We start from the raw sequence: 111,509 nt of genomic DNA on the forward strand, positions 1-111,509 counted from the left end.
CGCGAACGCGCCCAGCCGCAGGTGCACGGCCGGCTCGTCCAGCGCCTCGCCGGCGGTGTCGTCGTACAGCCGGCGCAGGAAGGCCTCGGCGCGCCCGGCGGCGGCGGCATCCTCGGCGCTCACCCGGAACACGTTGCCGCGGTTGGCGATCTGCACGCCCAGGCGCAGCTCGGCCAGGCGCAGGTGGGCGTCGAACGGGCCGGCCAGGTTGGCCAGGCGCTCGGCGTCGTCGGGTTCCAGCACGAACTCGCGTTGCGCAGGGATGGTCATGGCGGGCGCACGCCGCCAGCGGCAGCGTCGAAAACGAGGGGGCGCAAAGGGTAGCGCGCAGCGCGTAGCCGGGCCAGTGAAGGGGGGCGCGGTTGCGGCGTCGGTGTGTGCACGTCAACGCGATCTGACTACGCCCCGCGCCTGTGAGCGCCACCGCCGCGACCCGCACGAGGCGGCGATGGCAACGTTGTCCACAATGGATGTGGATTGATTGTCCAAAAACCTGTGGACAACTACGCGGACGCCTTGCCCGGCAAGGCGCGGCCCTGTGGTGGCGAAAAAAATCGCACCTGCCGGCCAGCGCCGGGCGTTCCGCCGCGCTTGCCTTCTGGGAATCCGTTGCGGCGCGCCTATCGATGTCCGCCGCCGCCGCGCGCGTCGCGGGCCTGCATCCACGCGTCCGCGATCGCCCGTGCGCCGGCAAGGTCGTCCACCACCAGCACCAGCTGACCGTGGTGATCGCTGTACTGCACGGCGATGTCGATGCCGGCGTCGCCGAGCAGGCCTGTCAGCAAGCCCAGTTGGCCCGGCGTGTCCTGGTCCAGGCGCAGCAGTACGGCGGGACGCTCGGCGGCCACGCGCATCCCGTGCGCCTGCAGTGCGTCGCGCACCGGCGCAGCGGCATCGAACAGGAAGTGCGCGACCGCGCGGCCGCCCACCCGCCACGCGCCGCCACCTTCGATGCTGATGCCGGCCGCGCCCAGCGCCTTGGCCATCGCCGCCAGTGCGCCGGGGCGATCGTCGAGATGGATCTCCACGTCCTTCATCGCAGCGCCTCCGCCGTCGCCTCGCCGTGCACGATCGTCGCCTCGCAGCGCACCGCCACCGCGCAGCTGTTGGCGATGAAGCACTGCGCGTGCGCCTGTGCGTGCAGCGCGTGCGCACGGGCCGCATCGCTGTCCGCGGCAATGGTCACCCGCGGCGCCAGCGTCACCTCGCGAAAGCGCCCGCCGCGGCCGGGATGCAGCTCCAGCCAACCTTGCGCCTGGTCGTCGTAGGCCAGGACCCGGATGCCGGCATGCGCGCACAGCGCCAGGTAGGTGAGCATGTGGCAGGCGGCGAGGGCGCCGACGAACAGGTCTTCCGGGTTGTGCAGCGCCGGGTCGCCGCGGAACGCCGGATCGGCGCTGCCCGCCAGCGCCGCTTTGCCTGGAACCTGCAGCGTGTAGTCGCGGCCGTAGCCTGTGTAGTCGGCGGTGCCGTTGCCGCGGTTGCCGGTCCAGTGCAGTTGCGAAGCGTAGTGGTGCAGCGTGTTGGCCATGTGCCTGCCTCGTGTGGGAAGCGGGCACGGTAGGCGCCAGCGCGGCGTCATGCTTCGTCTAGAATCGAAGCATGAGCGAAGCCACACCGCTGTCCCGTGTCGCCTTCCTGCTGGGCGACGCCGCGCGCAGCCGCATGTTGGCGGCGTTGATGAGCGGGCAGGCGCGCACCGCCACGGAACTGGCCCTGGACGGCGGCGTGGCGCCGTCCACCGCCAGCCAACATCTGACGCAACTGGTCGAGGCCGGCCTGCTCGCGGTGGTGCGCCAAGGCCGGCACCGCTATTTCCGCCTCGCCGATGCGCAGGTTGCCGCGGCAGTCGAGGCGATGATGGGGCTCGTACCGCCGCAGACCCGGCGGGTCGGCCCGGCGGATTCCGGCTTGCGCCGCGCGCGGGTGTGCTACGACCACCTTGCCGGCGAACTGGCGATCCGCTGGCGCCAGCAGATGGAGGCGCGCGGGCACCTGCTGTGCAGTGACGGCATGGCGCTGAGCGCGTCCGGCACGGCCTGGTGTACGGCGATCGGCATCGACGTGGCGGCGCTGCGTGCGTCGCGCCGGCCGGTGTGCCGGCCGTGCCTGGACTGGAGCGAGCGCCAAGACCATGTCGCCGGTGCGCTGGGCGGCGCCTTGCTTCGCTATCTGCTCGACACCGGCCTGGCACGGCGCGTGCCGGATTCGCGGGTGGTGCAGATCGGCCCGCGCGGCGAGCGCTTCCTCAGCGCGCTCGACTAGCGCGCGCCCGCCGCCGCTCAGGCCGCGGCGTCGTCCTCGGCCAGGTGCAAGCGGCCGCGCAGCGAATTGCTCAGCGCCTCGGTGATCGTCACGTCCACGAACTGGCCGATGAGCCGCTTCGGCGCCGGGAAATTCACCGAGCGCATGTTCTCGGTCTTGCCGGTCAGCTCGTCCGGGTTCTTCTTGGACGGGCCTTCCACCAGCACGGTCTGCACGCTGCCCACCATCGCCCGCGAGATGCCCGCCGCGTGCGCGGTGATGTGCTTCTGCAGGCGGTCCAGCCGGGCGTGCTTCTCCTCGCTGCTGGTGGTGTCCGGAAGGTCCGCGGCCGGGGTGCCGGGGCGACGCGAATAAATGAAGGAGAAGCTCTGGTCGAAGCCCACGTCCTCGATCAGCTTCATGGTCTTCTCGAAATCGGCGTCCGTCTCGCCGGGGAAGCCGACGATGAAGTCCGAGCTGATCGAGATGTCCGGGCGCACCGCGCGCAGCTTGCGGATCTTCTGCTTGAACTCCAGCGCGGTGTAGCCGCGTTTCATCGCGGCCAGGATGCGGTCGCTGCCGGACTGCACCGGCAGGTGCAGGTAGTTGGCCAGCTTCGGTACGTCGCGGTAGGCCTCGATCAGCGAGTCGCTGAACTCCAGCGGGTGCGAGGTGGTGAAGCGGATGCGGCCGATGCCGTCGATCTCGGCGATCGCGCGGATCAGCAGCGCAAGATCGGCGGTGGCGCCGTCCTCGCCCAGCGCGCCGCGGTAGGCATTCACGTTCTGCCCCAGCAGGTTGACCTCGCGCACCCCCTGCGCGGCCAGTTCCGCCACCTCGGTCAGCACCGACTCGAACGGGCGGCTGATTTCCTCGCCGCGGGTGTAGGGCACCACGCAGTAGGTGCAGTACTTGGAGCAGCCTTCCATGATCGAGACGAAGGCGGTGGGGCCTTCCGCGCGCGGCTCCGGCAGGCGGTCGAACTTCTCGATCTCCGGGAAGCTGATGTCCACCTGCGGCGCGTCCTGCTCGCGGCGGGCGCGGATCAATTCCGGCAGCCGGTGCAGGGTCTGCGGGCCGAACACCAGGTCCACGTAGGGCGCGCGCTCCAGGATCGCCGCGCCTTCCTGGCTGGCCACGCAGCCGCCGACGCCGATGATGACCGGGCGGCCGCCCTGCTTGAGCTGCTTCCAGCGGCCCAGCTGGCTGAACACCTTTTCCTGCGCTTTTTCGCGGATCGAGCAGGTGTTGATCAGGATCACGTCGGCTTCGTCGGCGTTCGTGGTCAGCTGCATGCCTTCCGCGGCGTGCAGCACGTCGGCCATCCGCGACGAGTCGTACTCGTTCATCTGGCAGCCGTGGGTCTGGATGAACAGCTTCGGGCCGCTGCCGGCGGCGGGTGCGGCAGGCGGCGGGGCGGGCAGGGGGTGCAGATCGGTCATGGCGTGCTCCGGGGCGCGGCGGTGAGTCCGGGCCGGATGGGTGGCGGGGCGGCCATTCTAGCGGCAGGGGCCGGCCGCGGGTGCGCGGACGCTTGCCAAGCGCGGCGCGCGGGGCGAGACTCCGCCGCATGAGGGGACGGGCGGCCATCTTGCTGCTGCTGCTGGCGCCGGGGGCGCCGGCGCTGGCGGGGAACGTCTATCGCTGCGTGGGCGGCGATGGCGCGGTGAGCTACGTCAACAAGCGTCCGCCGGGTGCGCAGTGCCGCCTGCTCGGCAGCTACCGTCCGGCCCCCCCGGTGCGGGCCCCGACACGTGCCCCGGCCCCCGCGCCTGCGCCGCCGCTGGCCGAGGTGGCGCGTCCGCCGGCCGCGGTCGCATCCTCCGCGCCGGCGGCATCGCCTGCGGCTGCGCCTTCTCCCGCGCCCGCCCCGGGCCCGGCCATGGGCCCGCGCCTGGTCCACGGCCAGCTGTATAGCTATGTCGGCAAGGACGGGGTGCGCACCTACACCAGCGCGCGCCCGGTCGGGGTGCCGATGGCGGCCATCCGCACCATCCAATACTCTTATATAGAGCGCTGCTACGCCTGCGGGGTCTTGCCGGGCGTGGATTTCCGCACGGTGCGCCTCAACACCACCGCCTACAGCGACGAGATCGCCGCCGCCGCGCGCGAGCTGGGGGTGGAAGAGGCGGTCGTGCGCGCCATCATCCATGCCGAATCCGCGTTCAACCCCAATGCGATCTCGCGGGTCGGGGCGCAGGGCCTGATGCAGCTGATGCCGGCGACCGCCCGCCGGTTCGGCGTGCTGGATGCCTTCGATGCCGGCCAGAACATCCGCGGCGGGGTGCAGTACCTGGCCTGGCTGCTGAAACGGTTCAACGGCAACCTGGCCCTGGCCGCGGCGGGCTACAACGCCGGCGAGGGCGCGGTGGACAAGTACGGCGGGGTGCCGCCCTACAGCGAAACCCAGCGCTACGTGCAGCGGGTGGGGGTGCTGGCGGAGCGCTATCGCGGGGCCCTGGCGGGCGCGGGAGCGCCGCTGCGGGGCGGATTGTCGGCGCGTTAAGCGTTCATATACACTTCAGTGTCTTTTGCGGTTGGCGGCCCCCTTGGCCGCCAGCCAAGGGGCATATCCAGTTTTCTTCACGGAGTGCGGGATGGCGAACGAAGAGGTCAACACCGGGCGACGCCGGTTCCTCACCGCGACGACAGCGGTGGTGGGGGCGGTGGGCGCCGGGTTCGCGGCGGTGCCGTTCATCAAGTCCTGGAGCCCCAGCGCGCGCGCGCGCTTCGCGGGCGCCCCGGTCAGCCAGGACATCAGCGCGCTGCAGGACGGGCAGCAGCTGGTGTTGAACTGGCGCGGCCAGCCGATCTACATCGCCAAGCGTTCCAAGGCCATGCTCGCGACCCTGCCGGTGATGGACCCGCTGGTGGCCGACCCGCATTCGGATGCCTCCACCCAGCCGGCCTACGCCAAGAACGAGACCCGTTCGATCAAGCCCGAGATCGCGGTGCTGGTGGGCGTCTGCACCCACCTGGGCTGCGCCCCCGAGTTCAAGCCCGAGGTCAAGCCCGAGCCGTTCGACCCGGACTGGAAGGGCGGCTATTTCTGCCCCTGCCACAAGTCGCGCTACGACCTGGCCGGGCGGGTGCTGAAGGCGCAGCCGGCGCCGCTGAACCTGCCGGTGCCGCCCTATCACTTCGAAGGCGACAATACCGTCGTCATCGGCGTCGATCCGAAGGGAGCCGCGTAAGCCATGGCGAATATCCTCACCCGCACCGCCAACGGCCTGATGGACTGGGTCAACGCGCGCGCGCCCGGCATGATGCCGGCGTACCGCAAGCACATGAGCGAGTACTACGCGCCGAAGAACTTCAACATCTGGTACATCTTCGGCGTGCTGTCGATCGTGGTGCTGGCCAACCAGATCCTGACCGGCATCTTCCTGACCATGCAGTTCAAGCCCAGCGCCGCCGAGGCGTTCGGCTCCGTCGAGTACATCATGCGCGACGTGGAGTGGGGCTGGCTGATCCGCTACATGCACAGCACCGGCGCGTCGCTGTTCTTCATCGTCATCTACCTGCACATGTTCCGCGGGCTGATGTACGGCAGCTACCGCAAGCCGCGCGAACTGGTGTGGCTGCTGGGCATGGTGATCTACCTGGTGCTGATGGCCGAGGCCTTCATGGGCTACGTGCTGCCCTGGGGCCAGATGTCGTACTGGGGCGCCAAGGTGATCATCTCGCTGTTCGGCGCGATCCCGGTGATCGGCGGCGGCCTGACCGAATGGATCATGGGCGACTTCAACCCGGGCGACGCCACCCTGAACCGCTTCTTCGCGCTGCACGTCATCGCGCTGCCGCTGGTGCTGCTGCTGCTGGTGGTGCTGCACATCTTCGCGTTGCACGAAGTCGGCTCGAACAACCCGGACGGCGTCGAGATCAAGAAGGGCCCGAAGGGCAACCGCTGGTCGGAGACGGCGCCGGCGGACGGCATCCCGTTCCATCCGTACTACACGGTCAAGGACCTGTTCTACGTCGGCTGCTTCCTGGTGATCGCGGCGTTCATCATCTTCTTCGCGCCCACCTTTGGCGGCCTGTTCCTGGAGCACGACAACTTCACCGAGGCCAACCCGCTGGTGACGCCCGCGCACATCAAGCCGGTGTGGTACTTCACCCCGTACTACGCGATGCTGCGGGTGGTGCCCTCGTTCTTCGGCATCAAGCTGTGGGGCGTGCTGGTGATGTTCGGCGCCATCGTCTGCCTGTTCCTGGTGCCGTGGCTGGACAAGTCGCCGGTCAAGTCCTACCGCTACCGCGGCTGGCTGAGCTGGGCCATGCTGCTGATGTTCGCGGTCTGCTTCCTGTGGCTGGCCAAGATCGGTGGCGGCCCGGGCACCGACCCGGTGGAAACCATCATCGGCCGCGTGCTGACCTTCCTCTACTTCGCTTTCTTCATCACCATGCCGGTCTGGTCCAAGCTGGACAAGACCAAGCCGGTGCCGGAACGGGTGACGATGCATGACTGACTTCTCCGACAACACGCGCGGCCTGCTGGCGCGCGCGGCCCTGTTCGCGGCCGGCCTGCTGCTGTCCGCCACCGCCTTCGCCAGCGAGGGCGGCGACCTGCAGCAGTCGGGCGTGGACCTCAACGACAAGGCCTCGCTGCAGCGTGGCGCGGCCCTGTTCATGAACTACTGCAGCGGCTGCCATTCGCTGAAATACGTGCGCTACGCGCGCATCGGCGAGGATCTGGGCCTGACCGAAGACCAGGTGATGCAGAACCTGAACTTCAGCGGCGGCAAGATCGGCGACCATGTGCTGTCGGCGATGCCGCCGGAGCTGGCCAAGGCCGCGTTCGGCAAGGCGCCGCCGGATTTGTCGCTGATCGCGCGCGTGCGCGGCAGCGACTGGATCTACACCTACCTGAAGTCCTTCTACGTGGACGAAAGCCGCCCGGTGGGCTGGAACAACACCCTGTTCCCGAACGCCTCGATGCCGAACCCGCTGTGGGAGTTGCAGGGCATCCAGCAGCCGGTGTACGGCAAGAAGACCGAGGCCGGCGAGTTGCCGGTGGAGGGCTTCACCATCAGCCAGGCCGGCACCCAGACCCCGGCGCAGTTCGACCGTACCGTCCGCGATATCACCGCGTTCCTCGAGTACGCCGGCGAGCCGGCGGCGCTGAAGCGCCAGAGCGTGGGCGTGTGGGCGGTGCTGTTCCTGGTGTTCTTCGCCCTGATGGCGTGGCTGTTGAAGCAAGAATACTGGCGGGACGTTCACTGACGCGGCGCCAGCGGCAAGGACGCCCGCCGCAGGGAACGACGCTTGACGGCCGTCCGCATCGTGCGGGCGGCGCAGGTGCGTCCGGCATCGACCGGGCGTGGGAGTGGTCCTGATGATGGCTGTGAGTCCGCGCATGCGAAACGCCTTGACCCTGTTTTCCGCTGTCGATGACGTGCTGTGCCACCGCGTGCGCCTGGTGCTGGCGGCGAAGGGCGTGGCCTACGACCTGATCCCGGTGGACCCGCAGAACCCGCCCGAGGACCTGATCGACCTCAACCCCTACCACTCGGTGCCGACCCTGGTCGAGCGCGACCTGGTGCTGTACGCCGCCAGCGTGGTCAGCGAATACCTGGACGAGCGCTATCCGCACCCGCCGCTGATGCCGGTGGATCCGCTCTCGCGCGCACGCCTGCGCCTGGCCATGCTGCGCATCGAACACGACTGGGTGCCGCAGGTGCAGGCCATCCAGTTTGGCAACAAGCAGCAGGCCGAGGCCGGGCGCAAGCGCCTGAAGGAGCTGCTCACCGCGGCGCTGCCGCTGTTCAAGGCCAGCAAGTTCTTCCTCAATGGCGAGATGAGCCTGGCCGACTGCGCGATGGCCCCGATCATCTGGCGGCTGGACGCCCTGGGCGTCCCGCTGCCGAAGGATGGCAAGGCGATCGAGGACTACGGCAACCGGATCTTCCGCAACCCCGGCTTCGAGCGCAGCCTCACGCCGCAGGAAAAGCACCTGCGCGAACTCCCGGCCTGATGGAGACCCAGCCCCCGATGCCGGCGATGAGCTCGCAGCGGCCGTACCTGTTGCGCGCGCTGTACGAGTGGATCGTCGACAACGACATGACCCCGCACGTGCTGGTGGATGCGCGCGTGCCGGGCGTGCGGGTGCCGCCGCATACGGTCAAGGACGGGCAGGTGGTGCTGAACATCGCCGCGCGCGCGGTGGGGCACCTGCAGATGGACAACGATGCGCTGCGCTTCTCGGCGCGCTTTGGCGGCGTCAGCCACAACGTGGTGGTGCCGCTGCCGGCGGTGATCGCCATCTATGCGCGCGAGAACGGCCACGGCATGGCGCTGCCGCAGGATGTCCCGCCGCCGGCGCCATTGGAAGCGGAAGAAGAGCACGAGGGACTGGGCGCGCTGCACGCCGATTACGATCCCGAGGTCATCTATACGCCTGAGACCGATGCGGAGGCCGCCCCCGGAGATGGTGACGACGATCGCCCGCCGCCGCGCCGCGGCCATCTGCGGGTCGTGAAGTAAGCGCGCGGCGCGCTCCGCGCCGCCGCCGGGATGGCCTTGGGCGTCAGCCGGACGGGAACGCCCGCACCACCGCCTGCGCTGCGCGGGTCGGCCCGCTGAAGCCGACCAGTTTCTCGCCCAGCAGCACGATCCGGCCCACGTGGCGGTCCTGGCCGTCCTCGGAATATTCGAAGCGGAAGCTGCGCTCCAGCCCCAGCCAGCCGTCGTCGCGCCGGCGCAGGCGGATGCCGGTGGCATGCACCGACTGGTCCAGCCATTGCACCCCGGCCGCCTCGCAGGCGTCGCGGCCGATGTCCGCGGCGCGCTCGGCCGCCGCGCGCGCGGCGGTGAACAGGAAGAAGCCGGCGGCGCCGACGAGCATCAGGACGAGCAGGGTGGGCATCGCGTCAAGCTGGGGGCGGAGGGCCGAGTTTCAACGAGAAATCGATGGCGTGGACGTGCTTGGTGAGGCCGCCGATCGAGATGCAGTCCACCCCGTCCTCGGCGATCGCGCGCAGGCTGGCCATGTCCACCCCGCCCGAGACCTCCAGCGGGATGCGTCCGTGGTAGGGCGCGCCCTTGGCGATCCGCACCGCCTCGCGGCGCATGGCCGGGTCGAAATCGTCCACCAGCACGCGCGTGCAGCCGGTGTCCAGCGCCTGCCGCAGCTCGTCCAGGGTCTCCACCTCGACGATCAGCGGCAGCGCCGGGTGCAGCGCGCGCGCGCGCGCGATGGCCGCGGCCACCGAGCCGAAGGCGCGGATGTGGTTTTCCTTGAGCATCACCGCGTCGTACAGCGCCATGCGGTGGTTGCTGCCGCCGCCGACCCGCACCGCGTACTTCTGCGCCACGCGCAGACCCGGCAAGGTCTTGCGGGTGTCGAGGATGGCCGCGCCGGTGCCACGCACCGCGTCCACGTGGCGGGCGGTGGTGGTGGCGGTGCCGCTGAGCGTCTGCAGGAAATTGAGCGAGGCGCGCTCGGCGCTGACCAGCGCGCGGCGGTGGCCCTGCAGGGTGGCGATGACGGTGCCCTTGGCGATGCGGTCGCCTTCCGCGCAGCGCCAGTCGATGCGCACGGCGGGGTCCAGCGCGCGGTGGCAGGCGTCGAACCACGGCCGCCCGGCCACCACGCAGTCCTCCTTGCACAGCAGGTAGGCCTCGTCCGCGGCATCCTCCAGCAGCAGGGCGGTGGCGTCGCCGGGGCCGATGTCCTCGGCCAGCGCGGCGGCGACGTTGGCCGCCACCACGGCCGCATCGGGCGGCGCGACCGGCGCGCTCATGCCGCGGGGAATCCGTCCGCCTGCGCGGTGGCGATCGCCTCCTCCACCAGCAGCACCGGGATGCCGTCGTCGATGCGGTAGGCGGTCTTGCGGTCGCGGGTCACCAGCGCCTCGCGCAGCGGCTCGCGCTGGGGCGTGCCGTCGCCGCGCGTCACCTGGCCGGCGGCGATCGCGCGGTTGAGCGCGTCCAGCCCGTCGGCTTCCAGCAGCGACAGCGGTTGGCGGGTGGCCGGGCAGGCGAGGAGATCGAGCAGCTTGCGGTCCATCGGCGAAAGGCAATGGTGGACGGGGGCCGTTAGAATACGTCTTTACGCGCTCACGCGATCGGGAATGGTCATGCCTGCCGTCAACACCGCCGCCCCGCTGGTCGGCATCGTCATGGGCTCGCGCTCGGACTGGGACACCATGCAGCACGCCGCCGCGCGGCTGGAGGCGCTGGGCGTGCCGCACGAGGTGAAGGTGGTGTCCGCGCACCGCACGCCGGACGTGCTGTTTTCCTACGCCGAGGGCGCGGCCGCGCGTGGCCTGCGCGCGATCATCGCCGGCGCTGGCGGTGCCGCGCACCTGCCGGGCATGCTGGCGGCCAAGACCGCGCTGCCGGTGCTGGGCGTGCCGGTGCAGAGCAAGGCGCTGAACGGCATGGATTCGCTGCTGTCGATCGTGCAGATGCCGGCAGGCGTCCCGGTCGCCACCTTCGCCATCGGCAACGCCGGTGCCGCCAACGCGGGGCTGTTCGCGGCGGCGATGCTGGCCGTCGAGTTCCCCGCGATCGGCGCGGCGCTGGAGGCGTTCCGCGCCAAGCAGACCGAGGACGTCGTGAACAACGACGACCCGCGCGCATGACCACCGTCGGCATCCTCGGCGGTGGCCAGCTGGCGCGCATGATGGCCCTGGCCGGCGCGCCGCTGGGCCTGCGCTTCCTCGTCCTCGACACCGCCGGCGACGCCTGCGCCGGGCAGTTCGCGCCGATGGTGGTGGGCGATTACACCGACCGCGCCGCGCTGGAGGAGTTCGCCTCGCGGATCGACGTGGCGACCTTCGATTTCGAGAACGTGCCGGCGGAGTCGGCGCAATGGCTCACCGGCAAGGTGCCGGTGTTCCCGAACCCGCGCGCGCTCGCCACCGCGCAGGACCGGCTGGCCGAGAAGACCCTGTTCCGCGAGTTGGGCATCCCGGTGCCGCCGTTCGCGGACGTGCCCGACCGCGCCGCGCTGGACGCCGCGGTGGCCGTGCTCGGCACGCCCTGCATCCTCAAGACGCGCCGGCTGGGCTACGACGGCAAGGGCCAGTTCCGCATCAAGACCCCGGCCGACGTAGAGGCCGCCTGGGACGCGCTGGGCGCGCAGGCGGCGACGGTGGGGCTGATCCTCGAAGGCTTCGTCGCCTTCCAGCGCGAGCTATCGGTGGTGGCCGTGCGCGGCCGCGACGGCGAGTTCCGCGCCTGGCCGCTGACCGAGAACTGGCATGTCGATGGCGTGCTCTCGGCCAGCCTGGCCCCTGCGCCGGTGGACGACGCGCTGCGCGAGACCGCCTTGTCCCATGCACGCAAGCTGGCCGAGGCGCTGGACTACGTCGGCGTGTTCGCGCTCGAGCTGTTCTGCCGTGACGGCGAGCTGCTGGCCAACGAGATGGCGCCGCGCGTGCACAACTCCGGGCACTGGACCATCGAAGGCAGCGAGACCAGCCAGTTCCAGAACCACCTGCGCGCGGTGCTGGGCCTGCCGCTGGGCGACACCCGCATGCTCGGCCACGCCTGCATGCTCAACTGGATCGGCGCCATGCCCGACGCCGGCCCGGTGCTGCGCGAGGCGGGCGGGCATTGGCACGACTATGGCAAGCCGCCGCGCGCAGGGCGCAAGGTCGGCCACGCCACCGTGCGCGCCGAGCACCCGGCGGAGCTGGCGGCATCGCTGCGGCGTATCGGTGAGGCATTGGGCCGGCAGGCGCAGGTGGCGCCGGTGATCGCGCGCCTGGGCTGACGCCTCGAGGGTGTGATCGCGGGCAGCGCGTGGTCCGTGGCAGGATGGCGGCCATCGCCTTCCGGGAATGCCCCGCCATGCCGCTGCCGGCCACTCCGACCCCGTGGATTCCCTACCTGCTGCCGCTGCTGCTTGGGTGGGTGTATTACCGCCGCATCCGCCGCAGCTTCGGCCCGCAGCCGTGGCAGCCACGGCGCACGCTGTTGCGCCTGGTCATGCTGGTGCTGGTGGGGGCGATGCTGGGCGTGGCGGCCACGGTGGTGCCGCAGTCGGGCCCGGCGCTGGTCGGCGGGGCCGCGGCGGGATTGCTGCTGGGCTGGATCGGCGTGCGCCACACCCATGCGGAGTGGCGCGGCGGGGTGCGCACCTACATTCCGAACCCGTGGATCGGCGGCGTGCTGACGCTGGTGCTGCTGGGGCGCCTGGCCTGGCGCTACCTGCACGCCGGCGGACTGCAGGCCGCCGGCCAGCCCAGTGCCCTGACCCTGGGCCTGGCCGCGGCGCTGGTGGCCTACGGGCTGGCCTACAGCATCGGTCTGCTGCGCCGGATGGCCGCGCTGGGCGCGCATCCGCCGGCGGCGTGAGCGCGCGCGTCCGGCACGAATGCGAACGGCCGGGTTGCCCCGGCCGCCCGTATCGCGGACCGCGCGCAGCGGCGGCTTATTTCATCTGGGCGGCCACGAAGTCCCAGTTCACCAGGTTCCAGAACGCGTCCATGTACTTCGGGCGGGCGTTGCGGTAGTCGATGTAATAGGCGTGCTCCCACACGTCGCAGGTCAGCAGCGGGGTGTCCTCGCCGGTGAGCGGAGTGGCGGCGTTGGAGGTGCTGACCAGCGCCAGCGCGCCGTCCGGGCGCTGCACCAGCCAGGCCCAGCCGGAACCGAAGGTGCCGATGGCGGTCTTGGTGAAGGCCTCCTTGAACGCGGCGAAGCTGCCGAACGCGGCATTGATGGCCTCGCCCAGCTTGCCGCCGGGTTCGCCGCCGCCACCGGGCTTGAGGCAGTTCCAGTAGAAGGTGTGGTTCCACACCTGGGCGGCGTTGTTGAACATGCCGCCCTGCGACTTGCGCACGATGTCCTCCAGCGACATGCCGTCGAACTCGGTGCCGGCGATCATCCCGTTGAGGTTGGTGACATAGGTCTGGTGGTGCTTGCCGTAGTGGTAGTCGATGGTCTCGGCGGAGATGTGCGGCTCCAGAGCGGTGCGGTCGTAGGGCAGGGCGGGCAGTTCGATGGCCACGGCGGACTCCTGGGGTTGGATGGGGCGCGGCCACGGCCGCGCGAACGACTTACAATGGCGCATTGTATCCGCCGTGCCCGTTGCCGAGAGGTGAAACGGGCGGGCCGCACCGTTGCAGGAGTCAACCCCATGTCGTCCGTGGAAGAGCGCATCCGCGCCGAAATCGAAGGCCATCCCATCGTGCTGTTCATGAAGGGCACCCCGCAGTTCCCGATGTGCGGGTTCTCCAGCCGCGCCGTGCAGGCGCTGAAGGCGGCCGGCGCCACCGACCTACATGCGGTGAACGTGCTGGAGGAGCCGGAGATCCGCGCCAACCTGCCGCGCTACTCCGACTGGCCGACCTTCCCGCAGCTGTTCATCAACGGCGAGCTGATCGGCGGTTGCGACATCACCGTGGAACTGGCCGAATCCGGCGAGCTGGCGCGGCTGGTCGCCGACGCGCGAAAGGCCTGAGCGTGCCCGGCGCGCTGCACGGCCACATCGTCCTGGTGAGCGGCGCCGCCGGCGGGCTGGGGGCGGCCGCGGCCGTGGCCTGCGCCGAGGCCGGTGCGACCGTGGTCCTGCTGGGGCGCAAGCTCGCGCCGCTCAACCGCGTCTATGACGCGGTGAAGGCGGTCGGCCCCGAGCCGGTGCTGTACCCGCTGGACCTCGAGGGCGCGACCCCGGACGACCACGACCAGCTGGCGCAGGCCATCCAGGCCGAATTCGGCCGGCTCGACGGGCTGCTGCACTGCGCCGCCGAGTTCAAGGGGCTGACCCCGCTGCTGCATACCGATCCCGCTGATTTTGCACGCGCCATCCATGTCGATCTCACCGCACGCTGGTGGCTCACCCAGGCCTGCCTGCCGCTGCTGATGAAGGCCCCAGCGGGCGCGGCGGTATTCGTGCTGGACGATCCGGCGCGCACCAGCGGGGCCTTCTGGGGCGGCTACGGCCTGGCCCAGGCCGGCCAGGCGGCGCTGGTGGGCATGCTGCAGGCCGAGCTGGGCGAGACCGGCCCGCGCATCAGTGGCCTGCGCCCCGGGCCGATGCGCACCGGTCTGCGCGCGCGCGCCTACCAGGCAAATGCCGATCGCGAGGCGCGCCCGCCCGGTGAGTACGCCGCCGCCTGCGTGGAGCTGCTGTCTCCGGCGGGTGCGGCCTGGCGCGGCCGGGTGCGCGAGGTCAGTGCCGCATGACCGTCCTCTCCGCCGCCGTCCTGCTGTTCTTCATCCTCGACCCGCTGGGCAACATCCCGGTGCTGCTGAGCCTGTTCCGCAGCGTGCCGCCCGCACGCCAGCGCAAGGTCCTGCTGCGCGAGCTGCTGATCGCGCTGGCGGTGCTGATGCTGTTCCTGTGGGGCGGCCAGTACGCGCTGGAGCTGATGCACCTGCGCCAGGAGTCGGTTTCGATCGCCGGCGGCATCGTGCTGTTCCTGATCGGCCTGCGCATGATCTTCCCAACCGCGGACGGGGTGATGGGCGAGGTGCCGGGCGGGGAACCCTTCATCGTGCCGCTGGCGATCCCGATGATCGCCGGGCCGTCCGGAATGGCTGCGGTCATGCTGCTCGGCAGCCAGCAGCCGGACCGCATGGGTGACTGGATGCTGGCCCTGACCCTGGCCTGGCTGGCCACCGCGGTGATCCTGTTCTGCGCCACCTGGCTCAAGAAGCTGCTGGGCACCCGCGCCCTGACCGCGCTGGAGCGGCTGATGGGGATGGTGATCGTCGCGCTGTCGGTGCAGATGTTCCTGGACGGGATCGCCAGCTATCTGCGCGCCTCGGCCTGAGAGACGCGTCCGCCGGCCGGGGGAAATGACAGGGGCACGGGGCTGTCATGGCGGCGTCATAACCCGCCTCTAGCATGTTAAACTTTGGTGATCCCGTACGCCGTGGGATGGTGCGCGGGAACCCCACCAAAGATGGATCGGCGACCGCAGGGGGCGGGCGCGCCGGTGCCTGGATCGATTCGCCCGCTGTCTCTTTCTCTTACAACCGTTTAGAGGTCATACCATGAACCACCTGAACCGCGTCCGGCTGTCGAAGCTGTCGCTGGGCCTGATGGTCGCGCTCGCCGCGGCTCCCGTGTTCGCGCAGAGCACCTCCGCCGGTCTCGGCGGCCAGGTGACCGGCGCCAACGGCCAGCCCGTGGCCGGCGCCGAGGTCACCATCGTCCATGTGGAATCCGGCACGGTCAGCCGCACCACCACCGATGCCAGCGGCCGTTACAACGCGCGCGGCCTGCGCGTGGGCGGCCCGTACAAGATCACCATCAGCAAGCCGGGCGAGGGCACCAAGACCGAGGATGGTGTGTACCTGGAGCTGAACCAGGTCAGCACCGTGAACGCTTCCCTGGCGCCGGTGTCGAAGGACCTGGACAAGGTGGTCGTGGTGGGCGATGCGGGCAACTACCTGTTCGACCCCAACAACCGCGGCATGAGCACCTCGATCAGCGGTCGCCAGCTGGAAACCGCGGTCAGCGGCAACCGCTCGCTGGACGACATCGCGCGCCTGGATCCGCGCGTGACCGTGACCGACCAGAACGACGGTTCGATCTCGGTCAGCGGCCAGAACAACCGCTACAACAGCATCAGCGTGGACGGCCTGTCGGTGAACGACCCGTTCGGCCTGAACGCAAACGGCCTGGGCTTCACCGGTTCGCCGATCTCGCCGGACACCATCGCCGCCTATGACATCAAGATCACCGGCTTCGACGTCACCAACGATTCGGTCGGCGCCAGCATCAATGCGGTCACCAAGTCCGGCACCAACGATTTCCACGGCTCGCTGTACTACGCGCTGACCGATGCCAGCAGCATGGTCGGCCGTCGGGGCGGCCCGGCCTACAAGGGTTTCGACAAGAACGAGACCACCGGCTTCACCTTCGGCGGCCCGATCATCAAGGACAAGCTGTTCTTCTTCACCTCCTTTGAAGAGCAGAAGATCAGCGGCTTGGCCGGCGTGGGTACCGATGCCGTCACCAGCGGCAAGCTGACCGCGCAGCAGGTGGCCGACGTGGCCGCGGCGTTTGACGCTATCGGCCTCAAGGTCGGCAACTACGGCGATGTTGCGGCGGCGCTGGACAACAAGCGCACGCTGGCCAAGCTGGACTGGAACATCAACGACAACCACCGCGCCAGCTTCACCTTCCAGCGCACCGACGAGAAGCGTCCTACGCCGTACAGTTCCTACGTGCGGGATTACACGGCGATCCTGCCGAGCAACTGGTACACCGTCGCCAACAAGACCGACAACTATTCGGTGCAGCTGTTCAGCGACTGGACCGAGAACTTCAGCACCGAGCTGAAGATCGGCTACCAGCACTACCAGGCCAACAACGGTGCCGCGATCAACCAGCCCGAGGTCTATGCCTGCTTCACCGCCACCGCCAGCCAGTGCAGCAATTCGACCAACTCCAGCGCGACCAACGGCTCCGCGCCGCGCGTGATCGGTGGCGAGGACCGCTTCCGCCACGAGAACTCGATCGACAGCAAGCGCATCAGCGGTACCTTCTCCGGTACGTACTACGCCGGTGACCACGTGATCAAGGGCGGCGTGGACTTCCTCAGCAACAAGGTGGCCAATGTGTTCGGCCAGCTGCTGCACGGCTCCTACAGCTTCTACGACAAGAACAACAACGGCTCGGTGGTCGACGAGATCCTGGCCGGCAATTACTACTCGTTCGTCAAGAACTACCTGCCGACCGGGGTGACCCTGGCCGACAGCGCCGGTACCTGGAAGTACACCCAGATCAGCCCGTTCCTGCAGGATACCTGGCAGGTGACCGACAACCTGTCGGTGGTGTTCGGCGTGCGCGTCAATATCCCGAAGGCCGACCATGCGCCGCCGGTCGCGGTGGAGAGCAGCACCAACACCGCCCCGGGCGCCACCCCGGGCGCGCCGGTGTGGGAGAGCCGCTTCGGGTATCCCAGCAACACCACGCTCAGTTCCAAGAACAAGGTGATCGAGCCGCGCTTCGCGTTCAACTACACCTTCCCGACCGAGAACAAGATGCAGCTGCGCGGTGGCGCCGGCCTGTTCCAGACCGTGCCGCCCTACGTGTGGATGACCAACCCCTACACCAACAACGGCGTGGTCTCGTCCAAGCAGTACAGCAGCACCAACCCGAGCGCCGATCCGTTCAGCCCGGACCCGTACAACCAGCCGGGCCCGACCGCGGTGGCCTCCGGCGTGTGCGCGACCAATGCGGTCTGCCAGATCGACGTGGTGGATCCGAACTTCAAGCTGCCGACCGCCTGGAAGTTCAGCCTGGGCTGGGACGTCGAACTGCCCTGGCTGTGGGGCATCACCACCAGCATCGATTACCAGCACCTCCAGGCCAAGGACGCGATCGATTACAAGATCCCGAACGTGGGCACCCCGAAGGGCACCTTGCCGGATGGGCGTGATTCGTACTGGGTGACTTATCCGAACGCCAGCACCACGTCGATCGGCACCGGCACCAACAACGGCGCCTACGCCGAGATCAACACCCGTTCGACCCTGCTGACCAACACCAACAAGGGCCATACCGACTCGCTGACCCTGACCCTGTCCAAGGCGATGGCCAACGGGTTCCGCGGCAGCTTCAGCATCACCCAGACCCGCAGTACCGAGGTCATGCCGGGCACCGCCTCGCAGGCGTTCTCGAACTACAACTACGTGGCGCGCGTGAACCCGAACGATTCGGTGGAAGCCACCTCGCGCTTCGAAGTGCCGCTGTCGGTCAAGGCCTCGCTGAACTGGGACCATGCCTTCTTCGGCGACAACAAGACCACGATCTCGGTGTACTACAACGGGCGTAGCGGCCTGCCGTACAGCTGGGTGTTCGGCACCGACGTGAACGGCGATGGCATCAACAACGTCGACCTGGCCTACATCCCGACCCTGAACGACCCGCTGGTCGCTTACAAGCCGGGCACCACCCAGGCCCAGATCGATGCCTTCCAGGCCTTCATCAGCAGCGATCCGTACCTGAACTCCCGCCGCGGCCAGATCGCCGAGCGCAACAAGTCGCACCAGCCCTGGATCAACCAGCTCGACGTGGGCTTCCAGCAGGAGCTGCCCGGCTTCTTCAAGGGCAACAAGTTCGTGGTGCGCCTGGACATCTACAACTTCCTGAACCTGCTCAACAAGAACTGGGGCCAGCAGAACGGCCTGGGCTTCTTCGGTACGCGTCGCCTGGCCTATGTCACCGACGTCACCGGTACCTGCCCGACCAACTGCCAGTACGTGTACGACATCGGCACCCCGACCAGCCCGGCCTGGCAGAGCTTCGGTGTGTACGACACCTACTCGAACCCGGCGCGCGTGATCTCGCGCTGGCAGGCCCTGCTGACCATCAAGTACAAGTTCTGATCCTCCGATCAGGCCTGTGCCATACAGACGCCCGGGGCAACCCGGGCGTCTTTTTTTGTGCGCTTCGCCCCGCGTCCGATTAGCTGCAACTGCGCTAAAGTGGACGCATGAACGACAACAACGACTCGCCCAATCTCGCCGCTGCGGCGGCTTCCACGCTCCCCACCGTTTCCACCCATATCTATCCCCGCGGCGGGCTGGACGTGCTCTCGCGCGAGGAAGTCGCGCGCCTGCGCGATGCCTCTTCCGGCGGCCTGCACGACCTGTTGCGCCGCTGCGCGCTAGCGGTGCTGACCTCGGGCAGCGCCTCCGACGATCCGCGCGCCGCGCAGGAGCTCTATCCCGATTTCGACATCCAGGTGCGCCAGCAGGACCGCGGTGTGCGCATCGAGCTGAGCAACGCCCCGGCGATGGCGTTCGTGGACGGCCAGATCATCGCCGGCGTCGCCGAGCTGCTGTTCGCGGTGGTGCGCGACATCGCCTTCACCGCCATCGACCTCAATGGCGACTGCCAGCCGGAGGCCTCCGCCGACATCACCGACGCGGTGTTCCGCCTGCTGCGCAATGCGCGTGTCTTGCAGCCAGGGGATCCCAACCTGGTGGTGTGCTGGGGCGGGCATTCGATCGGGCAGGAGGAATACAAGTACACCAAGCAGGTGGGCTACGAGCTGGGCCTGCGCGGGCTGGACATCTGCACCGGCTGCGGCCCCGGCGCGATGAAGGGGCCGATGAAGGGCGCCACCATCGCGCATGCCAAACAGCGCCGCCGCCGCAGCCGTTACATCGGCATCACCGAGCCGGGCATCATCGCGGCCGAGTCGCCGAACCCGATCGTCAACCACCTGGTGATCATGCCGGACATCGAGAAGCGCCTGGAGGCGTTCGTCCGCATGGCGCACGGCATCATCGTGTTCCCCGGCGGCGTCGGCACCTGCGAGGAGATCCTGTACCTGCTGGGCATCCTGCTGCGCGAGGAGAACGCGCACCTGCGCTTCCCGCTGATCCTCACTGGCCCCACCGGCGCCGCGCCGTATTTCGAGCAGATCGACAAGTTCATCCGCCTGACCCTGGGCGATGCCGCGGCCTCGCTGTACGAGATCATCGTGGCCGATCCGGCGCAGGTGGCCAAGCGCATGGAGGCGGGCATCCGCAAGGTGAAGGAACAGCGCATCGCCCAGCAGGATTCGTTCTTCTTCAACTGGGGCCTGCACGTGCCGCTGGCGTTCCAGCAGCCGTTCTCCCCGACCCACGAGCTGATGGCCGGGCTGGACCTGCACCACGGGCGCAAGCCGCATGAGCTGGCGGCCGACCTGCGCCGCGCGTTCTCCGGGATCGTGGCCGGCAACGTGAAGGAGGACGGCATGCGCCGGATCGAGGCGCACGGCCCGTTCGAGATCCACGGCGACGCCGACATCATGCAGGCGCTGGACGCGCTGTTGCGCGCCTTCGTCCAGCAGCGGCGGATGAAGATCGCCGGCGACTACAAGCCCTGCTACAGGGTGGTGGCCTGACCCGCCCGTGCCGCCGTTCTGCGGCGCTGGCTCATAGCGGCAGGCTCATGCGCGCGACGTAGCGCCCGTGCTCGACCCCGGCCTCCACCCGGCCGCGGGCGGCGGTCATCGCCTGCACCCGCTCGCGCGCGGAGGCGAGCCCGACCGCATGCCCGCGCGGGCCGTCTGCGTCGTCGGGCAGGTCGTTGGCGATGCGGATTTCGATCCAGCCGCCTTCGACCCGCACCTGCGCGTCCACCCGGCCGCCCTGCGGCAGGCGCTCGATGCCGTGGCGGATCGCATTCTCGGCCAGTGGCTGGATCGACAGCGACGGCACCTCCACCGCCGGTAGCTGCTCGGGCACCTGCCAGTCCAGCTGCAGACGCGGCCCGAAGCGCAGGGCCTCGATGTCCAGGTAGCGCCGGGTCAGCGCCAGCTCCTCCGCCAGTGGGATCTGCTGCGGTCCGCGCAGCGCGCTGCGGAACAGGTCGGCCAGGTCCAGCAGCACGCGTTCGGCCGCATCCGGCTGCGCATGCACCAGCGCTGCGCCGGTATTGAGCGTATTGAACAGGAAATGCGGGCGGATGCGCGCCTGCAGGGCCTCCAGTTCCAGCTGTTTCGCGCGGACCGCCCACTGCCGCGAGCGCCAGTAGTTCTGGTAGGCCAGCAGCCCGATCAGGCCCACCACCAGCGCCAGTCCCAGCATGCGCAGGAGGAAGCCGGTGCGCGTGCCTTCGGCGTTGGCGGTCATCACCAGCACGCTCCAGGCCGCCGCGGCCACCAGCAGGCTCATCAGCAGGAACAGGGCCAGGCAGGCCCATGCCAGCCGCAGCGGCGGCAGGCGCCCGAGCGGTCGCCGCAGCAGGAACAGCGCGCACAGGGTGCCCAGGGCCACCCACTGGATGCCGAGCGAGGCCAGCCCGAAGTGCACCAGGCGCTCGCCACCGTGGGTGGGCGCGAGCGCAAGGATGGCGGCCAGGGCTTCGCCGCCCAGCACCACGCCCATCAGGGCGGGCGGGCGCCAGAGTGCGGCCAGCGGGTCGGCGGAGGTGCTCACGGTGGTGATGGCGGCGACTCCCGCACGGGGGTGTGGCGAGGGTAGCGGCGATGGCCGGGACGCGGAAGGGGCGGGCGCGCCACCCGCTGCCGGTAGAATGCCGCCCCATGCGCCTGAACCGTCATATCGCCGACACCGGCTTCTGCTCCCGCCGCGAGGCCGACCGCCTGATCGCGGAAGGCCGCGTCACCGTCAATGGCCTGCGCGCCCGCATCGGCGCGGAGCTGGGCGAGGGCGACGAGGTGCGCATCGACGGCAACCCGCTGGCCGCGCGCACCGCGGCCCAGGGCCGGCGCCGGCACGTCTACATCGCCCTGAACAAGCCGGTGGGCATCACCTGTACCACCGAGACCGACGTGAAGGGCAATATCGTCGATTTCGTCGGCCACGAGCAGCGCATCTTCCCGATCGGGCGGCTGGACAAGGACTCGGAAGGACTGATCCTGCTGACCAGCAACGGCGACATCGTCAACCGCATCCTGCGCGCCGAGAACAAGCTGGAGAAGGAATACCTGGTGGCGGTGAACCACCCGGTGACCGATGCATTCCTGCGCGGGATGGCGCGCGGCGGGGTACCGGTGCACGGGGTGCCCACGCTGCCCTGCAAGACCGGCAAGCTGGGGCGGTTCGGTTTCCGGATCGTGCTGGTGCAGGGCCTGAACCGCCAGATCCGGCTGATGGCGGCGCATTTCGGTTACCGCGTGAAGCAGCTGCACCGGGCCCGGATCGGCAACGTCAAGCTGGGCCATCTCAAGCCGGGGCAGTGGCGCAACCTGACCGACGCCGAGCTGCGCGGCCTGCTGCCGGGGCATACCGCCTGGTGACGGTCGGGCATCCAGGCGCCAGGGTGCGAAAAAAACTTGCCCGGACCGCACATTTGTCGTCAAAAACAGGTTAATGTGCGCTCACTGTTCCAAGCGGGATCACGGTACATCGTGACCCGATGCGGTAGATCCATCGCGATCCGCTACATCGTGTGCGTTGCCCCTTGCTCGACAGTCGCGGCCGGCTCGCCTGCCGTGTTTCCATTTCAAACTGTTATCCAGGAGTAGCAACATGTCGGATCGTCAGACCGGTACCGTCAAGTGGTTCAACGACGCCAAGGGCTTCGGCTTCATCACCCCGGAATCCGGCCCGGACGTCTTCGTCCACTTCCGCTCGATCATGGGCACCGGCTTCAAGTCCCTGCAGGAAGGCCAGAAGGTCTCCTTCAAGGTCGTGCAGGGCCAGAAGGGCCTGCAGGCCGACGAAGTGCAGGCGCTGTAAGCCGCCCGCGCATCGCGCAGAAAAGCCCGGCGCAAGCCGGGCTTTTTCTTTGGGACTCCCCGCATGGCCCACGGAACTGGTCAGGTCGGGCCGGGGATCGGCCAAAAGAAACCCCGCCATATGGCGGGGTTTCTCGTTCATCGCACCGGGACCGGCTGCGATTACTTGGACTTGCCGAAGCTCCACTTGGCTTCCAGGTAGTACGCACGGCCCAGCACGTCGAAGTTGCTGCTGTTGTACGGCGCGCCGCTGTTGCCCGGATAGGAGCGCACGTCCATGGTCGGCATCCGGTTGGCCAGGTTGTTGACCAGCAGCGACAGCTTCAGGTCTTGGGTGACCTCGAAGTTGACGCTGGCGTTGAGGGTCGTGTACGAGCCGAGGCGGCCGGCACCGGCGTACCCGTAGCCAGCCGGCGTCAGGGTGGCGCGGTAGTTCGGGGTCGGGCCGAGGTAGTTGGCATACACCGTGGTGGTCCAGCGGCCGAGGTTCCAGCCCGCCGAGGCGCTGGCCTTGTACTTCGGATCGGTGCTCCAGTACGGGTCGTTCAGCAGATCGATGGTCGGATCACCCGGATACTGCTGGAACTCGTGCTTGAGGTTGCGGGTCCAGTTGCCGGACAGGTTCAGCTCGCCCCAGGCGCCCAGCCCCTGGCGGTAGTTGACGCCCAGCGCCACGGCATTCAGCGACTCGCTGGCGATGTTGACCTTCTTCACGTCGATCGACTGCACGGTGCCGGCGGCGCCGCGGTGGATCTGGCTCAGCGCGGCCTGGCAGGTGCCGGAGTTGATGTCCAGCGTGCCCAGGCGGCAGTTGGCCTCGTCGCGCATCAGCTGGTCGACGTTCTGCAGCGCCACCTCGTCCTTGATGTTCCAGTGGTAGTAGTCGGCGCTGACCGAGAACTTGGCGGTCGGCGCCCACACCACGCCGTAGCTCCACACCGTGGCATTGATCGGCTTCAGGTCCGGGTTGCCGGACTGCTGGCCGAAGTAGTTCAGGTTGGAGTAGCGGGCCGGGCACTGGTCCACGTTGCCGGCGTCGTAGCCGAGCAGGGCGCAGTTGTAGTAGTCGGTGGTGAAGCTGTAGAAGCCGCTCACGCCCTGGAACTGGTCGGCCAGGGTCGGTGCCTTGAACGCGGTGCCGTACTTGCCGCGCAGCAGCAGCGATTCGAACGGACGGTATTCCAGGCCGAGGCTGTAGGTGGGCTTGTCGATGGTGCGGCCGGCGGCGCGGAAGGCGTCGTAGCGGGCCGAGGTTGCGATGGTGAGCTTGTCCCACACCGGCAGGCGCAGCTCGCCGGTCACCGCGTAGCGCGAACGGCTGCCGCTGCCGCTGACCGCGGTGGTGCCCCAGATCTTGCCGTCCAGCAGCAGCGGGTCGGGATTGTAGGACCAGCCTTCGGTGCCGGCTTCTACCGCGATCGCCACGCCGGCGTCGCCGCCCGGCAGCGAGAACAGTGCGCCGTTGGTGAACTGCGCGCGCAGCAGGTTGTCGTAGGTGCTGCTGCGCGAGACGGTCTTGCCCATGAAGCTGTAGAAGTCCGACGGCGACATCAGGGTGTAGAACGCCGCGTAGTCCGGGGTGAACACCGGATAGGCGTCGTAGTACGGGTCCAGGCCCAGCTGCGGGCCCAGCACGTGCTGCTGGAAGTAGTCGTTGATCGGGTCGGCCAGACGGGCCAGGCTGATCTCGTCGAGCTTGTAGTGGGTACGGCTGATACTGATGTCGTAATCCCAGTTGGAATTGCCGCCGACGGTGCCGTTCACGCCCACCGTCACCGCGTAGGACGTGCTCTTGTTCTCGTCCATGGTGTTCTTCCAGCCGCCCATGTCCTCGGGCGTGAACGCGCGCTGCAGGTTCAGGAAGTCATCCAGGTTCGGGTCGTAGTAGTAGCCCCACTTCACGCTGGTGCCCCACCAGACGTAGTTCGAACCGATGTGGTACTTCACCTTTTCCTGGTTCAGCAGGACGTCGGCATACAGCTGCGCATCGCTGTTCAGGTCGAAGGTGGAGTGCACGTACAGCTGCGCGCTTTCCTTCTCGTTCTTCAGGGTGCGGTAGCCGGGGGTGTAGAACGAGCCGCAATAGTGGGTGTCGCCAAAGCCCGGGCGGGTCTGCAGATCCTCGGTGCCGCCGAAACCGGCCTTCACGTTGGCGCAGTTGTTCGGGTCCATGAAGTTGTAGCTGGTGAACGGGCTGTACACCAGCCAGTCGCGGCTGGCCAGCGGCGCCGCGCCGTTGTAGGCGTTCTGGTTGAACTGCTTGGTCAGGTCGCGCTGGTAGGCCCACACCGGGTCCACCTTCTCGGCCTGCACGCCCAGCAGGGTGTTCCAGCGGCCATCCTTGCTGGTGAAGCTGTCGGCGTAGCTCAGGCGCCCGCTGCGGCCGCCGCCTTCGTCATAGCCACCGATGCGGCCGCTGAGCACGGCGCCGTCGATGTTCTTCTTCAGGATGATGTTGACCACGCCGGCGATGGCGTCGGAGCCGTACAGCGAGGACTGGCCGCCGGGCAGGATCTCGATGCGGTCCACCAGGTCCACCGGGATACCGCTGATGTTGTTGAACACGTCGGTGCCGTTGTACAGCGCCGGGTAGTTGGCCATCGGGCGGCCGTCGATCAGGTACTTGACGTAGCTCGGCGACAGGCCGAACAGGCTGAGGGTCTCGGCGCCCTGGGTGAACGAGGCCGAGCTCTGGTTGTTCTGCACGCCGCCGGTGGCGAACGAGCTCTTCTGCAGCACTTCGGCCACGTTGTTGAAGCCGCGGGCCTGGATGTCCTCGGCCGAGATGATGGTGACCGGGACGAAGGTCTCGACCTGGGTCTGCGGAATCAGCGAGCCGGTGACCACGATCTTGTCCAGATCCTTGGCCTTGCCTTCGGCCTTGGCGGCGGGCTGCTGGTCCTGGGGGGGCTGCGCGTTCTGGTCCTGGGCCATGGCGGCGGCAGGCAGCAGCAGGGCGGCCAGCGCGAGTGCCAGCGGGCGACGAAGGGGGGTGGAGCGGCGATGAACTGCCATGTTGGGAGTCCTTTTGTTTTTCTAGGGGAGAGAAAATGCGCCCGGAATCAATCGGTTGGGCGCGGCCCGATGGTATCGGGGCCGTGCACCATACACTGGTTTAACGGATTTTTCCCATGACCATAGGCACGGACGCCTGTTCTGGAATGTCAGGGATGTGCGGCATCGGGCGGGGCCGCGGGATCGCCAGCGCGTAAGATTTACCCGTTTCCTGCAGAGTCTTCTCGCCCATGTCCCGCCTTCCCCCCCATGCCGTCCAGGGCGAGCTCAAGCCACTCGCCAACGTCCGCAACATCATCGCCGTGGGGTCCGGCAAGGGCGGGGTGGGCAAGTCCACGGTGACGGTGAACCTGGCGCTGGCGCTGGCGGCGGAAGGCCTGCGGGTGGGGGTGCTGGATGCCGATATCTACGGGCCCAGTATCCCCATGATGCTGGGCCTGTCCGGCCGCCCTGACAGCCCCGACGGCAAGACCATCCTGCCGCTGCGCGCGCATGGGGTGGAGGCGATGTCGATCGGGCTGCTGGTGGACCAGGACGCGGCCATGATCTGGCGCGGGCCGATGGTCACCCAGGCCTTGACGCAGATGCTGAACGAGACCCGCTGGGACGACCTCGACGTGCTGCTGCTGGACCTGCCGCCGGGCACCGGCGACATCCAGCTCACCCTGGCGCAGAAGGTGCCGGTGGCCGGCGCGGTGATCGTCACTACCCCGCAGGACGTGGCGACCCTGGACGCCAAGCGCGCGCTGACGATGTTCCGCAAGGTGGGGATCGCGGTGCTCGGGCTGGTGGAGAACATGGCGATCCACGTTTGCGCGCAGTGCGGACACGCCGAGCACGTGTTCGGCGCGGGCGGGGGCGAGCGCATGGCGGCGCAGTACGAGGTGCCGCTGCTGGGCGCGCTGCCGCTGCAGGCGGCGATCCGTGAACAGGGTGATGCCGGGGTGCCGATCGTCGCCGCGCAGCCACAGTCGCCGGCGGCGCAGGCCTACCGTGAGGCCGCGCGCGCACTGCTGGCGCAGCTGGAACAGCGTCCAGCCTTGCGCAGCGGGATTCTTGCTTCGCTGCTGGAGTAGGGGCTGCGTCTGCCAGCGTCGGTTCGGATTGGCTTACACTCGCCGGCCATCCCCGGTATCTGAATCCCGCCCATGAGCATCAAGAGCGACCGCTGGATCCGGCGCATGGCCGAGCAGCACGGCATGATCGAGCCGTTCGCCCCCGGCCAGGTCAAGACCGCCGCCGACGGCCACCGCATCGTCAGCTACGGCACCTCCAGCTACGGCTACGACGTACGCTGCGCGCGCGAGTTCAAGGTGTTCACCAATATCAACTCGACCATCGTCGATCCCAAGCACTTCGACCCGAAGAGCTTCGTGGACGTGGTGGACGATGTCTGCATCATCCCGCCCAACTCGTTCGCGCTGGCGCGCACCGTGGAGTACTTCCGCATTCCGCGCGACACCCTGGTGGTGTGCCTGGGCAAGAGCACCTACGCCCGCTGCGGCATCATCGTCAACGTGACCCCGCTGGAACCGGAGTGGGAGGGGCACGTCACCCTCGAGTTCAGCAACACCACGCCGCTGCCGGCGCGGATCTACGCGGGCGAAGGCGTGGCGCAGATGCTGTTCTTCCAGTCGGATGCCGACGACGTGTGCGAAACCAGCTACAGGGACCGCGGCGGCAAGTACCAGGGCCAGACCGGCGTGACCCTGCCGCGCACCTGAGCAAGCCCCTTACTTGCTGCCAGCACCCAGCGCCGCGCGCAGGGTATTGACCCGCTGCACCAGCTCCTCCGGTGCATAGGGGCGGGCATGCGCCGCGCCCCAGACCGGGCGCGGCCAGGCGATGTCGTCGCGGAAGCGCGCGATCACATGCACGTGCAGCTGCGGCACCTGGTTGCCCAGTGCCGCCACGTTCAGCTTGTCCGGCTTGAACAGCGCCTTCAGCGCGCGCGCGGCGAGGTCGATTTCCGCGCTGAGCTGGGTGCGCTGCGCCGGGTCGAGGTCGATGATCTCCACCGCATCGGGCACCCGCGGGACCAGCACCAGCCACGGATGGTTGGCATCGTCCATCAGCCGCACTTCGCACAGCGGAAGTTCGATCACCGGGGCGGTATCGTCGGCCAGGCGAGGATCGAGATGCCAGATGTTCATCGCAGGTGCTCCGTGAAGAACGAAAGCGTGCGCCGCCACGCCAGCGCGGAGGCCTCGGGGTGATAGGGCGGTTCGGGCGCGCGGTGGAAAGCGTGGTCGGCACCGGCATACACGAACACCTGCGCCTGCGGCTGCTTGCGCCGGTGGGCCTCGATCGCCTCGGGCGGGATGTGCGCGTCCAGCGCGCCGAAATGGAACAGCAGCGGCGCCCGCGCCGGTTCGTCCAGGTACTGCACGTTGCGCGCGCCGTAATAGCTCACCGCCGGCAGCCCCAGCCGGGTGGCGGCCAGCAGGGCCACGCTGCCGCCCCAGCAGAAGCCGACCACGCCCACGCGTAATCCTTCCGCCTGCAACGCCTCGGCGGCCGCCGCGGTGATCGCCACGGCCGATTCCATCCCCAATTGCGCCACCAGCTCACGGCCGCGGGCGGTGCCCTCGGCGTCGTAGGGCAGCACGGTGCGGGGTTCGAAGCGGTCGAAGAACGCCGGGGCCAGCGCCACGAACCCGGCCTCGGCCAACTGGGCGCAGACCGCGCGGATGTGGTCGGTGATGCCGAAGATTTCCTGCACCACCACTATCGCGCCGCGCGGGGTGCCCTGCGGATCTTCGCGCCAGGCCTGGAGTGGGCCGGAGGACGTGGGAAGCGCTTGCCAGTGACCCATCGCGGGCTTCTCCTGCGGGCGTGTATGGCGGATGACGCGATGCGCCGCCCGCTGCGGCCACGGCGGCGTCGCGGCGGGTGCGTATAATTTCGCACCTTTTCGCGGCGCCAGCGCATGTCCCTGCAACAACCAAAAGTCGGCTTCGTCAGCCTCGGCTGCCCCAAGGCGCTGGTGGATTCCGAACGCATCCTCACCCAGTTGCGGGTGGAGGGCTATGAGCTGGTGCAGACCTACGACGACGCCGACGTGGTGGTGGTCAACACCTGCGGCTTCATCGATAGCGCGGTGGCCGAGTCGCTGGACGCCATCGGCGAGGCCATGGCCGAGAACGGCAAGGTCATCGTCACCGGCTGCCTGGGCAAGCGCGCGGACGTGATCCGGCAGGCGCATCCCGGCGTGCTGTCGATCAGCGGCCCGCAGGACTACGCCAGCGTGATGGAGGCCGTGCACGCGGCGCTGCCGCCAAAGCATGACCCGTTCACCGACCTGCTGCCGGCTCCCCGTCGCCTGGGCGACGGGGAAATCGAGGGCGTCGGGCTGAAGCTCACGCCGAAGCACTACGCGTACCTGAAGATTTCCGAAGGCTGCAACCACCGCTGCAGCTTCTGCATCATCCCGTCCATGCGCGGCGACCTGGTCTCGCGCCCGGTGGACGAGGTGCTGCGCGAGGCCGAGAAGCTGGTGCGCGGCGGCGTCAAGGAGCTGCTGGTGGTCTCGCAGGACACCAGCGCCTACGGCGTGGACCTGAAGTACGCCCCGCGACCGTGGCGCGACGGCCTGTACGAGACGCGGATGCGGGCGCTGTGCGAAGGCCTGTCCGAACTCGGTGTGTGGACGCGGTTGCACTACGTCTATCCGTACCCGCACGTGGACGAGGTGATCCCGCTGATGGCGGATGGCAAGCTGCTGCCGTACCTGGACATCCCGTTCCAGCACGCCAGCCCGCGCATCCTCAAGCTGATGAAGCGCCCGGGCGCGGTGGACAAGACCCTGGAGCGCATACAGCGCTGGCGTGCGATCTGCCCGGAGTTGACCCTGCGCAGCACCTTCATCGTCGGCTTTCCCGGCGAGACCGAGCAGGAGTTCGAGGAGCTGCTGGACTTCCTCGACGAGGCGCAGCTGGACCGCGTGGGCGCGTTCGCCTACTCGCCGGTGGAGGGCGCCGCGGCCAACGCGCTGCCGGGCCCGGTGCCGGAGGGCGTGAAGCAGGAGCGCCTGGCCCGCTTCATGGAGCGGCAGGCGGCGATTTCCGAAGCGCGCCTGGCGGCCAAGGTGGGCACCGTGCAGCAGGTGCTGGTGGACGCTATCGACGGCGAGCTGGCCATCGCCCGCTCGATGGCGGATGCGCCGGAAATCGACGGCCTGGTGCAGGTGCAGGACGGCCGCGAGGCCGGCCTGAAGCCCGGCGAATTCGCCATGGTGCGGATCATGGGCAGCGACGAGCACGACCTGTACGGCGAGGTCGAGTACAACGCCTGATGCCCCGCGGGCGGCCCGGCTGCCGCCCGTCCCCGCCTTCGGGCCGCCCGTCGGCCACCGGCTGGATTCCGGATTCCACCCCCGTTAAGGTTGCGATGCCGCAATCCGAGGGTGCCCCGTGCCACGCCATCCACGCCCGCTTGCCCCCGCCGCCGTCCGCGGCTTCACCCTGGTGGAGCTGATGGTGACGGTGTCGGTGATCGCCATCCTCGCCGCCGTCGCGGTGCCGGGGATGACCGCCCTGATCAACAACAGCCGGCTCAATGGCCAGTCCGAGGAAATGCTGTCCTCGCTGCAGCTGGCCCGCGCCGAGTCCATCCGCCGCAACGCGCGGGTGACGGTCTGCCCCAGCACCGACGGCTCCACCTGCACGTCCAGCACCTCCTGGAGCCAGTGGATCGTGCGCGGGCGCGACAACACCACCGGCACCGATGACGTGATCCGCAGCAATGCGGCCGCCGGCGGCGTGCAGATCAGCGGGCCGGCCGCGGGCATCGTGTTCAAGCCCTCGGGCCTGATCGATGCCCAGCAGGTGGTGACGGTGTGCATGCCCACCACCAACCCAAGCCAGAACCAGCGCGCGCTGACGGTGATGATCAGCGGCGTGGTGTCTTCTTCCAAGGTCAACGGTGGCGGAACATGTCCGTGAACGTGAAGCGCAGTGCAGCAATCCGTAGTCGGCAAAGCGTGCCCCGGCTGGGGCGGTCGCGCATGCAGGGCATGGGCATGATCGAAGTGCTGGTCTCGGTGCTGGTGCTGGCGGTCGGGCTGCTGGGCATCGCCGCCATGCAGTCGCTGGCCCTGCGCGGTGGCCAAAGCTCGCTGGAGACCAGCCAGGCGATCATGCAGGCCAATTCCATCATCGAGGCGATGCGGGCCAATCCCACCGCCAACTACAACATCGGCAAGACCTGCAGCGCAGGTGCCATCACCGGCACCGATGCCCGCGCCCAGGATCTGATCGCCTGGGTCAGTGCCATGAAGAACACCATTGGTAGCGGTGCCACCGATACCACCACCTGCGGCGAGATCGTCGGCTGCCCGGGCGCCTGCCTGGTGCGGGTGTACTGGGACGATTCGCGCGCCGGCAACGACCAGAACGGCGCCGCGCGCATGGTGGAGACGGGGGCCCGCATATGAGCAAGCGCAAGACCAGCACCGCGACCCGGGGCAGGGCCCGGGGCCAGGGTGGTTTCGGCCTGATCGAGCTGATGATCGCGATGGTCCTCGGCCTGCTGGTGATGGGCGCGGCCTTCGCCGTGTTCCAGTCCAACCAGCGTAGCTTCCAGGCCAACGAGGGGCTGAACCGCATCCAGGAAAGCGCGCGCGTGGCCTATGAGTTGATCTCGCGCGACATCCGCGCCGCCGGCGGCACCGCCTGCTCCAACCTGGCGCGGCCGGATGCGGAGCACACGCTCAATGCCGATGAAACCCAGCTGCTCACCGCGCCGGTGAGCGACAACGGCGCGACGGCCGGCACCGAGCTGGTGGCGGCTTCCGGCGACGACACCGCCTACCGCATCACCGCTGCGACCACCAGCAGCATCACCCTGGATTCCAGCCAGATCGCGGATGCCAACGACGCGTTCAAGGCCGGCGACAAGCTCATCCTCTGCAACGCCAACCAGTTCTACGTGGTGACGGCCTCGGGGGTCACCACCAATACCGTGAGCTTCTCCCCGGCCACGCCGGTGGCGATGAACGTCGATCCGATGGCGCCGCCGTCCACGGTGATGATCGCGCGCTATCGCAACGTGCGCTGGTACCGCAATGGCAATGGCCTGTATGTCTCGCGCAATGGCGCGGCGGGCCAGCAGGTGGCCGACGGTGTCACCGCGCTCAGCTTCGCCTACCGCCAGAACGGCTCCAACACCTATACCGCCACGCCCACCAGCTGGCCGGATGTGGTGGCGGTGCGGGTCAACATGACCCTGACCGGCACCAACCAGGTGGACAACAAGACGGTGACGCGCAACGTGTCCAATGTCATCAGCCTGAGGAGCCGTACCCTGTGAACAGGCCTGTCTTGATGCTCGTTTCCCGTGATCATGGCGCCGGTTCGGCGCGCCGCCAGCAGGGCATCTCGCTGGTGATCGTGCTGATCCTACTGATCGTGATGTCGGTGCTGGGCGTGGCGGTGCTGCGCAGCTCGGCGATGCAGGAGCGCATGAGCGCCAACCTGCGCGATCGCAACCTGGCCTTCCAGGCCGCGGAAACCGCGCTGCGGGTCGCCCAGCAGGATGTACTGGGCAATGCAGCCATTTCGGACCTGCAGTACGGGATGACCCTGGCCGAGATGCGCGCGGCCGGCAAGCCGGTGTTCTGCTCCGCCAATGGCATTTGCGATGCCACCACGGGTGAAACGCCGGTGGCCAAGACCGCCCCGGACGGGCGCTCCACCTACACCATCGAATACCTCGGCACCGGCAAGGGCTCCACCTTGCAGGGCGTGTGCGAGACCACCGCCGCCATCTCCAACTACCAGTGTCAGCGCCCGATGTTCCGCATCACCGCCCGCGGCCGTACCGCGGGCTCGGCGGAAGTGGTGCTGCAAGCCAATGTCGTCAGCCGCTGATCGTCCGCGACAGCAAAGAGAGCCTGCCATGAAGCGCCATGCCTCCCCCGCCCATCGCCGCCTGTCCCGCGCGCTGACGGCCACGCGCCCGTGGTGGACGGCGCCTGCCGCCTGCCTGGCGACCCTGCTGGCGCTGCCCCTGCATGCCGCCATCGTGTTCCCCGACCAGCCGCTGACCACCGGCAACCGGGTGGCACCGAACATCCTGTTCATCCTCGACGATTCGGGGTCGATGGCTTGGGCGAACATCAACAGCCAGGACATTTCCAAGATTACCGGCCCCGGCGGTTTCAGCAGCGTGCCGGACGCCGATGGCATCTCCACCGGCACCGGCAGGACGACCGAAACCACCGGTAATGCTGCGATGTACATGCAGAATTACGTCACCAACACGCTGTACTACAACCCGCTTACGAATTACCAGACATGGTTGCAGCCGAACGGCAACCGGATGACCGGCGGCACCAGCTTCACGTCTGTCTATAGCGATAACAACTACGTCACTTACTCGCCGGCCGGTACGACCAGTGGTGCGAAGGATCTGTCTGCCAAGACGCAGACCTTTTACGTGCCCAAAGATCCTTCAAGCACCGACATCACCTATCTGTCGAATGTCAGCAACTATTACCGCTACCAGATTCCCGCGGGCGGCAGTGATGTGGTGCGATCGGAGTATGGCGGGGTGGTGAGCAGTACATCCACTGTGTCTGGTTATCCAAAGTCCGGGCTGAGCCAGAGCAAGGGCAATTGGCTCTACTACACGGTGGTGTTGCCGTCTGATGCCGTTTCCCTGACTGCTACTACCAATGGCGGAAGCGGGGATGTCGATCTGTACGTGCGGGCTAACAGCAGTCCTACGACCAGCAATTACAACTGCCGATCCAACGGCGGCAGCAACAACGAGACCTGCACAATCAATCCCACCAGCAGTTCGACCTATGTGGTGGGTTTGTATGCGTATGCTGCGTTTTCAGGTGTCACTCTCAACGTCACATACACCACTACCAACAGCTGCAGCGGCAGCACCAGCGGCAACGACTGGATCAACTGCACCTCGGCCACGCCCACCGGGCGTTCCGTGTCTGCAGAGCTGGCCAACTTCGCCACCTGGTACTCCTACTATCGCACCCGCATCAAGACCGCAAAGGGAAGCGCAGCCGAGGCCTTTGGCGGGCTGGGCAACAAGGTGCGGGTGGGGTTTCGCACCATCTGGAACCGCAACAACCTTGATATCCCGGTGAATGACGGCAACGACGGCCGCTTCATCGACAGCGTGAGCCCCGCCACCACCAGCCGCAGCCAATGGTTCAACAGCCTGTTCAAGTCGCAAGCCAGCGGCTCCACCCCGCTGCAGAGCGCGCTGGACAGTGCCGGGCAATACTTTATGCGCACCGACAGCAGCGGGCCGTATGGGCCGGAGTCGGGGTCTAACCAGCTCTCCTGCCGGCAGAATTTCACCATCCTGACCACCGACGGCTACTGGAACAATTCAATCGTTTCCAGCGGCAATGTGGATGGCAGCAGCGGCAGCACGGTCACCGGGCCCAAATCGCAGAGCTATACCTACAGCCCCGCCGCGCCCTACCAGGACAGCTACGGCAGCACCCTGGCCGACATCGCGATGAAGTACTGGCGGACCGACCTGCGCACCGAGAGTTACATGGGCAATGCGTCCAGCCCGAACAATAACAACGTGCCTACCAGCACCGACGACCCCGCGTTCTGGCAGCACATGGTGACCTTCACTTTGGCCATCGGATTGAAGACCACCAAGGGCTGGGCCAGCGTGGCCGAGGCCACGACGGCCCTGCTGGGCGGGGATTCCTGGCCAGATCCGGATACGGCCAATCCTGGCAATGACAATGCCAATCGCCTGGATGACCTGCTGCATGCGGCCGTCAACGGCCACGGCGAGTTCACGCCGGCGACCAGCCCTGAAGTCTTTGCGCAAGGCCTGAACAAGGCACTGGCCACCATCACCCAGCGCACCAGTTCGTTCTCCAACGTCACCGCGAACTCCACCTCTCTCAATACCGGGGCGCAGATCTTCTCGGCCAGCTATGTCTCCGGCGTGTGGACCGGTTCCCTCAAGGCGCAGGCCGTGAGCCGTACCGGCGTGGGCGCACAGAGCTGGACGGCCACCATTCCCGCGGTGGGCGTGCGCAAGGTGTTCACCGCCAATGGCACGCCGGGAAGTGCCGGCACCAGCGGCACCACCTTCCCGACCGCGGCGCAGACCTCCGCGCTGGACAACAGCGGGGTTGGTCCCGCCAATTACGAGGCCACCGGCGCGCAGAATGCCGCCTACATTAAGGGTGATGCCAGCCGCGAGGACCGCAACGGCGTCAGCAATCTGCGCAACCGGCCGATCACGGTGCTGGGCGATATCGTCAACTCGTCGCCCGCTTACGTGCCCGGTGGCGCGCAGGGAGATGGCACCAGTGCCGGTACGGTGTACATCGGCGCCAACGACGGCATGCTGCACGCGTTCGATGCGGCCAATGGCCAGGAGCTGTTCGCCTATGTGCCGAACATCCTGAATTTCACCAACCTCAAGCAGCTCAGCCGCGGCGATTACGACCACAAGTTCTTCGTGGATGGCCCTATCGTGGTCAGCCCGCGCACGCTCACCCCGGGCCAGAACATCCTGGTCGGCGCGCTGGGGCGCGGCGGCAAGGGCCTGTATGCGCTGGACGTGAGCGCGCCGGGGTCGTTCGGCACCAGTAACTTCAAGTGGGAACGCAAGGACACCCCGGGCAGCAACATGGGCAACGTGGTCGGTACGCCGATCCTTGCGCAGGTGCGTAACGGTGTCGCGACGCCCGCCGTGGTGTTCGGCAACGGGCCCAACAGCACCAATGACAAGGCGGTGCTGGTGGTGATGAACCTGAGCGACGGCAGCGTGATCCGCGAGATCCCCACCGACAACACCACCAACAATGGCCTGATGGCGCCGCTGGGCGTGTATGCGGCCGACGGCAAGACCCTGGTCTATGCCTATGCGGGCGACATGCAGGGCAACATCTGGAAGTTCGACCTGCGTTCCAGCACGCCCTCGGCCTGGACCGCCACCAAGATCTTCCATGCCGAAAAGACCGCCGGCAGCCCGCAGCCGATCACGGGTGGCCTGGCCTCGGCGATCGACCAGAAGACCAACAAGCGCTGGATCTTCTTTGGCACCGGCCGCTTCATGACCAACGACGATGCCAACGACAAGACGACCTATGCCCAGAGCATGTACGGCTTCATGGATGATGGCGGCTCCTACACCCGCGCCGACCTGACTGCACGCAGCATCACCGTCTCCGGCGACTACCGCTACTTCGACGACCAGGCCGCGCTGCCGTCGGCGTCCAAGGGCTGGTACGTGGACCTGCCGGGCAAGGGCGAGCGCATCGTGCAGGACGTGCAGATCGACAACAACTACATGGTGTCGGCCAGCATGATCCCCGAGGGCGATGCCTGTGACGCCTCCGGTAGCGGCTATCTCAACGCCATCGACGCCTTCACCGGCACCAGCGGCGGCAAGTCGTACTTCGATCTGGACAAGAACGGCAGCACCGATGACACCGGCGCGGGCGGCCATCCGATCGGCTCGGTCAACCTCGGCGTGGGCATGCCCACGCGCCCGGTGCTGCTGCCCGGCGTGGGCGTGGTGGACGGCAGCGCAGGTGCCGGAGCGAGCAGTTTCGGAAAGCAGATCATGACCTGGCAGCGCGTGTCCTGGCGCGAGATCCGCAACGACTGATGACGACCAAGGAGCGTTCCATGCGTGTCACGCAAGCATCCCGCGCTGCAGGCTTCAGCCTGATCGAGTTGATGGTGGTGGTGGCGATCGTGGGCATCCTCGCCTCGATCGCCCTGCCGTCCTACAACGAGCACCAGCGCAAGACCCGCCGTGCCGCCGGCGAGGCCTGCCTGGTGGCGGTGTCGCAGCGCCTGGAGCGGGTGTACACCACCGATCTCAGCTATGCCGGGGCCCCCGCGATCGGCACCCTGACCCAGGCCTGCGAGCCGGACACTCTGGGGTTCTACAACTTCTCGGTCGCGACCGGCGCCAAGACCTACACCATTTCCGCCGCGCCCACCGGCAAGCAGGCTGGCGACTCCTGCGGCACCCTGAGCCTGAACCAGGCCGGGGTGAAATCCCCCTCCACCTCCGGCTGCTGGTAAGCCGCCGCATGCGACCCCGATGCGTTGACCGAAGCCCGCCGCAAGGCGGGCTTCTTTCTCGTGAAAATCCTCGCGCGAGGCCTGCAACCAAGCTCGGCGGTGCGTTATGGTGCGAAGGCGCGCACCTCCCGGGGAAGGGGCGGGCGCGATAGAAGGGTTTCAGGACGATTCCACGGCGGTGACCGGCGGGGATGCCGGTGACCGTTTCCATCCACATGATCATCGGGAGGGGTCGATCATGCAGTACATCCGTTTGCAGCCCAAGGGCGTGGCCGTCGCGGTGGCGGCCGCATTGATGCTCACCGGCGTGGTGCCGGCGGCGGCACAGGACGCCGGGACGAAGCCTGACGTGAAGGCCGATACGAAGCCCGGCCAGACGCCGGAGCCCAAGACGCTGGATACCCTGGTGGTGACCGCGCAGAAGCGCGAGGAACTGCTGCAGGACGTGCCGGTGACGGTGACCGCGCTGTCGCAGCAGACCTTGCAGGATACCGGCGTGCGCGACATCAAGGACCTGCAGGTGCTGGTGCCCGGCCTGACCGTCACCAGCACCCAGAGCGAGGCGATCACCACCGCGCGCCTGCGCGGCATCGGCACGGTGGGCGACAACATCGGGCTGGAGTCCTCGGTGGGCGTGGTGATCGACGGCGTGTACCGCCCGCGCAATTCGGTCGGTTTCGGCGACCTCGGCGAACTCGAGCGGATCGAGGTGTTGAAGGGCCCGCAGGGCACGCTGTTCGGCAAGAACACCTCGGCTGGCGTGATCAACGTCATCACCCGCAAGCCGGATTTCGAACTGGCCGGCGGCGGCGAGTTGACCATGGGCGACTACAACGCGCGTGGCGGCTCGGCCTGGTTCAACACGCCGCTCGGCGACACCGCCGCGTTGCGCCTGTATGCCGCGCGTCGCGAGCGCGACGGCTGGATGAAGGTGGTGACCGGCGCCGGCCCGCGCACCCGCGACCGCGATTACGACCAGAACTTCGACACCTTCCGCGCCAAGCTGCTGTGGCAGGCCAGCGACCGCCTGGAGGTGCTGCTGTCGGCGGATGCCACCCATCGCAACGAGAACTGCTGTACCGCCGTGCAACTGGTCAGCGGCAGCAGCGCGCCGCTGATCAATGCGCTGGGCGGCGGCAATGCCATCGCGATCCCCGCCAATCCGTGGGCGCGGGTGGCCTACAGCAACCGCGACACCACCCAGAAGATCAACGACCGCGGCGTACAGGCCGAGCTGACCTACAGCATGGATGCGCTGGGCGGCGCCACCCTGACCTCGATCACCGCCAGCCGCGACTGGGATGCGGTGAACGGCCGCGATTTCGATTTCAGCGCGGCCGACCTGATCTATATGAACCCGCAGAAGGACGAGTCCTACAGCCAGTTCAAGACCTTCAGCCAGGAGCTGCGGCTGGCCGGCAGCAGCGAGCGGTTCGACTGGCTGCTGGGCGCGTTCTACAGCGACGAGACCATCCACCGCACCGAAAGCTACCGGATCGGCGCGGCCTACGAGCCGTATCTGTCGATCGGCCTGCTCTCGCTGATCAACCCGCCCTCGGCCAGCCTGCCGAACGCGGCCACCTTCCTGGCCGATGCCACCGGGCGTCCCTATGGCACGGTATTCGCCGGGCTGGGCGCGCTCGACCACTACCGCCAGACCGCGCGCAGCAGCGCGCTGTTCAGCAACAACACCTGGCATGCGGCAGAGGGGCTGGAGATCACCCTGGGCCTGCGCTACACCCGCGAGACCAAGCACCTGCTGTCGGCGTACGCCAACCCCAACGGCAGCCCGGGCTGCGCCTCGTATTTCGACGCCAACGGCAACGTCAGCGCGGCGGCGATCGGGCGCATCGCCACCGCGTTGACCGCGCGCGGGGTGCCGTTCGCGCTGCTGCCGGCGGCCACCCAGCAGGCCATCATCGGCAACGTGGTGGCCTACAGCTGCCTGCCCTGGGCCAACGTGGGGCACGCTGGCCGCAGCACCGACCAGTCGCTGGCCGAGAATGCGTGGTCGGGCACGCTGAAGGCCGCCTACCGCTGGAACCCGCACGTGATGACCTATCTCTCGTTCGCGCGCGGCTACAAGGCCGGTGGCTTCAACCTCGACCGCGTGCAGTCCAGCAACGGCCTGTCCAGCGGCGGCCCGGGGATCGTCCCGGTCAACGACACCGCGTTCCCGGGTGAGTTCGTGAACAGCTGGGAGCTGGGCGCCAAGACCACCTGGGCCGGTGGCAACCTGCTGCTCAACGCCGCGCTGTTCCACCAGAGCTACAGCGACTTCCAGCTCAACAGCTTCCTCGGCACCAGCTTCGTGGTGCGCTCGATCCCGCGGGTGATCTCCAAGGGCCTGGACGCCGAACTGCTGTGGCAGCCGAAAGCCGTGCGCGGCCTGATGCTGCAGGCCGGGGCGATGTGGGCCGATACCCGCTACGGCAAGGATATTCCGGGGGCGGATTTCGTCTATCCCGGCGCCCTGTACAAGCTGCCCGGCGCGCGCATGAGCTTCGCGCCGCGGTTCTCCGGCTCGCTGTCGGCGACCTACGAATGGGACGTGGGCAGCCGCCTGCAGGGGCGTTTCACCATCGGCGGCAAGTACATGTCGAGCTACAACACCGGCTCCGACCTCGACGCCGAGAAGCTCCAGAAGGGCTACGCGCTGGTGAACGCGCGCATCGGCATCGGCCGCCGCGACCAGCGCTGGCAGGTGGAGCTGTGGGCCACCAACCTGTTCAACCAGGACTACGTGCAGGTGGGGTTCGACGGGCCGCTGCAGGCGCTGGGCACGCCCGAGCCGGGCAACCCGCGCAATACCTACGATGCGTTCCTGGGCGCGCCGCGCATGGTCGGGGCCACCCTGCGGCTGCGCTTCTGAAGGCAGCCCTCCCGGAGTCGCCAACCGGCCCGCATCTGCGGGCCGGTTCCGTTTTGCGCCCGCATGCGCTACAACGCCCGCACCCCTCCCGCAGGCCGCGCGCATGATCGCCCCCGACGACCACGACCTCGACGCGCTGGCGCGCGCCACCGGGCAACGCCTGCTGGCGGCCCGTCAGATGCTGGTCACCGCCGAAAGCTGCACCGGCGGCTGGATCGCCAAGTGCATGACCGATATCCCCGGCTCCTCGGCCTGGTTCGACTGCGGCATGGTGGCCTACAGCTACGAGGCCAAGCAGGCCCTGCTGGGCGTGCGCCCGCAGACCCTGGAGCAGTTCGGCGCGGTCAGCCGCGAAACCGTGGTGGAAATGGTGTCCGGCGCGCTGGTGCACTCCGGCGCCACGCTCGCGGTGGCCGTCACCGGCATCGCCGGCCCCGGCGGCGGCAGCGCCGACAAGCCGGTCGGCTCGGTCTGGATCGGCTGGAAGCGCCGCGGCGGCTATGCCCGCGCCGAGCTGTTCCGCTTCGAAGGCAATCGCGACGCGGTGCGCCGGCAGACCGTGGCGGCGGCGCTGCGTGGCCTGGAGCGACAGCTGGGTTGAGCGCGGCGGGCGGGGCGGTTGACGGGGAAAATCGTTAGTAGTATTACTACTAACCATGAGCCTGACCGACACCCAGCGCGCCATCCACGCCTTCATCGCCGACCGCATCGAAGCCGACGGCTTCGCTCCCTCGCAGGCGGAAATCGCCCGCGCCTTCGGCTTCAAGGGCGTGCGCGCCGCCCAGTACCACCTGGAGGCGCTGGAGGCCGCCGGGATCGTCGAGCGCAGCCCCGGCCGCGCGCGCAGCCTGCGCCTGCTGCAGCTGCCCGAGGGGCCGCGCCAGCTGGAGCTGGCCGCCAACGACGCGGCGCTGCACCTGCCGGTGCTGGGGCAGGTCGCCGCCGGCGTACCGATCGGTGCCGACATCGGCAGCGACCAGATGCTCCTGCTCGACCGCGCCCTGTTCTCGCCGCGTCCGGATTACCTGCTCAAGGTCAAGGGCGATTCCATGCGCGACGAGGGCATCTTCGACGGCGACCTGATCGGCGTGCACCGCACGTCCGAGGCGCGCAACGGGCAGGTGGTGATCGCCCGCATCGACGACGAGATCACCGTGAAGCTGCTGAAGCTGGGGCAGGGCAAGATCCGCCTGCTACCGCGCAACCCGGACTACGCCCCCATCGAGGTGAAACCGGGCCAGGACTTCGCCATCGAGGGCCTGTACTGCGGCCTGGTGCGCCCGAATGCGTGATCCGGCAGCCGTTCCGGTGCGTACGCACGGGGAATCCCGAGCCGCGGCCCGGGCCTTTCCCGATGCTCCGCGCCAGGCGCGCCATGTCAATGTCCCGATCGCGTCTCCGCGTCGCAGCCCGTGCGACGCAGCCCGCCTAAGCTGACCCCATTCCAGAGATCACAGACTTGAGGAGCACCACGATGGACGAGAACAAGAAGCGCGCGCTTGCGGCGGCCCTGGGCCAGATCGAGCGCCAGTTCGGCAAGGGCTCGGTGATGCGCATGGGCGACCGCACGGTGGAGGCGGTGGAGACCATCGGCACCGGCTCTCTCATGCTGGACATCGCCCTCGGCATCGGCGGCCTGCCCAAGGGCCGGGTGGTGGAGATCTACGGGCCCGAGTCCTCGGGCAAGACCACGCTGACCCTGCAGGCCATCGCCCAGTGCCAGAAGGCGGGCGGCACCTGCGCCTTCATCGATGCCGAGCATGCGCTGGATCCGGTCTACGCGCAGAAGCTGGGCGTGAACCTGGACGACCTGCTGCTGTCGCAGCCCGACACCGGCGAGCAGGCGCTGGAGATCGCGGACATGCTGGTGCGCTCCAATGCCATCGACATGGTGGTGGTGGACTCGGTGGCCGCGCTCACCCCCAAGGCCGAGATCGAGGGCGAGATGGGCGACCAGCTGCCCGGCCTGCAGGCGCGCCTGATGAGCCAGGCCCTGCGCAAGCTGACCGGCAACATCAAGCGCAGCAACTGCCTGGTGATCTTCATCAACCAGCTGCGCATGAAGATCGGCGTGATGATGCCGGGCCAGAGCCCGGAGACCACCACCGGCGGCAACGCGCTGAAGTTCTACGCGTCGGTGCGCCTGGACATCCGCCGCATCGGCAGCATCAAGAAGGGCGACGAGATCATCGGCAACCAGACCCGCATCAAGGTGGTCAAGAACAAGCTGGCGCCCCCGTTCAAACAGGTCGTCACCGAGATCCTGTACGGCGAGGGCATCAGCCGCGAGGGCGAGCTGATCGACATGGGCGTGGACGCCAAGCTGGTCGAGAAATCCGGCGCCTGGTACAGCTACGACGGCGAGCGCATCGGGCAGGGCAAGGAGAACGCCCGCCAGTACCTCAAGGAAAACCCGGCCGCGGCGCAGAAGCTGGAAGCCGCGCTGCGCGAGAAGTTCGTGCCCGAGGACGCCGCGCGCGAGGAAGACGACGCCGGCGACGAAGAGTGAGCCATTCCGGCGGCGGCGACGAGACGGCGTCCTCGTCAGCGCCGGGGCGTCGCCGCCGCCCGGAACCCACGCCCGTGCAGCGGGCGCTCGGCCTGCTGACCCGCCGCGAGCATTCCCGCCACGAACTGGTCCGCAAGCTGAAGCAGCGCGGTGTGGAGGCCGATGATGCCGCTGCGGCGATCGAGCGGCTGGCCGAGGCCGGCTGGCAGGACGATGCCCGCTTCGCGGAGTCCCTGGTCCGCAATCGCGCCGGCAGCGGCTACGGGCCGGCCTATATCCGCGCCGAGCTGGGCACCCACGGCCTGCCGGCCGACCTCGTCGATGCCGCGCTGAAGGCGTACGCCGGCGATTGGATCGACAACGCCCGCCAGTTGCTCCGGCGGCGCCACCCGCAGGCGCTGGAAGGCGACCGCGAGGCCCGCCGCAAGGCCGCCGATTTCCTGCTGCGACGGGGGTTCGGGATGGACGCGGTACGCGCGGCGCTGGCGGCCGACCTCGATTGATCCTGCCGGCCCCCGGAGCGGCGGCATCGGGGCGCATGGACGAAGCCGGCTGCCCGGACTGGCATCGATAAATCCGGAACGGAGCGGGCGCCGCCTGTAAACTGGCGGCACTGGGTTGCCAACTCGAGTCCGCGGCCGCATCGTGGTCGGCCTGCGGGCGCGTGGCTGCCCGCCACTTTCCGATGCCCGCATGAATACGCCCGCCAAGACCACCTCCGACATCCGCCGCGACTTCCTGGAGTTCTTCGCCTCCAAGGGCCATACCATCGTGCCGTCCGCACCCCTGGTGCCCGGCAACGACCCGACCCTGCTGTTCACCAATTCCGGCATGGTCCAGTTCAAGGACGTGTTCCTGGGCGCGGAGAAGCGCAGCTATGTGCGCGCGGCCGACGTGCAGCGCTGCCTGCGCGCCGGCGGCAAGCACAACGACCTCGATTCGGTGGGCTACACCGCGCGCCACCACACCTTCTTCGAGATGCTGGGCAACTGGTCGTTCGGCGACTACTTCAAGAAAGAGGCCATCGCCTGGGCGTGGGAGCTGCTCACCGAGGTCTGGAAGCTGCCGAAGGAGCGCCTGCTGGCCACCGTCTACCACACCGACGACGAGGCCTACGCGATCTGGCGCGACGACATCGGCCTGCCGGAAGACCGCATCATCCGCATCGGCGACAACAAGGGCGCGCCCTACGCCTCCGACAACTTCTGGCAGATGGCCGATACCGGCCCCTGCGGCCCCTGCACCGAGATTTTCTACGACCACGGCCCCGACCACTTCGGCGGTCCCCCGGGCTCGCCCGACGAGGACGGCGACCGCTACATCGAAATCTGGAACAACGTCTTCATGCAGTTCGACCGCGCCGCGGACGGCACCCTGACGCCGCTGCCCGCGCCCTGCGTGGACACCGGCATGGGGCTGGAGCGCATCACCGCGATCCTGCAGGGCGTGCATTCCAACTACGAGATCGACCTGTTCCAGACGCTGATCAAACGCGCCGCCGAGCTGACCGGCACGGCCGACTTGGAGAACAAGTCGCTGCGGGTGATCGCCGACCATATCCGCGCCTGCGCCTTCCTGATCGTGGATGGCGTGCTGCCCTCGAACGAAGGCCGCGGCTACGTGCTGCGCCGGATCATCCGCCGCGCCCTGCGCCACGGCTGGATGTTGGGCGTGCGCCAGCCGTTCTTCCACAAGCTCGTCGCCACCCTTGACGGGCTGATGGGCGAGGCCTACCCGGTACTGCGCGAAGGCCGTGCCACCGCCGAGCGCGCGCTGCTGGCGGAAGAGGAGCGCTTTGCGGAAACCCTGGATGCTGGCATGCGCATCTTCGAGGAGGTGGCGGCCAGGGTGACGGATGGCGTGATTCCCGGCGCCGACGCCTTCCGCCTGTACGACACCTACGGCTTCCCGCTCGACCTCACCCAGGACATGGCGCGCGAGCGCGGGATGACGGTGGACGTGGCCGGCTTCGATGCCGCGATGGCGCAGCAGAAGGAAACCGCGCGCGCGGCCGGCAAGTTCGGCGGCGGCGTGCAGCTGCCGGCGGAGCTGGTGGCGCGGCTCACCCCCACCCGCTTCCTCGGCTACGACATGCTCGAGGCCGGCGGCCTGGCGGTGCTGGCGCTGCTGAAGGACGGCAAGCCGGTGGAGGCGGTGGAGGCCGGCGACGAGGCGATCGTGATCCTCGATGCCACTCCGTTCTACGCCGAATCCGGCGGCCAGGTGGGCGACACCGGCGAGCTGGACGGGGTCGAGAGCCGCTTCACGGTGACCGACACCCTCAAGCTCGCCGGCCAGTTCCACGGCCACCTCGGGCGCATGCAGTTCGGCCGCCTGCGCGTGGGCGACCACCTGCACGGCGCGGTCGATGCCGCCCGCCGCGGCGCCACCGTGCTCAACCACAGCGCCACCCACCTGCTGCACGCCGCGCTGCGCGAGGTGCTGGGCACCCACGTGCAGCAGAAGGGCTCGCTGGTCGCGCCGGACCGGCTGCGTTTCGATTTCTCGCACTTCCAGCCGGTCACGGCGGCGGAACTGGCCGAGATCGAGCGCCGGGTCAACGCGCAGATCCGCGCCAACCACGCCGGCGAGATCCATCACATGGGCATGCAGGAGGCGCTGGACTTCGGGGCCATCGCCCTGTTCGGCGAGAAGTACGGCGAGCGCGTGCGCGTGCTGCGCTTCGGCGATGCGTCCACCGAGCTGTGCGGCGGCACCCACGTCGTGCGGACCGGCGACATCGGCCTGTTCAAGATCGTCAGCGAGGGCGGCGTGTCCGCCGGCGTGCGCCGGATCGAGGCCGTCACCGGCCAGGGCGCGCTGGATTACGTGGCGACTGAGGAGCACCGCCTGCACGAGGCCGCGCAGCTGCTGGGCGGCAATGCAAGCGATGTGGCCGACAAGCTGCGTGCGCTGCTGGAGCGCCAGAAGAAGCTCGAGCGCGAGCTGGAGCAGCTCAAGGCCAAGGCGGCGTCCAGCGCCACCGGCGATTTGGCCGCGCAGGCGCAGGAGGTCGCCGGCATCAAGGTGCTGGCCGCGCGCCTGGAAGGGTTCGACGCCAAGGCCCTGCGCGAGGCCATGGATCGCCTGAAGCAGCAGCTGGGCGATGCGGTGGTGGTGCTGGCCGGGGCCGAAGGCGGCAAGGCCGCGCTGGTGGCCGGCGTCTCCGGCGCCGCGCTGGGCAAGGTCAAGGCCGGCGAGGTGCTGGCGGATGTCGCGCGCCAGACCAATGGCAAGGGCGGCGGCCGTCCGGACATGGCCCAGGGCGGTGGCGAGGACGGCCCGGCCCTGACCGCGGCGTTGGCCGGGGTACCGGACTGGGTGCGGCAGCGGGTGTGAGCCCCGCGCCCGCGGAACAGGCGGGGTTCGGCTTGTCGAAGCGGAAGCCGGGCCGGTATGATCGGATAAAGATAGACTGGATGTCTGCGCGGCCGTATCCCCGGGCGTGCAAGAGCGCCAGCGACAGGGGAGTTGCGCGATGTTGATCTTGACCAGGCGGGTAGGCGAGACCCTGATGATCGGCGATGCGATCACCGTCACCGTGCTCGGCGTGAAGGGCAACCAGGTGCGGATCGGCATCACCGCGCCCAAGGACGTGGCCGTGCATCGGGAAGAGATCTACCAGCGCATCCAGAGCGGCGAAGAAGGCAAGGGCGGGGAAAAATCGCCTTGAGGTTTGCCGGAACGCGCTCGAGCCTGTATCCTTGCCGGCTCGCGGATCGCCTCAACGGAGACTTGCCCGAGAGGCCGAAGGGGCTCCCCTGCTAAGGGAGTATAGGGTCAAAAGCTCTATCGAGGGTTCGAATCCCTCAGTCTCCGCCACTTGCGGCGAAACGCGAAAATTTGCATCGAGACGGAAAATTTCCGTTGACGAGCAGGCGGGGTTTCCCCATAATTCCGCTTCTTCTTTGCGCCCGTAGCTCAGTTGGATAGAGCACCAGGCTACGAACTTGGGGGTCGGAGGTTCGAATCCTTCCGGGCGCGCCATCTAAAACGCAAAAGGGCCAATGAGTTAACGCTCATTGGCCCTTTTGCTTTGCATCTGCGGGCGGGAACCGGAGGGCACTCCCCGTTCTGATCCAGTTGCGTGCCGAACCGCAAGCTTGCCCGGAACGCCTCTCCGTATCGCAACGGAAGCAGAAGCACGTTGAATGGGATTGGCCGCGGCGTCTAGCAGCATTTTTCCCAGTCCGGCGATGCCCGAATGACGCCGTCAAAGCGCTGGCGCCGGCCTGTTGCGGATGGGGTGGGAATGGGTGTATAAAATTTTATATTTGATGTTTAAAGTATCAGGAATGATGTAATGATCAGCTCCCAGCAAATGCGCGCCGCGCGCGCCCTGCTCGGCATCGACCAGAAGACTCTGGCGCAGATGGCGGGGCTGTCGTTGCCGACCATCCAGCGCATGGAGGCCAGCGCGGGCAATGTGCGTGGGGTGGTGGAGTCGCTGACCCGGGTGGTCGAGGCGCTGGAAGCGGCCGGGGTCGAGCTGATCGGTGAAGGCGCACCCAGCCTCGATGGGGGCCGTGGGGTACGGTTGAAAGCACGCAGGAGCCAGGCATGATCGCTATTCTCGAGGCTGCACGCGCCGGGATGCTTCGGCGCGAACACTGGGGTCGCAATCTGGTCGCCGGCGCCATCGTCGGCGTGGTGGCCCTGCCGCTGTCGATGGCCTTTGCGATCGCCTCCGGCGTGCGGCCGGAGCAGGGGCTATACACCGCGATCATCGCCGGGATCGCGGTCTCGCTGTTCGGCGGCTCGCGGGTGCAGATCGCCGGGCCGACCGGCGCCTTCATCGTGATCCTGGCTGGCGTGGTGGCGCAGTTCGGCGTGGCGGGCCTGATGCTGGCCACCCTGATGGCGGGCATCATGCTGGTGGCGATGGGCTGGGCGCGGCTGGGGTCGGTGATCCGCTTCATCCCCGATCCGGTGATCGTGGGGTTCACCGCCGGCATCGGCGTGATCATCTGGGTCGGGCAGTGGCAGTACTTCTTCGGCTTGCCGGCACCCGGCGCCGGGCCGTTCTACCTCAAGACCTGGACCTTGCTGCAGGCCTTGCCGCAGCTGCACGTCGAGACCACCGCCATCGGTCTCCTGAGCCTGGCGCTGGCGCTGTGGGGGCCGCGGATTCCCGGGCTTGCGCGCGTGCCCGGGCCGCTGCTGGCCATGCTGGTGGCCACCGCGGCCGTGCAGCTGCTGCATCTGGACAAGGTGGCGACCATCGAGTCCACCTTCGGCGCGATTCCGCGCAGCCTGCCGCAGCTGCAGTTCCCGGCAGCCTCGTTTGATCACTGGATGGCGCTGCTGCCGTCGGCGTTCACCATCGCCATGCTGGGGGCGATCGAATCGCTGCTGTCGGCCGTGGTGGCCGATGGCATGGTCGGCACCCGCCATGATGCCAACCAGGAGCTGATCGGGCAGGGCATCGCCAACATCCTCTCGCCGCTGTTCGGGGGGATCGCCGCCACCGGCGCGATCGCGCGCACCGCCACCAACATCCGCAACGGCGGCAATGCTCCGCTGGCCGGCATCGTGCATGGGCTGACCTTGCTGCTGATCCTGCTGGTGTTCGCACCGTATGCCGGCAAGGTGCCGCTGGCGGCGCTGGCGGCGATCCTGTTCGTGGTGGCCTGGAACATGAGCGAGGCGCATCGCTTCCTGCGCCTGCTGCGGCATGCGCCGCGCGCGGATGCCGGGATCCTGGTGATCACCTTCGCGCTGACTATCCTCACCGACCTGGTGGTGGCGGTGAACATCGGGGTGATTCTGGCGATGTTCCAGTTCATGCGCCGCATGAGCGCGGCGGTGGACGTGGTCGAGCATGGGGCGCACAGCCTGCGCGAGCAGCTGGCGCAGGCGGGGCTGCAGGCGCTGCCGCCGGGCGTGGTGGTGTATGCGATCGACGGGCCGTTCTTCTTCGGCTCGGTGGATTCGCTGGAACGCGCGCTGTCCTGGTCGCAGCAGCCGCCGCGCCACGTGGTGCTGTGGCTGGAGCGGATGCCACTGATCGATGCCACCGGCCTCAAGCGCCTGGAATCCACCATCGAGGCGTTGCACCGGCGCGGCGTGAAGGTGGTGCTGTGCGGCGCCAATCCGCGCGTGCTGCGCAAACTGGTGCGGGCGCAGCTGGTGCGGCGCGACCGTCCGGACGGCTACTTCGCGGACCTGGCCACCGCACTGCGCGCCCTGCACGATGGGGCGCAGGCCATCGCCGGCCAGGACGGTCAGAGCGCGTCGGAGGCGTAGTCGGCCAGACGCGAGCGCTCGCCGCGGCGCAGGGTGACGTGCGCGCTGTGCGCCCACGACTTGAAGCGGTCCACGGCGTAGGTGAGGCCGGAGGTCGTCTCGGTGAGGTAGGGCGTGTCGATCTGCTCCACGTTGCCCAGGCACACGATCTTGGTGCCGGGGCCGGCGCGGGTGATCAGCGTCTTCATCTGCTTGGGCGTGAGGTTCTGTGCCTCGTCCAGGATCAGATAGCGGCTGAGGAAGGTGCGCCCGCGCATGAAGTTCAGCGAGCGGATCTTGATGCGGCTGGCCAGCAGGTCGTTGGTGGCCGCGCGGCCCCAGGCACCGCCCTCCTGGTTGTGGGTGAGCACTTCGAGGTTGTCGGTGAGCGCGCCCATCCATGGCGTCATCTTTTCCTCCTCGGTGCCGGGCAGGAAGCCGATGTCCTCGCCCACGCTCACGGTGGCGCGGGTCATGATGATTTCGCGGTAGCGCTGCGCGTCCATCGTCTGCGCCAGGCCCGCGGCCAGTGCCAGCAGGGTCTTGCCGGTGCCGGCGGTGCCGAGCAGGGTGACGAAGTCGATCTCCGGGTCCATCAGCGCGTTGAGCGCGAAGTTCTGCTCGCGGTTGCGCGCGGTGATGCCCCACACCGCATGCTGGCCGTGGCGGAAGTCGTCCACGATCTGCAGCACCACCTTGCCGTCCTGCAGGCGCGCGACCTTCATCTCCGACTGCTCGTCGCCGGGCAGGAACACGAACTGGTTCGGATACCAGTCCTCGCCCTCGCCGGCGGCGATCTCGTAGTAGGTGCGGCCCTTGTCGGTCCACGACTTCAGGTCCTTGCCGTGGCGCTGCCAGAAGTCCTCCGCCAGCGCGGTGGCGCCGGTATAGAGCAGGCTGAAGTCGTCCAGCGCGCGGTCGTTCTCGTAGTCCTCGCTGGCGATGCCGGCGATCGAGGCCTTGATCCGCAGGTTGATGTCCTTCGACACGAACACCACCGGCGTGCCGGGTTCCTGCTGCTTGAGCACCAGGATCGCGCCGAGGATGTTGTTGTCCGGGATCACCGTGCCGAAGCGCTTGCCGGCGTCGAAGTCGCCGGTCTGGAAGCGCAGCCGCCCGGCGCTCTCGGCGCCGCGCAGCTGCAGGCCCTGCGGGCGCACGAGCGGGATGCCCTGGCTGACGTCGCTGCTGCCGTGCGCCTCGATCAGCTCGTTGAGGAAGCGGCTGACCTGGCGCGCGTTGCGGCTGGCCTCGGAGGTGCCCTTCTTGCCGTTGTCCAGCTCCTCCATCACCTGCATCGGCAGGTACACATCGTGCTCCTCGAACTTGAACAGCGCGGTGGGGTCGTGCATCAGCACGTTGGTGTCGAGGACGTAGATGCGCTTGCTCCGGGTCATGCGGTGGTTCCTCGGGTCGGACAGCAGCGGGCCACCGCGTCCCGCGGGGCGGGGCAGTGGAGGGAAGGGAGGGCAGGGATGGTCACTGTGCCTGTTCGGCCTGCAGTGCCTCGAGCACGGCGCGCGCATGGCCGGGCACCTTCACCGGCTGCCACTTGCGGCGCACCACCCCGGACGGGTCGATCAGGAAGGTGCTGCGCACGATGCCGAGGTATTCGCGGCCGTACAGCTTCTTCGGCTGCACCACGCCGAAGGCCTCGCACAGTGCGCCGTCGGCATCGCTGGCGAGCTCGAACCGGAAACCCTGCTTGGCGCGGAAGTTCTGGTGGGACTTGATCGAGTCCCTGGAGACGCCCAGCACCACGGCGCCGGCGCGCTCGAACTCCGGCAGCAGGGCGTTGAAGTCCTGGCCTTCGGTGGTGCAGCCGGGGGTGGAATCCTTCGGGTAGAAGTACAGCACCAGCCATTTGCCGGCGTATCCGCCGAGGCGGGCGGCGGTGCCGCCGGAGAGCGCGAGGGGCAGGTCGGGGATGCGGTCGCCGGTGTCGATCATCGTGCGGGCTGTCCTCAGTACTTCATCGGATCCATGATCGCGTCGAGGTTCAGGTGGTCGCAGAACTCGAGGAAATCGTCGCGCAGGGCGGCGATGTGCATGTCCGCGGGCACCCCGATGGTGAGCTGCGCCGAGAACATGTCGGCGCCGGTCTGCATCGCGCGGTAGCGCGAGCAGTGCAGGCTCTCGATGGTGATGCCCTGGTGGTCGAAGAAATCCGCCAGCTGGAACAGGATGCCGGGCTTGTCCGCGGCGATCACTTCCACCACGTAGGGCAGCAGGTTGGACTGCAGCGACTTCGGGCCGGTGCGATACCACACCAGCTTCAGGCCTTCCTCGCGCTCCAGCTTGGCCAGCATGGTCTCCAGCTTGGCCACCGCGTCCCACGAACCGGTCGCCAACGCGCTCACCGACACGTCGCGGCCCACCGTCGCCAGGCGCGCATCCACCAAGTTGCAGCCAGAATCGGCGATGCGGCGGGTGACCGCCAGCAGCGGCGACTGCGGATGCGTGGTGTACGCGTTGATCAGCAGGTGGTTTTCGTTGGTGGAGGGCCGTGCGGCGGTCTTGCTCAATGCGGGATACCAGAAATCGAGGGGACCCCGCCGCGGAGGGGCGGGATTGGCTGCCAGCATACTTGCCGCCGCTTTCCAGCCGCAAGTAAGATCGGCGCGCAACTGCATCCGCATCCCGCGCCATTTCCCGCCCTGCGCCGTGCCTTCCGGGCCGCGCGAACCGGACCTTTCCCCTTGCGACTTTCCGGCAGCATCACCGCATTGGCCACGCCGTTCACCGCGGCGGGCGACATCGACTTCCCGGCCTGGGAGCGCCTGCTCCAGGCGCAACTGGCGGCCGGCACCCAGGCCGTGGTGGTGGCCGGTTCCACCGGCGAGGCCGCCGCGCTGTCCGACGAAGAGTACGAGCGCCTGCTGCGGCACGCGCTGGAGACCTGCGCCGGACGCATCCCGGTGCTGGCCGGGACCGGCCAGTCCAATACCGCCAAGACGGTGCAGGCCACCCGCCGCGCCGCCCGCCTCGGCGCCGATGCGGCGCTGGTGGTGACGCCGCCTTACGTGCGCCCCACCCAGGCGGGCCTGTTGGCGCATTTCCGCGCGGTCGCCGATGACGGCGGGCTGCCGGTGGTGCTCTACAACGTGCCGGGCCGCACCGGCTGCGACATGCTGGCGGAGACCACCGGCGAGCTGTCGCTGCATGCCAACATCATCGGCATCAAGGAGGCGCGCGCCGAGGAAGAGCGCATGCAGGCCCTGCTGCCGCTGCGGCGCGAGGATTTCGTGGTGCTCAGTGGCGACGACCCGACCGCGCTGCGGGCGATGCTGGCCGGCGCCGACGGGGTGATCTCGGTGGCCTCGAACGTGGTGCCGCGCAGCTTCCGCCGCCTGTGCGACGCAGCGCTGGCGGGCGATGCCGCGACCGCCGCGACGCTGAACGAGGCGCTGGTGGAGTTGTACCACTTCCTCGGGATCGAGCCGAACCCGATCCCGGTCAAGGCCCTGCTGGCGCTCGACGGCATCGGCCACGGCCTGCGCCTGCCGCTGCAACCGCTATCATCCGCACACGCCGCCCAGGCCGAGCGCCTGCAGGCGGCCATCCGCCAACTCGAACAAGCCAACGGCCGCGGCGACGCGGCCTGACAGGAGAACCAGATGCACCACGCCCCCCGCATGTCCAAGGTCGCCGCGCCGCTGGTCGCCGTCCTGCTGGTGACCGGCCTGTCCGGCTGCCACTGGTTCAAGAAAAAGAACGAGCTGTACACCCTGAGCGGTGAGGCGCGGCCGCTGGAAGTCCCGCCGGACCTGGACCGCCCGGCCGCCGACAAGGCCATGGCACTGCCGGCCAGCAGTAGTGCCAGTGTTGGCACTGCGTCCACCGCGCCCGCACGCCCGCAGGCGGCCACCGGGTTCGCGGTTCCCGCCGACCGCGACGCGGTGTTCGCCAAGGTTGGAGAGGTGCTCGCGGCCACGCCCGGCGTGCAGATCGCCAGCAAGGCCGAGATCCTCGGCACCTACGACGTCGATTACATGGACAGCAAGTTCCTGGTGCGCGTCACCAAGGCTGGCGATGGCGCCTTCGTCTCGGCGGTGGACCCGCGCGGGTTGCCGCCCAGCGGCGAGGCCGCGGGCAAGCTGATCGCGGCGCTCAAGGCGGTGATCGCCCCGTAATCGCGGGCCGGCTCACGATTGCGAATGCACGCAGGGCGCCCTTGGGCGCCCTGCGTCGTATCAGCCCATGGCCAGGGGTTTCGGCGGGCGCGCGCCCGCCGTGGCTCAGCGCTCCAGCAGCGCCAGCTTGCCGGGCTTGCCGTCCCATTCGGCGTGGTCGGCCGGCGGGTCCTTGCGCACGGTCAGCACCGGCCACTGCTTGGCCAGCTCCGCGTTCAGGCCGACGAAGACCTCCTGGCCGGCCGGCACGTCCTCTTCCGGGAAGATCGCGCCCACCGGGCATTCCGGCTCGCACAGGGTGCAGTCGATGCACTCGTCCGGGTCGATCACCAGGAAATTCGGGCCTTCGTGGAAACAGTCCACCGGGCACACCTCCACGCAGTCGGTGTGCTTGCACTTGATGCAGTTTTCGGTGACGACGAAAGGCATGGGGCGTCCGTATGGCGATGCTGCGTTGCGCATAGTTTAACGCCGCGGCCTGTGCGATAGCAGGCGGGTGGCGGGTCGCAAAACGCGAAGGCCCGCGTCAGCGACGCGGGCCTTCGGTATGGATGGCGCTCCCTACGGGATGGAGGCGGCACGTCCTGTGCCGCCCCTTCGCTGCGCTCCGGGCAGCCTGCGGCTGTCCTGCAATGCTCCAGGCATCGCAGTCGAACCCTGCGGGTCCTCATCCCTGCGGTCGCGCAAAAAAAGAAACCCGCGCTCGCGCGCGGGTTCCGGGATTGGCGCTCCCTACGGGATTCGAACCCGTGTTTTAGCCTTGAGAGGGCCACGTCCTAGGCCTCTAGACGAAGGGAGCATTGGAGTCAGCCGGCTGGACGACCGGCCGGCGGCATCGGAAGGACGCGCCGAGCTTGCTAGTATAAAAGGCTGCGTCCGCCAATGGCAACGCCCCTTATCTTCGCCGCCGACCGCAGCATGACCGATACCCACGCTTCCCCCGCGCCGCCCGTCCCCCACCTGCGCGTGATCCCGCGCGATGTCCACGGGGTGTCCCGCAAGCAGATGAGCCCGAATGCCCTGCGCGTGCTGTACCGCCTGCGCGAGGCCGGGTTCGGGGCCTACCTGGTGGGCGGCGCGGTGCGCGACCTGCTGATCGGCGGGCATCCGAAGGATTTCGACGTAGCCACCGACGCCACCCCCGAGCAAGTCAAGGCGCTGTTCCGCAACTGCCGCCTGATCGGCCGCCGTTTCCGCCTCGCGCACGTGGTGTACGGACGCGAGATCATCGAGGTGGCGACGTTCCGCGCCAATGGCGGCGATGACGAGGGCGATCGCCAGACTGACGACAGTGGCCGCCTGCTGCGCGACAACATCTACGGCACCATCGAGGAAGACGCGGTGCGCCGCGACTTCACCGCCAACGCGCTGTACTACGCGATCGAGGATTTCTCGGTGCGCGACTACGTGGGTGGCTACGACGACGTGCAGGCGCGCGTGCTGCGCCTGATCGGCGAGCCCGAGGCGCGCTACCGCGAGGACCCGGTACGCATGCTGCGCGCGGCGCGGTTGGCGGCCAAGCTCGATTTCAGCATCGAGCCGGCGACCGCGGCGCCGATCCCGCGCCTGGCGCCACTGCTGGCCGAGGCGTCGCCGGCGCGGCTGTTCGAGGAAACCCTCAAGCTGTTCCTGGCCGGGCACGCGGTGGCCAGCTTCGAGCAGCTGGAAGCCACCGGCCTGTTGCCAGTGCTGCTGCCGGAGACCGCGCAGGCGCTGGCGGCCAATTCCTCCGGCGCGCTGCGGCGGATGCTGGTGCAGGGGCTGCGCAACACCGATCGCCGGGTGGCCAACGACGAGCCGGTGTCGCCGGCATTCCTGTACGCGGTGCTGCTGTGGCCGGCCTATTGCCGGGCGCTGGCGCAACTGCAGGCGCAGGGCGTGCACCTGGCCGAGGCGCAGCGGCGTGCGGCCGACCGCGTGACCCTCCACCAGCTGGCGCGCACCGCGCTGCCGCGGCGGTTCTCGCTGCCGATGCAGGAGATCTGGCTGCTGCAGCCGCGCTTCTCGCTGCGCCAGCGCAAGCGCGTGTTCCGCCTGCTGGCGCACCCGCGCTTCCGCGCTGCGTTCGATTTCCTCGAACTGCGGCTGGCGGCCTCGGATTCGCATGCCGAAGATGTCGCGTTCTGGCGCGAGGCGCAGCTGCACCCGACCGCGGCCACCGTCGAACCTGCCGATGCCGTGGCAGGGGTGGATGCGGAGTCCGTGTCTCCCGATGCCGCCGAGCCGGACGACGCCCCGCGCAAGCGCCGGCGGCGCCGGCGCAAGCCGGGTGGCGGCGCGTGAGCGAGGTCGTGCGCGCCTGCATCGGCATCGGCGCCAATCTGGGCGATCCGGTGGCGGCGGTGCGCGGCGCGCTGGATGCGCTGGACGCGATCCCCGGCTGCCGCCTGGTGGCGGCCTCGCGGTTGTACCGCACGCCGGCGTGGGGGCGGCTGGATCAGCCCGATTTCGTGAATGCCGCGGCCGTGCTGGAGACCGCGCTGGCCCCGCGCGCCCTGCTCGAGGCGCTGCTGGCGGTGGAGCGCCGTGCCGGCCGCGAGCGCGGCGGCGAACAGGCCGCGCGCCGCTGGGGCCCGCGCGTGCTCGACCTCGACCTGCTGCTGTACGGCGAACAGGTGGTGGACGAACCCGGCTTGCGGGTGCCGCATCCGCACCTGCACGAACGCGCCTTCGCGCTGGTGCCGCTGGCCGAGATCGCCGCCGATGTGCCGTTCCCCGGCCACGGCTGCGTGGGCGAGGCCCTGCGCGGCGTGGATGTGACCGGGGTGGAGCCGATCGCAGGCGCGTGAGCGCGGGCACGCCGTCGCGGTGGCGCCGGCGTTGTGCGCCATAATGCGTCCCCCTTTGCCGGAGCCCGTCGATGAGCGTCCATGCCGAACGGAAGTCCTGGAGCGTGCCGCAGCTGGCACAGGCGCGCGCGGCCGGCCAGCGGCTGGCGATGCTGACCTGCTACGACGCCAGCTTCGCGCGGGTGCTGGACGATGCCGGCATTGACCTGATCCTGGTGGGTGATTCGCTGGGCATGGTGGTGCAGGGCCATGCCTCCACCCTGCCGGTGCGGGTGGAGGACATCGCCTACCACACCGCGGCGGTGGCGCGTGGCGCCCCGCGCGCGCTGAAGATCGCGGACTTCCCGTTCGGGGCCGATGCCACCCCGGCGCTGGCGCTGGAGGCGGCGGTGCGCTTCATCCAGGCCGGCGCGGCGATGGTCAAGCTGGAGGGCGCCGGCCACAAGCTGGAGGTGATCCGCTTCTTGGTGGAGCGCGAGATCCCGGTGTGCGCGCACCTCGGCCTGACCCCGCAATCGGTGCTGCGGATGGGCGGCTTCAAGGTGCAGGGGCGCGAACAGGCCGCCGCCGAGCGCCTGCGTGCCGATGCGCTGGCGGTGGCCGAGGCGGGCGCGGCGCTGCTGGTGCTGGAAGGCGTGCCGGCCGCGCTCGCGGCGGAGATCACCGCCGCCAGCCCGATCCCCACCATCGGCATCGGCGCCGGCCCCGGCTGCGACGGCCAGGTGCTGGTGCTGCACGACCTGCTGGGGATCGACACCGGCCACCGCAAGCCCAAGTTCGTGAAGGATTTCCTGGCCGAAGGGGGCTCCATCGCCGGCGCCGTGCGCGCCTACCTGCAGGCCGTGCGCAGCGGCGCGTTCCCCACCGAAGAGCACAGCTACGCATGATCGAGACCATTTCCCGGCTGGATGCCCTGCGTGCGCGCGTCGCCGGCTGGAAGCGCGAGGGCCTGCGCGTCGGCTTCGTGCCGACCATGGGCAACCTGCACGCCGGCCACTATTCGCTGGTGGCGCTGGCGCGCCGGCACGCCGACCGGGTGGTGTCGAGCGTGTTCGTGAACCCCACCCAGTTCGGGCCGAACGAGGATTTCACCCGCTATCCGCGCACCCCGGAGGCCGATACCCGCGGCCTGCAGGACGCCGGCTGCGACGTGCTGTGGTTGCCCGAGGTGGAGGCGATGTATCCGTTCGGGGTGGAACTGGCGGCCAAGGTGCACGTGCCGGGCGTGAGCACGGTGCTGGAAGGCGCCTGTCGGCCCGGCCATTTCGACGGCGTATGCACGGTGGTGACGCGCCTGTTCAACCAGGTGCAGCCCGACGTGGCTGCGTTCGGGCGCAAGGACTACCAGCAGCTGGCGGTGATCCGGCAACTGGTGGCCGACCTGCAGATGCCGGTGGAGATCCTGGCCGGCGAAATCGTGCGCGAGCCCGATGGGCTGGCGATGAGCTCGCGCAACCAGTACCTGTCGCCGCAGGAGCGCGCACTCGCCCCGGTCATCCATCGCACCCTGCGGGCGATGCAGGCGGCCGCGCAGGCGGGGACGCCGCGCGCGCAGGTCGAGGCCGCGGCGGACGCGGCCCTGCGTGCGGCCGGGTTCGTGCCCGACTACGCGGTACTGCGGCACCCGGATTTCCGCGAACCGGGCGACGCCGAGGGCGGTCCGCGGGTGGCGCTGATCGCCGCCCGCCTGGGCCGGACCCGCCTGATCGACAACCTCGAGTTCGACCTGACGCCGCCGACGCGCGGTTGATTCCCGCCCCGGCTTTCCGGGGCCTCCCGGGGCGCGTCGGGGCCGGCGCGGGCCCGGTTTGTTGCGGTGCGCCATCGGCGCCTATACTTCGCAGTCCGCCCGCCGCGGACGGCCCGTTCCACCGGAGTACCCCCCATGCAACTGACCCTGCTCAAGGGCAAGATCCACCGCGCCACCGTCACCCATGCCGAGCTGCATTACGAAGGCTCGTGCGCCATCGACGGCCGCCTGCTCGACATCGCCGGCATCCGCGAGTACGAGCGCATCGACATCTATGACGTCACCAGCGGCGAGCGCTATTCCACCTATGCGATCCGCGGCGAGGAAGGCAGCGGCGTGATCTCGGTGAACGGCGCGGCCGCGCACAAGTCGCAGGTCGGCAACCTGGTCATCATCTGCGCCTACGTGCAGTGCGACGAGGCCGAGGCGGCCGCGCACAAGCCGGTCTGCGTGTACGTGGACCGCGAGAACCGGCTGACCCACACCAACCACTCGATGCCCAAGCAGGCGGCCTGACGTGTCCGCGCTGCTGGACGGCCTGCAGGCGCACGCGCAGCGGCTGGACGGCATGCCGCTGGCACGCCTGTTGCGGGACGACCCCGCGCGCGCGAAAGAGTTCGCCCTGCGCTGCGGGCCGCTGTATGCCAACTTCGCGCGCCAGCGCTACGACCGCGCGGCGCTGGACGCGCTGTTCGTGATCGCCGAGCGGGCCGACCTGGCGGGCGCGCTGCGCCGCCTGCTGGACGGCGACACCGTCAACCCCACCGAAGACCGCCCGGCGCTGCACAGCGCGCTGCGCGGGGCGGCCACCGGCTCGGCGTTCGCGCTGGCCGCGCGCGCGCAGGCGCTGGCGGCGCAGCTGCGCATGCGCGAATTGATCGACGCCCTGGCCGCCGGCCCGGTGACCGACATCGTCAGCATCGGCATCGGCGGCTCCGACCTCGGCCCGCGCCTGGTGGTGGACGCGCTGGCGCTGCCCGGTGCGCGCTTCCGGGTGCACTTCATCTCCAACGTCGATGGCCACGCCGCCCGCCGCGTGCTGGCCGCGCTGGACCCGGCGCGCACCGCCGCGGTGATGATCTCCAAGACCTTCGGCACCCAGGAGACCCTGCTGAACGGCGCGATCGTGCGCGAGTGGCTGGGCGACGACACGCGCCTGTACGCGGTCAGCACGAACGCGGCGCGGGTGGCCGATTTCGGCATCCCGCCGGAGCGCACCCTGCCGATGTGGGACTGGGTGGGCGGGCGCTATTCGCTGTGGTCGGCGGTCGGCTTCCCGATCGCGCTGGCGCTGGGCATGGAGCGCTTCGAGCAGCTGCTGGAAGGCGCGGCCGCGCTGGATGCGCATGCGCTGGCCGCGCCGCTGCGCGAGAACCTGCCGGCATGGCACGCGCTGACCGCGGTGTGGAACCGCAATGGCCTGCACGCCGCCACCCAGGCGGTGCTGCCCTACGATGACCGCCTCAAGCTGCTGCCGGCCTACCTGCAGCAGCTGGTGATGGAAAGCCTGGGCAAGCGCGTCCACCTGGATGGGCGCGAGGTCGGCATCGACACCGTGCCGGTGTGGTGGGGCGGTGCCGGCACCGATACCCAGCACAGCTTCTTCCAGGCGCTGCACCAGGGCACCCAGGTGGTGCCGGCCGACTTCATCGGCGTGCTGCGGGCCGAACATCCGTTCGCGGCCAACCATGCCGCGCTGCTGGCCAACCTGCTGGCGCAGACCGAGGCGCTGGCCAACGGCCAGGACAGCGACGATCCGCACCGGCGCTATCCGGGCAACCGTCCCAGCACCCTGCTACTGCTGGATGCGCTGACCCCGCAGGCGCTGGGCATGCTGATCGCGCTGTACGAGCACAGCGTGTACCTGCAGTCGGTGCTGTGGGAGATCAACGCGTTCGACCAGTTCGGGGTCGAGCTGGGCAAGCAGCTGGCCAGCCGCCTGCTGCCGGCCGTGCAGGGGCGGGGCGAGGCCGCGGCGCAGGTGCATGACCCGGTGACGCGCGCCCTGCTCGACGAACTGCGCGCCGGCCAGGCGCCGGGAGCGGCCTGAGCGCAGCTTGCGGTCAGGCGGTGGCGGCGGGCGCCAGCAGCAGCTCGTCGATCGCCGCCTCCACCGCGCGCAGGGCGGCGGCATCCAGCAGCGATTCCTGCAGCGCGCGCACTGCGCTGCCCAGCTTGGCGGCACCCACGAACCCGCAGCTGGCCACCAGCCGGTGCAGCTCCGCGCGCAGGCTGCTGATATCGGCGTGGGTGGCGGCGTGCACGATCCGCTGCCGCTGCTGCGGCAGTTCGGCCAGGAACAGGGTGCGCAGCGCCTGCACGTGCGCGGCCTCGCCGCCGAGCGCGGCCAGCGCGGCGGCATCGTCCCAGTCGGCGGGGCGTGCGCCCGGCAGGTGCCGGCGCAGGGCCTCGCGCAGGGCGGCGGCGGTGATCGGCTTGAGCAGCACCTCGGCGAACCCGGCCTCGCGCAGGCGCGCGTGCAGGGTCGGATCGGGATCGGCGGTATGCGCCAGCGCCGCAGTGACCAGGCCGCGCTCGCGCAGCAGGCGCAGCAGGTGCTCACCACGGCCGTCGGGCAGGTTGGCATCCACCAGCAGCAGGTCGAACGCCTGTAGCGCGCAGGCTGATTCGCCATCGGCGATGTTCGCCACCAGGTGCACCTGCGCCGGCTGCGCCGAGGCGACCGCGGCCATGAACGCGGCGCTGGCCGGATCGTCCTCGACCAGCAGCAGGCGCGGCGCCGGCGCGGCGGGAGTGGCTGGAGACGAAGATGGTGACGAGGGCGGGGTCATGCGTGCGGTCCTTGCGCTTTGTATGCTGCGGCCATGTCGCGTCCGATCCTAACCTGTGGCCTGGGCCTGCTGGCGTTGCTGGGTGCGCCCGCGCTGCAGGCGCGCAGCGCGCAGCTGCAGGTGGCCCGGGTCGGTACGCCGGCCGGCTCCGTGGAGCAGCTACGGATAAACCTGGACTGGCCGGACAGGGCCGACAGCGGCGTCCTCGAACTGCAGGCCGCGCAGGTGGATCTGCCGGCGCTGGGCGGCCGCCTGCGCGCGGTGCGCTGGCGCTGCCCGCTGCGACGGTCGCCGGGGTCCGGCTGGACCTGCGCGGGCACGCTGCGCGCCGCCGGCATCGCGCCGATGCAGCTGGCGATCCGGCTGGACGAGACGGCCCTGCACGCCGAGCTGGCACACGCCGGCACCCGCGTGCAGCTGGCGTGCAGCACGGCCCGGCCGGACGTGTTCGCGGTGGTGCTGGAGCAGGTTCCGCTGGCGTGGATGCAGGGCCTGCTGGCACAGGCCTGGCCGCAGGCGCGCTTCACCGGTGGACATATGGATGGGCGCCTGCATCTGCAGGCGGATGCACGGGCATTGCAGGTCGATGGCCCGCTGCAGTTTGCCGCCGCCGGGTTGCAGAACGGCGATGCCAGCATCGTCGGCGAAGGCCTCGGCGCGCGCGTGCAGCTGCACTACCGCAGCGCGCCGGAGGCGACCCGCGCGCGCGTGGAGGCGACCTTGCAGGGCGGCGAATTCCTCGCCGGCAACACCTACGTGGCGCTGCCGCAGACCCCGGTCGGCCTGCAGCTGGAGGCGGTGCGCGAGGGCCCGGGCGGGTGGGTGCTGCCGCGCATCGTCTGGGACGACGGCGCGGTGCTCACGGCCAGCGCGCAGGCGGCGCTGGATGCCGAGGGCAATCTCGACCACCTGTCGCTGCAGGCCCGCAGTGACGACCTTGCGCCGTTCAAGCCGCGCTACCTGTCGGGCTGGATGGGCCTGGTCGGGTTGGGCGGGGTGGACCTGCACGGCGGCCTGTCGGTGCAGGCGCAGGTGCAGGACGGGCGCCTGCAGACGCTGGCGGCGGACCTGCGCCAGGTGGACGTGCGCGACCCGGCCGGCCGCTTCGTGTTCGACCATCTGCAGGGCGACCTGCGCTATTCCGCCGGCGTGCCGGTGGCCAGCGCGCTCGAATGGCAGGGCGGCCAGCTATACGGCCTGAAGTTCGGCGCCACAGCACTGCCCTTCACCAGCGCCGGCGGTGTGCTGGCCCTGCCGCAGGCGACCGTTCCACTGTCGGGCGGCCGCCTGACGCTGCGCGATGCGGTAATCCGGCCGCCGCGCGATGGCGATGGCCTGGAGATCTACTTCGGACTGCGTCTGGACGACGTCGATTTCGGGCAGGTGGCGCAGGCGCTGGGGCTGCCGCCGTTCCAGGGGCGGCTGCAAGGCGACATCCCGCGCGCGCACTACGCCCGCGACCGAATCGCGTTCGAGGGCGGGCTCGAGCTGGGCCTGTTCGAGGGCCAGGTGACGTTCTCCTCGCTGGCGCTGGAGCGTCCGTTCGGTACCGCGCCCAGCCTCAGTGCGGACATCGCCCTGCGTGGGCTGGACCTGCTGCGCCTGACCGAGGTGCTGGGCTTCGGCAGCATCACCGGGCGTCTGGACGGCCGCATCGACGGCCTGCGCCTGGTGGACTGGACCCCGGTGGCGTTCGATGCCTGGCTGGCCACCGCCGACGCGCCGGGCGTGCGCCGCCGGATCAGCCAGCGCGCGGTGCAGGACATCGGCAGCGTGGGCGGGGCCTCGTTCGTGCAGACCCTGCAGGGCAGGCTGATCGCGCTGTTCCAGGAGTTCGGCTACCGCCGGATCGGCGTCGGCTGCCGGCTGGAGAACCAGATCTGCGCCATGTCCGGCCTGCATTCAGAAGGCAACGCTTTTACTATCGTCGAAGGCCAGGGCCTGCCGCGGCTGGACGTGGTGGGCCACAACCGCGCGGTGGACTGGCCCACCCTGGTCGAGCGCCTGATGGCCGCGGGCAAGGGCGATGTGGCGCCGGTGATTCATTGACGCAGCACAGCAGCGAGGGAGACGGACCATGAAGCAGTGGATGGGCGTGCCGGTGGCGGGGGCGTTGCTGCTCAGCGCCTGCGTGACGATCAACGTGTACTTCCCGGCGGCCGAGGCCAAGGAAGCGGCCAAGGAGTTCGTCGAGAAGGTCATCGAAGGCGCCGACAAGGTCGAGGTGAAGCAGATGCCGCCGGCCGGCGGTGGCGGCATGGCGATGCTCGGGCGCCGCATCCGGGCCGACCTGTCCGGGTTCGATCCCTGGGTGCTGGTGGGCATCGGCAGCGCGCAGGCGCAGGCGGCCCCGGACATCACCATCAAGACCCCGGCGATCCAGGCCATCCAGGCGCGCATGGAGGCCCGCTTCAATGCCAGCCTGCGCGCCGGCTTCGACAGCGGCGCGCTGGGCTTCACCGAGGATGGCTACATCACCGTCCGCGATCCTTCCAAGCTGGAGCTGAAGGATCGGGTGGCGATGAACGCGGCGGTGGCCGACGACAACCGCGACCGCAAGGCGGTGTACCGCGAGGTGGCGGTGGCCAACGGCCATCCGGAGTGGGAGGACCAGATCCGCGCGGTGTTCGCGCGCCAGTGGATCGCCAGCGCGCGCCCGGGCTGGTGGTACCAGTCCGGCGGCAGCTGGAAGCAGAAGTAAGCCCACCGCGTTCCCGGCCGGGGCGGGATCCCCGCCTTCGGCCGGCGGTCATCCGGGGGTGGGGTCGATGCGGTGATCGATCCCGCCGCCGATTCCGCGCCTGATTGATGCCGCGCCTGATTCCGGGATCAGTCCAGGAACTGCAGTTTCGCCAGCTCGGCGTATAGCCCGCCCTGCGCCAGCAGCTGCGCGTGGGTGCCTTCGGCCACCACTTGCCCGGCGTCCATCACCACGATGCGGTCGGCGCGCAGCACGGTGGCCAGCCGGTGCGCGATCACCAGCGTGGTGCGCCCGGTCATCAGGTGCTCCAGCGCGAGCTGCACCGCGCGCTCGCTCTGCGCGTCCAGGGCCGAGGTGGCCTCGTCCAGCAGCAGCACCGGGGCGTCCTTGAGCAGCGCGCGCGCGATCGCGATGCGCTGTTGCTGGCCGCCGGACAGGCGCGCGCCGCGCTCGCCCAGCTCGGTGGCATACCCCTGCGGCAGCGCGCGGATGAATTCGTCCGCCTCCGCGCGTCGCGCTGCTTGTTCGACCTCGGCGTCGCTGGCGTCCAGATGCCCATAGCGGATGTTGTCCTGCGCGCTGGCGGCGAAGATCACCGGCGCCTGCGGCACCAGCCCGATCGCCTCGCGCAGCTGCACCGGATCGGCCTGCCGGATGTCGATGCCGTCCACCAGGATGCGGCCGGCCTGCGGGTCGTGGAAGCGCAGCAGCAGCGCCAGCACGGTGCTCTTGCCGGCGCCGGACGGGCCCACCAGCGCCACTGTCTCGCCGGGCGCGATGCGCAGGCTGAAGTCGCGCAGGGCGGGGCGCTCGGGGTGCTGCGGGTAGTGGAAGGTGACGTGCTCGAACGCGATCTCCCCGCGCAGCGGCCGCGGCAGCGCGCGCGGCGAGGCTGGCGCGGTGATCGCCGGGCGCTCGCGCAGCAGGTCGTCGATCCGGCCCATGCCGCCGGCGGCCTTCTGCAGCTCGTTCCAGACCTCCGCCAGCGCCGCCACCGAGCCGCCGCCGAACACCGCGTACAGCACGAACTGCAGCAGGGTGCCGGCGCTCATGCGGCCGGCGATCACGTCGTGCGCGCCCGACCACAGCACCAGCGAGATCGCACCGAAGAACAGGGTGATGGTGGTGCCGGTCATCAGCGCCTGCGCCCCGATCCGCCGCCGCGCCACGCCCACCGCCTGCGCCACCGCCTGCGCGAAGCGGCCGCGCTCGTAGGCCTCGCGCGCATGCGCCTGCACCGTGCGCACCGCGCCCAGGGTCTCGCTGGCCAAGGCGTTGGCCTCGGCCACCTTGTCCTGGCTGTGGCGTGCGACCTTGCGGATGCGGCGCGCGCCCAGCACCACCGGCAGCACCGCCGCCGGGATGCCAAGCAGCGCCCACGCCGCCAGCCGCGGGCTGGTGACGAACAGCATTACCAGCGCACCGATCGCGGTGATGCTGCTGCGCAGGGCGATCGACATCACGCTGCCGACCAGGTTGCGGATCAGCTCGACGTCGGTGGTCAGGCGCGAGACCAGCTCGCCGCTGCGGGTGCGGTCGTGGAACTCGGCGTCCAGCGCGATCAGGTGCGCGTACAGCTGGGTGCGCAGGTCGGCCACCACCTTCTCGCCGAGCAGGGAGACGAAGAAGAAGCGCGCCGCGGTCGCCACCGCCAGCACCAGCGCGACCGCGAACAGCAGCAGGAAGGCGCGGTCCACCTCGCCGCTGGCGCCGCTGCGGAAGCCGTGGTCGATCATGGTGCGGAACGCCACCGGCAGGCTCAGCGAGGCGGCGGAGGAGATCCCCAGCGCCAGCAGCCAGGCCAGGAACAGGCCGCGGTGGCGGCGCACGAACGGCCATAGGGCGCGCAGGGAACCGAGGGGCGCCTTGGCACGCGCCGTCGCAGGAGGAGTCATGCCGGCATTTTAGCCCTCGCCGACCGCCCGCGGCGGCGCGCGGGGATGCCCGTGCATGGGGCGGATGGCGGATGGCGCGGGCGCGTGGATGCAGGCAATATGGGGAAAGATGAATGCTTCCTTGACAGCCATCCCGCCGGCGCGCGCGACCTCCGCGCAGCCCCGCGCCCCCGGCGTGCTTGCCGGGATCGCGGAGCGCCTGGCCCAGGCCTTGCCGGAGGGCGCGCGGGTGCAGGTGGCATGGCGGCAGCCTGCGCTGGGCGAGGGCAGCGACACCACCCCGGCGGGCGCGCCGCAGGCGCCGGCGCTGCTGCGCCAGGCTTGGCACGGTCCGCACGAGTCGCAACTGGAAGTGCTGGCCGAGCGCCCGGCGGACTGGCCGGAAACCGCGGTGCAGGGCTGGCTGGCCGCCGCCCGCCAGCAGGTGGAGCAGGCGCTGCAGCTGGAGCTGGCCGCCGACACCATCGCCTCGCTGCAGCGTTCCGAGCTGCTGCGCCAGGCGCTGTACGAGATCGCCGACCTCGCCGGCAGCAACCTCGCGCTGCCGGTGATGCTGCGCCGGGTGCACGCGATCGTCGGCGAGCTGATGTACGCCGAGAATTTCTACATCGTGCTCTATGACGCGTGCCGGCAGACGATGCGCTTCCCGTACTTCGTGGACCAGCTGGACCCGTGGGTCAACGATCCGGACGCCGAGATCGCGGTCGCCGACGGCGACGACAGCCTGACCATCCGCCTGCTGCGTACCGGCGAGACCATGCGCGGGCCATCGCGCGAGCTGCGCGAGCGCCACGGCATCCCGTTCAACGAGAACTCCGGCCCCGACAGCGCCGACTGGCTGGGCGTGGCCATGCGCCGCGACGAGCGCGTGGCCGGCGCGCTGGTGGTGCAGAGCTACCGCCAGGCCGAGGTGTATTCCGAGGACGACCGCGTGCTGCTGGCCTACGTGGCGCAGCACGTGCTGACCGCGCTGGAGCGGCGCGAGGCGCGCAACCGGCTGGAGGCGCGGGTGGCCGAGCGCACCGCCGAGCTGCAGCGCGCCAACGAGGAATTGCAGGTCGAGGTGTACGAGCGCCAGCGGGTGCAGGAGATCCAGCGCGCGCTGTTCCGGATCGCCGAGCTGTCGATGACCAGCGACACCCTGGCGCACTTCTTCGCGGAGGTGCACGACACCGTCAGCGAGCTGGTGTACGCCCACAACTTCTACATCGCCACCCTGTCCGACGACGGCAGCATGCTGGAGTTCCCGTATTCGGTGGACGAGCGCGACCCCGAGCGCCGGCCACGCCAGCTGGGCGAGGGCCTGACCGAATACGTGATCCGCACCGGCAAGCCGCTGCTGGCCGATCGCGAGAAGGTCATGGCGCTCAAGGCCGAAGGGAAAGTGCGTATCCACGGCACGATGGCGCACTGCTGGCTGGGCGTCCCGCTGATGCGGGACGACAAGGTCGTGGGCGTGATCGCGGTGCAGAGCTACTCCAGCGACATCATGTTCAGCCTGCGCGACCAGGACCTGCTGACCTTCGTGTCCTTCCACATCGGTAGCAGCCTGGCGCGCAAGCAGGCGCAGGACCGGCTGGTGCAGGCGCATGCCAGCCTCGAGCAGCGCGTCAGCGAGCGCACCCGCGAGCTGGCCGAGGCGAACGCCGAGCTGGTGGAGCAGATCGGCGAGCGCATGCGGGTCGAGCGCAAGCTGATCCACCAGACCATGCATGACGCGCTGACCGGGCTGCCCAACCGCCTGCAGCTGCTGGAGCGCCTGGCGCGCGCGATCGCGGATGCGCGTGATCGGCCGGAGGCCTGCTTCGCGGTGCTGTTCATGGACCTGGACCGCTTCAAGCTGGTCAACGACAGCGTGGGCCATGCGGTCGGCGACGAACTGCTGGTGGAGGCCGGGCGCCGGATCGTGGCCAGCGTGCGCAGCCAGGACGTGGTGGCGCGCCTGGGTGGCGACGAGTTCGCGATCCTGGCGGAGGGGCTGGACGGCCCGGGCATGGCCGAGGAGCTGGGCGTCCGCGTGCTGGCCGCGCTCAACGCGCCGGTGTGGGTGGCCGGGCGCGAGCTGTTCCCCAGCGCCAGCATCGGCATCGCCATGTGGCATCCGCGCTACCGCAGCGGCGAGGAGATGCTGCGCGACGCCGACGCCGCGATGTACCGCGCCAAGGGCGATGGGCGCGACCGCTGCGTGCTGTTCGACGAGCAGATGCACCGCGAGGCGATGCGCAGCCTGGACATGGAGATGGACCTGCGGCGCGCGATCCAGGCCGAACGCTTCGTGCCTTATTACCAGCCGATCGTGGACATGGCCACCGGTGTCCCGGTCGGATACGAAGCCCTGCTGCGCTGGCGCCACGAACACCACGGCCTGATGGTGCCGGGCGAGTTCCTGGACGTGGGCGAGGACAGCGGCCTGATCGAGCAGATCGACTGGCTGATGTACGAGAAGGTGATCAACGACGTGGCGCGCGACGTGCTGCCGGGCTATGTCGCCATCAACGTTTCGCCGCGGCATTTCCGCGCCCCGGATTTCGCCGACCGCCTGCTGGCCCTGCTGGACCAGGCCGGGGTGGCGCCGGCGCGGATCCGGGTGGAGATCACCGAAGTGGCGCTGCTGGACGATGCGCCGCGCACGCTGGAATGCCTGGCCCTGCTGAAGCGGCACGGGGTGCTGGCGCAGCTGGACGATTTCGGCACCGGGTTCTCGGCGCTGTCCTACCTGCACCGCTTCCCGATCGCCAGCCTGAAGATCGACCGCAGCTTCGTGGCCGGGCTGGAAGGCGCGTCCAGCACCGAGAGCGTGGCGGTGATCCGCGCCATCGTGGCGCTGGCCGGCAGCCTCGGCATCGAGCTGATCGCGGAAGGGGTGGAGACCCGCCACCAGCGCGAGCGCCTGCAGGCGCTCGGCTGCGGCTGCGGGCTGGGCTTCCTGTTCAGCCCGCCGGTGCCGCTGCCGGCGGGCTGAGCGGTCCGGCGGCGGCCATTCCCGCGGCCCTCATTCGCGCGGTTCGCATCCTTCCACCCGCAGCAGCAGCTGGCCGTCGCTGACGCTCGCGCGCAGCCGCTCGCCCAGCGTCACGTCCGCGATGCGGCGCACCACCTGCCCCTGTTCGCGCTGCAGGATGCTGAAGCCACGAAGAATGGTGGCCGTGGGCCTGACCAGGTCCAGCGAGCGCACCAGCCCGCGCAGGCGCAGCGCATCGTGCTGCAGGCGGGTGGCGACCAATGCCTGCGGCCGCCCGGCCAGGGCCTGCAAGCGCAGGCGCAGGGTGCGCAGGCGCTGGTCCAGCAAGCGGCGCGGCTGCGCCTGCAGGGCGTCCAGCCGCTGCCGCAGGCGCTCCAGCTGGCGCCGGGGGTGGTGGGCGCGCAGTACCGCGCCGGCATGCCGCAGACGGGCGTCGTCCTGTTCCAGCCGGCGCTGGAGCGCGGCCTGCAGCCGTTGCCGCGCCTGCTGCAGGCGCTGCGCCTGCGCCTGCAGCCGCGCCTGCGGGCGCTGCGCATGCAGGCGCAGGAAGCCGCGGTCGGCGCGCTGCATGGCCTGGCGCAGGAGGTGGGCCTGCGCGCCCTGCAGCCGGCGCTGCAGGGCCGCCAGCCGGGTCGCGAGCGCGGCGGCATCCGGTGCCAGCACTTCGGCGGCGGCCGAGGGCGTGGGCGCGCGCACGTCGGCGGCGAAGTCGGTCAGCGAGAAGTCGGTCTCGTGGCCGATCGCGGAGATCACCGGCGTCACGCAGGTGGCCACCGCGCGCGCGAGGGCTTCGTCGTTGAACGCCCACAGGTCTTCCAGCGAGCCGCCGCCGCGCGCCAGCAGCAGCACGTCGTAGCGGCCGCAGGCATCGGCCCGCAGCAGCTGCGTGCGGATCTGCGCCGCGGCGCCTTCGCCCTGCACCGGCACCGGCAGCAGCTCGACCTCCAGCAGCGGGAAGCGCCGGCGCAGCACGCTGAGGATGTCGCGGATCACCGCGCCGGTGGGCGAGGTGAGTACTGCGATCCGGCGCGGGAACTCCGGCAGCGGGCGCTTGCGGTCCGGATCGAACAGCCCTTCCGCCTGCAGGCGCGCCTTGAGCTCTTCCAGCGCCCGCCGCAATGCGCCTTCACCGGCCTCCTCCAGGGTGTCGCAGACCAGCTGGTAGTCGCCGCGCGGCTCGTACAGGGTCAGCCGGCCGCGTGCCACCACCCGCATACCGTCGCGCGGGGTGAACTTCAGCCATTGGCTCTTGGGCTTGAACAGGGCGCAGCGCACCTGCGCGCGCGCGTCCTTGAGGTTGAAGTACAGGTGTCCGGAACCCGGGCGCGCGAGGCTGCCGATCTCGCCCTCCACCAGCACATTCGGGAAGCTGCCTTCCAGCAGGTCGCGCGCCAGCGTGTTGAGCTGGCTGGGAGACAGGATGCGTTCGTCGCGGGGCATGCGTGCAGGATACGACGCGGCGGCCGCGCGGGCCTGCCCGGGCGGCTAAAATGCGCGCATGGACACGCCTGCTCCCGATCGCTTCGGCCCCGAGCCCCGCCACGCCACCCGCCAGGTCGAGATCGGCGGGGTGAAGGTCGGCGGCGGCGCGCCGGTGGTGGTGCAGTCGATGACCAATACCGACACCGCGGATGTGGCCGCCACGGTGAAGCAGGTGGCCGAACTCTGGCGCGCCGGCTCCGAGCTGGTGCGGGTGACGGTGAATACCGCCGAGGCCGCGGCGGCGGTGCCGCGGATCGTGGAGAAGCTCGACCGGATGGGCATCCGCGTGCCGATCATCGGCGACTTCCACTACAACGGCCACACCCTGCTGGCGAACGAGCCGGCCTGCGCGCGCGCGCTGGCGAAGTACCGCATCAACCCCGGCAACGTCGGCTTCGGCAAGAAGAAGGACACCCAGTTCGCGCAGCTGATCGAGTTCGCCATCGAATATGGCAAACCGGTGCGGATCGGCGCCAACTGGGGCTCGCTGGACCAGGCCCTGGCGGCGCGGCTGATGGATGAGAACGCGCAGCGGCCCGAGCCCTGGGACGCCGGCCGGGTGATGCGCGAGGCGCTGATCCTGTCCGCGCTGGAGTCGGCGCAGCGGGCGGTGGAGCTGGGCCTGCCCAAGGAACGCATCGTGCTGAGCGCCAAGGTCAGCGGGGTGCAGGAGCTGATCGCGGTCTACCGCGACCTGGCCATGCGCAGCGACTTCGCCCTGCACCTGGGGCTGACCGAGGCCGGCATCGGCAGCAAGGGCATCGTGGCCTCCAGCGCGGCGCTGGCGGTGCTGCTGCAGGAAGGCATCGGCGACACCATCCGCGTCTCGCTCACCCCCGAGCCGGGCGCCTCGCGCACCCAGGAAGTGGTGGTCGCGCAGGAGCTGCTGCAGACCATAGGCCTGCGCGCGTTCACCCCGATGGTCACCGCCTGCCCGGGCTGCGGCCGCACCACCTCCGAGTTCTTCCAGGAGCTGGCCGGCGTGGTGCAGAACCACGTGCGCGCGAAGATGCCGGAGTGGAAGATCAGCCACCCCGGTGCCGAGAACATGACGCTGGCGGTGATGGGCTGCGTGGTGAACGGGCCGGGCGAGTCGCGCCATGCCAACATCGGCATCAGCCTGCCGGGCACCGGCGAGGCGCCGTCCGCGCCGGTGTTCATCGATGGCGAGAAGGCCACCACCCTGCGCGGCGACCGCATCGCCGAGGAATTCGTGGCGCTGATCGACGATTACGTGGACCGCCGCTACCGCGCCGCCCGCCACGACTGACGGCGCGGCATTCCGCCGCCGGCTACTTCGCGGCCGGCAGGTAGTGCGCCGGCAGCGCCACTCCGGGGCTTTCGGCTTCCCACATCAGCGACACGATCCACCAGCGCCTGCCGTCGTTCATCAGCTGGATCGTGTTGATGCCGCGCATCGGCGGGGCATCGCCCGCCACCTTGCCCTCGTAGGTGCTGAACACGTGCGCGATGTGGCCGAACCGCTCCGTGCGCCGCGCCAGCTCGCGCTCGTGGAAGCCGCGTTCGACCAGCAGCGGGCCGGACAGCGCGATGTAGTCGTTGACCGCCAGCAGGCGCATGCCGACGCTGCCGTCCGGGCGCACGCCCACCGGCATCATCCGCGCCTCGGGGATGAACAGCGAACGCAGCCGGTTCCAGTCGCGCGCCTGCCCGACCGGGCCGGAAATGACGTCGTAGAGCGCGGCGATGATCGCGTCGAGGCTGGCGACATCTTTCTCCGCGGCGGGCGGCACGCTGTAGTTGACGGGCTGCGGCGGGGGCGGCGTGGCCGGGGCGGTCTGCGCCGCCACCGGGGCGGCCAGGGCGGCGAGCAGCAGGAGCAGGGCAGGGCGCATCGGCGGGCTTCCGTGGTCAGGTGCGGCAGGAATACCACTGCCCGCCCGCGGCCACCCGTGCCGGAATGCACGGCCCGCGCCGGTTCAGGCGGCCGGTTCAGACGCCCGGTTCGACCGCTTCGCTGGGCGCGCTGGTGCGCTGCTGGCGCGCGAGCTGCGCCTCGCGGTGGGCGATGTAGAAGGTGGAGCCGAGGATGATGCCGGCGCCGACCAGGGTGGCCGCATCCACCGTCTCGCCGAACAGCAGCCAGCCGGCCAGGCTCACCACCGGCAGCTGCATGAAGCTGATCGGGGTGAGCGCGGACACGTCGCCGAGCTTCAGCGCGCGCGTCCACAGCAGTTGCCCCACCGTGCCCATCGCCCCGGTGGCCGCCAGCCACAGCCAGGCGATCCCGGTCGGCCAGTGCCAGTCCAGCAGCGAGGGCAGCAGCGACATCGGCACCCACAGCGCATAGGTCCAGAACACGATGGTGTCGGCCTCGTCCACCCGCGAGAGCTGCTTGATCTGGATCGCCACCAGCGCGCTCAGCACCGCCGCCGCCACCGCCACCAGGGTGCCCAGGCTGAAGGCATGCGACCACGGCCGCACGATCACCAGCACCCCGAGGAAGCCCAGCGCCACCGCGGTCCAGCGGCGCGCGCGCACGCGTTCGCCCAGCATCACGATGGCGGCGATGGTGACGAAGATCGGCGAGGAATACGCCAGCGAGATCGCCTGCGCCAGCGGCAGGTGGGCGATCGCCCAGAACCCGCAGAACATGCTGGCGATGCCGATCGCGGTGCGCACCAGGTAGCGCGGCAGGTGGCGGGTGTGCACGCGCGCGGCGAACGCGGCGGCCGGCCGCGGCTGGCGCAGCACCGGCAGGACCAGCATCGGCAGCAGCGCGAGGAAGCCGAAACTGTTGCGGAAGAACGCCACTTCCCAGGTCGGGATCGACTGCGATGCCAGCCGGATGAAGATGGCCATCAGCCCGAAGCCGAGCGTGCTTCCAAGCATCAGCAGCGCGGCGCGCGCGTGGGCGTTGCGCGGCGCGCTCACCAGCGGGCGCCCACGATCCGCGGCTCGGGTTCGATCGCCACCCCGAAGCGCGCCTGCACCGACGCGGCGATGCGCCGCGCCAGTTCCAGCAGTTGCAACCCGCTGGCCTGGCCGTGGTTGACCAGCACCAACGCGTGCTCGGCGGAGACGCCGGCATCGCCGTCGCGGTGGCCCTTCCAGCCGCACTGGTCGATCAGCCAGGCCGCGGACAGCTTGCGGCTGTCGTCGCCGGCGCCGCGGAACACCGGCATGCCGGGATGCGCCGCCAGCAGCGCATCGGCCTGCGCGGCGGGCACGATCGGGTTCTTGAAGAAGCTGCCGGCATTGCCGAGCACGGCCGGATCGGGCAGCTTGCGGCGGCGGATGCGGATCACGGCTTCCGCCACCTGGCTGGCGCGCGGCGCGGCATCCACGCCCATCGCGCGCAATTCCTCGGCGATCCCGGCATAGCCCAACCGCGGCTGGAACGCGCGCGACAGTGCGAACTCCACCGCGGTCACCAGGTAGCGGTCGGGCTGCTGCTTGAACAGCGAATCGCGGTAAGCGAACGCGCAGTCCGCCGCCGCCAGCCGGACGAACGTGCCGGTGGTGCGGTCGAAGGCCTCCACCGTGCGCACGGACTCGCGCACCTCTACCCCGTAGGCGCCGATGTTCTGGATCGGCGCCGCGCCCACGGTGCCGGGGATCAGGGCCAGGTTCTCCAGCCCGGCCAGGCCTTGGCCCAGCGTCCACAGCACGAAGTCGTGCCAGACGACGCCGGCATCGGCGCGCACGATGACGGCATCGCCGTCCTCGCCGAGCCGGGTGATCGCGCGGGTCTCCAGCGCCAGCACCGCGCCTGGCGGGTCGGAGGCCAGCAGCAGGTTGCTGCCGCCGCCCAGCACCAGCACCTCGGGCGCGCGCAGCATCGCGTAGCCGGCCAGCTCCGGCAGCGCCGCGGGGTCGCTCACCTCCACCAGCATCGGCGCGCGCGCGGCAACGCCGAAGGTGTTGCGCGCATCCAGCCGGGCGTGTTCGGTGATGCGGTAGCCGGGGCCGCGCAGGCTGCTCATTCCGGCGGCAGGTGGCCGCGGCTGGGGGCTTCCTTGCGCCGGCGCAGGGCATCCACGCATTCGCCGATCAGCGCCGGGCCGCGGTACACCAGGCCGGTATAGGTCTGCACCAGCACCGCGCCGGCGGCCTGCTTGGTGGCGGCGTCGGCGCCGTGCAGGATGCCGCCGACGCCGATGATCGGGATGTCATCGCGCAGCCGCGTGCGCAGCATGCGCAGCACGGTGGTGGCGCGCGACATCAGCGGCGCGCCGGAGAGCCCGCCGGCCTGCTCGGCCAGCGGCGAATCTTCGACGCCCTCGCGCGCGAGGGTGGTATTGGTGGCGATCACCCCATCCACCTGCAGGTCGCCCAGCACGCGGCCGGCGGCATCGATGTCGTTCTCGGACAGGTCGGGCGCGATCTTCACCAGCAGCGGCACGCGCTTGCCGTGACGGGCCGAAAGTTTTTCCTGTTCCTCGCGCAGCGTGCCGACCAGCCGGCGCAGGGCCTGCTCTTCCTGCAGCTCGCGCAGGCCGGCGGTGTTCGGCGAGGAGATGTTGACCGCCACGTAGTCGGCCACCGCGTACACCCGGCGCAGGCACAGCAGATAGTCGGCCGCCGCGTCCTCGTTCGGGGTGTCCTTGTTCTTGCCGATGTTGATGCCGACCAGGCCGTTGCGGCGGCGCGCGCGCTCGACGTTGCGCACCAGCACGTCCACGCCTTCGTTGTTGAAGCCCATGCGGTTGATCACCGCCTGCTGCGCGGGCAGCCGGAACAGGCGCGGGCGCGGGTTGCCCGGCTGCGGCAGCGGGGTCACCGTGCCCACCTCGACGAAGCCGAAGCCCAGCGCCAGCAGCGCATCCACGTGCGCACCGTTCTTGTCCAGCCCGGCGGCCAGGCCGACCGGGTTGGGGAAGGTCAGGCCGAAGGCCTTGGTCGGCAGCGGCCGCGGCGGGCTGGCCAGAAGCGGCGACAGGCCGCAGCGATAGGCGGCCTCCAGCGCGGCGAGGCCGGCCCCATGCGCGCGTTCGCCGTCGAGGGCGAACAGGAACGGGCGGGAGAGCGCGTACAAGCCGTCAGTGCCCCGCGAAGGCCAGCAGCGCCGCCAGCCCGCCGAAGAACAGGATCACCGCGGCCACCGCCAGCACCCCCAGCCCGACCGCGATATAGCCCATCACCAGCCCGGCGACCGCCAGGCCGTCGCCTTCCAGCGCTTGCGGCGCGCGCCGGATCTCGGCGCGGGCCAGGTGGCCGCACACGATCGCCACCACGCTGCCGAGGAAGGGCAGCACGGTCCAGCCGAGGATGCCGGCGACCAGGCTGACCACGGCCAGCGCGCTGGTTTGGCGGGGGGTGTTGTTCATGCGGTGGGTCTCCCGTTGGCGGCCTCGAGGGTCTCCCGCTCGCGGCCGCGCAGGCCGGGCGGTTACAGGTCGAACTTGATGCCCTGGGCCAGCGGCAGGGCGTCAGAATAATTGATTGTATTGGTCTGGCGGCGCATGTAGGCCTTCCAGGCGTCGGAACCGGATTCGCGGCCGCCGCCGGTCTCCTTCTCGCCGCCGAACGCACCGCCGATCTCCGCGCCGCTGGTGCCGATGTTGACGTTGGCGATGCCGCAGTCGCTGCCGGCCGCCGACAGGAACGCCTCGGCGCGCTTGAGGTTGGTGGTGAAGATCGCCGACGACAGGCCCTGAGGGACCGCGTTCTGCATCTCGATGGCCTCGTCCAGCTCCTTGTACTTCATCACGTACAGGATCGGCGCGAAGGTCTCGTGCTGGACGATCTCGTCGGTGTTCTTCAGCCCGGTGATGATGGTGGGCAGCACGAAGTTGCCCGGGCGGTCGATCGCCGCGCCGCCGGTTTCCACGGTGCCGCCCGCGGCCTTGGCCTTGGCGATGGCGTCGAGGTAGGCGTCCACGCCGTCCTTGCTGTTCAGCGGGCCCATCAGGTTGGCCGGGTCGGTGGGGTCGCCGATCTTCTTCTCCACCTGCTTGTAGGCGGTCACCAGCTTGGCCAGCACGTCGGCGTAGATGGATTCGTGCACGATCAGGCGGCGGGTGGTGGTGCAGCGCTGGCCGGCAGTGCCCACCGCGCCGAACACGATGGCCGGGATCGCCAGCTTCAGGTCGGCGGTCTCGTCCACGATGATCGCGTTGTTGCCGCCCAGCTCCAGCAGGCTGCGGCCCATGCGGCGCGCCACGCGCTCGCCGACCATGCGGCCGACCTTGGTGCTGCCGGTGAAGCTGATCAGCGGGATGCGCTTGTCGTCCACGAAGCCCTGGGCCAGGTCGCTGCCGGCGTCGTTGAACAGGAAGAAGATGTCCGGGAAGCCGCCCTTGCGCAGCGCCGCGTTGCAGATTTTCATCGCGGCGATGGCCGACAGCGGGGTCTTGGGCGATGGCTTCCAGATCGTGATGTCGCCGCAGATCGCCGCGATGAAGCTGTTCCAGGCCCACACCGCGACCGGGAAGTTGAAAGCGGAGATCACGCCGACCAGGCCGATCGGGTGCCACTGCTCGTACATGCGGTGGCCCGGGCGCTCGGAGTGCATGGTCAGGCCGTACAGCTGGCGCGACAGGCCGACGGCGAACTCGCCGATGTCGATCATTTCCTGCACTTCGCCGTCGCCCTCGGGCTTGGACTTGCCCATCTCCAGCGCGACCAGCGAACCCAGCGCGTCCTTGTGCGCGCGCAGCGCATCGGCGCACAGGCGGATCGCCTCGCCGCGGCGCGGGGCCGGGGTGGTGCGCCAGACCTTGAACGCGGCCTGCGCGCGCTCGACGATCAGGTCGTAGTCGGCCTGCGAGGAGGCGTGCACGCGGCCCAGCACCTCGCCGGTGGTCGGGTTGACCGGCTCCAGCACGCCGGCGTCTTGGGTCTGCGACCACTCGCCATTGCCGAGATAGGTGCCGGATTCGACGGCACTCAGGCCGAGCGCGGTGAGGACGGGATGGGACATGGTGGACTCCGGGGATGGGGCAAGGACAAGAAAAGGGTGGCGGGCCGGGGCGCGGCGGCAGGCCGGCGCGTGGCCGCGGCTTGCATCGTCCGCACGCGTCGGGCGCTGCGCTGGCGACCCCGGCCCGATTCGAACGGGCGACCTTCCCCTTAGGAGGGGGACGCTCTATCCAGCTGAGCTACGGGGCCTGACTTTGCATTATTGCAGTTGTCTGGAGGAGCGGCCAATCCGCCGGAAGAAATGGCGTTTCGATGGGCTATTCCTGGCGGTTTGCCGAGAGGCATTTGCGGCTTTGCCGCCGGCGGCGCAGTCAGTCCAGCCGTCGCGCCGCCGGGCCCGCGATCGGGGTGAGGTGCAGGTCGCTGCCCAGGCCGGCGCTGCGGAAGGCGGCCTGCATGGCGGTGCCGGCCGCGGCCGCGGTGGCGGCATCCTCGCACCAGGCGAATACGCTGGGGCCAGCGCCGGAGATGCTGGCCCCCAGCGCGCCGGCGGCCAGTGCCGCTTGCTTCACCGCGGCGAAACCTGGGATCAGCGGTGCGCGCCGCGGCTCCACCAGCACGTCGTCGAGGCCGGCCCGCACCAGCGCGGCGTCGCCGCGCTCGCAGCCCAGCAGCACCTGGGCGAGATTGGCGCTCTGCGCGACGAACTCGGGCAGCGCGTAGGCGCCCTGCAGCACGCGCCGCGCCTGCAGGGTTTCCAGCACCGCATGCGGATGCACCACCGCCGCGTGCCAGGCCGCCGGCACCGCGATCGGCAGCAGCCCGCGCGCGGTCGCCAACACCAGCCCGCCGGCCAGCATCGGGCCGACGTTGTCGCCGGTGCGGCCGCCGCTGGCCACCGACTCCCCGGCCAGCGCCAGCGGATACAGCGCGGCGACGTCCAGCGGGGTGTCCAGCAGTGCGTTGGCGGCCACCAGCGCGGCCACGCAGGACGCCGCCGAACCGCCCATGCCGGAGCCGAGCGGGATGCCCTTGTCGAGCTCCAGTTCGAACCCGAACGGCAGCGCCAGCGCCTGCCGCAGTGCGACCAGCGCGGCCCCGGCGGTGTTGCGCTCCGGCTCCCGCGGCAGGTCGCGGACGCAGCCGCGGATGGCCGCGATGCGCACCGTCGGCGCGTCGATGCGGCGCACCGTGGCGATGTCGCCGATGCCGGCGATGGTATGTCCCAGCAGGTCGAACCCCACCCCGACATTGCCCACCGAGCCGGGGGAGAACGCGCGTGCCTGCGCAGCGCCGCTCATGCCGTCGAGTCCGTCGCGGCGCGGGCATCGCCGCTGCGCGCGTCCACCACCGCGGTCGCGGTCATGTCGGCGGTGACGTTGCCGACCGTGGCCAGCACGTCGGGGATGGCATCCACCGCCATCAGCACCGGCAATGGGGCGACCGGCAGCCCCATCGCCGAGGTCACCGGCAGGTTGGTGGCGAGGAAGATCGCCTGCCCGGGCAGGCCCACCGAGCCCATGCTCACCAACACGCCCAGCACCACGCCGGTGGCCAGCTGCGCGGTGGTGAGTTCTACCCCCAGCGCCCAGGCGATGAAGCTGGCGGTGGCCAGGTACTGGATCGGCGAAGTGATGCGGAACAGCGACACCGCCATCGGCAGCACCAGCCCGGACACGCGCGCGGGGATGCCCAGCCGGTGCTGCGCGCTGTCCAGCATCGCCGGCAGGGTGGCCAGCGAGGATTGCGTGCTGGCAGCCACCGCCTGCACCGGCACCAGTCCGGCCATGAAGTGGCGGAAGCGGCGCTTGCCCAGCGTGACCGCCACGGCGATCAACAGCACCACCGCCAGCGCGTACAGCGCGCATTCCAGCAGGATGTAGAGGCCCAGCGCCTGCAGCATCCCTAAGCCGGCGCGCGCGGCGAGCGCCAGCACCAGCGCGAAGATGCCCACCGGCGCGGCGAGCAGCACCCAGTGCACGATCACGATCATGGCGTCGCTGATCGCCTTCAGCAGCCCCACCACCTGCGCGCGCGGCACGGCCTCGAGCCGGGTGAGGGCGAAGCCGAAGAACAGCGCGAAGCTCACCAGCGGCAGCATCGCGCTCGCCGCGGCGGCGGCGATCGCGTTGCTCGGGATCAGCGCGGTGAGGGCATCCGCCCAGCCGCCGGTCGCGGTGGCCACCGGCGCGCCATGCCCGCGCAGGGCGGCGGCCACCGCCGGATCGGGCGTCCACTGCGCCAACACCAGCGGCGCCAGCAGCGCGGTCATCGCACCGGCGGCGGTTAGCAGCACCACGAAGGTCAGGAGCGCCTGCCGCGCCACTCGCCCGGAATGCGCGGCGTCGCTGGCCTGGTTGATGCCCACCACCACCAGCGCGAACACCAGCGGTACCACGGTCATCTGCAGCGCGTTGAGCCAAAGCTTGCCGAACGGCTCGACGATGGCGGCGATGCGCAGCCCAAGCTCCGGCGCCTGCCAGGCCAGCAGAAGCCCGATCAGGATGCCGCCGGCAAGGCCGGTAAGGACGCGCGCGGTCTGGCTCATGGCGTGGCTCCCGGCGGCAGCGCGGCGGCAACGGGCAGGGACGGCAGGACGATCGGCATCGGGCATCCGGGCGGTCAGAGGCAGGCCCGCAAGCATGCCGCAGGCGCGGCGTTCGGTCATCCGTCGATGCAGCAGCGGTCTTACCGGGTGCGACGCGCGCCGGCTACAGTGACGCCCTGTCCGTTCCGTGAGCCGCCATGTCCAAAGCCAGCAGCAAGCCCCGCACCGCGTATGTCTGCAGTGAATGCGGCGCCGATTACCCGAAATGGCAGGGCCAGTGCGAGGCCTGCGGCGCGTGGAACACGCTGGCGGAAATCGCGCTGGAGACCGCGGCACAGGCCAAGTCGCCGGCCGCGCGCCGCAGCGGCTGGGCCGGCAAGGTGGATGCACCGACGATCACCGCGCTGGCCGACGTGCAGCTGGAGGCGCAGGTGCGCGCCTCCACCGGCATCGGCGAGTTCGACCGCGTGCTCGGCGGTGGCCTTGCCGAAGGCGCGGTGGTGCTGGTCGGCGGCGATCCCGGGATCGGCAAGTCCACCCTGCTGCTGCAGGCGCTGGCGAAGATGGCGCCCACCCTGCCGGGGCTGTACGTCACCGGCGAGGAGTCGCTGGCGCAGGTGGCCGGGCGCGCGCAGCGCCTCGGGCTGCCGCTGGAGGGCCTCAAGGCGCTGGCCGAGACCTGCATCGAGCGCATCCTCGAACACGCCATCGCCGCGCGCCCGCGCCTGCTGATCGCCGATTCCATCCAGACCCTGTGGACGGAGACCCTGACCGCCGCGCCCGGCTCGGTATCGCAGGTGCGCGAGTCCGCCGCACGCCTGGTGCGCTACGCCAAGGAGACCGGCACCGCGGTGTTCCTGGTCGGGCACGTCACCAAGGAAGGCGGCATCGCCGGCCCGCGCGTGCTCGAGCACATGGTGGATGCGGTGCTGTATTTCGAGGGTGATTCCGGCAGCCGCTTCCGGGTGCTGCGCGCGTTCAAGAACCGCTTCGGCGCGGTCAACGAGCTGGGCGTGTTCGCGATGTCCGATGCCGGCCTGCGCGAGGTGGCCAACCCGTCCGCGATCTTCCTCTCCGGCATGGGCGCGCCTCAGCCCGGCAGCTGCGTGATGGTGACCCGCGAGGGCACCCGCCCGCTGCTGGTGGAGGTGCAGGCGCTGGTGGACGCCTCGCCGCTGTCCAACCCGCGGCGGGTGGTGGTGGGTCTGGAGGGCAACCGGCTGGCGCTGCTGCTGGCGGTGCTGCACCGCCACGGCGGGGTGATGGTGGGCGACCAGGACGTGTTCGTGAACGTGGTCGGCGGCATCCGCGTGCAGGAAACCGCGGCCGACCTGCCGGTGCTGCTGGCGGTGCTGTCCTCGCTGCGCGACCGCCCGCTGGCGGAGAAGACGGTGGCGTTCGGCGAAGTCGGCCTGTCCGGCGAGATCCGCCCGGTCCCGAACGGCGAGGAGCGCCTGCGCGAGGCCGCCTCGCACGGCTTCAAGCGCGCGATCGTGCCCCGCGCCAACGCGCCCAAGTCGGGCCACTACAAGGACATGCAGGTGGTCGCGGTGGAGCGCCTGGCGGAGGCGCTGGAGCAGGCCTGACGCCCGCGCCTGGACGCGCTCAGGGGCGCAGCAGGACCTTGCCGGGGCGCCCCGGGCGCAGGCTGGCGGCCGCCGCTTGGGCGATGTCGGCGAGGTCGTAAATCGCATCCACCGGCAGCCGCAGTTCGCCGGCCAGGGTGCGCTGCAGCAGTTCGCCCACCAGCCGGCGGCGGTCCTCGGCGGACAGGGCCTGGCTCGCCTTGCTGCCCCAGAATCCCTTCACGACGGCCTGCTTGAAGATCAGGTCGGCGGGCGAGAGCTGCATCGGTTCCCCGGTCAGCGCGCCGAACGACACCAGCACCCCGTTGTTGCCGAGCAGTGCCAGCAGCGCGCCGCTGGCGCGGCCGCCGACCGAGTCGATCGCCGCCTGCGCCAGCCCCGGCCCGGTGATCTCGCGCACCTGCTGCATCCAGCCGGACTGCGTGCTGCAGACCACGTGCGTGATGCCCAGCGCGCCGAGTTCGGCTACGCCTTCCTCGCGGCGCACGATGTTGACCACCCGCAGGCCGCGCGCGCCGGCCAGCATCGCCAGCGCCTTGCCGACCGCGCCGTTGGCCGCGTTCTGCACGATCCACGCGCCGGCCGGCAGCGCCAGCGTCTCCAACAGCATCAGCGCGCTCAGCGGCATCGCCATCAGCTGCGCCGCGGTCTCGTCGGGGATGCCATCCGGCAGCGGCACCGTCATCCGCGCCGGCGCGATGAAGTATTCGGCCCAGGTGCCGCGCCCGGCCGGGGTGGCCACGCGCTGGCCGACCGCCAGGCCTTCCACGCCTTCGCCCAGCGCGTCCACGATGCCGACCGCCTCGCTGCCGCCGATCACCGGCAGCGCGGGCTTGTAGCCGTACTGGCCGCGCACCGTGAGCAGGTCGTGGTTGTGGATCGGCGCCAGCAGGGTGCGGATGCGCACCTCGCCCGCCTGCGGCTGCGGCATCGGCGCATCGGCTAGGGCCAGCACCTGGGTGGGGTCGCCGAAGCTCTGGTAGAGGGCGCTGCGCATGCGTGGGGCTCCTGGGGAAGTTGGACAGGGGATGGCGGTCAATGCCCGCCGGCCGCGGCGCCGCCGACCTTGGCCGCGAACGGCGGCCTGGCCAGCCAGACGAACGCGATCACCAGCAGGAAGATGATGCCCAGCAGGTGGAAGATCTCGTTGAAGCCGATCTGCGCGGCCTGGTTGGCGATCATCCGGTCGAGCATGAACGCGCCGCGCTGGAGGTCGCCGCCGCCGAGGCGGGTGGCGGTGTCCAGCATGGCCGGATCATACGCGCCGATGTGCTCGGTCAGGTGCGCGTGGTGCAGGGTGCCGCGCTCGGTCCAGGCGTAGGTGGTCAGCGAGGCGGCGAAGCTGCCGCCCAGGGTGCGCATGAAGGTGGCCAGGCCGGAACCGGCGGCGATCTCGTGCGGCTCCAGGTCGGACAGCAGGATCTGCAGCACCGGCATGAAGAACAGCGCCACGCCCAGGCCCTGGAACAGCTGCACCAGCGCCACGTGCTGGAAGTCCACGTCGAGGTTGAAGTGCGAGCGCGCGAAGCTGGTCAGCGACATCGCCACGAACGCGAAGCTGGCCAGCATGCGCAGGTCGAAGCGGTGCGCGTACTTGCCCACGAACGGGGTGAGCAGCACCGGCAGGATGCCGATCGGCGCGGTCGCGAAGCCGGCCCAGATCGCGGTGTAGCCGAGGTTGCGCTGCAGCCACAGCGGCACCAGGATGCCGACGCTGAAGAACGCCGCATAGGCCACCACCATCGCCGCGGTGCCGGCGCTGAAGTTGCGGTGGCGGAACAGCCGCAGGTTCACGATCGGGTCCTTGTCGGTCAGCTCCCAGATCACGAACACCACCAGCGCGACCGCGGCCACGATCGCCAGCACCACGATGGTGGTGGAGTTGAACCAGTCCTCGTCGTTGCCGAGGTCGAGCAGGATCTGCAGCGCGCCAACGCCCAGCACCAGCGTGGCCAGGCCGATGTAGTCCATCTTCGGCTTCTCCAGCCGCTCCGGGCGGCCCTTCAGCTGGCGGCCCACCACCACGCTGGAGAAGATGCCGATCGGCACGTTGATGAAGAAGATCCATTCCCAGCTGTAGTTGTCGGTGATCCAGCCGCCGAGGATCGGCCCGGCGATCGGCGCCACCACCGTCACCATCGCCAGCAGGGCGATGGCCTGCCCGCGCTTGGCGGGCGGGTAGATCGAGATCAGCAGGGCCTGGGTCACCGGGTACATCGGCCCGGCCACGAAGCCCTGCAGCGCGCGCGCGGTCACCAGCAGGCCCATCGAGTGGGCGATGCCGCACAGGAACGAAGCCATCACGAACGCCAGCGTGGACCACATGAACAGCTTGCGCTCGCCGTACTTGCGGGTGAGCCAGCCGGTCAGCGGCAGCGCGATGGCGTTGCTGACCGCGAACGAGGTGATCACCCAGGTCGCCTGGTTGGCGCTCCCGCCGAGGTTGCCCGAGATGGTGGGCAGCGAGACGTTGGCGATCGTGGTGTCCAGCACCTGCATGAAGCTGGCCAGCGCCAGTCCCAGCGTGGTCAGGGCCACGTTGGGCGGGCGGAAATCGGAGGGCTTCGCCGTGGCCTCGGTGCCGGGCGGCAGGCCCATCGATTCTTCTTCCTGGGCGATGGAGTTGGCCATGGGTCGGTGCTTGCGGGAGAAGGTGCAGGAGCGGCGGCATGGTGGCCGCCGGCATCGGGACGCCCGTCACCCGGAGGGGGAGGGGAGGTGGCGCAGCGCCCCGGCGCGACTCCTGCGTAAAGGGGTCAGGACGCGTGGCCCTGCGGCAGGTTGCGGGCGATCACGGCGTCGATCAGCGCATCCGCCTCGTGCAGCTGGCGGCCATAGGCATCGGTGGTCAGCACCGGCTTGTCGGCGACGGTCGCCGGCAGCACCGGGCCGCCCTGGTCGTGCACGTCCACGATCACGTTCATGCTCATGCCCAGCCGCAGCGGGTGCTGGCGCAGCTGCTCGCGGTCGAGCTCCACCCGCACCGGGATGCGCTGCACGATCTTGATCCAGTTGCCGCTGGCGTTCTGCGCCGGCAGCAGGGCGAAGGCGCTGCCGGTGCCCATGCCGAGGCTGGCCAGGCGGCCCTTGAACTCCACCGCGTCGCCATACATGTCGGCGGTCAGGGTCACCGGCTGCCCCAGGCGCATGTCGTGCAGCTGGGTTTCCTTGAAGTTGGCATCCACCCACACCTCATCCAGCGGCACCACCGTCATCAGCGGGGTGCCGGGCTGCACGCGCTGGCCCAGTTGTACGCTGCGCTTGGCGACGAAGCCGTCCACCGGCGCCACGATCGCCGCGCGCTGCAGGTTCAGGTAGGCCTGGCGCAGCTGGGCGGCCGCGGCCTGCACCTGCGGCTGGCTGGCCACGGTGGTGGCATCCACCAGCGCACGGCTGCGCGAGAGCTGCCCGCGCGCGGCCGACAGCGCGGCCTCGGCCGCCTGCAGCTGGGCCTGCGCATGCGCCAGTTCCTCGGGCGAGACCGCGCCGCTGGCGACCAGGTCGCGGCGGCGGGCCACGTCGGCGCGCGCCTGCTGCAGCGCCACTTCGCGCGCGGCGATGTCGGCCTGCGCGCTGTCCGCGCTGCTGTACAGGCCGCGCACCTGGCGCACGGTGGCGGCGAGGTTGGCCTCGGCCTGCGCCAGCGCGACCTTGGCGTCGTTCGGGTCCAGCTGCACCAGCACCTGGCCGGCCTTCACCCGCATGCCGTCGTCGGCGTTGATCGCCACCACCGTGCCCATGGTCTGCGGGGTGATGCTGACGATGTTGCCCTGCACGTAGGCGTCGTCGGTGTCCTGGCGCCAGCGCGCCACCAGCAGGTAGTAGGCCAGCCAGGCGATGCCGGCGATGACCAGCACGGCCAGCACCACCAGCAGCGCGCGCCGGCGCTTGCCGTTGCCGGGAGTGGCGGGGGACTGCGACGGCGGCAGCGTGGCGGCCGGGCCGGCGGACGAGTTCGGCGTGGTTTCGGTGGTCATGGCGGGGGTCAGTCGGAGACGGTGGAATCGGGGGAGCGCACGGCGATGCCGCCGCCGAGCGCCTGTTCGAGGTCGACCGCGGCGATCCGGCGCTGCGCGCGCAGCGCCGCCAGTTGCTGGTCGAGTTGCAGCAGCGGGCGCTGCGCGGCGAGCACGTCGAGCTGGGTGGCGATGCCGGCGCGCTGGCGCTGGAGCACCAGCGCGTGGGCCTTGCCGGCGGCCTCGCGGGCGGCGCGCGCCTCCGCGATCTGCGCATCCAGCGTGCGTGCCGCCTGCACGGCGTCGGCCACTTCGCGGATCGCGCCCAGCAGGGTCTGGTTGTAGCTGGCCACCGCCAGGTCGTAGTCGGCGGTGCTGCCGCGCAGCTGCGCCCGCAGGCGGCCGCCCTCGAAGATCGGCAGGCTCAGCGCGGGACCGCCGTACAGCAGCAGGGACTTGCTGCCGAACAGGTCGCCGAGGTTGCCGGCGGCCACCCCCGCCAGCGCGGACAGGTTGATGGTGGGATAGAACGCGGCCTTGCTGGAGTCGATGCCGCGACGGGCGGCGTCGACCCGCCAGCGCGCGGCGGCCACGTCCGGGCGGTGCGCCAGCAGGTCGCTGGGCAGGATCGAGGGCGGCGCCACGTCCGGCAACTGCAGCTGCGGGCGGGTGATCGCCAGGCCACGGTCGGGGCCGGCCCCGGCCAGCGCCGCCAGCGCGTTGCGCAGGGCGTCGATCTGCTGCTGCGCGGCCTGCGCCTGCTGGCGTGCGGCGCGCGCGCTGCCGCGGTTCTGTTCCAGCGCGATGCCGTTGTCCAGCCCGGCGCGCACGCGCTGCTCGCCCAGCGCCACCAGCGCATCGGCGCGCGCGGCCTCGGCCTCGGCGGCCTCGCGCGCATCGAAGGCCTGTGCCAGCGCGATGTAGGTGCGGGTGACGTTCGCCGCCAGGGTCAGGCGCGCGGCCTGGGCCTCGATCTCGGCGGCGCGGGCATTGCCCACCGCGGCCTGCCATTTGGCGCGCGATTCGCCCCAGAAATCGGGGTTCCACGCCGCGTCCACGGTCAGCACCTGGGCCAGGTTGAACTTGCCGCCGATCGGTGCCGGAGCCAGGGTCTGCGGCAATTCCAGCCCCTGCACCTGGGCGCCCAGGCCCACGATCGGAGTGCGTGCGGCGTCGGCCAGCGCAGCCTGCGCCTGCGCCTTGCGCGCGCGGGCATCGGCGATCTCCAGCGAGGGGGCACCGGCCAGGGCTTCATCCACCAGCGCGTCCAACTGCGGGTCGCCAAAGTCGCGCCACCACTGCAGCGATGGCCAGTGGGCGGAAGGAGTGGAAGCACCGGCCAGGCTGCGCCCGGCGGCGAGCGCGGCGGGCTCCCGCAGGTGCGCCTGCGGCGTGATCCCGGCGGTGGAGGCGCAGCCGGCCGCCAGCAAGGCGCCGGCCAGCGCGGCGGCGAGGGGAAGGGGTCGGGACATCGGTCAGTCCGTGGCGAGGAGGTTGTCGCGGGCCTGCTCCAGCAGGCGGGTGAGCTGGGTGCGGGTGGCTTCGTCCATGCCGCGCAGGGCGCGCTCGCGCACGCGCCGGCCGCACTGGTCCACGTCGCTCCACAGGGCGCGGCCGGCTTCGGTCAGGTGGATGTGCAGGGCGCGGCGGTCGTTCGGGTCGGCCGATCGCGCCAGCAGGCCGCGTGCTTCGAGCTTGTCCAGCAACCGGGTCATGGCCCCGGGGTTGAGGTCGGCGGCGCGCGCGAGGTCGGTGACGCTGGCGCTGCCGTCGCTGGCCAGCTGCTTGATGGCGATGTACTGGCTGAAGGTCAGTTCATGACCGGCCGCGGCCAGTTCGCGCTCCATGCGCGCCCACATGGCGTCGCGCACCTGCCGGAACAGCAGGCCGAGGGCGGAGCCGGTGCAGGCTTCGACGGGGGTGGCGGGGGTCATCATGGGCGCGCAGTCTGCTAGCCCATGCAATAGTTGTCAAGGCAAATATTCGATCTGCAAACGTATCCAGCCGGCCCGCGGCTCAGCCGGGGCGGCGCAGGACCAGCTCCAGCACGAACTTGCTGCCGAAGAAGGCCAGCACCAGCAGCGCCATCGCCGCCAGCGTCCAGCGCACCGCGGTGGCGCCGCGCCAGCCGCGCCGCCAGCGCCCCAGCAGCAGGGCGCCGAACGCCAGCCACGACAGCACGCTGAGCACGGTCTTGTGCACCAGGTGCTGGGCCAGCAGGTTCTCGACGAACAGCACGCCGGTCAGCAGGGTGGCGCTGAGCAGCACGAAGCCCACCGCGATGCTGCGGAACAGCAGGGTCTCGAGTTCGGTCAGCGGCGGCAGCGCGCGCAGCCAGGCGTGGAACTCGCGCCGGCGCAGCGCGCGCTCCTGCGCCCACAGGAAGATCGCCAGCACCGCCGCCAGCGCCAGGGTGGCGTAGGCCAGCAGCGCCAGCCAGGCGTGCAGCTGCAGGCGCCAGTCGAGCCGGCTGGCGGCATCGGCATGCCCGTACAGCACGTAGCCCAGCAGGGCCAGCGTGGCCAGCGGGAACACCACGATGCCCAGCGCCGGCATGCGCCCGCTGGCGCCGTAGGCGGTGGTCAGCGCGGCCATCCCGATCCCCACCAGCGACAGCGCGGCGAAGAAGTGCATATCCGGCCCCTGCAGCAGGCGCCAGGCCTCGACGTGGGTCTCGGCGTGGAACAGCAGCGCCAGCGCCGCCACCGGCACCCAGCCGCGCGCCTGCGCATGGCTGCCGGCCGCCGCGCGCCACAGCAGGGCGGTCGCGACCAGGTACAGGGCGATGGCAATCATGGGCATCAGCATCCGCGGAAGTGTCGCACAGCCGGCGCGGGCGATGCCGCCGGTATACTGCGCGCCCCGTTCCAGGCCGTCCCCGCCATGTTCGAATCCCTCACCCAACGCCTGTCCGGCACCATCGAGCGCCTGCGCGGCCGCGGCCGCCTGACCGAATCCAACATCAGCGAGGCCGTGCGCGAGGTGCGCATCGCCCTGCTGGAGGCGGACGTGGCGTTGCCGGTGGTGCAGGCCCTGATCCAGCGCATCAAGGTGCGCGCGGTGGGCCAGGAGGTGATGCGCTCGCTGACCCCGGGCCAGGTGCTGGTGCGGATCGTGCGCGACGAGCTGGCCGCGGTGATGGGCGCGCAGGCGTCCGACTTGAACCTGAACGTGCAGCCGCCGGCGGTGATCCTGATGGCCGGCCTGCAGGGCGCGGGCAAGACCACCACCGTGGGCAAGCTGGCCAAGCACCTGAAGGACAAGCGCAAGAAGAAGGTGATGGTGGTTTCGGCCGACGTGTACCGCCCGGCCGCGATCGAGCAGCTGCAGACCCTGGCCGGGCAGGTGGGTGCGATCTTCTTCCCGTCCGACCCGGCGCAGAAGCCGGAGGCCATCGTCAAGGCCGCGATCGAGGAAGCCCGCCGCACCTACGTGGACGTGCTGATCGTGGATACCGCCGGCCGCACCAGCATCGACGACGCGATGATGGCCGAGATCAAGGCCCTCCACGCCGCGGTGAACCCAGTCGAGACCCTGTTCGTGGTCGATGCCATGACCGGCCAGGACGCCGCGGTCACCGCCAAGCACTTTGGCGAGGCGCTGCCGCTGACCGGCGTGGTGCTGACCAAGACCGACGGCGACGCCCGCGGCGGCGCGGCGCTGTCGGTGCGCTACATCACCGGCAAGCCGATCAAGTTCGTCGGCGTCGGCGAGAAGCCGGACGGGCTGGACGTGTTCCATCCCGACCGCGCCGCCGGTCGCATCCTCGACATGGGCGACGTGCTGTCGCTGGTGGAGCAGGTCGAGGCTCAGGTGGACAAGGACAAGGCCGCCAAGCTGGCCGAGAAGGTCGCCAAGGGCAAGAAGTTCGACCTCAACGACATGCGCGACCAGCTGGAGCAGATGCAGGCCATGGGCGGCTTGCACGGGCTGATGGACAAGCTGCCGGGCATCGGCCAGCTGCCGGAGGCGGTGAAGCAGCAGGTCACCGGCAAGGAAGTGCCGCGCATGATCGCGATCATCAACTCGATGACCAAGAAGGAGCGCCGCAACCCCGACCTGCTCAACGGCTCGCGGCGCGCCCGCGTGGCCCGCGGCGCCGGCCTGACCCCGGCCGACGTCAACAAGGTGCTCAAGCAGTACCAGCAGATGGAAAAGATGATGGGCAAGCTCGGCCGCGGCGGCATGAAGGGCATGATGCGCGGCCTGTCCGGGATGATGGGCGGGCGCGGCGGGCTGCCGTTCCGCTGACCGGCGCGGCCGCCTTCGCGCGGCGGAAAACTTGCAATCCGGGGCGTTGCCGGCTATCGTGCCGGCCTCGCGATGTGGTGCGGCGCCGGGCATTCGGCATCCACCCCGCCACCAGTTTGGATGCCGTGGATGCGGCAGCGGACTCGGGCTCGCGGACGCCGCCTGCGGCATCCGCACTCCAGCGTCATCGGACAAGGGCCCAGCGGGTCCTTTTTTCGTTTCCGGGCGTCCGTTTTTCCGGGCGTTGTGCGTCCCGGGCCGTGGCCGGCAAGACCGCCGGCCATGCCGGTCCGCCATTCGCACCGTCCATTCGAGAGCAAATAGAGCAAGGGTTGCCTGGGATGCCCCAGGCGGGTTTCCCCGGGATTCCGACAGGCAAGACGTGACTGACAAGGCCGACGACATCGCCGCGCTGCTTTCCCCCACCGTCGCCGCGATGGGGCTGGAGCTGCTCGGCATCGAATACCTGCCCGCGCCGGGCGGCGCCACCCTGCGCCTGTACATCGACGTGCCGGCCGCCGAGGCCGCCACCCGCATGGTGGGCATCGAGGACTGCGAGGCGGTGAGCCGCGAGGTGTCCGCGCAGCTGGACGTGGAAGACCCGATCAGCGGCAACTACACCCTCGAGGTGTCCTCGCCCGGCATCGACCGCCCGCTGTTCGGCGCCGCGCAGTTCGCGCGCTTCGTCGGCGAGACCGCCAAGGTCACGCTGAAGCTGCCGCAGGACGGCCGCCGCCGGCTGCAGGGCGGCATCCTGCGGGTCGAGGGCGACACCGTGGTGTTCGCGCTGGACGGTGCCGAATTCGCGGTGGCCGCGGCCAACATCGACAAGGCGCGGCTGGTGCCCGACTGGGTGGCCCTGGGGCTGGCGCCGGCGCAGGACAAATCCGGGCGCGACCTGCGCCCGGGCAAGCAGAAGAAGGCCGCCGGCAAGGCGTCCAAGGCACATCCAACCAACAAGGCGGCGACCACCGGGTCGTCCGATGCGGAGTAAGCGGGCATGAGCAAGGAACTGTTGCTGGTCGTTGATGCGGTGGCTGCCGAGAAGGGCGTGCCGGAATCGGTGATCCTGGAGGCGATCGAGGCGGCGCTGGCGTCGGCGGCGAAGAAGCGGTATGTCGATCAGGACGTGCTGGTGCGCGTGCAGATCGATCCCAAGGACGGCAGCTACGAGACCTTCCGCCGCTGGGAAGTGGTGGCCGACGACGTGGTGATGGAATCGCCCGACCGCCAGATCCGCCTGATGGACGCCATCGAGGAAGCCGAAGGCGTGGAGGTCGGCGACTACATCGAGGAACAGATCGAGAACCCCGAGTTCGGCCGGATCGCGGCGCAGGCCGCCAAGCAGGTGATCGTGCAGCGCGTGCGCGAGGCCGAGCGCCAGCAGGTGGTGGATGCGTGGAAGGACCGCGTGGGCGAGCTGGTGACCGGCGTGGTCAAGCGCGTGGAGCGTGGCAACGTGTACGTGGACCTGGGCGGCAACGCCGAGGCCATCATCCCCAAGGACAAGGGCATCCCGCGCGACGTGCTGCGCACCGGCGACCGCGTGCGCGGCTACCTGTACGACGTGCGCAGCGAGCCGCGCGGGCCGCAGCTGTTCATCAGCCGCGCCGCGCCGGAATTCATGATGGAGCTGTTCAAGCTCGAGGTGCCGGAAGTCGGCCAGGGCCTGGTCTCGATCATGGCCTGCGCGCGCGATCCCGGCGACCGCGCCAAGATCGCGGTGCTGGCGCACGACAACCGCACCGATCCGATCGGCGCCTGCATCGGCATGCGCGGCTCGCGCGTGCAGGCGGTGACCAACGAGCTCAACGGCGAGCGCGTGGACATCGTGCTGTGGAGCGACAACCCCGCCCAGTTCGTCATCAACGCGATGGCGCCGGCCGAGGTGCAGTCGATCATCGTCGACGAGGACAAGCACTCGATGGATATCGCGGTCGCCGAGGAAAACCTGGCCAAGGCGATCGGGCGCGGCGGCCAGAACGTGCGCCTGGCCAGCCGCCTGACCGGCTGGCAGCTCAACGTGATGACCGCCGACCAGGTGCAGGCCAAGTCCGAGGCCGAACAGGCCGCCGCCCGCCAGCTGTTCATGGACAAGCTGGAAGTGGACGAGGAGATCGCCGGCATCCTGGTCAGCGAGGGCTTTGGCACCGTGGAGGAAATCGCCTACGTGCCGGTGGCCGAGCTGCTGGCGGTGGAGGGCTTCGACGAGGACATCGTGGAGGAGCTGCGCTCGCGCGCCCGCGACGCCTTGCTGAACGAGGCGCTGGCCGCCGAGGAAACCCTGGAAGAGCACCAGCCGGCCGAAGACCTGCTCTCGCTGGAGGGCATGGACGAGGCCACCGCCTACGCGCTCGCCGAGCGCGGCGTGCGCACCCGCGAGGACCTGGCCGAAGCCGCCACCGACGAGATCGCGGACATCGACGGCCTGGGCGAGCAGCGCGCCGCCGCGCTGATCATGGAAGCGCGCAAGCACTGGTTCGAGTAAGCGGTGCCGGCCCGGGCGCCGGCAACCGGCGGGGCCTGCCCCGTCCTACAATCGCCACATCCGGCCGCCCGCGCGGCGGCCAATGACACCGGAAACCGAATGTCGCAGCAAACCACCATCCGCAAGCTGGCCGAACTGGTGAATACCCCGGTCGAGAAACTGCTGGAACAGCTGGCCGAGGCCGGCATGAAGTTCAGCGGCCCCGACCAGGTCATCACCAGCGCCGAGAAACTCAAGCTGCACGGCTTCCTGCGCCGTGCGCACGGCAAGGCCGACAAGCCTGTCGACGAGGTCATCGCGCCGGGCAAGATCACCCTCAGCCGCAGCCGCAAGCAGGAGATCACCGTCGGCGGAAGCGGCAAGGCCGGACGTGGCGCCAGCACCGTCGAAGTGGTGACCCGCAAGAAGATCACGCTCAAGCCCGCGCAGGAACGCGCGCCAACGGCGCAGGAAACGCTGGACGCCGAGCGCCTGGACGCGCTGCGCAAGCTGGAGGAGTCGCGCGCGCGCAACCTTGCCGAGCAGCAGGCGCTGGCCGAGAAGGACCGCCGGCGCGCCGAGGAGCTGGCCGAGATCCGCCGCCGCGAGCAGGAGGAGGCCGAACGTGCCGCCGCCGAGGCCGCGGCCGCCGCCGAGGCGGCGCTGGAGGACGGCGGCAAGGCGAAGGCGCACGGCCATGGCCATCCGAAGCCGGCCGCGCCCGCGCGTGAAGCCGACAAGGGTGCCGCGCACAAACCCAAGCCGCACCGTGGCTCGCACGCGATGCAGGCGGGGGTCGAGGACGACGAGACCACCGCGCGCTTCGCCGGCCAGTTGCACCTGTCCGCGTCCGATCGCGCCCGCCGCAGCAGCGCCCCGCGCGGGCGCGCGAAGCCGGCCAAGCGCGGGCTCGACCAGTCGCGTACCGGCAGCGGCTTCAACAAGCCCACCGCCCCGGTGGTGCGCGAAGTGGCGATCGGAGATGCCATCACCGTCGCAGACCTCGCGCAGAAGCTCGCGATGAAGGGCGGCGACGTGGTCAAGGCGCTGTTCAAGATGGGCGTGATGGCCACCATCACCCAGACCATCGACCATGACACCGCCGTGCTGGTCACCGAGGAACTCGGCCACAAGGCGGTGGCCGCGAACGCCAATGACGCGGAATCCGAGCTGCTGGCGCACGTCGAAGAGGTACAGGGCGAGAAGGTCCCGCGACCGCCGGTGGTCACCATCATGGGCCACGTCGACCACGGCAAGACCTCGCTGCTGGACTACATCCGCCGCACCAAGGTCGCCAGCGGCGAGGCCGGCGGCATCACCCAGCACATCGGTGCCTACCACGTCACCACCCCGAAGGGCGTGATCAGCTTCCTCGACACTCCCGGCCATGCGGCGTTCACCCAGATGCGCCAGCGCGGCGCCAGGCTCACCGACATCGTGGTGCTGGTGGTCGCGGCCGACGACGGCGTGATGCCGCAGACGGTGGAGGCGATCCAGCACGCGCGCGCGGCCAAGGTCCCGCTGATCGTGGCGATCAACAAGATCGACAAGTCCGACGCCGATCCGTCGCGGGTCAAGAACGACCTGCTGGCGCACGACGTGGTCGCCGAGGAGTTCGGCGGCGACGTGCAGATGGTGGAGCTGTCGGCCAAGACCGGCCTCGGCGTGGACGACCTGCTCGACGCGATCTCGCTGCAGGCCGAAGTGCTCGACCTGCGGGCGGTGTCGGAAGGCCGTGCCACCGGCGTGGTGATCGAGTCCGCGCTGGACAAGGGCCGTGGCCCGATCGCCACCGTGCTGGTGCAGCAGGGCCGCCTGGCCAAGGGCGACTACCTGGTGTGCGGCATCCAGTACGGCCGCGTGCGCGCGCTGTTCGACGAGAACGGCCGCCAGGTGCAGGACGCCGGCCCGTCGATCCCGGTGCAGATCCTCGGCCTGTCCGGCGTGCCGGAGGCGGGCGACGACTTCGTGGTGGTGGCCGACGAGCGCCTGGCCAAGGACGTGGCCCAGCAGCGCGATACCAAGCGCCGCGAGCTGCGGCTGGTGGCCTCCGCGGGCAACCGCATGGAGGACATCATGGCGCAGATGGGCGAGGGCAGCACCCAGCAGACCCTCAACCTGGTGGTGAAGGCCGACGTGCACGGCACCATGCAGGCGCTGCGCGAGGCGCTGACCGGGCTGTCCAACGACCAGATCCGGATCAACGTGATCGGCTCCGGCGTGGGCGGCATCACCGAGTCCGACGCCCAGCTGGCGGTGACCTCCAAGGCCACCGTGATCGGCTTCAACGTGCGCGCCGACGCCTCCGCGCGCAAGGTGATCGAGGGCAATGGCGTCGACCTGCGCTACTTCTCGATCATCTACGACGTGATCGACCAGGTGAAGCAGGTCGCGTCGAACGTGCTCGGCAAGGAAGTGCGCGAGGAGATCATCGGCATCGCCGAGGTCCGCGACGTGTTCCGCAGCTCCAAGTTCGGCGCGGTCGCCGGCTGCATGGTGGTCGAGGGCGTGGTCAAGAAGTCCAAGCCGATCCGCGTGCTGCGCGACAACACGGTCATCTTCGAGGGCGAGCTGGAATCGCTGCGCCGCTTCAAGGAGAACGTGGACGAGGTGCGCGTGAACACCGAATGCGGCATCGGCGTGAAGGCGTACAACGACGTCAAGCCGGGCGACCAGATCGAGTGCTTCGAGCGCATCGAGGTGCAGCGCACGCTGTAAGGCGTGCGTCCCCGCCATGGCGCAGAAATCCTTCCACCGTACCGACCGCGTCTCCGCCCAGCTCCGCCGCGAGCTGGGCACGCTGGTGCATGCCTTCGTGCGCGAGCACGGCCTGGCGTCGGCCAGCGTGTCCGACGTCGAGGTGACCCGCGACATGGCGCATGCCAAGGTGTTCGTCACCGTGCTCCAGCCCGAACGCGCGGCGGAGACGCTGAAGGCGCTGAAGGCGCTGGCGCCGGAGATCCGCTACCAGCTGGCGCACGCGGTGCGGATGCGGCACGTGCCCGAGCTGCATTTCCATTACGACGAATCGGTCGATCGCGGCGAGCGCATCGACAACCTGTTGCGCGACCTGCCCGACGTCAACGGCAGTGGCGACGCCGACTGACCCGCGCGAGCGCCGTCCGCGCACCGTGTTCCGCCGCCTGGACGGCATCCTGCTGCTGGACAAGCCGCAGGGGCTGTCGTCCAACCAGGCCCTGCAGCGCGTGCGCCACCTGTTCCGCGCCGAGAAGGGCGGGCACACCGGCAGCCTCGACCCGCTGGCCACCGGCTTGCTGCCGGTCTGCTTCGGGGAGGCCACCAAGATCGCCGGCGGCCTGCTGGGCGCGCGCAAGGCCTACGAGACCGTGGCCCGCCTCGGCATCACCACCGACACCGACGACGCCGAGGGCCAGGCCCTGCGCGAGCGCCCGGTGCCGGTGCTCACGATCGATGCCATCGATGCCGCCCTGCGCCGGCTGACCGGCCGCATCCGCCAGCGCCCGCCGATCTATTCCGCGCTCAAGCGTGGCGGCGAGCCGCTGTATGCCAAGGCGCGCCGCGGGGAGACGATCGCGGTGGAGGAGCGCGAGGTCGAGGTGCATGCCTTCGACCTGCTCAGCGCCGCCGATTTGCTGGACGGCGGCGAGCCGCTGCTGCGCCTGAACGTGGAGTGCGGCTCCGGCACCTACGTGCGTAGCCTGGTCCGCGACCTCGGCGAACTGCTCGGCTGCGGCGCGCACGTGGCCGAGCTGCGCCGGCTATGGGTGGACCCGTTCCGCGATCCGCGCATGTGGACGCTGGACGGCCTGGAGCAGCTGCGCGAGCACGCCGGCGAGCGCGTGCTGGATGCCTGCCTGCTGCCGATCGAGGCCGGCATGGCCTCCTGGCCCGAGGTGCGGGTGAACGCGGTGCAGGCACAGCGGCTGGGCCGCGGGCAGGGCCTGCGCGGGCCGTATCCGCCGCGTGGCCGGCAGGTGGCGATTCTGGACGAGCAGGGGCGCGGCCTGGGTCTGGGCGAGGTGGATGCCGAGGGCGGCCTGCGCCCGGTCCGGCTGTTTCGCTGGGCGGCCGTCGCCGGCGCGGCCGAGGCCCGCGCGGACGCCCCGCGTTGCCCGTGACCCCCGCCGCGGGCTATACTCTCGCTGCTCTCAAGGGCACACCAACATCCTTTCCGCATCATCACGGCGAGCCGTGCGGTGCGGGCGAGCGTTTTCCGCCCGTTCCTGCCGGCCACGCGACTACGAGGCAACCATGTCCATCGATACCCAGAAAGTCATCAACGAACACAAGCGCGGCGACAACGACACCGGCTCGCCGGAAGTCCAGGTCGCCCTGCTCACGGCGCGCATCGAGCAGCTGACCGAGCACTTCAAGACCCACAAGCAGGACCACCACAGCCGTCGTGGCCTGCTGATGATGGTCAACCGCCGCCGCAGCCTGCTCGACTACCTGCACCGCAAGGATGCAGAGCGCTACAAGGCGCTGATCGGCAAGCTCGGTCTGCGTCGCTGACCGACCCCCCACCGCGGCGCAGGAATGCGCCGCGGTTCGTTTGTGCGGTACCCGTTCCACCCGCCGCGGCCTCGCCGCATTCCCGCATCGCCCGGGGCGATGCAGCGCAGCAAGCGGGGCTTGCCTGCGTCGACGTTCAAGACATCAAGGATTCCCAAGTGGCAAAGATCAGCAAAACCTTCCAGTACGGCAAGCACCAGGTGACCCTGGAGACCGGCGAAATCGCACGCCAGGCCGGCGGCGCCGTGCTGGTGAAGGTCGACGGCACCGAGGTGCTGGTGACCGCGGTGGCGGCCAAGTCGGCGCGCGAAGGCCAGGACTTCTTCCCGCTGACCGTGGACTACCAGGAAAAGTTCTATGCCGGTGGCCGCATCCCCGGCGGCTTCTTCAAGCGCGAAGGCCGTCCGACCGAGAAGGAAACGCTGATCAGCCGCCTGATCGACCGCCCGATCCGCCCGCTGTTCCCCGAGGACTACAGGAACGAAGTCCAGATCATCGCCCAGCTGGTGTCGCTGAACCCCGAGGTCGAGGGCGACATCCCCGCGCTGATCGGCGCCTCCGCCGCGCTGTCGCTGTGCGGCAGCCCGTTCCAGGGCCCGATCGGTGCCGCCAAGATCGGCTACATCAACGGCCAGTACGTGCTGAACCCGTCGGTGTCCGAGCTCAAGGCCAGCGACCTGGAACTGGTCGTGGCCGGCACCTCCAGCGCCGTGCTGATGGTGGAATCGGAAGCCAAGGAGCTGTCCGAGGACGTGATGCTGGGCGCGGTGATGTTCGGCCACCGCGAGATGCAGAAGGCGATCAACGCCATCAACGAGCTGGTGACCGAGGCCGGCACCCCGCCGTCCACCTGGCAGGCGCCGGAGAAGAACGCCGCCATGATCGCCGCGCTGAAGGAGGCCGTCGGCGACCAGCTGGCGCAGGCCTTCCAGGTGCGCGACAAGCTGCAGCGCCGCGACGCCATCGCCGCGATCAAGAAGGACGTGATGCAGGCGCTGGCCGGCCGCGCCGAGGCCGAGGGCTGGAGCAGCGCCGAGATGTCCAAGGAATTCGGCGAGCTGGAATACCAGACCATGCGCGGTGCGGTGCTGGACACCAGGATCCGCATCGACGGCCGCAAGCTGGATGAGGTGCGTCCGATCAGCTGCAAGGTCGGCGTGCTGCCGCGCGTGCACGGCTCGGCGCTGTTCACCCGCGGCGAGACCCAGGCGCTGGTGGTCACCACCCTCGGCACCGCCCGCGACGGCCAGATCATGGACGACGTGGCCGGCGAGTGGAAGGAACACTTCCTGTTCCACTACAACTTCCCGCCGTTCTGCGTGGGTGAAGCGGGCCGCTTCGGCGCGCCCAAGCGCCGCGAGATCGGCCACGGCCGCCTGGCCAAGCGCGGCGTGCTGGCGATGATGCCGGGCATGGAGGCGTTCCCGTACACCATCCGCGTGGTGTCCGAGATCACCGAGTCGAATGGCTCCTCGTCGATGGCCTCGGTCTGCGGCTCCTCGCTGGCGCTGATGGACGCGGGCGTGCCGATCAAGCGCCCGGTCGCCGGCATCGCGATGGGCCTGGTCAAGGAAGGGGACAAGTACGTCGTGCTGTCCGACATCCTGGGCGACGAGGACCACCTCGGCGACATGGACTTCAAGGTGGCCGGCAGCGAGCACGGCGTCACCGCCCTGCAGATGGACATCAAGATCCAGGGCATCACCGAGGAGATCATGAAGGTCGCGCTGGCGCAGGCCAAGCAGGGCCGCCTGCACATCCTCGGCGAGATGGCCAAGGCGATCACCGCGCCGCGCCCGGAGCTGTCGGACTACGCGCCGCGTCTGATCACCATCAAGATCCATCCGGACAAGATCCGCGAAGTGATTGGCAAGGGCGGCTCGGTGATCCAGGCGATCACCAAGGAGACCGGCACCCAGATCGACATCCAGGACGACGGCACCATCACCATCGCCTCGGTCAACGCTGCCGCCGGGATCGCGGCCAAGGCGCGGATCGAACAGATCACCTCGGACGTCGAGCCGGGCCGGATCTACGAGGGCAAGGTCGCCAAGATCATGGACTTCGGCGCGTTCGTGACCATCGCCCCGGGCAAGGACGGCCTGGTGCACGTCTCGCAGATCTCCGCCGAGCGCGTGGAGAAGGTCTCCGACAGGCTGAAGGAAGGCGACCTGGTCAAGGTCAAGGTGCTGGAAGTGGACAAGCAGGGCCGCATCCGCCTGTCGATCAAGGCCGTCACCGAAGGCGAGGGCAGCGGCGAGTAATCGCCGCGTCCCGGCCGGACACGAAAAAGCGGGCCTTGCGCCCGCTTTTTCGTTGCACGCCGTTTCCGGCTGCCTGGCCGTGCAGGCAGGGAACGGGGCTTATTCCGCCGGCTGCTCGTAGCGGCCCGGCCGCGGGTTGAGGGTGCCGCACTGCGCGCAGGTGCGCAGGTGGTCGTCGCGGTAGAAGCGCTCGAACACGCGCAGGAAATCCTGCTCGATGTCCACCAGGTGGAAGAACTCCTGGTAGAGCTTGTGGTTGCAGTTCACGCAGAACCACTGCAGCCCGTCGTTTTCATGTGGCAGGCGCTTGCGTTCGATCACCAGCCCGACAGAGTCCGGCATCCGCTGCGGCGAATGCGGCACCCGCGGCGGCAGGTAGAACACCTCGCCGGCGCGGATCGGGATGTCGCGCACGCGGCCGCGTTCGCCGTCGAAGTCCTCCTGCACGCGCAGCACCATCTCGCCTTCCAGCTGGAAGAACCACTCCGGGCCTTCCTCGAAGTGGTAGTCGGTGCGCGCGTTCGGGCCGCCGACCACCATCACGATGAAATCCTCCTGCACGATGCACTTGTTGCCCACGGGCGGCTTGAGCAGGTGGCGGTGTTCCTCGATCCAGGCGTGCAGGTTGAAGGCGGCGGGCAGCATGGCGTTCAGTCCTCGAGGCGGGCGATGCACTTGAGTTCGATGGCGATCGGCGTGGGCAGCGCGGTGATGCCCAGCGTGGTACGGCAGGGCGCCAGCGCGGGGTCGGGGAAATACTCGGCCCACACGGCGTTGTAGGCCGTGAAATCGCGCGCCATGTCGGTGAGATAGACCGTCACGTCCACCAGGTCTTCCCAGCGTGCGCCGCTGGCCTCCAGCACCGCACGCACGTTGGCAAGCACCGCGTGCGTCTGCGCTTTTATGTCATAGGCGATGAGGCGCCCCTCGGCATCGTAGCGGTTGCCGGGAATGGCATCGGTGGCCGGATCGCGCGGGCCGATGCCGGAGAGGAACAGCAGGTTGCCCACCCGGCGCGCGTGCGGGTAGTGGCCCACCGCCTTCGGCGCCGCGCCGGCGTGGATGCCGGTGTTCACGCGCGGCCCCGGCGGCGCTGGCCGACCCCGGCGATCGCCGCGGCCTGCACCTGCTCCAGGGCTTCCGCGGAATCCACGTCCATGCCCAACTCGCGCACGCGGCCGTCGGCCAGGCTGTACACCCAGCCGTGCACGGCCAGCGGCTGGCCGCGCGCCCAGGCATCGGCGATCACCGTGGTCTGGCACACGTTCACCGCCTGCTCGATCGCGTTCAGCTCGCACAGCGCGTCGTGGCGTTCCTCCATGGGCAGGCTCTCCAGCAGCGCGGCGTGTTTTTGCGCGACATCTGCCACGTGGCGGATCCAGTTGTCGGCCAGCCCCAGCCGGGTGCCGTGCAGCGCGGCGCCCACGCCGCCGCAGCCGTAATGGCCCACCACCAGGATGTGCTTGACCTTCAGCACATCCACCGAGAACTGCAGCACCGACAGGCAGTTGAGATCGGTATGCACGACCACGTTGGCGATGTTGCGATGGACGAACACCTCGCCCGGCAGCAGGTCCACCACCTGGTTGGCCGGCACCCGCGAGTCGGAGCAGCCGATCCACAGGTATTCGGGGGTCTGCTGGCGCGACAGGCGGTCGAAGAAGGTGGGGTCCTCGCGCGTCACGCGCGCGGCCCATTCGCGGTTGTTGCCCAGCAGGGTGTCGAGTTGGTTCTTCATCGGGATAGGCGGCTCAGGGAAGGAAAGTCAGGGCGATGCCCACGTTGCGCGGCTCGGTGAAGAACCGCATGGCCTCCAGCCCGCCCTCTCGGCCGAGGCCGGAGGCGCCGGTACCGCCGAAGGGCGTGCGCAGGTCGCGCAGCAGCCAGGTATTGATCCACACGATGCCGACCCGCAGCTGCGCGCCGAAGCGGTGTGCGCGGGCCAGGTCGCGCGTCCACACGCTGGCGGACAGGCCGTAGTCGGAGGCGTTGGCCAGCATCAGCGCGTCGTCGTCGGACTCGAAGGCTTGCAGCGTGACCACCGGGCCGAAGATCTCCTCGCGGTTGGTGGCGCAGTCCGGCCCCAGGCCTTCGATCACCGTGGGTGCGATGAACCAGCCCGCGCGCGCGATCGCCTCGCCGCCACACAGCACGCGGCCGCCCTCGGCGCGTGCGCGTGCGATCGCCGCCATCACCTTGTCGAAGTGGGCCTGCGACACCATCGGCCCCAGCTGCACGCCGTCCTCCAGCGGGCCGCCGATGCGCAGCGCGCGGGCGCGCGCGACGAAGGCATCGCGGAATTCGGGGTAGATCGCACGCTCGATGAGAATCCGCGAGCCGCACAGGCAGATCTGCCCGCTGTTCTGGAACGCGCTGCGCACCAGCGTATCGAGATGGGCGCGCCAGTCGCTGTCGGCGAACACCAGCGTGGCGTTCTTGCCGCCCAGCTCCAGCGACACCTTCTTCAGCTGCGGCCCGGCGATGCCGGCGATGCGGCGGCCCACCGCGGTGCTGCCGGTGAACGAGATCGCCTTGACCTGCGGGTGCGCCACCAGCGGCTCGCCGACCTCGGAGCCGAGACCGTGCACGATGTTGAGCACGCCCGGCGGCAGGCCGATCTCCAGCGCCAGCTCGCCCAGCAGCGTGGCGGTGGCGGGGGTGATCTCCGATGGCTTGGCGACCACCGTGTTGCCGGCGGCCAGCGCCGGCGCGATCTTCCAGGTGAACAGGTACAGCGGCAGGTTCCACGGGCTGATGCAGCCCACCACGCCCAGCGGCAGGCGCAGGGTGTAGTTGAGGCCGGCCTCGCCGTGATGGGATTCGCTGGCGAACTGGGTGGCCGCATGCGCGAAGAAGCGCAGGTTGGAGATCGCGCGCGGGATCTCGACCTCGCGCGCCAGCGCCAGCGGCTTGCCGGCGTCGATCGCCTCGGCGCGGGCGAAGGCGTCCAGGCGTGCTTCCAGCGCGTCCGCCAGCCGTTCCAGATGGCGCGCGCGTTCGCTGTTGCGCAGGGCGGCCCAGCCGGGCGCGGCGGCCGAGGCGGCTTCGACCGCAGCCTCGACGCTGGTAGCGTCGCCGGCGGCCACGTCCGCATACGGGTGCGCATGGGCGGGATCGAACACCGGCATCCAGCGCGTGCTGGTCGCTTCGCCGCAGGCGGCGCCGATCACGTGTCCGAAGCGTGGCATCCGCCAAGCTTACCAGCGGCGCGGCTGGCAGCGTGGGCACAGGAACAGCGGCCGCGATTGGCTGGCGATGCGTTCGAGCGGCGTGCCACAGCGCTCGCAGGGCGCGCCTTCGCGCTGGAACACGCGGAAACGGAACGCCTCGCCCTCGCGCGCGAGGTAGTCGGCGCGCATGCGGCGGGTGGGTTCGATGCCGCGGGTGGCATAGCTGCGGCGCGGGATCGCCAGCAGCGCCTCGGCCAGGCGCGCGGTCTGCGTCGCATCCAGGTCGCGCGGGCACAGGCTGGGATGCAGGCCCGCGTCGAACAGCACCTCCGCGCGCAGATAGTTGCCCATGCCGGCGAGGAAACCCTGGTCCAGCAGCAGCGCGCCCAACGCACGGCCGCGGAACGCGGGCGACTGCAGGCGCGCGGCCACGGTGGCGGCATCCAGCCTCGGGTCCAGCACGTCCGGGCCGAGCCGCTGCAGGAACGGGTGCGCTTCGATCTCGTCGCTGCACCAGAGTTCGACGTCGGAGGCGGAGTAGAGCAGGATCGATGCACGCGCGGTGTCGAGTGCGACACGCAGGCTACGCGCAGTGGCGGGGCGCTCGCCCGGGCCGACCACGTGCCACACCCCGTAGAGCTGGTTATGCGTGTACAGCGTCCAGCCGTTGTCGAACGCGGTCAGCAGCGCCTTGCCGCGTGGTGTGATCGACAGGATGCGGCTGCCCGGCAACGTGCGTTCGAAGCGCTTGAGCGCCGGGAATGCGAACTGCGCGCGCAGCAGCGGCTGCCCGACCACGGCGGCGGCCAGGCGGTCGGCGGCGCGGCGGATCTCGGGGCCTTCGGGCATGCGCTCAGATCGACTGCATGCGGCCGCCATCCACCGCGATCGACTGGCCGTTGATGTAGGCGGCGGCGGGGCTGCACAGGAAGGCGATCAGGCTGGCCGGCTCGTGTGCCTCGGCGAAGCGCCCGGCGGGAACGCTGGCCAGCATCGCCTGCGCCACGTCCTCCTTGGATTTGCCGGTGGCGGCGCTGCGCTCGGCCAGGATTTGCTCCAGCCGGCGGGTGCGGGTGTAGCCCGGCAGCACGTTGTTCACGGTGATGCCGTCGCCGCCGAGCTCGCGCGAGAGCGTCTTCGCCCAGCTCGCCACCGCGCCGCGGATGGTGTTGGAGACGCCGAGGTTGGGGATCGGCTCGTACACCGAGGTCGAGATCACGTTGACGATGCGTCCCCAGCGCGCCGCGTGCATGCCCGGCAGCAGCGCCTGCACCAGCGTCTGCGCGGCGATCAAATGCGTCTGGAATGCCTGTAGATAGGCTGTTGCCGGTGCGGTGTGCGCGGGGCCGCCCGGCGGGCCGCCGCTGTTGTTGACGAGGATGTGCACCGGCGCGCGGGTCGCCAGCGCGCGCGCTGCATCCGCGAGGGCCTCGGCATCGGCCAGGTCGACGGCCAGCAGGCCATGCGCCTGGTCGCGTGTGTGCGGCAGGCTGGCGACGACTGCGCGCAGCGCGTCCTCGCGCCGCGCCAGCACGGTGACGTGGGCGCCGAGGGTGGCCAGTTCCAGCGCGGCGGCGCGGCCGATGCCTTCCGATGCGCCGCAGACCAGCGCGTGTTTCCCAGTCAGATCCAGATCCATGCGGACGTCCTGCAAGTGGAGCGCCCGATTGTAAGCCGCGCCGCGTTCAGGCCATGCCGCCGACCATGCCGCCCAGGCCTGCGGCCAGCCACAGCGAGGCACCGGCGAGGGTGCCGCCGATGGCGGTCGCCGCCAGCACGTCGCTGGGGTAGTGCAGGCCAAGCACCACCCGCGAGGCCGCCACGCTCACCGTGAACGGCACCAGCAGCCACGCCAGCGCCGGATAGTGCGCCACCGCGACCACGCTGAAGGCGACCGCGTGCAGGGTATGCCCGGACGGAAAGCTGAACTCGTCCAGCGGCGCCACCCACGCGCGGATGCGGCCATCGCGCGCGAACGGCCGCGGGCGCCGGGTCCAGCGCTTCAGGCGCGTGTACAGCAGCAGCGCCGCCAGCCCGGTCAGCGCCAGGTGCAGGCTGGCGCGCAGCCCGTCCAGCCCGTCGATCGCCACCAGCAGCGCCATCAGCGCGTACCAGAACACCCCATCGCCCAGGCGGCTGACCGCGGCGAAGTAGTGCAGCGGCCAGCGCCGCGCGCACAGCGCATTGGCATGCAGGCACCAGCGGTGCTCGGCCGCCAGCAGGCGCTCAGGAGAGGACGGACGCGGCATGGGCAGGGCTCCCGATGGCGAGGGATCGCAACAGCTGGTCGAAATCCTCGGCCACCCGCGCCGGGCGCAGCGCGGCGACCGCTTCGCGGCAGGCGGTGCGCATCGCCTCGCGCAGGGCGTCGTTCGCGCCCAGGCGCAGGGTGGCGGCGATGAAGCCGGCCTCGTCGTCGCAGGCCACCGCCGCGCCGTGCACGCCATCGCGCACCAGCTCGCGGGTGGCGCCGTAGTCGAAGGCCACCAGCGGCACGCCGCTGGCCAGTGATTCCAGCACGACGTTGCCGAAGGTCTCGCTGTGGCTGGGGAACAGGAACAGGTCGCCGCTGGCGAAGTGGCGGGCCAGCGCCTCGCCGCGCTGCACGCCGCAGAAGATGAAGTCGGGGTGCTCGCGCTGCAGGGCCTCGCGCGCCGGGCCATCGCCGACCCACACGAAGCGCGCGTCCGGCCGGATGCGCTGCAGTTCGCGGAAGGCGCGCACCGCCAGCGGCAGGTTCTTCTCCGGTGCGATCCGGCCCACGTACAGCACCGCCAGCGCGTGCGCATCCAGCCCCCAGGACGCACGCAGCGCGGCATCGCGCTGGTCGGGATGGAAGGCGCGGGTATCCACCGCGCGCGGCAGCAGCACGACGTTGCGGAAGCCGTGGCCCGTAAGGAAGGCCTGCAGTTCGCGGGTGGGCACCAGCGTGGCCTGCGCGCCGTTGTGGAAACGCCGCATCCAGCGCAGCGCGGTGCCCTGCAGCCAGGGCGCGCCGTAGCTGCGCATGTAATCGTCGAAGCGGGTGTGGAAGCCGGTGGCCGCCGGGATCCCCAGCTGGCGCGCCGCGCGCAGCGCCGACCAGCCCAGCGGGCCTTCGGTCGCCACGTAGATCGCATCCGGCCGCGCCTGCTGCCAGCGCTGGCGCAGCGCGCGCGTGGCGGGCAGGCCGAAGCGCAGCCCCGGATAGCGCGGCAACGCTGCCCCGCGCACCAGCAGGGTTGCATCTGTCGTCGCGGCATCCGTCGGTTGGCGCGGGCGTACCAGCTCCACCGCATGCCCGCGCTCGCGCAAGCCCAGTTCCAGCCCCTGCACGGTCAGCGCCACGCCGTTGACTTCCGGCGGGTAGGTCTCGGTGATGATGCCGTAGCGCATGCGCGCCCCGTCGCCCCTGGCTTGCGTTCTGGCAAGCCTGGCGGTCGCCGGTGACCCGGCCATTGCGCCGGGATGACGCCCCGGTGACGGGCGTGCCCGGGCGTGGGCTGGGCGGCGAATCCGCGCGACGAAGGTGCCGGTGCTGGCCGACGCGATCAAGGCCATGTGCGCGCGCTGGAAGATCGGCCCGCACGGTGTGGCTGACGACGCCATATTCGCCAAGACCGGTAGCGGTGCCGGCTGCATCGCGGATGAGTTCGCGCGTGAGGGCGTCTACTTCGACCCTGCGCAGAAGGGTGGCCGGGTAAGTGGATGGCAGCGTATGCGCCGCCTGCTGTCCGACGCCGGCAAGCCCGACCGCCCCGGCTTGTACTTGAACCGGGCATGTCGCTACTGGTGGCATACGGCGCCCTATGCGGGGCGCGACCTTAAGCGACCGGGGACGTAGACAGCAGCGGGGCAGATCACGCGCTCGATGCCATGCGGTAAGGCACGCAGCGCATCGCGTGGGCAACGGAGTTCAACGTGACTTGGCCGTCGTAGGACTGCGCGGGCTGCGCTTCTCGGCCATGGGGAGCGCAGTTCGCACGGTGCCACTTGTGATGGGGCGGCGGGGGTGGCCACGTTCTAAGGGCGCGTGGCCAGCCCAATTTTTACGCGGCGCGCGCGTTCGCTACTTGGAGAAGGATGAAGACAATTGGCATTAGCGAAATGAGGATCATCAGTAGCGACGAAGCAATGAGGTAAATGACGATACTAGCTACCGTGGTACTGACTGCACTGGTCAACATCACCATGGAAAAGACAAACGCCGCAATCAGCACCAGCATAGTCAAGCTAATCAGCCAGAGTTGAACTACAAGGTTTCCGTCGCGTCTATAAGACTCGAAAGGCGTGGTGTGCGAAACCGCGACAAAGATCGCGAGGAATGCAGCCAAGAAGCCTAGCATTGAGAAGCTATAGGAGGCGGCGGTTCCGGCGAACTGATCAGGCTTTTCGACCAGTTTTCTTAGTAGCTCGCTTCCCACCAGCCCCAGCTTTGGTAGCCACAGGTTGCGCAGCCACAGTAGCGGTAGCGGAAGGATATTTCCGATCAATGCCAAGATCAGGAAGACCTTTATCTTTCTTGAGGTTGGCATCGGATTTGAACTCATTGACTTTGGCCTGCAACTTCGTATTCGCGGCGGTCTTGCTAGGAATTAATGACTTGAGATCGCCTTCCTTTTTAAAAGGCAGGAACTCGCGGATCGCGCCCTCGCCAACAATGTACACGTCCCGCACTTGATCCGCAGCTTCAACTTTGGCGCGGGCTTCAAGCGAAATAAGTTCGTTATCGGCCATGTTTTTCGATATGGCTGCTAGATCGTCTTTGAGGCTCTTCTTTCCTTTGCGAACGGGGCGAATGACAATCTTGATACTGCCAATGTCGTGCAGAGTTTCTGGTGGTCTGTTTGTAAGCTGTTTGAGAAGGTTCTGGGTAAGCGTGCTAGCAGTATTCATTTCGACAGTTACTGCGCCCACATGCGTGAGTTTCTGAACTTCGTCTTTCGGCAGGTTCTCGGTGAGCAGCGTCGGAAGGAACACGTAGTCAAGCCCGCCGTATCCACGAACAACCTGCGTCATCATTTCGCAGAACGGTGTAATGCGTGGCGAAAGGACGCGGGATGCTATTCCCAAGTAGCCGTTCTCCATTGACAGGTAGGAAGCAAACCCGACTGTTTCGCTTTTCTGTAACTTGTCCTTGATGTCCTTTACGTCGAGCGTCTTGCCTTCAATCGCCTTGATAATTTCGTTCGCACGGGTCTGGACAAACAAGTAAATCCCGGTGCTGAAAGGCAGTAGGTAAAGATGATCGCCGTGATAGGTGATCGACGATTTGAACGACTGGCTCGTGCTGGCCACGAACTTCTTCGTGAGGTCGCGCAAGTCAACGAGATACTTCTTTCCGCTTGGTACGTGCTGCAGGCAGTACCCGTAGTAACAAATCCGCATGACTCCCCCTGTGCTTTAGGTCTGCAACCAGGAGGCTCCCCGTCCGTGGCTGCTCAGAGTCAGCCTAGGCCGTCTCATGCGGGGCGACAAGAGGCAAGTCCCGGCGCCGGTGCATCGCGGACGTTCGACCGGACATCCCTGCAGAGGGTGTAGTGGCCTAGGCGCCGGGGCGCTGCCAGCGTGCCCCCTGCATCCTGTGGCTGCCAGCAGCGGCAGCCGGCGCGTGCGGTAGGAAAGCGCCCCAGCCGAGCGTAAGGCGGCGCCATACCAGCCTCGCCGCGATTCGGCCATCATTCGGCCACAGCGCAAGGGTCACAAAGGATAAGGGCCTAGCCTTTCGGCTAAGCCCTTGTTTTTACTGGTGCCGGAAGTGGGACTCGAACCCACACGCTTTTAAGGGCGGCGGATTTTGAGTCCGCTGCGTCTACCGATTCCGCCATTCCGGCGCGGACGGCGAGTATAGCCGAGCGTGGCGGTCAGGCCACCTTGCCGGGGTCGCGGGCGGAGCAGGGCAGGGCGCCGAGGAAGCCGGCCATGGCGGGGGCGAAGCGCGCTTCGTCCACCAGGAAGGCGTCGTGGCCCTGCGGCGAGGGCATCGCCAGGAAGCGCGTCTCGCAGCCGGCCTGGCGCAGCCCGGCGGCGATCTCCTCCTGCTGCTGGATCGGGAACAGGATGTCGGTGCGCACCCCGATCACCAGCGCCTGCCGCACCCCGGTGAGCGCGGCCAGCCCGGCCGCGGTGTCGCCGCCGTGGGCTTCGCCGAGGTCGAACCAGTCCATCGAACGGCTCAGGTAGAGGTAGCTGTTGGGATCGAAGGCATGCACGAAGCGGCGCGCGTGCGCCTCGAGGTAGCGTTCGACCTCGAACTCCAGCCCGAACGGGTCCTCGTCGTCGCGGCGCTCGGCGTCCAGCCGCACGCGGCCGAAGCGGCCGTCCCATTCCAGCGCCGAGCGGTAGGTGATGACGCCCAGCTTGCGCGCCATGCGCATGCCGTTTTCCGGATAGGTGCCGGCGGCCTCGTAGTCGCCGTCGCGCCACTCCGGATCGCGCCGGATCGCCTCGCGCTGCAGCGAGCGGATGGCGATCGAGAACGGCAGCGCGCGCGCCGCACCGCAGATGTTGATATGGCTGCGGGCGATGCCGGGATGGCGCGCCAGCAGCGCCAGCGTGCTCATGCCGCCCATCGAGTTGCCGACCACGCAGGCCAGCTGCGCGATGCCCAGCCCGCGCACCAGCGCGGCCGCGGCATCGGCCCCGTCCTCGATCGACAGCGCCGGGAACCCGAGCCGGTAGGGTGCGCCGGTGGCCGGATCGATCGACGCCGGGCCGGTGCTGCCCTTGCAGCTGCCGAGCGCGTTCACGCAGATCACGAACCAGCGGCGGGTGTCGATCGGCTTGCCGGGCCCGACCATCCATTCCCACCAGCCGGGTGCCGGGTTGTCGGCGTGGCTGGCGGCGTGCGCGTCCGGCGACATCCCGGTGAGGATGAGGATGGCATTGCCACCCGCCGCGTCCAGCCGCCCCCAGGTCTCGTAGGCCAGGCGCGCGCCGTGCAGCGCGCCGCCGCGCTTCATCGGGAACGGCGACGGCAGCGCGAACCAGCGGGTGCCGGGGGGAATGAATTCGGCCATGGCGGGGGTGGCGGGAGAGCGGGAACCGATGCGCCATCATGCTCCCGCCGGGGTGAAGGCATCATGTCGGTTGGGAATACCGGCATGAACGATCCGCCGGCGGCGGCCTGCATCCGGATCCGGGACCCGCGCGTAGGCGCGGGCCTTCAGTGCGCCGGAATCACCAGCGTGATGGGCTTGTTGGCCGGTAGCGCCACCCGCACCGGTGCCGACTCGAGGTCGCCGTCCTGGCGCATGGCCTGGCCGCTGGCCGACAGCCGTGCCACCAGTTCCACCGCGCGCAGCTGCGACAGCTTGAGCGTGGGCATCGGGCTGTCGGCATCGCTCAGTTTGACTTCCAGCGGCAGCGCGCTGGCCGGGTGCTTCTGCACCGCCACCGGCATCGGCGGCCCGCCGACCTGGCGGGCGATCACGAACACGCTGGCCTGCGGCGACTGGCGCAGGCGCGCGGCCAGCGCCGGGTCCAGCCGGACCTGCGCCACCAGCAGCGGCGCCGGGGCGGCGGCCTCTGCCAGCGGCGGCAGCCCGGCCTGCTGGCGGGCGGCGTTGATCTCGGGGCGCAGGCGGGCGGCGGTGACGGCGTCCACCTGCGCCAGCAGCGGCTCCCAGGTGGCGGCGGCCTGCGCGTTTTCGCCACGTTGACGCTGCGCCACGCCGAGGAACCAGCGCGCGCGCTGGTGCGCGGGATTGGCCTTCAGCGCGGCGTCCAGCCAGGCGCGCGCGCGCGCATCGAAGCCGTGCTCCGGCGCCGCCAGGGCGCGCGCCTGCGCGGCTTCGGTGAGGATGTCAGGGTCGTTCGGTGCCAGCGCGGCGGCGCGCGCCAGCGCATCCGCGGCCTGCGCCGGCCGGTCCATGTGCAGGTAGGCCTGCCCGAGCAGCGCCCAGCCTTCCGGCTGTCGCGGATCGCGCGCCAGCGCCGCCTGCAGTTGGGTGACCGCATCCTCCAGCGTGGCCGGGGCCTGGCGCGCGGCGGCATCCAGCGCCTGCGGCGTGCCCAGCAGGCGGTACAGCAGCGCGGCGGAGGCCAGCACCACCAGGCCGATGCCCAGCGCCACCCCGCGCGCCTGCGGCCACAGCGGCCGCAGCAGGGTGGCCAGCACCAGCAGGCCTAGCACCAGCGAGAGGGCGATGAAGACGGCCATCACCACTCCTGCCCGTCGTCGGCGGTGGGTGCGGGGGCGGCGTCCTTGCGCCGGCGCACCCGCGCGACCACCACTGCGGCACCGGCCAGCAGCACCAGCACCGGTCCGGCCCACAGCAGCAGGGTGGCCGGCTCCAGCCGCGGGGTGTACAGCACGAATTCGCCGTAGCGCTGCACCAGGTAGTCCTTGATCGCCGCGTCGCTCTTGCCCTGGCGCATCAGGTCCAGCACCTCGCGCCGCAGCTGCAGGGCGATCAATGCGTTGGAATCGGCCAGCGACTGGTTCTGGCACATCACGCAGCGCAGCTGCACGGTGAGCGCGTGGAAGCGCGCTTCCTCGGCGGCATCGCGGAACTGCAGCGGCGCGGCGTCGGCCTGCTGGTTGGCCTGGGCGAAGGCGGGCAGCTCGATGGGCGTGAGCAGCAGGCAGACGAACAGCAGGATGCTTTTGACGTCATTCCCGCGCAGGCGGGAATCGCTCTTCGTGTTGGCATCCCGCGCTCCGGACAGGAGCGATTCCCGCCTGCGCGGGAATGACGGGCACAGGCGGCGCGCGAAGGCGGGCAGGCCGAAGTGCCACGGGTGGAGCCGCGTACCGGGGGATCGCATGGAGAAGCGGTGGCGCGTACTCATCGCCCGGCCTCGATCTTGGCCAGCAGCGGCAGCAGCTGCTGCGCGATGACCGCATCGTCCAGCGGGCCGACATGCTTCCAGCGCACGATGCCCTTGCCATCCACCAGGAAGGTTTCCGGCGCGCCGTACACGCCCCAGTCCAGCGCGGTGCGGCCATCCTGGTCGGCCAGCACCACCATGTACGGGTTGCCGAACTGCTCCAGCCAGCGCAGCGCGTCGCCGCGTTCGTCCTTCCAGTTGTAGCCGACCACGCGCACGCGCTTGCTCTCGGCGAACTTCGTCAGCACCGGGTGCTCGACCCGGCACTCCACGCACCAGCTGCCCCACACGTTGAGCAGGAAGGGCTGGCCGCGCAGGTCCGAGAGCTTCACGACATAGCCGGGATCGTGCAGCACTGGCAGCGCGAAATCGGGTGCCGGCTTGCCGATCAGGGGCGAGGGCAGGGCGTCGCGGTCGGGCTTGCGGCTCATCCACACCCCGGCGGCAAGCAGCGCCGCGAGCAGCGCGAAGACGGCCAGTGGCAGCCAGCGCGAGGCTTTCATGCGCGGTCCTCCATCGGGGAATCACTGCGGGCGTTGCGGAAGCGACGGTCGAACGCGGTGACCGCCGCTCCCAGCGCCATCAGCAGCGCGCCGGCCCAGATCCAGCGCACGAAGGGCTTGACGTACAGGCGCATCGCCCAGGCGTCATCGCCCAGCGGTTCGCCGATCGCCACGTAGGCATCGCCCAGCAGCCCGCCGGCGATCCCGGTTTCGGTCATCACCTGGCCGCCGGCGCGGTAGCGGCGCTTCTCCGGATGCAGGGTGGCGATGGCGCGGCCGTCCCGCAGCACCTGCACGGTGGCGTAGTCGGCGCTGTAGTTGGGCCCCTGCGCCGGGCGGATGCCGTCGAAGCGGAAGGCATAGCGGCCCAGCGTCACGCTGTCGCCGGCCTTCATCGCCAGTTCGCGCTGCTGGCCCAGCCCTTCCACCAGCAGGGCACCGACCAGGAACACCGCGATCCCGAAGTGGGCCAGGCTCATGCCCCACATCTCCCGGGTCAGGCGGCCGCTGGCGCGCAGCCGCGTCCACACGAAGCGCAGCGTGCCGGCCGCCACCCAGGCCGCGCCGAGCAGGCCGGCGGCGGTCTTCCAGCGGCCCTGCGGGGCCAGCACGAATGCGATCACGCCCAGCACCAGCGCCAGCGCCGCCCACGGCGCCAGCAGGCGCAGCGGGGTGGCCATGTCCTCGCGCTGCCAGCGGGTCAGCGGGCCCAGCGGCAGCAGCGCCACCAGCGGCGCCATCAGCAGCACGAACATCGCCGCGAAATACGGTGGCCCCACCGAGATCTTGCCCAGCTCCAATGCATCCGCCAGCAGCGGGTACAACGTGCCCAGCAGCACCATCGCGCAGGCGCTGGCCAGCAGCAGGTTGTTGATGAGCAGCAAGGTTTCGCGTGAGCCGGCGGCGAACGGCTTGCCCTCGTTATCGGGCGCGCGCAGTGCGTACAGCAGCAGCGAGCCGCCGACCACGAGGCCGAGGAAGACCAGCACGAACAGGCCGCGCCCGGGGTCGGCCGCGAACGCGTGCACGCTGGTCAGCACGCCGGAGCGCACCAGGAAGGTGCCCAGCAGCGACAGCGAGAACGCGGCGATCGCCAGCAGCAGCGTCCAGCCGCCGAAGCTGCCGCGCTTCTCGGTCACCGCCTGCGAATGCAGGAGTGCCGCCCCGGCCAGCCACGGCATGAAGCTGGCGTTCTCCACCGGGTCCCAGAACCACCAGCCGCCCCAGCCCAGCTCGTAGTAGGCCCACCAGCTGCCGATGGCGATGCCCACGGTCAAAAACGCCCAGGCGGCGTTGGTCCACGGCCGCGTCCAGCGCAGCCACTGCGCGTCGATGCGGCCTTCCAGCAGCGCCGCGATGGCGAACGCGAACGGCACCGCGAAGCCGACGTAGCCGGCATACAGCATCGGCGGGTGGATGATCAGCCCCGGGTCCTGCAACAGCGGGTTGAGGTCGCGGCCTTCCGCCGGCATCGGCAGCAGCCGCGCGAACGGGTTGCTGGTGAAGATCAGGAAGGCCAGGAAGCCGGTCGCTACGATCCCCAGCACGCCCAGCACGCGCGCCACCACCGGCATCGGCAGCGCCGTGGAGAAGCGTGCCAACGCGGCTGTCCACAGCGCCAGCACCAGCGCCCACAGCAGCAGCGAACCCTCGTGCGCGCCCCACACCGCGGTGTAGCGGTACACCAGCGGCAGCAGCGAATTGGAGTTCTCGGCCACGTAGCGCACCGAGAAGTCGCCGGTGACGAACGCATGCGTGAGCAGCACGAACGCCAGCCCCACCAGCAGCAGCTGCATGTAGGCGGCCGGCCGCGCCACCGCCATCAGCGCCGGCTGCGCGCGCCACGCGCCCAGCAGCGGCAGCAGCGCCTGCAGCGCGGCCACCAGTAGCGCCAGCACCAGCGCCACCTGCCCCAATTCGGGCAGCATCAGGGCGTGCTCCCGGCGGGCGTGGCCGGCGCGTCCTGCACCTGGTGCTTGCGGTGCGCCGCGCCCATCTTGTCGGCCACTTCCTTGGGCATGTAGGTCTCGTCGTGCTTGGCCAGTACCTGCTCGGCCACGAACACGTCGCCACGCATGCGGCCGGTGGCGATCACCGACTGCTTCTCGCGGAACA

General features: G+C 69.8%; 106 protein-coding genes and 5 tRNA genes (2 of these 111 cut by a window edge). 59 read left to right on the top strand and 52 right to left on the bottom strand.

Going from position 1 to position 111,509, the window contains the following annotated elements; translation table 11 throughout:
• The 3 genes from EDC34_RS06515 to EDC34_RS06525 form a co-directional block, all read right to left on the bottom strand.
• On the bottom strand, positions 1 to 270 hold the start of the coding sequence (locus EDC34_RS06515) for a PhoH family protein (RefSeq protein WP_114960269.1). 705 nt of this gene lie to the left of the window's left edge; the window shows 270 of its 975 coding nt (coding positions 1–270); the start codon lies at positions 268 to 270; its stop codon lies beyond the left edge, outside the window.
• Between the two features lie 350 nt (positions 271 to 620).
• Complete coding sequence (locus EDC34_RS06520; protein ID WP_010342135.1) at positions 621 to 1,037, bottom strand: hypothetical protein; 417 nt, start codon at positions 1,035 to 1,037, stop codon at positions 621 to 623.
• Complete coding sequence (locus tag EDC34_RS06525) at positions 1,034 to 1,531, bottom strand: OsmC family protein (RefSeq protein ID WP_114960268.1); 498 nt, start codon at positions 1,529 to 1,531, stop codon at positions 1,034 to 1,036. Before EDC34_RS06525 ends, EDC34_RS06520 begins: the two co-directional genes overlap by 4 nt.
• A gap of 71 nt (positions 1,532 to 1,602) precedes the next feature.
• Here EDC34_RS06525 and EDC34_RS06530 point away from each other — a divergent pair, with 71 nt between their 5' ends.
• Positions 1,603 to 2,265 carry an ArsR/SmtB family transcription factor gene (locus tag EDC34_RS06530; protein WP_114960267.1) on the top strand — a complete coding sequence of 221 codons (663 nt, stop codon included), beginning with the start codon at positions 1,603 to 1,605 and terminating at the stop codon, positions 2,263 to 2,265.
• Between the two features lie 17 nt (positions 2,266 to 2,282).
• Here EDC34_RS06530 and miaB read toward each other — a convergent pair whose 3' ends face one another.
• Positions 2,283 to 3,686 carry a tRNA (N6-isopentenyl adenosine(37)-C2)-methylthiotransferase MiaB gene (gene miaB, locus EDC34_RS06535; protein ID WP_114960266.1) on the bottom strand — a complete coding sequence of 468 codons (1,404 nt, stop codon included), beginning with the start codon at positions 3,684 to 3,686 and terminating at the stop codon, positions 2,283 to 2,285.
• Between the two features lie 128 nt (positions 3,687 to 3,814).
• On the opposite strand from miaB, the gene EDC34_RS06540 reads away from it, so the two are divergent.
• From EDC34_RS06540 to EDC34_RS06565, 6 genes are all read left to right on the top strand, one after another.
• The gene (locus EDC34_RS06540; RefSeq protein ID WP_114960265.1) at positions 3,815 to 4,750 is read left to right on the top strand and encodes a lytic transglycosylase domain-containing protein; all 936 of its coding nucleotides are present in this window, start codon (positions 3,815 to 3,817) and stop codon (positions 4,748 to 4,750) included.
• Between the two features lie 91 nt (positions 4,751 to 4,841).
• Entirely contained in the window at positions 4,842 to 5,438 is a 597-nt protein-coding gene (gene petA / locus EDC34_RS06545; RefSeq protein WP_114960264.1) for a ubiquinol-cytochrome c reductase iron-sulfur subunit, read from the top strand.
• A 3-nt stretch (positions 5,439 to 5,441) separates the two neighbouring features.
• The gene (locus EDC34_RS06550) at positions 5,442 to 6,713 is read left to right on the top strand and encodes a cytochrome b (protein ID WP_114960263.1); all 1,272 of its coding nucleotides are present in this window, start codon (positions 5,442 to 5,444) and stop codon (positions 6,711 to 6,713) included.
• Positions 6,706 to 7,467: a cytochrome c1 gene (locus tag EDC34_RS06555; protein WP_114960262.1), complete on the top strand. Its 762-nt coding sequence runs from the start codon at positions 6,706 to 6,708 to the stop codon at positions 7,465 to 7,467. The genes EDC34_RS06550 and EDC34_RS06555 overlap by 8 nt, the downstream gene beginning before the upstream one ends.
• Positions 7,468 to 7,582: 115 nt before the next feature.
• Positions 7,583 to 8,218, top strand: coding sequence for a glutathione S-transferase N-terminal domain-containing protein (locus EDC34_RS06560; RefSeq protein ID WP_114960324.1), 636 nt, complete (start codon positions 7,583 to 7,585; stop codon positions 8,216 to 8,218).
• A complete protein-coding gene (locus EDC34_RS06565) occupies positions 8,218 to 8,727 on the top strand; it encodes a ClpXP protease specificity-enhancing factor (protein ID WP_338067050.1) in 510 nt (169 codons plus the stop codon). The genes EDC34_RS06560 and EDC34_RS06565 overlap by 1 nt, the downstream gene beginning before the upstream one ends.
• Before the next feature lie 43 nt (positions 8,728 to 8,770).
• Here EDC34_RS06565 and EDC34_RS06570 read toward each other — a convergent pair whose 3' ends face one another.
• Genes EDC34_RS06570 through EDC34_RS06580 form a run of 3 tightly spaced genes read right to left on the bottom strand, consistent with a single transcriptional unit; the run spans position 8,771 to position 10,252 of the window.
• Positions 8,771 to 9,109 (bottom strand): DUF3301 domain-containing protein, encoded by a 339-nt coding sequence (locus EDC34_RS06570; RefSeq protein WP_114960260.1) that lies wholly within the window; start codon positions 9,107 to 9,109, stop codon positions 8,771 to 8,773.
• A gap of 4 nt (positions 9,110 to 9,113) precedes the next feature.
• Entirely contained in the window at positions 9,114 to 9,986 is an 873-nt protein-coding gene (gene nadC / locus EDC34_RS06575) for a carboxylating nicotinate-nucleotide diphosphorylase (protein ID WP_114960259.1), read from the bottom strand.
• Positions 9,983 to 10,252 carry a Trm112 family protein gene (locus EDC34_RS06580; protein ID WP_114960258.1) on the bottom strand — a complete coding sequence of 90 codons (270 nt, stop codon included), beginning with the start codon at positions 10,250 to 10,252 and terminating at the stop codon, positions 9,983 to 9,985. Before EDC34_RS06580 ends, nadC begins: the two co-directional genes overlap by 4 nt.
• Positions 10,253 to 10,322: 70 nt before the next feature.
• Here EDC34_RS06580 and purE point away from each other — a divergent pair, with 70 nt between their 5' ends.
• The 3 genes from purE (at position 10,323) to EDC34_RS06595 (ending at position 12,549) form a co-directional block, all read left to right on the top strand.
• Positions 10,323 to 10,829, top strand: coding sequence for a 5-(carboxyamino)imidazole ribonucleotide mutase (gene purE, locus EDC34_RS06585; RefSeq protein ID WP_114960323.1), 507 nt, complete (start codon positions 10,323 to 10,325; stop codon positions 10,827 to 10,829).
• Positions 10,826 to 11,965, top strand: a complete 1,140-nt coding sequence (locus EDC34_RS06590) for a 5-(carboxyamino)imidazole ribonucleotide synthase (RefSeq protein WP_114960257.1) — start codon at positions 10,826 to 10,828, stop codon at positions 11,963 to 11,965. Before purE ends, EDC34_RS06590 begins: the two co-directional genes overlap by 4 nt.
• Positions 11,966 to 12,048: 83 nt before the next feature.
• Positions 12,049 to 12,549, top strand: a complete 501-nt coding sequence (locus tag EDC34_RS06595; protein WP_425477471.1) for a CcdC protein domain-containing protein — start codon at positions 12,049 to 12,051, stop codon at positions 12,547 to 12,549.
• 76 nt (positions 12,550 to 12,625) lie between these two features.
• On the opposite strand, the gene sodB is transcribed toward EDC34_RS06595, so the two are convergent.
• A complete protein-coding gene (gene sodB, locus EDC34_RS06600; RefSeq protein ID WP_114960255.1) occupies positions 12,626 to 13,204 on the bottom strand; it encodes a superoxide dismutase [Fe] in 579 nt (192 codons plus the stop codon).
• Positions 13,205 to 13,333: 129 nt separating this feature from the next.
• Between sodB and grxD the strand changes: the two genes are divergently transcribed.
• The 5 genes from grxD to ppnN all read left to right on the top strand — a co-directional run bounded on the left by grxD (position 13,334) and on the right by ppnN (position 20,051).
• Entirely contained in the window at positions 13,334 to 13,657 is a 324-nt protein-coding gene (grxD, locus tag EDC34_RS06605) for a Grx4 family monothiol glutaredoxin (protein WP_114960254.1), read from the top strand.
• Positions 13,654 to 14,382: an SDR family NAD(P)-dependent oxidoreductase gene (locus EDC34_RS06610; protein ID WP_114960322.1), complete on the top strand. Its 729-nt coding sequence runs from the start codon at positions 13,654 to 13,656 to the stop codon at positions 14,380 to 14,382. Before grxD ends, EDC34_RS06610 begins: the two co-directional genes overlap by 4 nt.
• Positions 14,379 to 14,972, top strand: a complete 594-nt coding sequence (locus EDC34_RS06615) for a YhgN family NAAT transporter (protein WP_114960253.1) — start codon at positions 14,379 to 14,381, stop codon at positions 14,970 to 14,972. Before EDC34_RS06610 ends, EDC34_RS06615 begins: the two co-directional genes overlap by 4 nt.
• Before the next feature lie 223 nt (positions 14,973 to 15,195).
• A complete protein-coding gene (locus EDC34_RS06620; protein WP_114960252.1) occupies positions 15,196 to 18,540 on the top strand; it encodes a TonB-dependent receptor in 3,345 nt (1,114 codons plus the stop codon).
• A 107-nt stretch (positions 18,541 to 18,647) separates the two neighbouring features.
• Complete coding sequence (gene ppnN / locus EDC34_RS06625; RefSeq protein ID WP_114960251.1) at positions 18,648 to 20,051, top strand: nucleotide 5'-monophosphate nucleosidase PpnN; 1,404 nt, start codon at positions 18,648 to 18,650, stop codon at positions 20,049 to 20,051.
• A gap of 31 nt (positions 20,052 to 20,082) precedes the next feature.
• On the opposite strand, the gene EDC34_RS06630 is transcribed toward ppnN, so the two are convergent.
• The gene (locus EDC34_RS06630; RefSeq protein WP_240311093.1) at positions 20,083 to 21,087 is read right to left on the bottom strand and encodes a sensor histidine kinase; all 1,005 of its coding nucleotides are present in this window, start codon (positions 21,085 to 21,087) and stop codon (positions 20,083 to 20,085) included.
• A gap of 107 nt (positions 21,088 to 21,194) precedes the next feature.
• Here EDC34_RS06630 and EDC34_RS06635 point away from each other — a divergent pair, with 107 nt between their 5' ends.
• The gene (locus tag EDC34_RS06635) at positions 21,195 to 21,911 is read left to right on the top strand and encodes a pseudouridine synthase (protein WP_114960249.1); all 717 of its coding nucleotides are present in this window, start codon (positions 21,195 to 21,197) and stop codon (positions 21,909 to 21,911) included.
• 232 nt (positions 21,912 to 22,143) lie between these two features.
• A complete protein-coding gene (locus tag EDC34_RS06640; protein WP_114960248.1) occupies positions 22,144 to 22,353 on the top strand; it encodes a cold-shock protein in 210 nt (69 codons plus the stop codon).
• Positions 22,354 to 22,514: 161 nt separating this feature from the next.
• Here the strand turns inward: EDC34_RS06640 and EDC34_RS06645 are convergent, their stop codons facing one another.
• Positions 22,515 to 25,367: a TonB-dependent receptor plug domain-containing protein gene (locus EDC34_RS06645; RefSeq protein ID WP_205388063.1), complete on the bottom strand. Its 2,853-nt coding sequence runs from the start codon at positions 25,365 to 25,367 to the stop codon at positions 22,515 to 22,517.
• A gap of 230 nt (positions 25,368 to 25,597) precedes the next feature.
• Between EDC34_RS06645 and apbC the strand changes: the two genes are divergently transcribed.
• Positions 25,598 to 26,443 (top strand): iron-sulfur cluster carrier protein ApbC, encoded by an 846-nt coding sequence (apbC, locus tag EDC34_RS06650; RefSeq protein ID WP_114960247.1) that lies wholly within the window; start codon positions 25,598 to 25,600, stop codon positions 26,441 to 26,443.
• A 72-nt stretch (positions 26,444 to 26,515) separates the two neighbouring features.
• Positions 26,516 to 27,091 (top strand): dCTP deaminase, encoded by a 576-nt coding sequence (gene dcd, locus EDC34_RS06655; protein ID WP_114960246.1) that lies wholly within the window; start codon positions 26,516 to 26,518, stop codon positions 27,089 to 27,091.
• Between the two features lie 9 nt (positions 27,092 to 27,100).
• On the opposite strand, the gene EDC34_RS06660 is transcribed toward dcd, so the two are convergent.
• Both EDC34_RS06660 and EDC34_RS06665 read right to left on the bottom strand, forming a co-directional pair.
• A complete protein-coding gene (locus EDC34_RS06660; protein WP_114960245.1) occupies positions 27,101 to 27,520 on the bottom strand; it encodes an HIT domain-containing protein in 420 nt (139 codons plus the stop codon).
• On the bottom strand, positions 27,517 to 28,182 hold the full coding sequence (locus EDC34_RS06665; RefSeq protein ID WP_114960244.1) for a dienelactone hydrolase family protein: 666 nt from the start codon (positions 28,180 to 28,182) through the stop codon (positions 27,517 to 27,519). Before EDC34_RS06665 ends, EDC34_RS06660 begins: the two co-directional genes overlap by 4 nt.
• Positions 28,183 to 28,296: 114 nt before the next feature.
• On the opposite strand from EDC34_RS06665, the gene rimO reads away from it, so the two are divergent.
• From rimO to EDC34_RS06755, 18 genes are all read left to right on the top strand, one after another.
• Complete coding sequence (rimO, locus tag EDC34_RS06670) at positions 28,297 to 29,661, top strand: 30S ribosomal protein S12 methylthiotransferase RimO (RefSeq protein ID WP_114960243.1); 1,365 nt, start codon at positions 28,297 to 28,299, stop codon at positions 29,659 to 29,661.
• A gap of 118 nt (positions 29,662 to 29,779) precedes the next feature.
• Entirely contained in the window at positions 29,780 to 30,310 is a 531-nt protein-coding gene (locus EDC34_RS06675; protein WP_114960242.1) for a GspH/FimT family pseudopilin, read from the top strand.
• A gap of 71 nt (positions 30,311 to 30,381) precedes the next feature.
• Positions 30,382 to 30,801 carry a type IV pilus modification protein PilV gene (pilV, locus tag EDC34_RS06680; protein ID WP_205388062.1) on the top strand — a complete coding sequence of 140 codons (420 nt, stop codon included), beginning with the start codon at positions 30,382 to 30,384 and terminating at the stop codon, positions 30,799 to 30,801.
• Positions 30,798 to 31,676, top strand: a complete 879-nt coding sequence (locus EDC34_RS06685; protein ID WP_114960241.1) for a PilW family protein — start codon at positions 30,798 to 30,800, stop codon at positions 31,674 to 31,676. Before pilV ends, EDC34_RS06685 begins: the two co-directional genes overlap by 4 nt.
• A 14-nt stretch (positions 31,677 to 31,690) precedes the next feature.
• On the top strand, positions 31,691 to 32,236 hold the full coding sequence (locus EDC34_RS12230) for a pilus assembly PilX family protein (protein WP_162797698.1): 546 nt from the start codon (positions 31,691 to 31,693) through the stop codon (positions 32,234 to 32,236).
• A 28-nt stretch (positions 32,237 to 32,264) separates the two neighbouring features.
• Positions 32,265 to 35,984: a PilC/PilY family type IV pilus protein gene (locus EDC34_RS06695; protein WP_162797697.1), complete on the top strand. Its 3,720-nt coding sequence runs from the start codon at positions 32,265 to 32,267 to the stop codon at positions 35,982 to 35,984.
• 20 nt (positions 35,985 to 36,004) lie between these two features.
• Entirely contained in the window at positions 36,005 to 36,409 is a 405-nt protein-coding gene (locus EDC34_RS06700) for a type IV pilin protein (RefSeq protein ID WP_205388061.1), read from the top strand.
• Between the two features lie 238 nt (positions 36,410 to 36,647).
• Positions 36,648 to 39,281 carry a TonB-dependent receptor gene (locus tag EDC34_RS06705; protein ID WP_240311092.1) on the top strand — a complete coding sequence of 878 codons (2,634 nt, stop codon included), beginning with the start codon at positions 36,648 to 36,650 and terminating at the stop codon, positions 39,279 to 39,281.
• A gap of 103 nt (positions 39,282 to 39,384) precedes the next feature.
• A complete protein-coding gene (locus EDC34_RS06710) occupies positions 39,385 to 39,882 on the top strand; it encodes a CinA family protein (protein ID WP_114960237.1) in 498 nt (165 codons plus the stop codon).
• Positions 39,883 to 39,937: 55 nt separating this feature from the next.
• Positions 39,938 to 40,573, top strand: a complete 636-nt coding sequence (lexA, locus tag EDC34_RS06715; protein ID WP_114960236.1) for a transcriptional repressor LexA — start codon at positions 39,938 to 39,940, stop codon at positions 40,571 to 40,573.
• A gap of 182 nt (positions 40,574 to 40,755) precedes the next feature.
• On the top strand, positions 40,756 to 41,790 hold the full coding sequence (gene recA / locus EDC34_RS06720) for a recombinase RecA (RefSeq protein WP_114960235.1): 1,035 nt from the start codon (positions 40,756 to 40,758) through the stop codon (positions 41,788 to 41,790).
• Positions 41,787 to 42,293, top strand: coding sequence for a recombination regulator RecX (recX, locus tag EDC34_RS06725; RefSeq protein ID WP_114960234.1), 507 nt, complete (start codon positions 41,787 to 41,789; stop codon positions 42,291 to 42,293). The genes recA and recX overlap by 4 nt, the downstream gene beginning before the upstream one ends.
• Before the next feature lie 190 nt (positions 42,294 to 42,483).
• Entirely contained in the window at positions 42,484 to 45,129 is a 2,646-nt protein-coding gene (gene alaS, locus EDC34_RS06730; protein WP_114960233.1) for an alanine--tRNA ligase, read from the top strand.
• Positions 45,130 to 45,268: 139 nt separating this feature from the next.
• Positions 45,269 to 45,463, top strand: a complete 195-nt coding sequence (gene csrA / locus EDC34_RS06735) for a carbon storage regulator CsrA (RefSeq protein ID WP_114960232.1) — start codon at positions 45,269 to 45,271, stop codon at positions 45,461 to 45,463.
• 56 nt (positions 45,464 to 45,519) lie between these two features.
• Positions 45,520 to 45,612, top strand: a tRNA-Ser gene (locus EDC34_RS06740).
• An 88-nt stretch (positions 45,613 to 45,700) separates the two neighbouring features.
• A tRNA-Arg gene (locus EDC34_RS06745) sits at positions 45,701 to 45,777 on the top strand.
• Between the two features lie 316 nt (positions 45,778 to 46,093).
• On the top strand, positions 46,094 to 46,354 hold the full coding sequence (locus tag EDC34_RS06750) for a helix-turn-helix domain-containing protein (protein ID WP_114960231.1): 261 nt from the start codon (positions 46,094 to 46,096) through the stop codon (positions 46,352 to 46,354).
• Positions 46,351 to 48,036, top strand: coding sequence for a SulP family inorganic anion transporter (locus tag EDC34_RS06755; RefSeq protein WP_114960230.1), 1,686 nt, complete (start codon positions 46,351 to 46,353; stop codon positions 48,034 to 48,036). The genes EDC34_RS06750 and EDC34_RS06755 overlap by 4 nt, the downstream gene beginning before the upstream one ends.
• On the opposite strand, the gene EDC34_RS06760 is transcribed toward EDC34_RS06755, so the two are convergent.
• The 3 genes from EDC34_RS06760 to EDC34_RS06770 form a co-directional block, all read right to left on the bottom strand.
• Positions 48,015 to 49,412: a PhoH family protein gene (locus EDC34_RS06760; RefSeq protein ID WP_114960229.1), complete on the bottom strand. Its 1,398-nt coding sequence runs from the start codon at positions 49,410 to 49,412 to the stop codon at positions 48,015 to 48,017. The genes EDC34_RS06755 and EDC34_RS06760 overlap by 22 nt on opposite strands.
• Before the next feature lie 82 nt (positions 49,413 to 49,494).
• Positions 49,495 to 49,965: a peroxiredoxin gene (locus EDC34_RS06765; RefSeq protein WP_114960228.1), complete on the bottom strand. Its 471-nt coding sequence runs from the start codon at positions 49,963 to 49,965 to the stop codon at positions 49,495 to 49,497.
• 14 nt (positions 49,966 to 49,979) lie between these two features.
• Complete coding sequence (locus EDC34_RS06770; protein WP_114960227.1) at positions 49,980 to 50,600, bottom strand: glycine cleavage system transcriptional repressor; 621 nt, start codon at positions 50,598 to 50,600, stop codon at positions 49,980 to 49,982.
• Positions 50,601 to 50,714: 114 nt separating this feature from the next.
• On the opposite strand from EDC34_RS06770, the gene dapA reads away from it, so the two are divergent.
• Positions 50,715 to 51,620 (top strand): 4-hydroxy-tetrahydrodipicolinate synthase, encoded by a 906-nt coding sequence (dapA, locus tag EDC34_RS06775; RefSeq protein ID WP_114960226.1) that lies wholly within the window; start codon positions 50,715 to 50,717, stop codon positions 51,618 to 51,620.
• A gap of 12 nt (positions 51,621 to 51,632) precedes the next feature.
• On the top strand, positions 51,633 to 52,148 hold the full coding sequence (locus EDC34_RS06780) for a hypothetical protein (RefSeq protein WP_114960225.1): 516 nt from the start codon (positions 51,633 to 51,635) through the stop codon (positions 52,146 to 52,148).
• Between the two features lie 105 nt (positions 52,149 to 52,253).
• On the opposite strand, the gene fdxA is transcribed toward EDC34_RS06780, so the two are convergent.
• Both fdxA and EDC34_RS06790 read right to left on the bottom strand, forming a co-directional pair.
• Positions 52,254 to 52,577, bottom strand: coding sequence for a ferredoxin FdxA (fdxA, locus tag EDC34_RS06785; protein ID WP_114960224.1), 324 nt, complete (start codon positions 52,575 to 52,577; stop codon positions 52,254 to 52,256).
• A 294-nt stretch (positions 52,578 to 52,871) separates the two neighbouring features.
• A tRNA-Glu gene (locus tag EDC34_RS06790) sits at positions 52,872 to 52,947 on the bottom strand.
• 206 nt (positions 52,948 to 53,153) lie between these two features.
• On the opposite strand from EDC34_RS06790, the gene pcnB reads away from it, so the two are divergent.
• The 6 genes from pcnB to pgi all read left to right on the top strand — a co-directional run bounded on the left by pcnB (position 53,154) and on the right by pgi (position 58,737).
• Positions 53,154 to 54,431 carry a polynucleotide adenylyltransferase PcnB gene (pcnB, locus tag EDC34_RS06795; RefSeq protein WP_425598048.1) on the top strand — a complete coding sequence of 426 codons (1,278 nt, stop codon included), beginning with the start codon at positions 53,154 to 53,156 and terminating at the stop codon, positions 54,429 to 54,431.
• Complete coding sequence (folK, locus tag EDC34_RS06800) at positions 54,428 to 54,937, top strand: 2-amino-4-hydroxy-6-hydroxymethyldihydropteridine diphosphokinase (protein WP_114960223.1); 510 nt, start codon at positions 54,428 to 54,430, stop codon at positions 54,935 to 54,937. The genes pcnB and folK overlap by 4 nt, the downstream gene beginning before the upstream one ends.
• Positions 54,938 to 55,008: 71 nt before the next feature.
• A complete protein-coding gene (panB, locus tag EDC34_RS06805; protein WP_114960222.1) occupies positions 55,009 to 55,824 on the top strand; it encodes a 3-methyl-2-oxobutanoate hydroxymethyltransferase in 816 nt (271 codons plus the stop codon).
• Positions 55,821 to 56,687: a pantoate--beta-alanine ligase gene (panC, locus tag EDC34_RS06810; RefSeq protein ID WP_114960221.1), complete on the top strand. Its 867-nt coding sequence runs from the start codon at positions 55,821 to 55,823 to the stop codon at positions 56,685 to 56,687. Before panB ends, panC begins: the two co-directional genes overlap by 4 nt.
• A 135-nt stretch (positions 56,688 to 56,822) precedes the next feature.
• A complete protein-coding gene (panD, locus tag EDC34_RS06815) occupies positions 56,823 to 57,203 on the top strand; it encodes an aspartate 1-decarboxylase (protein WP_114960220.1) in 381 nt (126 codons plus the stop codon).
• A 1-nt stretch (position 57,204) separates the two neighbouring features.
• On the top strand, positions 57,205 to 58,737 hold the full coding sequence (pgi, locus tag EDC34_RS06820; RefSeq protein ID WP_275895185.1) for a glucose-6-phosphate isomerase: 1,533 nt from the start codon (positions 57,205 to 57,207) through the stop codon (positions 58,735 to 58,737).
• Between the two features lie 13 nt (positions 58,738 to 58,750).
• Here pgi and EDC34_RS06825 read toward each other — a convergent pair whose 3' ends face one another.
• Positions 58,751 to 59,479 carry an Hpt domain-containing response regulator gene (locus EDC34_RS06825; protein ID WP_114960219.1) on the bottom strand — a complete coding sequence of 243 codons (729 nt, stop codon included), beginning with the start codon at positions 59,477 to 59,479 and terminating at the stop codon, positions 58,751 to 58,753.
• 33 nt (positions 59,480 to 59,512) lie between these two features.
• On the opposite strand from EDC34_RS06825, the gene EDC34_RS06830 reads away from it, so the two are divergent.
• Complete coding sequence (locus tag EDC34_RS06830) at positions 59,513 to 61,528, top strand: translocation/assembly module TamB domain-containing protein (protein WP_114960218.1); 2,016 nt, start codon at positions 59,513 to 59,515, stop codon at positions 61,526 to 61,528.
• 28 nt (positions 61,529 to 61,556) lie between these two features.
• Entirely contained in the window at positions 61,557 to 62,180 is a 624-nt protein-coding gene (locus tag EDC34_RS06835) for a YdbL family probable chaperone protein (protein WP_114960217.1), read from the top strand.
• Between the two features lie 128 nt (positions 62,181 to 62,308).
• Here EDC34_RS06835 and EDC34_RS06840 read toward each other — a convergent pair whose 3' ends face one another.
• Complete coding sequence (locus tag EDC34_RS06840; protein WP_114960216.1) at positions 62,309 to 64,075, bottom strand: ABC transporter transmembrane domain-containing protein; 1,767 nt, start codon at positions 64,073 to 64,075, stop codon at positions 62,309 to 62,311.
• Between the two features lie 109 nt (positions 64,076 to 64,184).
• On the opposite strand from EDC34_RS06840, the gene EDC34_RS06845 reads away from it, so the two are divergent.
• A complete protein-coding gene (locus EDC34_RS06845; RefSeq protein ID WP_114960215.1) occupies positions 64,185 to 67,037 on the top strand; it encodes a GGDEF and EAL domain-containing protein in 2,853 nt (950 codons plus the stop codon).
• A gap of 30 nt (positions 67,038 to 67,067) precedes the next feature.
• On the opposite strand, the gene xseA is transcribed toward EDC34_RS06845, so the two are convergent.
• Positions 67,068 to 68,477: an exodeoxyribonuclease VII large subunit gene (gene xseA, locus EDC34_RS06850; protein ID WP_114960214.1), complete on the bottom strand. Its 1,410-nt coding sequence runs from the start codon at positions 68,475 to 68,477 to the stop codon at positions 67,068 to 67,070.
• Positions 68,478 to 68,535: 58 nt separating this feature from the next.
• Between xseA and ispG the strand changes: the two genes are divergently transcribed.
• On the top strand, positions 68,536 to 69,789 hold the full coding sequence (gene ispG / locus EDC34_RS06855; protein WP_114960213.1) for a flavodoxin-dependent (E)-4-hydroxy-3-methylbut-2-enyl-diphosphate synthase: 1,254 nt from the start codon (positions 68,536 to 68,538) through the stop codon (positions 69,787 to 69,789).
• Between the two features lie 22 nt (positions 69,790 to 69,811).
• On the opposite strand, the gene EDC34_RS06860 is transcribed toward ispG, so the two are convergent.
• From EDC34_RS06860 to EDC34_RS06900, 9 genes are all read right to left on the bottom strand, one after another.
• Positions 69,812 to 70,375: a hypothetical protein gene (locus EDC34_RS06860; protein WP_205388060.1), complete on the bottom strand. Its 564-nt coding sequence runs from the start codon at positions 70,373 to 70,375 to the stop codon at positions 69,812 to 69,814.
• A 97-nt stretch (positions 70,376 to 70,472) separates the two neighbouring features.
• Positions 70,473 to 71,372, bottom strand: a complete 900-nt coding sequence (locus tag EDC34_RS06865) for a DMT family transporter (RefSeq protein ID WP_114960315.1) — start codon at positions 71,370 to 71,372, stop codon at positions 70,473 to 70,475.
• Between the two features lie 38 nt (positions 71,373 to 71,410).
• Entirely contained in the window at positions 71,411 to 72,466 is a 1,056-nt protein-coding gene (gene murB, locus EDC34_RS06870) for a UDP-N-acetylmuramate dehydrogenase (RefSeq protein WP_114960212.1), read from the bottom strand.
• The gene (locus tag EDC34_RS06875) at positions 72,463 to 73,518 is read right to left on the bottom strand and encodes a quinone-dependent dihydroorotate dehydrogenase (RefSeq protein WP_114960211.1); all 1,056 of its coding nucleotides are present in this window, start codon (positions 73,516 to 73,518) and stop codon (positions 72,463 to 72,465) included. Before EDC34_RS06875 ends, murB begins: the two co-directional genes overlap by 4 nt.
• 4 nt (positions 73,519 to 73,522) lie before the next feature.
• A complete protein-coding gene (locus EDC34_RS06880) occupies positions 73,523 to 73,810 on the bottom strand; it encodes a DUF4190 domain-containing protein (RefSeq protein WP_114960210.1) in 288 nt (95 codons plus the stop codon).
• A gap of 62 nt (positions 73,811 to 73,872) precedes the next feature.
• Positions 73,873 to 75,405 carry an L-piperidine-6-carboxylate dehydrogenase gene (amaB, locus tag EDC34_RS06885; protein WP_114960209.1) on the bottom strand — a complete coding sequence of 511 codons (1,533 nt, stop codon included), beginning with the start codon at positions 75,403 to 75,405 and terminating at the stop codon, positions 73,873 to 73,875.
• A 111-nt stretch (positions 75,406 to 75,516) separates the two neighbouring features.
• Positions 75,517 to 75,593 (bottom strand) — tRNA-Arg (locus tag EDC34_RS06890).
• Between the two features lie 122 nt (positions 75,594 to 75,715).
• Positions 75,716 to 76,645: a homoserine kinase gene (locus EDC34_RS06895; protein ID WP_114960208.1), complete on the bottom strand. Its 930-nt coding sequence runs from the start codon at positions 76,643 to 76,645 to the stop codon at positions 75,716 to 75,718.
• Positions 76,642 to 77,892: a dicarboxylate/amino acid:cation symporter gene (locus EDC34_RS06900; protein WP_114960207.1), complete on the bottom strand. Its 1,251-nt coding sequence runs from the start codon at positions 77,890 to 77,892 to the stop codon at positions 76,642 to 76,644. The genes EDC34_RS06895 and EDC34_RS06900 overlap by 4 nt, the downstream gene beginning before the upstream one ends.
• 197 nt (positions 77,893 to 78,089) lie before the next feature.
• Here EDC34_RS06900 and radA point away from each other — a divergent pair, with 197 nt between their 5' ends.
• The gene (radA, locus tag EDC34_RS06905; protein ID WP_114960206.1) at positions 78,090 to 79,478 is read left to right on the top strand and encodes a DNA repair protein RadA; all 1,389 of its coding nucleotides are present in this window, start codon (positions 78,090 to 78,092) and stop codon (positions 79,476 to 79,478) included.
• Positions 79,479 to 79,497: 19 nt separating this feature from the next.
• Here radA and EDC34_RS06910 read toward each other — a convergent pair whose 3' ends face one another.
• The 6 genes from EDC34_RS06910 to EDC34_RS06935 form a co-directional block, all read right to left on the bottom strand.
• Positions 79,498 to 80,475 (bottom strand): zinc-binding dehydrogenase, encoded by a 978-nt coding sequence (locus EDC34_RS06910; RefSeq protein WP_114960205.1) that lies wholly within the window; start codon positions 80,473 to 80,475, stop codon positions 79,498 to 79,500.
• Between the two features lie 38 nt (positions 80,476 to 80,513).
• Positions 80,514 to 82,076 carry a DHA2 family efflux MFS transporter permease subunit gene (locus tag EDC34_RS06915; protein ID WP_114960314.1) on the bottom strand — a complete coding sequence of 521 codons (1,563 nt, stop codon included), beginning with the start codon at positions 82,074 to 82,076 and terminating at the stop codon, positions 80,514 to 80,516.
• Between the two features lie 158 nt (positions 82,077 to 82,234).
• Entirely contained in the window at positions 82,235 to 83,455 is a 1,221-nt protein-coding gene (locus EDC34_RS06920; protein ID WP_114960204.1) for an HlyD/EmrA/EmrK family protein, read from the bottom strand.
• An 8-nt stretch (positions 83,456 to 83,463) separates the two neighbouring features.
• The gene (locus tag EDC34_RS06925; RefSeq protein WP_114960203.1) at positions 83,464 to 84,906 is read right to left on the bottom strand and encodes an efflux transporter outer membrane subunit; all 1,443 of its coding nucleotides are present in this window, start codon (positions 84,904 to 84,906) and stop codon (positions 83,464 to 83,466) included.
• A gap of 3 nt (positions 84,907 to 84,909) precedes the next feature.
• Positions 84,910 to 85,371, bottom strand: a complete 462-nt coding sequence (locus EDC34_RS06930; protein WP_114960202.1) for a MarR family winged helix-turn-helix transcriptional regulator — start codon at positions 85,369 to 85,371, stop codon at positions 84,910 to 84,912.
• A gap of 79 nt (positions 85,372 to 85,450) precedes the next feature.
• Complete coding sequence (locus tag EDC34_RS06935; RefSeq protein WP_114960201.1) at positions 85,451 to 86,242, bottom strand: cytochrome C assembly family protein; 792 nt, start codon at positions 86,240 to 86,242, stop codon at positions 85,451 to 85,453.
• Between the two features lie 75 nt (positions 86,243 to 86,317).
• Here EDC34_RS06935 and ffh point away from each other — a divergent pair, with 75 nt between their 5' ends.
• The 8 genes from ffh (at position 86,318) to pnp (ending at position 96,910) form a co-directional block, all read left to right on the top strand.
• Positions 86,318 to 87,685: a signal recognition particle protein gene (gene ffh / locus EDC34_RS06940; protein ID WP_114960200.1), complete on the top strand. Its 1,368-nt coding sequence runs from the start codon at positions 86,318 to 86,320 to the stop codon at positions 87,683 to 87,685.
• A 382-nt stretch (positions 87,686 to 88,067) separates the two neighbouring features.
• Positions 88,068 to 88,679 carry a ribosome maturation factor RimP gene (gene rimP / locus EDC34_RS06945; protein ID WP_114960199.1) on the top strand — a complete coding sequence of 204 codons (612 nt, stop codon included), beginning with the start codon at positions 88,068 to 88,070 and terminating at the stop codon, positions 88,677 to 88,679.
• A gap of 6 nt (positions 88,680 to 88,685) precedes the next feature.
• A complete protein-coding gene (nusA, locus tag EDC34_RS06950) occupies positions 88,686 to 90,173 on the top strand; it encodes a transcription termination factor NusA (protein ID WP_114960198.1) in 1,488 nt (495 codons plus the stop codon).
• A 99-nt stretch (positions 90,174 to 90,272) separates the two neighbouring features.
• Complete coding sequence (gene infB / locus EDC34_RS06955; RefSeq protein WP_114960197.1) at positions 90,273 to 92,870, top strand: translation initiation factor IF-2; 2,598 nt, start codon at positions 90,273 to 90,275, stop codon at positions 92,868 to 92,870.
• Between the two features lie 16 nt (positions 92,871 to 92,886).
• Complete coding sequence (gene rbfA / locus EDC34_RS06960; RefSeq protein WP_114960196.1) at positions 92,887 to 93,258, top strand: 30S ribosome-binding factor RbfA; 372 nt, start codon at positions 92,887 to 92,889, stop codon at positions 93,256 to 93,258.
• A complete protein-coding gene (gene truB, locus EDC34_RS06965; protein ID WP_114960195.1) occupies positions 93,242 to 94,252 on the top strand; it encodes a tRNA pseudouridine(55) synthase TruB in 1,011 nt (336 codons plus the stop codon). Before rbfA ends, truB begins: the two co-directional genes overlap by 17 nt.
• 133 nt (positions 94,253 to 94,385) lie before the next feature.
• The gene (gene rpsO / locus EDC34_RS06970) at positions 94,386 to 94,646 is read left to right on the top strand and encodes a 30S ribosomal protein S15 (protein ID WP_114960194.1); all 261 of its coding nucleotides are present in this window, start codon (positions 94,386 to 94,388) and stop codon (positions 94,644 to 94,646) included.
• Between the two features lie 158 nt (positions 94,647 to 94,804).
• Positions 94,805 to 96,910 carry a polyribonucleotide nucleotidyltransferase gene (pnp, locus tag EDC34_RS06975; protein ID WP_114960193.1) on the top strand — a complete coding sequence of 702 codons (2,106 nt, stop codon included), beginning with the start codon at positions 94,805 to 94,807 and terminating at the stop codon, positions 96,908 to 96,910.
• Between the two features lie 99 nt (positions 96,911 to 97,009).
• Here pnp and EDC34_RS06980 read toward each other — a convergent pair whose 3' ends face one another.
• The 8 genes from EDC34_RS06980 to EDC34_RS07015 are packed head-to-tail and all read right to left on the bottom strand — an operon-like array spanning position 97,010 to position 103,455.
• A complete protein-coding gene (locus tag EDC34_RS06980) occupies positions 97,010 to 97,555 on the bottom strand; it encodes a 3-hydroxyanthranilate 3,4-dioxygenase (protein ID WP_114960192.1) in 546 nt (181 codons plus the stop codon).
• 5 nt (positions 97,556 to 97,560) lie between these two features.
• A complete protein-coding gene (locus EDC34_RS06985) occupies positions 97,561 to 97,986 on the bottom strand; it encodes a RidA family protein (protein WP_114960191.1) in 426 nt (141 codons plus the stop codon).
• Positions 97,983 to 98,648 carry a carbonate dehydratase gene (can, locus tag EDC34_RS06990; RefSeq protein ID WP_114960190.1) on the bottom strand — a complete coding sequence of 222 codons (666 nt, stop codon included), beginning with the start codon at positions 98,646 to 98,648 and terminating at the stop codon, positions 97,983 to 97,985. Before can ends, EDC34_RS06985 begins: the two co-directional genes overlap by 4 nt.
• 13 nt (positions 98,649 to 98,661) lie before the next feature.
• Positions 98,662 to 100,098, bottom strand: a complete 1,437-nt coding sequence (locus EDC34_RS06995; protein WP_114960189.1) for an aldehyde dehydrogenase — start codon at positions 100,096 to 100,098, stop codon at positions 98,662 to 98,664.
• 9 nt (positions 100,099 to 100,107) lie between these two features.
• Positions 100,108 to 100,929 (bottom strand): endonuclease VIII, encoded by an 822-nt coding sequence (gene nei / locus EDC34_RS07000; protein WP_114960188.1) that lies wholly within the window; start codon positions 100,927 to 100,929, stop codon positions 100,108 to 100,110.
• Positions 100,930 to 100,933: 4 nt separating this feature from the next.
• Positions 100,934 to 101,719 carry an SDR family oxidoreductase gene (locus EDC34_RS07005; protein WP_114960187.1) on the bottom strand — a complete coding sequence of 262 codons (786 nt, stop codon included), beginning with the start codon at positions 101,717 to 101,719 and terminating at the stop codon, positions 100,934 to 100,936.
• Positions 101,720 to 101,765: 46 nt separating this feature from the next.
• On the bottom strand, positions 101,766 to 102,329 hold the full coding sequence (locus tag EDC34_RS07010) for a phosphatase PAP2 family protein (RefSeq protein ID WP_114960186.1): 564 nt from the start codon (positions 102,327 to 102,329) through the stop codon (positions 101,766 to 101,768).
• Positions 102,307 to 103,455, bottom strand: a complete 1,149-nt coding sequence (locus tag EDC34_RS07015; protein ID WP_132982861.1) for a glycosyltransferase family 4 protein — start codon at positions 103,453 to 103,455, stop codon at positions 102,307 to 102,309. Before EDC34_RS07015 ends, EDC34_RS07010 begins: the two co-directional genes overlap by 23 nt.
• 133 nt (positions 103,456 to 103,588) lie before the next feature.
• Here EDC34_RS07015 and EDC34_RS07020 point away from each other — a divergent pair, with 133 nt between their 5' ends.
• Entirely contained in the window at positions 103,589 to 103,903 is a 315-nt protein-coding gene (locus EDC34_RS07020; RefSeq protein ID WP_132982862.1) for a hypothetical protein, read from the top strand.
• Between the two features lie 205 nt (positions 103,904 to 104,108).
• Here EDC34_RS07020 and EDC34_RS12235 read toward each other — a convergent pair whose 3' ends face one another.
• The 9 genes from EDC34_RS12235 to ccmE all read right to left on the bottom strand — a co-directional run.
• Positions 104,109 to 104,393: a hypothetical protein gene (locus EDC34_RS12235; RefSeq protein WP_140197694.1), complete on the bottom strand. Its 285-nt coding sequence runs from the start codon at positions 104,391 to 104,393 to the stop codon at positions 104,109 to 104,111.
• A gap of 49 nt (positions 104,394 to 104,442) precedes the next feature.
• Positions 104,443 to 105,447, bottom strand: a complete 1,005-nt coding sequence (locus tag EDC34_RS07030) for a hypothetical protein (RefSeq protein ID WP_114960897.1) — start codon at positions 105,445 to 105,447, stop codon at positions 104,443 to 104,445.
• A 359-nt stretch (positions 105,448 to 105,806) separates the two neighbouring features.
• Positions 105,807 to 105,893, bottom strand: a tRNA-Leu gene (locus EDC34_RS07035).
• Positions 105,894 to 105,923: 30 nt separating this feature from the next.
• Positions 105,924 to 107,078 (bottom strand): homoserine O-acetyltransferase MetX, encoded by a 1,155-nt coding sequence (metX, locus tag EDC34_RS07040; protein ID WP_114960898.1) that lies wholly within the window; start codon positions 107,076 to 107,078, stop codon positions 105,924 to 105,926.
• Between the two features lie 146 nt (positions 107,079 to 107,224).
• Positions 107,225 to 108,220, bottom strand: a complete 996-nt coding sequence (locus tag EDC34_RS07045; protein ID WP_114960899.1) for a tetratricopeptide repeat protein — start codon at positions 108,218 to 108,220, stop codon at positions 107,225 to 107,227.
• Entirely contained in the window at positions 108,220 to 108,663 is a 444-nt protein-coding gene (locus tag EDC34_RS07050; protein ID WP_425477502.1) for a cytochrome c-type biogenesis protein, read from the bottom strand. Before EDC34_RS07050 ends, EDC34_RS07045 begins: the two co-directional genes overlap by 1 nt.
• 185 nt (positions 108,664 to 108,848) lie before the next feature.
• Complete coding sequence (locus EDC34_RS07055) at positions 108,849 to 109,394, bottom strand: DsbE family thiol:disulfide interchange protein (protein WP_114960901.1); 546 nt, start codon at positions 109,392 to 109,394, stop codon at positions 108,849 to 108,851.
• The gene (locus EDC34_RS07060; RefSeq protein ID WP_114960902.1) at positions 109,391 to 111,322 is read right to left on the bottom strand and encodes a heme lyase CcmF/NrfE family subunit; all 1,932 of its coding nucleotides are present in this window, start codon (positions 111,320 to 111,322) and stop codon (positions 109,391 to 109,393) included. Before EDC34_RS07060 ends, EDC34_RS07055 begins: the two co-directional genes overlap by 4 nt.
• Positions 111,322 to 111,509 carry the 3' end of a cytochrome c maturation protein CcmE gene (gene ccmE, locus EDC34_RS07065; RefSeq protein WP_114960903.1) on the bottom strand. Its footprint extends 301 nt past the window's final position, so 188 of the gene's 489 nt are visible here — the last part of the coding sequence; its start codon lies off the right edge, out of view; it ends in the stop codon at positions 111,322 to 111,324. The genes EDC34_RS07060 and ccmE overlap by 1 nt, the downstream gene beginning before the upstream one ends.

It is taken from the genome of Thermomonas haemolytica (genome assembly GCF_004346265.1).
Taxonomy (GTDB): Bacteria; Pseudomonadota; Gammaproteobacteria; order Xanthomonadales; family Xanthomonadaceae; genus Thermomonas; species Thermomonas haemolytica.

Coding starts and splice junctions, on each gene's coding strand:
- EDC34_RS06995 (WP_114960189.1), bottom strand. CDS start 100,098: ATGCCACGCTTCGGACACGTGATCGGCGCCGCCTGCGGCGAAGCGACC.
- EDC34_RS07060 (WP_114960902.1), bottom strand. CDS start 111,322: ATGCTGCCCGAATTGGGGCAGGTGGCGCTGGTGCTGGCGCTACTGGTG.
- EDC34_RS06555 (WP_114960262.1), top strand. CDS start 6,706: ATGACTGACTTCTCCGACAACACGCGCGGCCTGCTGGCGCGCGCGGCC.
- EDC34_RS06835 (WP_114960217.1), top strand. CDS start 61,557: ATGAAGCAGTGGATGGGCGTGCCGGTGGCGGGGGCGTTGCTGCTCAGC.
- fdxA (WP_114960224.1), bottom strand. CDS start 52,577: ATGCCTTTCGTCGTCACCGAAAACTGCATCAAGTGCAAGCACACCGAC.
- EDC34_RS06570 (WP_114960260.1), bottom strand. CDS start 9,109: ATGCCCACCCTGCTCGTCCTGATGCTCGTCGGCGCCGCCGGCTTCTTC.
- EDC34_RS07045 (WP_114960899.1), bottom strand. CDS start 108,220: ATGGCCGTCTTCATCGCCCTCTCGCTGGTGCTAGGCCTGCTGGTGCTG.
- recA (WP_114960235.1), top strand. CDS start 40,756: ATGGACGAGAACAAGAAGCGCGCGCTTGCGGCGGCCCTGGGCCAGATC.
- EDC34_RS06755 (WP_114960230.1), top strand. CDS start 46,351: ATGATCGCTATTCTCGAGGCTGCACGCGCCGGGATGCTTCGGCGCGAA.
- EDC34_RS06935 (WP_114960201.1), bottom strand. CDS start 86,242: ATGCTGATGCCCATGATTGCCATCGCCCTGTACCTGGTCGCGACCGCC.
- EDC34_RS06540 (WP_114960265.1), top strand. CDS start 3,815: ATGAGGGGACGGGCGGCCATCTTGCTGCTGCTGCTGGCGCCGGGGGCG.
- EDC34_RS06590 (WP_114960257.1), top strand. CDS start 10,826: ATGACCACCGTCGGCATCCTCGGCGGTGGCCAGCTGGCGCGCATGATG.
- nadC (WP_114960259.1), bottom strand. CDS start 9,986: ATGAGCGCGCCGGTCGCGCCGCCCGATGCGGCCGTGGTGGCGGCCAAC.
- EDC34_RS06980 (WP_114960192.1), bottom strand. CDS start 97,555: ATGCTGCCCGCCGCCTTCAACCTGCACGCCTGGATCGAGGAACACCGC.
- EDC34_RS06695 (WP_162797697.1), top strand. CDS start 32,265: ATGAAGCGCCATGCCTCCCCCGCCCATCGCCGCCTGTCCCGCGCGCTG.
- EDC34_RS06760 (WP_114960229.1), bottom strand. CDS start 49,412: ATGACCCGGAGCAAGCGCATCTACGTCCTCGACACCAACGTGCTGATG.
- pcnB (WP_425598048.1), top strand. CDS start 53,154: ATGAGCCCGAATGCCCTGCGCGTGCTGTACCGCCTGCGCGAGGCCGGG.
- murB (WP_114960212.1), bottom strand. CDS start 72,466: ATGAGCAGCCTGCGCGGCCCCGGCTACCGCATCACCGAACACGCCCGG.
- grxD (WP_114960254.1), top strand. CDS start 13,334: ATGTCGTCCGTGGAAGAGCGCATCCGCGCCGAAATCGAAGGCCATCCC.
- EDC34_RS06635 (WP_114960249.1), top strand. CDS start 21,195: ATGCGCCTGAACCGTCATATCGCCGACACCGGCTTCTGCTCCCGCCGC.
- panD (WP_114960220.1), top strand. CDS start 56,823: ATGCAACTGACCCTGCTCAAGGGCAAGATCCACCGCGCCACCGTCACC.
- EDC34_RS06550 (WP_114960263.1), top strand. CDS start 5,442: ATGGCGAATATCCTCACCCGCACCGCCAACGGCCTGATGGACTGGGTC.
- EDC34_RS06895 (WP_114960208.1), bottom strand. CDS start 76,645: ATGAGCGGCGCTGCGCAGGCACGCGCGTTCTCCCCCGGCTCGGTGGGC.
- EDC34_RS07005 (WP_114960187.1), bottom strand. CDS start 101,719: ATGGATCTGGATCTGACTGGGAAACACGCGCTGGTCTGCGGCGCATCG.
- EDC34_RS07055 (WP_114960901.1), bottom strand. CDS start 109,394: ATGAAAGCCTCGCGCTGGCTGCCACTGGCCGTCTTCGCGCTGCTCGCG.
- EDC34_RS06565 (WP_338067050.1), top strand. CDS start 8,218: ATGGAGACCCAGCCCCCGATGCCGGCGATGAGCTCGCAGCGGCCGTAC.
- EDC34_RS06770 (WP_114960227.1), bottom strand. CDS start 50,600: ATGCTGGCAGCCAATCCCGCCCCTCCGCGGCGGGGTCCCCTCGATTTC.
- EDC34_RS06780 (WP_114960225.1), top strand. CDS start 51,633: ATGCACCACGCCCCCCGCATGTCCAAGGTCGCCGCGCCGCTGGTCGCC.
- rimO (WP_114960243.1), top strand. CDS start 28,297: ATGTCCCTGCAACAACCAAAAGTCGGCTTCGTCAGCCTCGGCTGCCCC.
- EDC34_RS06925 (WP_114960203.1), bottom strand. CDS start 84,906: ATGTCCCGACCCCTTCCCCTCGCCGCCGCGCTGGCCGGCGCCTTGCTG.
- EDC34_RS06660 (WP_114960245.1), bottom strand. CDS start 27,520: ATGAACATCTGGCATCTCGATCCTCGCCTGGCCGACGATACCGCCCCG.
- EDC34_RS06840 (WP_114960216.1), bottom strand. CDS start 64,075: ATGACTCCTCCTGCGACGGCGCGTGCCAAGGCGCCCCTCGGTTCCCTG.
- EDC34_RS06830 (WP_114960218.1), top strand. CDS start 59,513: ATGTCGCGTCCGATCCTAACCTGTGGCCTGGGCCTGCTGGCGTTGCTG.
- EDC34_RS06860 (WP_205388060.1), bottom strand. CDS start 70,375: ATGCGCCCTGCCCTGCTCCTGCTGCTCGCCGCCCTGGCCGCCCCGGTG.
- amaB (WP_114960209.1), bottom strand. CDS start 75,405: ATGTCCCATCCCGTCCTCACCGCGCTCGGCCTGAGTGCCGTCGAATCC.
- EDC34_RS06685 (WP_114960241.1), top strand. CDS start 30,798: ATGAGCAAGCGCAAGACCAGCACCGCGACCCGGGGCAGGGCCCGGGGC.
- EDC34_RS06705 (WP_240311092.1), top strand. CDS start 36,648: ATGCAGTACATCCGTTTGCAGCCCAAGGGCGTGGCCGTCGCGGTGGCG.
- EDC34_RS06825 (WP_114960219.1), bottom strand. CDS start 59,479: ATGACCCCGCCCTCGTCACCATCTTCGTCTCCAGCCACTCCCGCCGCG.
- miaB (WP_114960266.1), bottom strand. CDS start 3,686: ATGACCGATCTGCACCCCCTGCCCGCCCCGCCGCCTGCCGCACCCGCC.
- can (WP_114960190.1), bottom strand. CDS start 98,648: ATGAAGAACCAACTCGACACCCTGCTGGGCAACAACCGCGAATGGGCC.
- panC (WP_114960221.1), top strand. CDS start 55,821: ATGATCGAGACCATTTCCCGGCTGGATGCCCTGCGTGCGCGCGTCGCC.
- petA (WP_114960264.1), top strand. CDS start 4,842: ATGGCGAACGAAGAGGTCAACACCGGGCGACGCCGGTTCCTCACCGCG.
- EDC34_RS06765 (WP_114960228.1), bottom strand. CDS start 49,965: ATGATCGACACCGGCGACCGCATCCCCGACCTGCCCCTCGCGCTCTCC.
- EDC34_RS06665 (WP_114960244.1), bottom strand. CDS start 28,182: ATGGGTCACTGGCAAGCGCTTCCCACGTCCTCCGGCCCACTCCAGGCC.
- xseA (WP_114960214.1), bottom strand. CDS start 68,477: ATGCCCCGCGACGAACGCATCCTGTCTCCCAGCCAGCTCAACACGCTG.
- ffh (WP_114960200.1), top strand. CDS start 86,318: ATGTTCGAATCCCTCACCCAACGCCTGTCCGGCACCATCGAGCGCCTG.
- alaS (WP_114960233.1), top strand. CDS start 42,484: ATGAATACGCCCGCCAAGACCACCTCCGACATCCGCCGCGACTTCCTG.
- EDC34_RS06880 (WP_114960210.1), bottom strand. CDS start 73,810: ATGAACAACACCCCCCGCCAAACCAGCGCGCTGGCCGTGGTCAGCCTG.
- EDC34_RS07015 (WP_132982861.1), bottom strand. CDS start 103,455: ATGCGCTACGGCATCATCACCGAGACCTACCCGCCGGAAGTCAACGGC.
- pilV (WP_205388062.1), top strand. CDS start 30,382: ATGGGCATGATCGAAGTGCTGGTCTCGGTGCTGGTGCTGGCGGTCGGG.
- EDC34_RS06920 (WP_114960204.1), bottom strand. CDS start 83,455: ATGACCACCGAAACCACGCCGAACTCGTCCGCCGGCCCGGCCGCCACG.
- EDC34_RS06910 (WP_114960205.1), bottom strand. CDS start 80,475: ATGCGCAGCGCCCTCTACCAGAGCTTCGGCGACCCCACCCAGGTGCTG.
- EDC34_RS06580 (WP_114960258.1), bottom strand. CDS start 10,252: ATGGACCGCAAGCTGCTCGATCTCCTCGCCTGCCCGGCCACCCGCCAA.
- panB (WP_114960222.1), top strand. CDS start 55,009: ATGAGCGTCCATGCCGAACGGAAGTCCTGGAGCGTGCCGCAGCTGGCA.
- nei (WP_114960188.1), bottom strand. CDS start 100,929: ATGCCCGAAGGCCCCGAGATCCGCCGCGCCGCCGACCGCCTGGCCGCC.
- radA (WP_114960206.1), top strand. CDS start 78,090: ATGTCCAAAGCCAGCAGCAAGCCCCGCACCGCGTATGTCTGCAGTGAA.
- ispG (WP_114960213.1), top strand. CDS start 68,536: ATGGACACGCCTGCTCCCGATCGCTTCGGCCCCGAGCCCCGCCACGCC.
- EDC34_RS06530 (WP_114960267.1), top strand. CDS start 1,603: ATGAGCGAAGCCACACCGCTGTCCCGTGTCGCCTTCCTGCTGGGCGAC.
- EDC34_RS06710 (WP_114960237.1), top strand. CDS start 39,385: ATGATCGCCCCCGACGACCACGACCTCGACGCGCTGGCGCGCGCCACC.
- EDC34_RS06845 (WP_114960215.1), top strand. CDS start 64,185: ATGAATGCTTCCTTGACAGCCATCCCGCCGGCGCGCGCGACCTCCGCG.
- EDC34_RS06930 (WP_114960202.1), bottom strand. CDS start 85,371: ATGATGACCCCCGCCACCCCCGTCGAAGCCTGCACCGGCTCCGCCCTC.
- EDC34_RS06915 (WP_114960314.1), bottom strand. CDS start 82,076: ATGGGCCTGCCGCCCGGCACCGAGGCCACGGCGAAGCCCTCCGATTTC.
- lexA (WP_114960236.1), top strand. CDS start 39,938: ATGAGCCTGACCGACACCCAGCGCGCCATCCACGCCTTCATCGCCGAC.
- EDC34_RS06750 (WP_114960231.1), top strand. CDS start 46,094: ATGATCAGCTCCCAGCAAATGCGCGCCGCGCGCGCCCTGCTCGGCATC.
- EDC34_RS06865 (WP_114960315.1), bottom strand. CDS start 71,372: ATGCTTGGAAGCACGCTCGGCTTCGGGCTGATGGCCATCTTCATCCGG.
- csrA (WP_114960232.1), top strand. CDS start 45,269: ATGTTGATCTTGACCAGGCGGGTAGGCGAGACCCTGATGATCGGCGAT.
- EDC34_RS06525 (WP_114960268.1), bottom strand. CDS start 1,531: ATGGCCAACACGCTGCACCACTACGCTTCGCAACTGCACTGGACCGGC.
- EDC34_RS06640 (WP_114960248.1), top strand. CDS start 22,144: ATGTCGGATCGTCAGACCGGTACCGTCAAGTGGTTCAACGACGCCAAG.
- EDC34_RS06560 (WP_114960324.1), top strand. CDS start 7,583: ATGGCTGTGAGTCCGCGCATGCGAAACGCCTTGACCCTGTTTTCCGCT.
- dcd (WP_114960246.1), top strand. CDS start 26,516: ATGAGCATCAAGAGCGACCGCTGGATCCGGCGCATGGCCGAGCAGCAC.
- EDC34_RS06520 (WP_010342135.1), bottom strand. CDS start 1,037: ATGAAGGACGTGGAGATCCATCTCGACGATCGCCCCGGCGCACTGGCG.
- purE (WP_114960323.1), top strand. CDS start 10,323: ATGCCTGCCGTCAACACCGCCGCCCCGCTGGTCGGCATCGTCATGGGC.
- ppnN (WP_114960251.1), top strand. CDS start 18,648: ATGAACGACAACAACGACTCGCCCAATCTCGCCGCTGCGGCGGCTTCC.
- EDC34_RS12230 (WP_162797698.1), top strand. CDS start 31,691: ATGCTCGTTTCCCGTGATCATGGCGCCGGTTCGGCGCGCCGCCAGCAG.
- metX (WP_114960898.1), bottom strand. CDS start 107,078: ATGGCCGAATTCATTCCCCCCGGCACCCGCTGGTTCGCGCTGCCGTCG.
- EDC34_RS06700 (WP_205388061.1), top strand. CDS start 36,005: ATGCGTGTCACGCAAGCATCCCGCGCTGCAGGCTTCAGCCTGATCGAG.
- infB (WP_114960197.1), top strand. CDS start 90,273: ATGTCGCAGCAAACCACCATCCGCAAGCTGGCCGAACTGGTGAATACC.
- apbC (WP_114960247.1), top strand. CDS start 25,598: ATGTCCCGCCTTCCCCCCCATGCCGTCCAGGGCGAGCTCAAGCCACTC.
- EDC34_RS06620 (WP_114960252.1), top strand. CDS start 15,196: ATGAACCACCTGAACCGCGTCCGGCTGTCGAAGCTGTCGCTGGGCCTG.
- rpsO (WP_114960194.1), top strand. CDS start 94,386: ATGTCCATCGATACCCAGAAAGTCATCAACGAACACAAGCGCGGCGAC.
- EDC34_RS06615 (WP_114960253.1), top strand. CDS start 14,379: ATGACCGTCCTCTCCGCCGCCGTCCTGCTGTTCTTCATCCTCGACCCG.
- rbfA (WP_114960196.1), top strand. CDS start 92,887: ATGGCGCAGAAATCCTTCCACCGTACCGACCGCGTCTCCGCCCAGCTC.
- nusA (WP_114960198.1), top strand. CDS start 88,686: ATGAGCAAGGAACTGTTGCTGGTCGTTGATGCGGTGGCTGCCGAGAAG.
- EDC34_RS07030 (WP_114960897.1), bottom strand. CDS start 105,447: ATGCGGATTTGTTACTACGGGTACTGCCTGCAGCACGTACCAAGCGGA.
- EDC34_RS06645 (WP_205388063.1), bottom strand. CDS start 25,367: ATGGCAGTTCATCGCCGCTCCACCCCCCTTCGTCGCCCGCTGGCACTC.
- EDC34_RS07010 (WP_114960186.1), bottom strand. CDS start 102,329: ATGCCGCGTCCGTCCTCTCCTGAGCGCCTGCTGGCGGCCGAGCACCGC.
- EDC34_RS06900 (WP_114960207.1), bottom strand. CDS start 77,892: ATGAGCCAGACCGCGCGCGTCCTTACCGGCCTTGCCGGCGGCATCCTG.